The organism is Mycetocola sp. CAN_C7 (assembly GCF_015752285.1).
Taxonomy (GTDB): Bacteria; Actinomycetota; Actinomycetes; order Actinomycetales; family Microbacteriaceae; genus Mycetocola_A.
Genome location: NZ_JADOUY010000001.1, coordinates 681654 through 765244, shown reverse-complemented (window position 1 = coordinate 765244; position 83591 = coordinate 681654). Strand labels below are relative to the sequence as shown.

At 66.2% G+C, this 83591-nt stretch carries 80 protein-coding genes and 1 pseudogene (1 of these 81 only partly in view); 39 read left to right on the top strand and 42 right to left on the bottom strand.

Going from position 1 to position 83591, the window contains the following annotated elements; translation table 11 throughout:
• Together IWX78_RS03680 and IWX78_RS03675 are read right to left on the bottom strand one after the other, a co-directional pair.
• Positions 1–698: pseudogene (locus IWX78_RS03680) on the bottom strand (cell wall anchor protein); the annotation flags it as partial.
• Between the two features lie 90 nt (positions 699–788).
• Positions 789–1724: a hypothetical protein gene (locus tag IWX78_RS03675; protein WP_196832051.1), complete on the bottom strand. Its 936-nt coding sequence runs from the start codon at positions 1722–1724 to the stop codon at positions 789–791.
• Between the two features lie 288 nt (positions 1725–2012).
• On the opposite strand from IWX78_RS03675, the gene IWX78_RS03670 reads away from it, so the two are divergent.
• The 3 genes from IWX78_RS03670 to IWX78_RS03660 are packed head-to-tail and all read left to right on the top strand — an operon-like array spanning position 2013 to position 5764.
• Complete coding sequence (locus IWX78_RS03670) at positions 2013–3704, top strand: hypothetical protein (RefSeq protein WP_196832050.1); 1692 nt, start codon at positions 2013–2015, stop codon at positions 3702–3704.
• A 58-nt stretch (positions 3705–3762) separates the two neighbouring features.
• Entirely contained in the window at positions 3763–4710 is a 948-nt protein-coding gene (locus tag IWX78_RS03665; protein WP_196832049.1) for an LLM class flavin-dependent oxidoreductase, read from the top strand.
• Positions 4711–4753: 43 nt separating this feature from the next.
• Entirely contained in the window at positions 4754–5764 is a 1011-nt protein-coding gene (locus IWX78_RS03660) for a PHP domain-containing protein (protein WP_196832048.1), read from the top strand.
• 123 nt (positions 5765–5887) lie between these two features.
• Here IWX78_RS03660 and IWX78_RS03655 read toward each other — a convergent pair whose 3' ends face one another.
• Positions 5888–6658 carry a VOC family protein gene (locus IWX78_RS03655; RefSeq protein ID WP_196832047.1) on the bottom strand — a complete coding sequence of 257 codons (771 nt, stop codon included), beginning with the start codon at positions 6656–6658 and terminating at the stop codon, positions 5888–5890.
• A 198-nt stretch (positions 6659–6856) separates the two neighbouring features.
• On the opposite strand from IWX78_RS03655, the gene IWX78_RS03650 reads away from it, so the two are divergent.
• Positions 6857–7102: a hypothetical protein gene (locus IWX78_RS03650; protein ID WP_334684532.1), complete on the top strand. Its 246-nt coding sequence runs from the start codon at positions 6857–6859 to the stop codon at positions 7100–7102.
• Between the two features lie 98 nt (positions 7103–7200).
• Here the strand turns inward: IWX78_RS03650 and IWX78_RS03645 are convergent, their stop codons facing one another.
• Together IWX78_RS03645 and IWX78_RS03640 are read right to left on the bottom strand one after the other, a co-directional pair.
• Positions 7201–7680, bottom strand: coding sequence for an SRPBCC family protein (locus tag IWX78_RS03645; protein WP_196832046.1), 480 nt, complete (start codon positions 7678–7680; stop codon positions 7201–7203).
• On the bottom strand, positions 7677–8054 hold the full coding sequence (locus IWX78_RS03640; protein WP_196832045.1) for an ArsR/SmtB family transcription factor: 378 nt from the start codon (positions 8052–8054) through the stop codon (positions 7677–7679). The genes IWX78_RS03645 and IWX78_RS03640 overlap by 4 nt, the downstream gene beginning before the upstream one ends.
• A 361-nt stretch (positions 8055–8415) precedes the next feature.
• Between IWX78_RS03640 and IWX78_RS03635 the strand changes: the two genes are divergently transcribed.
• The 4 genes from IWX78_RS03635 to IWX78_RS03620 all read left to right on the top strand — a co-directional run bounded on the left by IWX78_RS03635 (position 8416) and on the right by IWX78_RS03620 (position 11172).
• Positions 8416–9162 (top strand): DUF4097 family beta strand repeat-containing protein, encoded by a 747-nt coding sequence (locus IWX78_RS03635; protein WP_196832044.1) that lies wholly within the window; start codon positions 8416–8418, stop codon positions 9160–9162.
• A gap of 205 nt (positions 9163–9367) precedes the next feature.
• Positions 9368–9712 carry a hypothetical protein gene (locus tag IWX78_RS03630; protein ID WP_196832043.1) on the top strand — a complete coding sequence of 115 codons (345 nt, stop codon included), beginning with the start codon at positions 9368–9370 and terminating at the stop codon, positions 9710–9712.
• Between the two features lie 102 nt (positions 9713–9814).
• A complete protein-coding gene (locus tag IWX78_RS03625; protein WP_196832042.1) occupies positions 9815–10243 on the top strand; it encodes a hypothetical protein in 429 nt (142 codons plus the stop codon).
• Between the two features lie 137 nt (positions 10244–10380).
• The gene (locus IWX78_RS03620) at positions 10381–11172 is read left to right on the top strand and encodes a tryptophan-rich sensory protein (RefSeq protein ID WP_196832041.1); all 792 of its coding nucleotides are present in this window, start codon (positions 10381–10383) and stop codon (positions 11170–11172) included.
• Between the two features lie 220 nt (positions 11173–11392).
• Here IWX78_RS03620 and IWX78_RS03615 read toward each other — a convergent pair whose 3' ends face one another.
• The 3 genes from IWX78_RS03615 to IWX78_RS03605 form a co-directional block, all read right to left on the bottom strand.
• Positions 11393–11812: a DUF1761 domain-containing protein gene (locus IWX78_RS03615; protein WP_196832039.1), complete on the bottom strand. Its 420-nt coding sequence runs from the start codon at positions 11810–11812 to the stop codon at positions 11393–11395.
• 76 nt (positions 11813–11888) lie between these two features.
• Positions 11889–13001 (bottom strand): alcohol dehydrogenase catalytic domain-containing protein, encoded by a 1113-nt coding sequence (locus tag IWX78_RS03610; protein WP_196832037.1) that lies wholly within the window; start codon positions 12999–13001, stop codon positions 11889–11891.
• An 89-nt stretch (positions 13002–13090) separates the two neighbouring features.
• On the bottom strand, positions 13091–13984 hold the full coding sequence (locus IWX78_RS03605) for a 3-methyladenine DNA glycosylase (protein ID WP_196832035.1): 894 nt from the start codon (positions 13982–13984) through the stop codon (positions 13091–13093).
• 212 nt (positions 13985–14196) lie between these two features.
• Between IWX78_RS03605 and IWX78_RS03600 the strand changes: the two genes are divergently transcribed.
• On the top strand, positions 14197–15402 hold the full coding sequence (locus tag IWX78_RS03600; protein WP_196832033.1) for an ROK family transcriptional regulator: 1206 nt from the start codon (positions 14197–14199) through the stop codon (positions 15400–15402).
• A gap of 147 nt (positions 15403–15549) precedes the next feature.
• Here the strand turns inward: IWX78_RS03600 and IWX78_RS03595 are convergent, their stop codons facing one another.
• The 3 genes from IWX78_RS03595 to IWX78_RS03585 form a co-directional block, all read right to left on the bottom strand.
• Positions 15550–16554 carry a sugar phosphate isomerase/epimerase family protein gene (locus IWX78_RS03595; RefSeq protein ID WP_196832031.1) on the bottom strand — a complete coding sequence of 335 codons (1005 nt, stop codon included), beginning with the start codon at positions 16552–16554 and terminating at the stop codon, positions 15550–15552.
• A gap of 46 nt (positions 16555–16600) precedes the next feature.
• A complete protein-coding gene (locus tag IWX78_RS03590; protein WP_196832120.1) occupies positions 16601–17752 on the bottom strand; it encodes a Gfo/Idh/MocA family protein in 1152 nt (383 codons plus the stop codon).
• Between the two features lie 112 nt (positions 17753–17864).
• A complete protein-coding gene (locus IWX78_RS03585) occupies positions 17865–18914 on the bottom strand; it encodes a substrate-binding domain-containing protein (RefSeq protein ID WP_196832030.1) in 1050 nt (349 codons plus the stop codon).
• Positions 18915–19089: 175 nt separating this feature from the next.
• Between IWX78_RS03585 and IWX78_RS03580 the strand changes: the two genes are divergently transcribed.
• The 4 genes from IWX78_RS03580 to IWX78_RS03565 all read left to right on the top strand — a co-directional run bounded on the left by IWX78_RS03580 (position 19090) and on the right by IWX78_RS03565 (position 23325).
• Complete coding sequence (locus IWX78_RS03580; RefSeq protein WP_196832028.1) at positions 19090–20610, top strand: sugar ABC transporter ATP-binding protein; 1521 nt, start codon at positions 19090–19092, stop codon at positions 20608–20610.
• Positions 20607–21662: an ABC transporter permease gene (locus IWX78_RS03575; protein ID WP_196832027.1), complete on the top strand. Its 1056-nt coding sequence runs from the start codon at positions 20607–20609 to the stop codon at positions 21660–21662. The genes IWX78_RS03580 and IWX78_RS03575 overlap by 4 nt, the downstream gene beginning before the upstream one ends.
• A 124-nt stretch (positions 21663–21786) precedes the next feature.
• Positions 21787–22887 carry a DUF2207 family protein gene (locus IWX78_RS03570; protein ID WP_196832025.1) on the top strand — a complete coding sequence of 367 codons (1101 nt, stop codon included), beginning with the start codon at positions 21787–21789 and terminating at the stop codon, positions 22885–22887.
• 105 nt (positions 22888–22992) lie between these two features.
• Complete coding sequence (locus tag IWX78_RS03565; RefSeq protein WP_196832023.1) at positions 22993–23325, top strand: DUF4234 domain-containing protein; 333 nt, start codon at positions 22993–22995, stop codon at positions 23323–23325.
• Positions 23326–23468: 143 nt separating this feature from the next.
• Here the strand turns inward: IWX78_RS03565 and IWX78_RS03560 are convergent, their stop codons facing one another.
• The gene (locus tag IWX78_RS03560) at positions 23469–24392 is read right to left on the bottom strand and encodes a LysR family transcriptional regulator (RefSeq protein ID WP_196832021.1); all 924 of its coding nucleotides are present in this window, start codon (positions 24390–24392) and stop codon (positions 23469–23471) included.
• A gap of 143 nt (positions 24393–24535) precedes the next feature.
• Here IWX78_RS03560 and IWX78_RS03555 point away from each other — a divergent pair, with 143 nt between their 5' ends.
• Both IWX78_RS03555 and IWX78_RS03550 read left to right on the top strand, forming a co-directional pair.
• Entirely contained in the window at positions 24536–25927 is a 1392-nt protein-coding gene (locus IWX78_RS03555) for an MFS transporter (RefSeq protein WP_196832019.1), read from the top strand.
• Between the two features lie 135 nt (positions 25928–26062).
• Positions 26063–26827, top strand: a complete 765-nt coding sequence (locus IWX78_RS03550; protein ID WP_196832119.1) for a 3-hydroxybutyrate dehydrogenase — start codon at positions 26063–26065, stop codon at positions 26825–26827.
• Positions 26828–26923: 96 nt separating this feature from the next.
• On the opposite strand, the gene IWX78_RS03545 is transcribed toward IWX78_RS03550, so the two are convergent.
• Positions 26924–27643, bottom strand: a complete 720-nt coding sequence (locus IWX78_RS03545; protein ID WP_196832017.1) for an alpha/beta fold hydrolase — start codon at positions 27641–27643, stop codon at positions 26924–26926.
• Between the two features lie 241 nt (positions 27644–27884).
• On the opposite strand from IWX78_RS03545, the gene IWX78_RS03540 reads away from it, so the two are divergent.
• From IWX78_RS03540 to IWX78_RS03505, 8 genes are all read left to right on the top strand, one after another.
• Positions 27885–28370, top strand: coding sequence for a glutathione peroxidase (locus IWX78_RS03540; protein WP_196832016.1), 486 nt, complete (start codon positions 27885–27887; stop codon positions 28368–28370).
• Between the two features lie 28 nt (positions 28371–28398).
• Entirely contained in the window at positions 28399–28707 is a 309-nt protein-coding gene (locus IWX78_RS03535; RefSeq protein WP_196832014.1) for a putative quinol monooxygenase, read from the top strand.
• Positions 28708–28916: 209 nt separating this feature from the next.
• Positions 28917–30086, top strand: coding sequence for an ROK family transcriptional regulator (locus IWX78_RS03530; RefSeq protein ID WP_196832012.1), 1170 nt, complete (start codon positions 28917–28919; stop codon positions 30084–30086).
• 72 nt (positions 30087–30158) lie between these two features.
• Entirely contained in the window at positions 30159–31454 is a 1296-nt protein-coding gene (locus tag IWX78_RS03525) for an ABC transporter substrate-binding protein (RefSeq protein ID WP_196832010.1), read from the top strand.
• 3 nt (positions 31455–31457) lie between these two features.
• On the top strand, positions 31458–32348 hold the full coding sequence (locus IWX78_RS03520; protein ID WP_196832009.1) for a carbohydrate ABC transporter permease: 891 nt from the start codon (positions 31458–31460) through the stop codon (positions 32346–32348).
• Complete coding sequence (locus tag IWX78_RS03515; protein ID WP_196832007.1) at positions 32338–33234, top strand: carbohydrate ABC transporter permease; 897 nt, start codon at positions 32338–32340, stop codon at positions 33232–33234. Before IWX78_RS03520 ends, IWX78_RS03515 begins: the two co-directional genes overlap by 11 nt.
• Before the next feature lie 11 nt (positions 33235–33245).
• Complete coding sequence (locus tag IWX78_RS03510; RefSeq protein WP_196832005.1) at positions 33246–34301, top strand: Gfo/Idh/MocA family protein; 1056 nt, start codon at positions 33246–33248, stop codon at positions 34299–34301.
• On the top strand, positions 34298–35359 hold the full coding sequence (locus IWX78_RS03505; protein ID WP_196832004.1) for a Gfo/Idh/MocA family protein: 1062 nt from the start codon (positions 34298–34300) through the stop codon (positions 35357–35359). The genes IWX78_RS03510 and IWX78_RS03505 overlap by 4 nt, the downstream gene beginning before the upstream one ends.
• Positions 35360–35414: 55 nt before the next feature.
• On the opposite strand, the gene IWX78_RS03500 is transcribed toward IWX78_RS03505, so the two are convergent.
• The 4 genes from IWX78_RS03500 to IWX78_RS03485 form a co-directional block, all read right to left on the bottom strand.
• On the bottom strand, positions 35415–35738 hold the full coding sequence (locus tag IWX78_RS03500; protein WP_196832003.1) for an ArsR/SmtB family transcription factor: 324 nt from the start codon (positions 35736–35738) through the stop codon (positions 35415–35417).
• Positions 35738–36406 carry an SRPBCC domain-containing protein gene (locus IWX78_RS03495; protein WP_196832002.1) on the bottom strand — a complete coding sequence of 223 codons (669 nt, stop codon included), beginning with the start codon at positions 36404–36406 and terminating at the stop codon, positions 35738–35740. Before IWX78_RS03495 ends, IWX78_RS03500 begins: the two co-directional genes overlap by 1 nt.
• 70 nt (positions 36407–36476) lie before the next feature.
• Positions 36477–37514 (bottom strand): glutathione S-transferase family protein, encoded by a 1038-nt coding sequence (locus IWX78_RS03490; RefSeq protein ID WP_196832001.1) that lies wholly within the window; start codon positions 37512–37514, stop codon positions 36477–36479.
• Positions 37515–37681: 167 nt separating this feature from the next.
• On the bottom strand, positions 37682–38959 hold the full coding sequence (locus IWX78_RS03485) for a M18 family aminopeptidase (protein WP_196832000.1): 1278 nt from the start codon (positions 38957–38959) through the stop codon (positions 37682–37684).
• A gap of 219 nt (positions 38960–39178) precedes the next feature.
• Between IWX78_RS03485 and IWX78_RS03480 the strand changes: the two genes are divergently transcribed.
• Positions 39179–40408 (top strand): ice-binding family protein, encoded by a 1230-nt coding sequence (locus IWX78_RS03480; RefSeq protein WP_196831999.1) that lies wholly within the window; start codon positions 39179–39181, stop codon positions 40406–40408.
• A gap of 130 nt (positions 40409–40538) precedes the next feature.
• On the opposite strand, the gene IWX78_RS03475 is transcribed toward IWX78_RS03480, so the two are convergent.
• The 7 genes from IWX78_RS03475 to IWX78_RS03445 all read right to left on the bottom strand — a co-directional run bounded on the left by IWX78_RS03475 (position 40539) and on the right by IWX78_RS03445 (position 47563).
• Positions 40539–41291: an SDR family NAD(P)-dependent oxidoreductase gene (locus IWX78_RS03475; protein ID WP_196831998.1), complete on the bottom strand. Its 753-nt coding sequence runs from the start codon at positions 41289–41291 to the stop codon at positions 40539–40541.
• Between the two features lie 124 nt (positions 41292–41415).
• Complete coding sequence (locus IWX78_RS03470; RefSeq protein ID WP_196831997.1) at positions 41416–42129, bottom strand: hypothetical protein; 714 nt, start codon at positions 42127–42129, stop codon at positions 41416–41418.
• A gap of 297 nt (positions 42130–42426) precedes the next feature.
• A complete protein-coding gene (locus IWX78_RS03465) occupies positions 42427–43584 on the bottom strand; it encodes a Gfo/Idh/MocA family protein (protein WP_334684531.1) in 1158 nt (385 codons plus the stop codon).
• The gene (locus IWX78_RS03460) at positions 43581–44369 is read right to left on the bottom strand and encodes a ThuA domain-containing protein (protein ID WP_196831995.1); all 789 of its coding nucleotides are present in this window, start codon (positions 44367–44369) and stop codon (positions 43581–43583) included. The genes IWX78_RS03465 and IWX78_RS03460 overlap by 4 nt, the downstream gene beginning before the upstream one ends.
• Positions 44370–44432: 63 nt before the next feature.
• Positions 44433–45296, bottom strand: a complete 864-nt coding sequence (locus IWX78_RS03455) for a carbohydrate ABC transporter permease (RefSeq protein WP_196831994.1) — start codon at positions 45294–45296, stop codon at positions 44433–44435.
• Between the two features lie 10 nt (positions 45297–45306).
• Positions 45307–46290, bottom strand: a complete 984-nt coding sequence (locus IWX78_RS03450; protein ID WP_196831992.1) for a carbohydrate ABC transporter permease — start codon at positions 46288–46290, stop codon at positions 45307–45309.
• Between the two features lie 55 nt (positions 46291–46345).
• Positions 46346–47563: a sugar ABC transporter substrate-binding protein gene (locus IWX78_RS03445; RefSeq protein ID WP_196831990.1), complete on the bottom strand. Its 1218-nt coding sequence runs from the start codon at positions 47561–47563 to the stop codon at positions 46346–46348.
• Between the two features lie 235 nt (positions 47564–47798).
• Here IWX78_RS03445 and IWX78_RS03440 point away from each other — a divergent pair, with 235 nt between their 5' ends.
• The 6 genes from IWX78_RS03440 (at position 47799) to IWX78_RS03415 (ending at position 51784) form a co-directional block, all read left to right on the top strand.
• The gene (locus tag IWX78_RS03440; protein WP_196832118.1) at positions 47799–48812 is read left to right on the top strand and encodes a LacI family DNA-binding transcriptional regulator; all 1014 of its coding nucleotides are present in this window, start codon (positions 47799–47801) and stop codon (positions 48810–48812) included.
• 230 nt (positions 48813–49042) lie between these two features.
• Positions 49043–49690: a hypothetical protein gene (locus IWX78_RS03435; RefSeq protein ID WP_196831988.1), complete on the top strand. Its 648-nt coding sequence runs from the start codon at positions 49043–49045 to the stop codon at positions 49688–49690.
• A gap of 56 nt (positions 49691–49746) precedes the next feature.
• Positions 49747–50436 carry a PRC-barrel domain-containing protein gene (locus IWX78_RS03430; RefSeq protein ID WP_196831987.1) on the top strand — a complete coding sequence of 230 codons (690 nt, stop codon included), beginning with the start codon at positions 49747–49749 and terminating at the stop codon, positions 50434–50436.
• Positions 50437–50497: 61 nt separating this feature from the next.
• Positions 50498–50743, top strand: a complete 246-nt coding sequence (locus IWX78_RS03425; RefSeq protein ID WP_196831985.1) for a hypothetical protein — start codon at positions 50498–50500, stop codon at positions 50741–50743.
• 66 nt (positions 50744–50809) lie between these two features.
• Positions 50810–51340, top strand: a complete 531-nt coding sequence (locus IWX78_RS03420) for a metallophosphoesterase family protein (protein ID WP_196831983.1) — start codon at positions 50810–50812, stop codon at positions 51338–51340.
• 72 nt (positions 51341–51412) lie between these two features.
• Positions 51413–51784 (top strand): hypothetical protein, encoded by a 372-nt coding sequence (locus IWX78_RS03415; protein ID WP_196831982.1) that lies wholly within the window; start codon positions 51413–51415, stop codon positions 51782–51784.
• A gap of 35 nt (positions 51785–51819) precedes the next feature.
• Here IWX78_RS03415 and IWX78_RS03410 read toward each other — a convergent pair whose 3' ends face one another.
• Entirely contained in the window at positions 51820–52161 is a 342-nt protein-coding gene (locus IWX78_RS03410; protein ID WP_196831980.1) for a hypothetical protein, read from the bottom strand.
• Positions 52162–52278: 117 nt separating this feature from the next.
• On the opposite strand from IWX78_RS03410, the gene IWX78_RS03405 reads away from it, so the two are divergent.
• Positions 52279–53472, top strand: coding sequence for a MarP family serine protease (locus tag IWX78_RS03405; protein WP_334684530.1), 1194 nt, complete (start codon positions 52279–52281; stop codon positions 53470–53472).
• Between the two features lie 214 nt (positions 53473–53686).
• On the top strand, positions 53687–54844 hold the full coding sequence (locus IWX78_RS03400) for an ROK family transcriptional regulator (RefSeq protein ID WP_196831978.1): 1158 nt from the start codon (positions 53687–53689) through the stop codon (positions 54842–54844).
• A gap of 54 nt (positions 54845–54898) precedes the next feature.
• On the opposite strand, the gene IWX78_RS03395 is transcribed toward IWX78_RS03400, so the two are convergent.
• From IWX78_RS03395 to melA, 12 genes are all read right to left on the bottom strand, one after another.
• Positions 54899–56407, bottom strand: a complete 1509-nt coding sequence (locus IWX78_RS03395) for a glycoside hydrolase family 36 protein (RefSeq protein WP_196831977.1) — start codon at positions 56405–56407, stop codon at positions 54899–54901.
• A gap of 92 nt (positions 56408–56499) precedes the next feature.
• Positions 56500–57837, bottom strand: a complete 1338-nt coding sequence (locus IWX78_RS03390) for an ABC transporter substrate-binding protein (protein ID WP_196831975.1) — start codon at positions 57835–57837, stop codon at positions 56500–56502.
• 55 nt (positions 57838–57892) lie between these two features.
• The gene (locus IWX78_RS03385) at positions 57893–58801 is read right to left on the bottom strand and encodes a carbohydrate ABC transporter permease (protein WP_196831973.1); all 909 of its coding nucleotides are present in this window, start codon (positions 58799–58801) and stop codon (positions 57893–57895) included.
• Positions 58798–59751 (bottom strand): carbohydrate ABC transporter permease, encoded by a 954-nt coding sequence (locus IWX78_RS03380; RefSeq protein WP_196831971.1) that lies wholly within the window; start codon positions 59749–59751, stop codon positions 58798–58800. Before IWX78_RS03380 ends, IWX78_RS03385 begins: the two co-directional genes overlap by 4 nt.
• A gap of 191 nt (positions 59752–59942) precedes the next feature.
• Positions 59943–61127, bottom strand: a complete 1185-nt coding sequence (locus IWX78_RS03375; protein ID WP_196831969.1) for an MFS transporter — start codon at positions 61125–61127, stop codon at positions 59943–59945.
• Entirely contained in the window at positions 61124–62827 is a 1704-nt protein-coding gene (locus IWX78_RS03370; protein ID WP_196831967.1) for a hypothetical protein, read from the bottom strand. Before IWX78_RS03370 ends, IWX78_RS03375 begins: the two co-directional genes overlap by 4 nt.
• Before the next feature lie 27 nt (positions 62828–62854).
• Positions 62855–63865 carry a carbohydrate kinase family protein gene (locus tag IWX78_RS03365; protein ID WP_196831965.1) on the bottom strand — a complete coding sequence of 337 codons (1011 nt, stop codon included), beginning with the start codon at positions 63863–63865 and terminating at the stop codon, positions 62855–62857.
• A gap of 14 nt (positions 63866–63879) precedes the next feature.
• Positions 63880–64758: a carbohydrate ABC transporter permease gene (locus tag IWX78_RS03360; protein ID WP_196831963.1), complete on the bottom strand. Its 879-nt coding sequence runs from the start codon at positions 64756–64758 to the stop codon at positions 63880–63882.
• Complete coding sequence (locus IWX78_RS03355; RefSeq protein WP_334684529.1) at positions 64758–65744, bottom strand: carbohydrate ABC transporter permease; 987 nt, start codon at positions 65742–65744, stop codon at positions 64758–64760. The genes IWX78_RS03360 and IWX78_RS03355 overlap by 1 nt, the downstream gene beginning before the upstream one ends.
• Positions 65741–67078: an ABC transporter substrate-binding protein gene (locus IWX78_RS03350; RefSeq protein ID WP_334684528.1), complete on the bottom strand. Its 1338-nt coding sequence runs from the start codon at positions 67076–67078 to the stop codon at positions 65741–65743. The genes IWX78_RS03355 and IWX78_RS03350 overlap by 4 nt, the downstream gene beginning before the upstream one ends.
• 49 nt (positions 67079–67127) lie before the next feature.
• Positions 67128–68006 (bottom strand): SIS domain-containing protein, encoded by an 879-nt coding sequence (locus tag IWX78_RS03345; RefSeq protein WP_196831962.1) that lies wholly within the window; start codon positions 68004–68006, stop codon positions 67128–67130.
• Positions 68007–68288: 282 nt separating this feature from the next.
• A complete protein-coding gene (gene melA, locus IWX78_RS03340; protein WP_196831960.1) occupies positions 68289–69611 on the bottom strand; it encodes an alpha-galactosidase in 1323 nt (440 codons plus the stop codon).
• A 112-nt stretch (positions 69612–69723) separates the two neighbouring features.
• Here melA and IWX78_RS03335 point away from each other — a divergent pair, with 112 nt between their 5' ends.
• The gene (locus IWX78_RS03335; RefSeq protein ID WP_334684527.1) at positions 69724–70539 is read left to right on the top strand and encodes a DeoR/GlpR family DNA-binding transcription regulator; all 816 of its coding nucleotides are present in this window, start codon (positions 69724–69726) and stop codon (positions 70537–70539) included.
• Positions 70540–70669: 130 nt separating this feature from the next.
• Here the strand turns inward: IWX78_RS03335 and IWX78_RS03330 are convergent, their stop codons facing one another.
• The 3 genes from IWX78_RS03330 to IWX78_RS03320 form a co-directional block, all read right to left on the bottom strand.
• Positions 70670–71491: a DarT ssDNA thymidine ADP-ribosyltransferase family protein gene (locus IWX78_RS03330; protein WP_196831958.1), complete on the bottom strand. Its 822-nt coding sequence runs from the start codon at positions 71489–71491 to the stop codon at positions 70670–70672.
• Between the two features lie 216 nt (positions 71492–71707).
• Positions 71708–73252, bottom strand: a complete 1545-nt coding sequence (locus IWX78_RS03325; RefSeq protein WP_196831956.1) for a deoxyguanosinetriphosphate triphosphohydrolase family protein — start codon at positions 73250–73252, stop codon at positions 71708–71710.
• Between the two features lie 138 nt (positions 73253–73390).
• Complete coding sequence (locus IWX78_RS03320) at positions 73391–74464, bottom strand: alkene reductase (RefSeq protein WP_196831955.1); 1074 nt, start codon at positions 74462–74464, stop codon at positions 73391–73393.
• Positions 74465–74721: 257 nt separating this feature from the next.
• Between IWX78_RS03320 and IWX78_RS03315 the strand changes: the two genes are divergently transcribed.
• The 6 genes from IWX78_RS03315 to IWX78_RS03290 all read left to right on the top strand — a co-directional run bounded on the left by IWX78_RS03315 (position 74722) and on the right by IWX78_RS03290 (position 82558).
• On the top strand, positions 74722–75315 hold the full coding sequence (locus IWX78_RS03315; RefSeq protein WP_196831953.1) for a molybdopterin-dependent oxidoreductase: 594 nt from the start codon (positions 74722–74724) through the stop codon (positions 75313–75315).
• Positions 75312–76043 carry an FAD-binding oxidoreductase gene (locus IWX78_RS03310; protein ID WP_196831951.1) on the top strand — a complete coding sequence of 244 codons (732 nt, stop codon included), beginning with the start codon at positions 75312–75314 and terminating at the stop codon, positions 76041–76043. Before IWX78_RS03315 ends, IWX78_RS03310 begins: the two co-directional genes overlap by 4 nt.
• Positions 76043–76312 (top strand): DUF6510 family protein, encoded by a 270-nt coding sequence (locus IWX78_RS03305; RefSeq protein ID WP_196831949.1) that lies wholly within the window; start codon positions 76043–76045, stop codon positions 76310–76312. The genes IWX78_RS03310 and IWX78_RS03305 overlap by 1 nt, the downstream gene beginning before the upstream one ends.
• 159 nt (positions 76313–76471) lie before the next feature.
• The gene (locus IWX78_RS03300) at positions 76472–78304 is read left to right on the top strand and encodes a hypothetical protein (protein WP_196831948.1); all 1833 of its coding nucleotides are present in this window, start codon (positions 76472–76474) and stop codon (positions 78302–78304) included.
• Positions 78301–79479, top strand: coding sequence for a Gfo/Idh/MocA family protein (locus tag IWX78_RS03295; protein ID WP_196831946.1), 1179 nt, complete (start codon positions 78301–78303; stop codon positions 79477–79479). The genes IWX78_RS03300 and IWX78_RS03295 overlap by 4 nt, the downstream gene beginning before the upstream one ends.
• 1 nt (position 79480) lies before the next feature.
• Complete coding sequence (locus tag IWX78_RS03290) at positions 79481–82558, top strand: alpha-mannosidase (protein WP_196831944.1); 3078 nt, start codon at positions 79481–79483, stop codon at positions 82556–82558.
• Between the two features lie 86 nt (positions 82559–82644).
• Here IWX78_RS03290 and IWX78_RS03285 read toward each other — a convergent pair whose 3' ends face one another.
• Together IWX78_RS03285 and IWX78_RS03280 are read right to left on the bottom strand one after the other, a co-directional pair.
• On the bottom strand, positions 82645–83538 hold the full coding sequence (locus IWX78_RS03285; RefSeq protein ID WP_196831942.1) for a carbohydrate ABC transporter permease: 894 nt from the start codon (positions 83536–83538) through the stop codon (positions 82645–82647).
• Positions 83538–83591, bottom strand: partial view of a carbohydrate ABC transporter permease gene (locus IWX78_RS03280; RefSeq protein ID WP_196831941.1) — the end only. It continues 876 nt past the right edge of the window; the window shows 54 of its 930 coding nt (coding positions 877–930); its start codon lies off the right edge, out of view; the stop codon is at positions 83538–83540. The genes IWX78_RS03285 and IWX78_RS03280 overlap by 1 nt, the downstream gene beginning before the upstream one ends.

Below are 83591 nucleotides of genomic sequence, written 5' to 3'. Positions count from 1 at the left end.
CCGACGACCGAAACGGCGTTTCCGCCGACGTTCACGGGAACCGAGATCACCGGTGCGACCTGAGTGCCGCTCGCGATCCCGTCATCCCCCGAGGTTGTGGCCGGCACAGCTCCAAAACCCGATCCGGTCGCAGCCGACGAGTCCGCCGACGAGGAGTCCCCGACGACCGAAACGGCGTTTCCGCCGACGTTCACGGGAACCGAGATCACCGGTGCGACCTGAGTGCCGCTCGCGATCCCGTCATCCCCCGAGGTCGAGGCGGCCGGAGCGGCAGCAGCGGGAGTGACCGGCGCAGCAGCATCCGTCGTCGCACCGGACGACACCGAATCGCCGGCCACCGAGATGGCGTTGCCGGCGACTGTCACCGGCACCGACACGACACCGGTGACCTGAGTGCCGCTCGCGATCCCGTCATCCCCGGAGGTCGACGACGTCGACGGCGACGAGGAACCAACGGGCGCGGATGCCGTGGCGGGGGCAGATGACGCCACGGAATCCGCCGTCGATGAGTCGCCGATGAGGCTGACGGCGGTGCCGCCAACGCTCACCGGAACGGAAACCACCGAGTCGACGAGCGTGCCCGAAAGCAGCCCATCGTCTCCGGAGGTGTCAGCGGCATTCGCCGCCGTCGCGCCGAGAAGGGTGAGTCCCCCCGCGAATATGACGCCGTAGAGGCATCGTGCAACGTGTCTGTTCATGGTCGTGCTCCTTGAAATCTGATGACGGATGCTCCGCCCCGAGCGGGGAGGAGAGTTCGGTTGCCCGCGCGAAGGCAGGCCGAACCGTCGTCAGTCAGGAGTCGACGAAAGGTCCCGCACCCAGGCCGACGGCAGAGCGTCGTTCTCGGCGTGGGAAAGGAGCGCACCGGCGAGGAGTGCCGGCACTCCGACGGACGAGTTCCAGGCAGCAACCGCAGACCCTGCGGAGCCGGCTGATGCTGCTCCCGTGCTCGTTCCGGACGGGCTCGGCGGAACCGAGAACCCGTTGTCAGCCGGGCCGCGGGGCACTGGGTCCGGATGAGGCTGAGCAGAAGCGGCAGAGCTGCCGTCCGCCCGAACACTGGAGGTCGCCGCCCACGACGACATCATCGTATCGAGCGAGAAAACAGGAGCGATCGCGGCGGTGTCAGAACCGACGACGTCAGCGTCTGACGGGGCCGGATCGAGGATCCCGCCAGGAAGGCCGGGCAGGTCGGGCACCGCCGGGAGCTCGGAATCCGAACCGGTCTCACTGCCGACGTCGATCCCGCCGACGTCGATCAACACGTCGTCGACCACACCGGTGATCGGACCCGTGATATCGCCGACCGGAGAGTCGCCCAGGATGTCGGGCACAACAGGAAGGTCCTTCACCATCGGGACGCTCGAGGCGGTTTTCACCACCACCTCATCAACGACCTCTGCCACCGGGGTGACGATCGAGTTGACCGGCTTGGCGTCGACCACGGCGGAAACAGTGGATGTCACAGCGGGGAGCACCTTCGTGACCGGCGCAGGCGCGACATCCGCCACCGGTTCGACGACCGGCCGCACGACTTTGTTCACCACGCCCGTGCCCACAGCGTCGGAGACGACCCCACCGGCCGGAGAGCGCGAGTCGCGGCCCTCAGCGTGAGCGGATCCGGTGCCGACGACGAAGCTCAGAACGAGCCACACGAGGGCCAGTCCGAGGGATGCGAGCAGGAGGCGCAGGGCGGAGTGGATGTTGCGATGCGAAACGTCCATGACTCCACCCCCCTCAGAGTGTCCGTTCCCTCACCCTGCCACAGCGCTGAGGCAGAACAACACCCTTGTAAAAGTCGAGCCGCTCGCGTATCTTTGCGCGCTCGCAACGCCGCTGCCGCGATATCGCCTGTGCCCTCAGCCTCCGAGAAGAAGCAGGTCGACCGTGATGAAGAACCCGGCGGCGACGAGCTGGGCGGGGGTGATGAGATGCGACATTCCACCATCGTGCCCCACACCGTTCGCCGAACGCGATGTGCACCCCTCGTCCGGGTGACCTACCGTTGAAGGATGCCATCCCGTTTCCGGTCCCGCCGGGTCGCCCTCGTGCTCGCCGCCGCTCTGACGCTGACCGCGTGCACCGCCAGTGACCCCGGGCCGAAGCCGGCCCCGCCGGTGCGGACCTCCGACCCGGATGCCGCCCTCACGGTCGTCGGGGATGCCGGCGACTCCGCGGCATCCGTCGCCACGAGCAGGGAGCTGTTCGACACGTCGCCTCTCGTCGTTGTCGCCCCTGCCGGGGATGCCGTCGCGCAGGAACTCGCCGCGCGGACGGCGATCACGCTCGGCGTGCCACTCGTCGCCGCCGAGGATTCGAGCGAGTCGACGCCGTCACCGACAGCCACCCCCGAGGCGACCGCAACTCCGGGTGACAGCCTTGCAACCGAACTCGACCGCCTCGGGGCGGCCACCGTCCTCGCGATCGGCGCTGTCAGCGATCCCGGCCTGCCCGACGACGATGCCGGCAACGACAACGCCGATCTCACCATCGAACGCATCGACGCGACCGCCGATGCCGTGACCGAGGCAACCGGGATCGACCCCGGCGAACCGACTGCTGACGACCCCGCCGGATTCGCCGCCGGGCTCGCGGCTTTCGACCCGCCACGCCCCTCCCGGTCGAACACGGATGACACGGCGATCCCCCTGCCGAAGCCGGCGAAAGCTCTCGCCGACACCCTGGCGCTTGCGGTGGACGACCCGGCCGCTCTCTCCTCGATCGCCACCGCTCGAGCCGCCGCTGTTCCGGTGCACGTCGTCCCCGCCGGATCGGCGAACCCGCAGTCGCAGGCATCCGTCATCGACGCTCTCGCGGCATCGACGACGACGAAGACCATAGCGATCGGGGCGGCATTCGCCGCCGAACCCGCCCTCGAGTGGAAGGTACGCTCGGCCCGCACCGGTGTGCAACTGCCCGGCGGCGGCCAGCTCCTGTTCGCCCAGCACCAGTTCGTCGCGCTGTACGGGACCCCGAGCACGAGCGCCCTCGGAGTGCTCGGCGAGCAGGATGCCGCCGGTGCGGTGCAGCGCGCTCGAGACGTCGCGGCACCCTATGCGGCGTTGACCGACAAGACGGTTGTGCCCATGTTCGAGATCATCGCGACGGTCGCTGCCGGTGGGCCAGGACCAGACGGGAACTTCTCGAACGAGCTCTCGGCCGACGGCTTGCGCCCGTGGGTCGATGCGGCTGCGGCGGCCGGGCTCTACGTCGTGATCGACCTGCAGCCGGGGCGCACCGATTTTCTTACACAGGCGAAGCTCTACCAGTCGCTGCTCGAGCTGCCGAACGTCGGGCTCGCCCTCGACCCGGAGTGGCGGCTGGGCCCTGACCAGGTGCCGCTCACGCAGATCGGCTCCGTCAGCGCGACCGAGGTGAACAGCGTCACGACCTGGCTGGCCGACCTCACCAACGAGAAAGGGCTGCCACAGAAGATGCTCGTTCTGCACCAGTTCCGTCCGTCGATGATCAGCGACCGGGCATCCATCGATCTCAGTCGCCCCGAAGTCGCCGTGCTCATCCACGCAGACGGACAGGGCGGCCAGGGCGACAAGCAGGCGACATGGGCGAACCTGCACCGCGACGCTCCTGCCGGGCTGTTCTGGGGCTGGAAGAACTTCTACGACGAAGACGCGCCGATGCTCACACCCGAGCAGACGATGGGTGGGGTGTCACCCGCCCCCGACCTGGTGACCTACCAGTAGCACTCGGTTTCGCGAGCACACCTGACGCCCGCCGGGTTCAGTGCCATACGCTCGGAGCATGACCACAGTCGCTCAGCCGGTACGCATCGGAGTCCGTTTCGAACCCGACTGGCCGCCGGAACAACTCCCCGAGTTCGCCCGCTGGGCTGAGGACGTGGGCTTCGACGAACTCTGGTTCAGCGAGGACCTGCCCTGGGCGGGTGGCATCGCAATGGCTGCCACGACACTCGCCGTCACCACCCGAATCCATGTCGGGATCGGGCTGCTCCCCGCCGTCACCCGCAACGTCGCCACGACCGCCATGGAGATCGCCGCTCTGGCTCGCATCGCGCCCGGCCGGGTGTCGATCGCGCTCGGTCACGGCATCCCGAGCTGGATGGAACAGATCGGCGCAGACGTGCCCCGCCGTTTCGCCGCGCTTGAGGAGACCGCGCTCGCCCTCCGCGCGCTGCTCGCCGGCGACCGGGTCACCGTCGACGGTTCGCACGTGCGTCTCGACGGTGTGCAGCTGGGCTTTCCACCCGGCGAGGTTCCGCAGATCCTGCTCGGTACCACCGGCCCGACAGGGCTCCGCATCACCGGCCGCAGCTCCGACGGCGTCCTGCTTCCCGAGATCGCGACACCGGATGCCGTGCGCTGGGCCCGCGATGAAATGGTCGCGGCAGGCGGGACGGGCCGGACTCTCCTGCTGGCGATGACGAGCATCGGCGACGATCGTGACCGGGCGCTGGCCGAGGTGCGGTCCCGGGTGCAGCGACTCGTCGACTTCCGCGTGTTCGACCGGCTCACCGAGATCGCCGGGCTGGGCGTCGACGGAAGCGGGGAGCTGACCGACAGCATCCTGCAGTCGATCGCGATCGGCGGGACCCCCGACGACGCCGTCCGCGCGATCGCCGGCTGGACAGACGCCGGCGCCGACACCGTCATCGTGGTCGCCGGAGCAGACGACCCGCTCGCCAGCTACCAGCGCTTCGCGGCAGACGTGCTGCCTCGGCTGAAACACTGACCCGTCACTGAACCCGACAACCACTGATGACCGAGGAGAACCGATGAAGCCATCCGATGCTCTCGACGAGATCGCGTTCCTCCTCGAGCGCGATCTCGCCTCGCCGTACAAGACGAAGGCGTTCCGCGGGGCTCTCGCTGCGATCGCGCCGCTGAGTGATGACGACCTTTCTGCACGAGTGGCCGATGGTCGCCTCAAACGCACGAAGGGCATCGGCTCGACCACGTACACGGTGATCGAGCAGGCCGTCGACGGGACTGTTCCCGACTACCTCGCCGACCTCCGCGAACGGATCGGTGGCCCGGTGACGGATGCCGGCCAGTCGCTCCGCGCACAACTCCAGGGCGACCTGCACAGCCACAGTTCGTGGTCAGACGGTACGACCGACCTCGCGTCGATGGCGCGCACCGCCGAGCGGATCGGTCACGCGTACCTCGTGGCATCCGACCATTCGCCCTCGCTGAAGGTCGCGAACGGACTCAGCGCCGAGCGACTCGAGGAGCAACTCGCCGAGCTCGACGCGCTCAGCGGCACGCTCGACGGGCTCCGAATGCTGTCAGGCATCGAAGTCGACATCCTCCTCGACGGTGCGCTCGACCAGACCGAGGAGCTGCTCGACCGACTCGACATCGTGGTGGCGAGCGTGCACTCGAAACTGCGGATGGACTCCGCCGAAATGACCGAACGGATGCTGGCGGCCATACGGCATCCGCAGATGAACGTCCTTGGGCACTGCACCGGCCGGCTCGTGCAGGGCGGCCGCGGCACGCGACCCGAGTCGACGTTCGACGCCGAAGCGGTCTTCGCGGCCTGCGCCGAGAACGACGTCGCCGTCGAGATCAACTCGAGGCCTGAGCGTCAGGACCCGCCCGACAATTTGATCGCGATCGCCCTGGACGCCGGATGCCTGTTCAGCATCGACAGCGACGCCCACGCTCCCGGGCAACTCGGGTTGCTCGACCTCGGTGCCGCACGCGCCGAGGCGAACGGAGTGCCGACCGACCGCATCGTGACGACGTGGCCGCTCGACCGGCTGCTGGCCTGGGCGGCTTGAGCGGCCTGCGCGGCCTGCGCGGCCTGCGCGGCCTGCGCTCGCGAGAGCGCACTTGAGCACTCAAACGCGCCAGCACGGCGGGCTTTGGGTGCCGAACTGCGATCTGGGCAAAGCTGCGCCCGCTCAGAACGACATCAGTCGCAGCACCGCTCCCGTCGGGTCGGTGACCGACGCGATGCGGCCGTATTCGGTGTCCTCCGCGGCATCCTTCACCGTGGCACCGAGCTCGACTGCCTTGGCCACCGTCGCGTCGACGTCATCCGCACCGAAGTACACCGCCCAGCTGGCCGACTCGCTCTCGGCGAGTGTCGCGGCCGCGTCGTAGATCCCGGCATACGGCACCCCGTCACGCTCGAACGTCTTGTACCGGAAGTCGTCGCCGGTTCCCTCGTCCTTGAGGGTCCAGCCGAACGCATGCTCGTAAAACGTGACGGCCTTCTCGAAGTCGGAGGCGAGCAGCTCGCACCACACCGGCGCCCCGTGCTCCCGCTCGACCTGGAAGCCGGTGTGGTGGCCCGGCTGCCAATAACCGACGGATGCCCCAATGGAGTCCGCGGCGAACCCCATCACGCCCATCTCGGGCACGTTCATGGGCTCGAACATGTTGGTGCCGCCGGCTTCGGCGATGTCGGCGGCGGTCTGCGTGGCATCCGTCGTCAGGAGGTAGACCGACCAGCTGTCGGGATACGGCGCGCTCTCCTCCTTCTTCATGGCACCGGCGATGCGGCGGCCGGTGGAGCTGAAACTGACGTATCCGCCATAGAGCACGTCATCGCCGGTCTCGGCGTCCCACCCGAAGAGGTCGGTGTAGAACTGCTGCGAGCGGGTGGGGTCCGAGGTCGAGAGTTCGAGCCAGCAGGGTGCGCCGGGAACAGTGACCGTGATGTCAGGCATGGGTTTCCCTTCGTCGATCGTTGGGCGACAGGCTACGCCTCGCGCCGAAGACTCGGCTAGGGGCCTTTCGACCTGCGGCGCTCCGTGGGACGCCCGATTGCTCTCCCGGAGCCGCTCGCCGCTCGCCACTCGCCGCTCTTGATGGTCGCCGTGAGAAGCTGGGAGCATGCATTTCGACACCGCGAGCGCAGGCACCGCATGATGGGCGACAGCGCCGTGGAGTTCCTCCGCTCGGTCGGCGAGGGAACCCGGGTGGTCGTGCGACACCAGCTCGACGACGGTCAGGCGACGGATGCCCTCGGCTGGTTTCTCCGCTCGGACGACACGCACTGCGCGGTGGCGACGCGACGCGGGCTCGAGACCATCGGATTCGATCGAGTGATCGCGGCCAAAGAGGTTCCGCCTCCGCCTGAGCCCCGCAAGCGGGGACGCTCAGACATCTGACGGGCCGCGTGAGCCAGGACCGAGATCGCAATCACGCACCCAAAACACGCACTGCAGGCGGTTTTGGGTGCGAAACTGCGATTTCAGTGAACGGTCGGTCAGGTCGACACCTTCGCGAGAATCTCGTCGAGCTGCTCATAGCCCTCGGTGACGCCCTTCTCCATGCCGGCTTCCGCCATGGCGTCGCGCCCCTCGACGCTCGGGTAGACGCTGTGCCCGGTGACCCGGGTGCGCCCGTCGCCCAGGTCTTCGAGAGCAAGGTACTCGAGGCTCACAGCGCCGGGGAATCCTTCGAACTCGAAGGTCTGCACGATGCCATTCTCGAGCGAGGCCGAGTGCACGATTCCGTTGAACCAGTACTCCTGGTCGCCGTCGCGGTGCACATAGCGGTAACCGCCGCCTGCGACCAGGTCCCAGCGATCGATCTGCATCTCGTACCCGCGGGGTCCGAGCCAGTTCACAACGAGTTCCGGATCGGTGTGCGCTCGGTACACGGCCTCGATCGGTGCATCGAAGTCGCGGACGATCTCGATGAACGGCAGCCCTTCCGGGACCGTGATGGTGGTTGGATTCGTCATTTCTCTTCCTCTCTCTGGGGTGTTGGGGTGGTGACGTCTGTTGCCATACCGGCCAGAACGGCGTCCAGTCGGCGAAAGCTTGATTCGGTTGTCAGGCGGTAGGTGTCGATCCACGCGGTGAGTTCTTCGAGCGCCTCAGGGATGAGATACGACGGCCGTCGTTGAGCGTCGCGCGTCCGACCGATGAGTCCGGCCTGCTCGAGCACCTGGATGTGCTTCGACACCGCCTGCTTGCTGATCGCGAATGGCTCGGCGAGCTCGTTCACTGTCGCGGATCCGCGACTGAGCCTGGCCACGATCGCCCGGCGCACCGGGTCGGCGAGAGCGAGGAACGCGCGGTCGAGCCGTGAAGCGGCGTCCGATTCGGCACTCATAATCAACCCTCCCTTTGATCAATCAATTAGTTGTTAACGTACGACGGATGCCGCCGCCCGTCAAGCCCGTCCCGGCTTGTTTTCGGGACGTTGGACCCCTCCCCTCGAGGCGTTCCCGTCGCTACCCTGAGCGTGAGGGTCCGACCTCGAGCGTCCGTCAGAAAGTGGGCTCGGCATGACCATTCCTCCTCCGCCAGGTCCACCGCACGCGCCCGGACCAGCACAGCAGCCGCCTGACCCGTACCCGCCCAGCCCCTATCAGCCCGGGCAGCATGCGCCGCCGGGGCAATACCCGCCGGGCCAGCACCCGCCGGGTCCACCCCGACGAAAACTTCCCACCGGCGTCGTGATCCTGCTCGCCGTGGGCATCCCGTTGGTGATCCTTGCACTGATCGTCGCTGGGTCGATCGCCGCGGTGAATGCCTTTCGTGGAACAACCATCAGCGAGAGCGCCGATGCGGATGCCGGCTCGCTCGTGCGGGTTGACATGCCGAACGCTGCCATCGACGTGACCGTTGGCGCCGACGACGAGGTCAGCGTCACGCTGCGCGGCACCTACTCGGGCACGCGGCCGAATCTCGACGTGAGCACGACGGGCGAGGAGACCGAGATCAGCGGCGGATGCCCGGGCGGCTGGTTTCTCGTCAATAACTGCCGCGTGCGGGTGGAAGTCTCGGTTCCGGCCGATGTCGACGTCACCGTCAGCGGGCGGAACGGGGCAATCACCACCGAAGGCCTCAGCGGCGACCTCGACCTGTCGACCACCAACGGCGCGATCGAGGTGGACGAATCGCGCGGCATCCTGGAGCTCAGGACCACGAACGGGCGCATCGAACTCGACGACTCCCGCTCCGCTGAGGTGCAGGCTCGAACCACGAACGGCGCCGTCGATCTCGCGTTCTCCGATGCCCCCGACGACGTCTCGGCGAGCAGCACGAACGGGCAGATCCGGATCGAAGTTCCCGACGACGGCACCGAATACGCCATCGACGCAGACACGACAAACGGCAAGGTCGACACAGCGGATGTTCCGAGTGACGGTCGCGCTGACCGTGTCATCACCGCGAACACAACGAATGGCGCCGTGACGATCGAGACGTCGCGGTAGCAGGGTGCGCGGGTGACGCCTGCTGCACTTTTATGCCGATGCTGCAGTTGCAACTGCGGCATCGGCACACAAGTGCAGCACGCGTCCGTCGACTACGAATGAAAGTGCAGCACGGACACGGAAGTGCAGCACGGACAGCGCGCAACCCCGTTGTCGGAACTCGCATCCCCCGGTTATCTGGATCCTGAATACGAACGGAGCCACCATGACCGTGAAACTCAACCAACCCGCACTGCGGCAGGCCCGAAAGCTCGTGCGCGACGGCTCGGTCGTGCGCGACGACCGCGACGACTGGAGCGAGCACGCCCCGAGCGCCGACGAGGAGAACGCCTTTCTCGACAAGCACAGCTGGACGGATTTCGGCCACTGGCATCTCGGTGTCGATGACGAGCACCCCGCCGATACCAAGGGGCACTACAAGTTCCCGATCGGGGACTTCTCGAAGGTGCACCGCTGCGGCGTGATCTCAGCGGAGAGCAGGGCCGGGCAGAACGATTATGACGACATCCGGGATGCCCTCAAGAAGCTGCTCGACCTCATCGACTCGTAACCTGATAGCTCGCTGGGTCAGAGGAATCGTGCGCACCTGCCCGTTGTTGTTGGTGATAGCGCACAAAACCGCCTCCCCTGCAGTCCTGCGCCGAAGGAGATCATGAGCAAAGTATTCGAAGAGATCGAGTCCAACTCCGGCGAGATCACGAAGTACCGTCGCCACAGCAACGGTCGCGGATTCGTCGCCTCAACCGCAACAGTCGACCCGACGACCCATATCGAACCCACCGCATACGTCGAGCCTGGCGCGCAGATCGCCGGCCGCTGCTGGATCGGTGCGGGGAGCTGGATCGACCGCGACGTGACCCTCGCCGCCGGCGTGTTCGTGGGAGCGAACGTCCACATCGCTGAGGGCAGCACCGTCGGAGTCGGCTCCGAAATCGGCAGCCACTCCCGCATCGGCATCAACGCGAAGATCGGCGCCGGGGCGCACATCAGCCGCGACAGCACTGTGCCCGCCGGACGCGTGGTCCCAGGGTCCCGACGCAGCCCCGTGCCACTGCAGAGCGACATGACGCGCGCGGCCTGATCCGCGACTGAACGCGATCGAGACGGGCGGATGCTACACGGCATCCGCCCGTTCCTGCTTCCCCCGGCGAGCACCCCACCCCCTTGCTAGGGTCGAATCAGCTTGCGCATTCTGCGTGAGAACTGAGGGAGGCCACCGTGAGGACTCGAGACCGCCTGCGCCAGATCGTCGTCGTCATCAGCGCCGTGCTCGCTCTCGTCGGGTCGTTCATCGGCTCGGGTGCCGCAGGGGGAACACCGATCGCCGAGGCATCCGGTGGCGCTCTCTCGGCGGATGCCACACCGGTTGCACCAGACGGACCCGCCTTCGCGATCTGGTCGGTCATCTACGCCGGGCTGATCGCCTATGCGATCTGGCAGCTCCTGCCTGCTCAGAAGTCCGCCGACCGGCACCGCCGGCTCGGCCTGCCGATCACCCTGTCGCTGCTTCTCAATGCAGCCTGGATCCTCAGCGTGCAGTTCGATCTGCTGTGGGCGAGCGTTCCCATCATCGTGCTGCTTCTGATCGTGCTGGTCTGGGCGTTCCGCATCACCCTGATCTACCGCCCCGCCAACCTTCTCGATGGAATTCTCACCGACGGCACGATCAGTCTCTACCTCGGCTGGGTCACCATCGCGACAGTGGCGAACGTGGCCGCCGTCCTCGCCACGATCGACTTCACCGTGGCCGGGATCTCCCCCGACCTCTGGGGCGTCATCGTCCTGGCGGTCGCCGGCGCCATCGGTGTCGGGCTCGCCCTCTACGGTCGCGGCCGGCTCGCCCCGACCGCGTCGCTCTGCTGGGGAATCGCCTGGGTCGCTGTCGGGCGCCTCACCGGCGACCTCGTGTCTGTTCCGACCGCGATCACGGCCATCGCCGTCGTTGCCGTGATCGTCCTCGTCACCGTCGCAGCACGCATCCGTGCGCCCCACCCGCTCCCCGCTCCGTAGCGACCCGCTTCGTTGGGTCCGCTCGTAGCGACCCGCTCCGTTGGGTCCGCTCCGGACGGGCGGTGCCAACCTGCTGCATCCGTTCACCGCTTGCCGCTGCTCCAAATTCAGGAGATCCTCTGCGACACGCCGTACGAGAGCGCTCCCACACGGCGTGTCGACCACGATCTCCTGAATTTGTAGACGGGGTCGCCTAGATGTGCGGGGCGCCGAAACAGACTCAAGCCGGCCAGACGCCGATGATGATCGCCATGATCACGATCGTCACGAACTCGTGTGCGACGTTGAGCACCGTCAGCCCGGTCGGGCGGCCGTCGAACGCATCATGCGTGATGAAGCGCGCCGCCGTGAATCCAGCCCAGAGGATGATGCCCGTGAACAGGGCGTTGACGAAGAAACTGCCGCCGTAGAAATCCCAGGACAGGTAGGTGGCTCCGGCGAGCACCCACGCCGTCACGAAGCTCACAATGAGGGTGAGGACGATCGGTCGGATGGCATCCTTCGAGTTGCCAGACGGCGTGACCTTCGCGGCCTTCATCCAGTAGTTGCCGAAAACCTTCGGCGTGTACCAGATCGAGCCGACGATCATGCTCGACAGGGTGGCGAGAATCACCGCCCAGTAGTTGATTTCCGGGACCATGCTGTGCCCTTCCGCGTGACGGATGTTGCTGAAGTGTAGTACCGGGGCGGATGCCGCCGGTAGGGTCACGCGCCGCTCAGAAGACGATGATCTGCCGGAGTGCGTGCCCGTCTGCGAGCGCATCCATAGCGGCGTTCACCTCGTCGAGTCGGATCTCGGCAGACACCAGCTTCTCGACGGGAAGCCGACCGGCGCGCCAGAGGTCGGCGAAGATCGGGATGTCGCGTGCTGGAACTGCGGACCCGAGGTAGCTGCCGACGATAGTCCTCGCTTCGGCGACGAGCCCGAGTGGGGAGACCTCCGCACGCGCGGTCGGCGACGGAAGTCCGACCGTGATGGTGGTGCCACCCGGCGCGGTCAGGGCGACGGCGGTTTCGAACGCGCGCACGTTGCCTGCGGCCTCGATCACTGTGGCCGATTTCACTCCGAGCTCCGCGGCATCCGCCGGACTGTAGGCAGCGGACGCTCCGAGTTCGAGCGCCTGCCCGAGCTTGTCTGGGTTGGCGTCGACGCCGATCACCGTGGCGCCGACAGCGAGTGCGGTGAGGAGCGCGGCCATGCCGACGCCGCCGAGGCCGACGACGATGAGGGTGTCACCCGGCTGCGGTTTCGCGAGGTTGATCACGGCACCGCCGCCGGTGAGTACGGCGCAACCGAGCAGCGCGGCCACATCGGCGGGGATGTCGGCGTCGACGCGCACGATCGACCGGGCGTCGACGACGGCATGGGTTGCGAATCCGGAGACACCGAGGTGGTGCTGCACGGCAGATCCGTCGCGGGTCAGACGTCGCCCTCCCGAGAGCAGCGTCCCGGCATTGTTCGCCGCTGAACCGGGGCCGCAGGGAAGCACGCCGTCGGAGCGGCATCCGTCACAGTTGCCGCAGCGCGGCAGGAACGTCATGACCACCCGGTCGCCGAGCGCGAAGCCGACGTCACCGGCATCGCCGCTGTCGCCGATCTGCTCGATGATGCCGGATGCCTCGTGGCCGAGCAGCATCGGCACGGGCCTCGGTCGGTTGCCGTCGATCACCGACAGGTCGGAGTGGCAGAGGCCGGCACGCTCGATGCGCACGAGAACCTCACCGGGGCCGGGAGGGTCGAGTTCGAGTTCGGAGATCGACAGCGGGCGGGACTCGGCGTAGGGGCGTTCGCGCCCGATCTCTTCCAGCACTGCACCGGAGATTTTCATGCGTTGTGACCTCGTCGTCTGTCAGCGTCATTGACGGCTTGTGCCGCTGCAACCCGTCGATCTTCGCATGCCAGCAGTCCTCCCGAGGTTCACACCGCGCGCCGCGCGACCTGGATCGCCTCGACCACCCGAGCCCTCAACGCGTTGGAGCGGTCGGCGAACGCGCGCTGCTGGCGCACGTACTCGGCTTTGCCCTCCGGCGTCTCGATGGCGACCGGCTCAGCACCCCACGGCGCCATGTCGTACGGCGAGGCGCGCATGTCGAGCCAGCGGATGTCCCGAGCCAGCGCGAACGCGTCGAGCAGCACTTCGCCTGGGACGAGGGGCCCGAGCTTGATCGCCCACTTGTAGACGTCCATGCCGGCGTGCAGGCAGCCGGGCTGCTCGAGCTCAGCGACACCCTCACGGGTGGGTCGCAGGCGGTTGCGTGGGACGGCATCCGGGGTGAAGAACCGGAACGCGTCGAAGTGCGAGCAGCCGATGTGATGCGACTCGACGACCTCGTCGGTCGCGGCCTGGCCCAGGCGCAGCGGAACGGGATGCCGATGCTCACCCTGCCGATACACCATCGCCCATTCGTGGAGACCGAAGCATCCGAACTGGCTGACCCTGGCGGCGGTGCGGCTGAGCAGCTTCTCGATGAAGTCGACGGTGGAGCCCCGCGCTTCCAGGAGGGCTGCCGCGTCCACGGTGACGCCGGTGCCCTCGGTGCGATACCAACGCCAGGTCGCGCGGTCGAGTGACGCGGCATCCGTCAGTTCGAGGCCGGCTCCGGGGTGCCAGCGCCGCAGCAGGCCGGGCTTGAGAGGGTAGTAGGTGAAGAGGAAGTCCTCGATCGGATGCTTCTCGCCGCGCTGCACACGCACCCGCCAGTCGGCGGTGAGGTCGTCTGCGCGCTGACGGTGGGCGTCATCGCGCGCCTGCCACTCGGCGCGGGGTAGCGCCGTGGTCGGGTCGCGCGTGTCGCGGATCAAGGCAGGCATGCTTCCACGGTAGCCGCCGTGGGAGCACGGTGCGCAACATCGCAGACCCGGGCCGGATCCGACTCATGCCTGCCGCGTTGCCGCCCCGCACGCGTTTTCTCCGAACGCTGCGAACCGAGAGACCGTTCGGGCGACCGCGGCAATAACGCGCGACAGGCAACATATGACGAAGCAGGCGCACTTTTGACCGGCCAGTGTGATAGAAATGTACGATGGTCGACATAAGTCCTACCGCCCTCGGATCGTCGGCGACGAGCGACATTTTCCAGATCCTGCGCGATGGCCGGCCACGCACCCGCACCGAACTCGCCACACTCACCGGACTGGCTCGCTCCACGGTGGGCCTGCGTATCGATTCCCTGCTGCAACTCGGCCTGATCGGTCCGGCCGAAACGGCGCCGTCGACCGGCGGGCGCCCCTCGTCACAGTTCGCGCTGACCGGCGGCAACAAGGTCGTGCTCGCCGTCGACATCGGTGCGACCCACGTGCGCATCGCCGTCAGCGACCTCGTCGGCCGCCCGCTCAGCGAGGACGCCGCCACCATCGCGGTCACCGAAGGACCTGAAGCGGTTCTCGACTGGGTCATCACCGCAGGGGACGACCTCGTGCAGCGCGCCGGGCGCACCCTCGAGGACCTGCTCGCAATCGGCGTCGGCCTGCCCGGACCGGTCGAGCACTCGAGCGGCCGGCCGATCAACCCGCCGATCATGCCCGGCTGGGACAACTTCGACGTCCCCGCCTGGCTCGGCGCCCACTTCTCCGTGCCAGTGCTCGTCGACAACGACGTGAACATCATGGCGCTGGGCGAACGTGAGGTCGCGTGGCCAGAGATCGACCACCTCATCTTCGTGAAGGTCGCCACCGGCATCGGAGCCGGGGTCATCTCCCGAGGGATGCTCCAGCGCGGCGCCCAGGGAGTGGCCGGCGACATCGGGCACGTGCGGGTCTCACGCAGCAGCGAGACCGTCTGTCACTGCGGCAACCTGGGGTGCCTCGAAGCGGTCGCATCCGGGCCCGCCCTCGCGGCGATCCTCTCCGAGCAGGGACTGGCGGCAGAATCCAGCCAGGACGTCATCGAACTCGTGCGGTCGGGCAATCAGAAGGCGATCCAGGCGGTGCGGCAGGCGGGGCGTGACCTGGGCGAGATCCTCAACGCGGCGATCAGCCTCATCAATCCGTCGGTCATCGTCGTCGGCGGCGCAATGGCTCAGGCCGGCGAGCATCTCATCGCCGGAGTGCGCGAGGTCGTCTACGCGCGGTCGATGCCGCTCGCCACACAGCATCTGCAGATCACCCAGTCGAGTGTCGGGGCGAATGCGGCAGTGCTCGGGGCGAGCATCCTCGCCATCCACCACGTGCTCTCCCCTGAGAGCGTCGAAGCGATGGTGGTCGACCTGGCGGATGCCGCCGCGCGCTGACCCGCAGACTCGTCCGCGCTCCGCTCGCGAGTTCTCGGCCGCGGCCGCACACGCGAAAGGTCCCGAAAAGCTTCCCACCAGAACGGTGAACAGCCCTCCGGGACCGATCAGATTCCCCCCGGAATCCCGACACGCCCGATCGGAGCGTTACTGCTTTGTGCTGAACGCGGCGTCGAAAGCGGCATCCGGCGCGGGGAAGGCGAACTTCCGCACGAACGCGAGCGCTTCCGGCGCCCCGACGAGGCGGTCCATGCCGGCGTCTTCCCACTCCACAGACAGCGGGCCGTCGTAGCCGATCGCGTTCATCATGCGGAACGCGTCTTCCCACGGCACATCGCCGTGCCCTGTGGAGATGAAGTCCCAGCCACGACGCGGGTCCGCCCACGGCAGGTGCGACGACAACCGACCGTTGCGTCCGTTGCCCAGGCGCTTCTTCGTGTCCTTGCAGTGCACGTGGTAGATCCGGTCCTTGAAGTCCCAGAGGAACCCGACCGGGTCGATGTCCTGCCACACCATGTGCGACGGGTCCCAGTTGAGACCGAACGCCTCCCGGTGCCCGATCGCCTCGAGCGTGCGCACCGTCGTCCAGTAGTCGTATGCGATCTCGGACGGGTGCACCTCGTGCGCGAACCGCACCCCCACTTCGTCGAACACGTCGAGGATCGGGTTCCAGCGGTCGGCGAAGTCCTGGTACCCGGCATCCACCATGGCCTCAGAGGCCGGCGGGAACATCGCCACGTACTTCCAGATCGACGACCCGGTGAACCCGGTCACGGTCTTCACGCCGAGCTTCGCGGCCAGGCGCGCCGTGTTCTTCAGCTCTTCCGCCGCACGCTGCCGCACACCTTCGGGATCGCCGTCACCCCAGACCACATCGGGAAGGATGTCGCGGTGCCGCTGATCGATCGGGTCGTCGCACACGGCCTGACCCTTGAGGTGATTCGAGATCGTGTAGACCTTGAGGTTGTACTTCTCCAGAAGCGCAAGCTTGCCGGCGACGTACTCCTCGTCGTCCCAGCGCCACGGGTCGAGGTGGTCGCCCCAGCAGGCGATCTCGAGCCCGTCGTAGCCCCACTCCGAGGCGAGACGCGCGACTTCTTCGAACGGCAGGTCGGCCCACTGGCCGGTGAACAACGTGACTGGACGGGTCATGACTTACTCCTTGGTCGATATCGATCGTAGAAACGGATGCCGCGGCTCAGCGAGTACCGGAGGTTGCGGTCCACGCGCTCCCCGCCTCGGCGCTGCGCTCGACCGCGTCGAGCACCTGTTGCACCTGCAGGCCGTCGGCGAACGACGGCGTCGGCTGGCTGCCCTCGACAACCCCGACGACGAAGTCGCGGGCCTGGTGACTGAAACCGTGCTCGTAGCCGAGCATGTGGCCAGTCGGCCACCACGCCGACATGTAGGGGTGCTCGGGTTCGGTGACGAGGATCCGTGTGAAACCCTGACGATCCGCCGGTGCGGTTGCATCGTAGAAGCCGAGCTCGTTGAGGTTCTCGAGGTCGAAGGAGATCGCTCCCGTCGAGCCGGCGACCTCGATGCGCAGGGCGTTCTTGCGGCCCGTCGCCATACGGGTCGCCTCGAACGAGCCGATGGCTCCCCCGTCGAACCGACCGGTGAACAGTGCAAGGTCGTCGACGGTGACGTCACCCATCTCGTCGGATGCCGTCCCTGACAGCCCCGAGACCTCCGCGATCTTCGGGCGCTGCTTGACGAAGGTCTCCATCATGCCGCTGACGCTCGTGAGGCGCTGGCCGGTGATGAACTGGGCCAGGTCGATGGCGTGCGCTCCGATGTCGCCCAGCGCGCCCGAGCCGGCGAGGTGCTTCTGCAGCCGCCAGGCCAGCGGAACCTCCGGGTCGACGAGCCAGTCCTGCAGGTACATGGCGCGAACCTGGCGGATGTCGCCGATCGCGCCCGAGGCGACGAGGTCGCGAGCGAAGGTGGCCGCAGGAACACGACGGTAGGTGAAGCCGACCATCGCGTAGACGCCGTTCGCAGCCGCCTTCTCCGCGGCATCCGCCATCGCACGGGCTTCATCGACGGTGTTCGCCAGCGGCTTCTCGCAGAGCACGTGCTTGCCAGCCTCGAGGGCGGCGATCGCGATCTCGACGTGGGAGTCACCGGGAGTGACGATGTCGATCACGTCGATGTCGTCGCGCGCGATGGCATCCCGCCAGTCCGTCGCCGTCTCGGCCCAGCCGAACTTCTCGGCAGCGGCTGCCGTGGCTTCGGCGTTGCGGCCGACCAGCAGCGTCATCTCGGGAGTCGCCGGCAGATCGAAGAATCGGGGTGCGACCCTCCATCCCTGCGAGTGCGCTGCACCCATGAAGCCGTAGCCGATCATGGCGATGCGAAGTGGTGTGGGGGTCACAGTTCCTTCTTTCTGGCAGTCCGCCGCGAGCGCAGCGGTGCAATGGAAAGGCGGGGGCGCCCGAGGGCGCCCCCGCCCGGATCGCCTACGACTCGAAAGCCGTTGGCAGGTACTTGTCGACGTTCTCCGCTGTCACGACGGGGGCGTTGAGGACGATGCGGTTCGGAACCTCGATCTCGACCAGGTCGCTCAGCGCCTTGTCCTGGGCCACGAGGCGGGCGAGACGGATGCCATCAGCGGCCTGCGTCGACGGGTAGATGACCGTCGCCTTCAACACGCTGTCGCCGCTCTTGATCAGGTCCATGGCGTTCTTCGATCCGGCGCCACCGACCATGATGAACTCGTCGCGGCCTGCGGCGTCGATCGCCGCGAGGACGCCGATGCCCTGGTCGTCGTCGTGGTTCCACAGCGCGTCGATCTGCGGCGCTGCCGAGAGGAGCTGCGATGTCGCTGCTTCTCCGCCCTGCACGGTGAAGTCAGCGGCGACGCGGTTCGAGACCTCGAGTCCGCAGTCTTCGAGCGCGTCGGCGAAGCCCTGGCTGCGGTCCTGGGTCAGCGGAAGCGAGTCGATTCCGGCGATCTCGGCCACGACGGCATCCGGGTTGTCACCGACCTCTTCGCAGATGTAGGTGCCGGCTGAGACGCCCATGCCGTAGTTGTCACCGAGGATGGTGACGCGCGAGGCGAAGGTGCTCGAGAACTCGCGGTCGACGTTGATCACCGGAATCCCGGCTTCCATGGCCTGGATGGCGACCTCGGTGAGTGCGGCACCGTCTGTGGGGAGCAGCACGATGGCGTCGACGCCGTCGTTGATGAAGCCCTCGACCTGGCTGATCTGCAGGTTGGCGTCGTTGGTTCCCTCAGCGACCTTGAGGTCGATGTCCGGGTACTTCTCCGCTTCGGCGAGCGCGCCGGCGTTGATGGCGCCGAGCCAGCCGTGGTCGGCTGCTGGACCAGAGAAGCCGATGGTGATGGTGTCACCCTCCGCCTCGTTGTCTTCGACGGATCCTCCGCCGGGTTCCGCACCCGTGTTCGTTCCCGTGTCACCGGGCGTACAGCCGGTCAGCACGAGAGCGGCGGCCAGAGTGGCGCCTGCAGCAACGAGCATCCGTTGCCGCTTGTTCAGTGAAAGCATGTGGTTCCTCCGTTGTGTGTCGTTCGCAAGGGTGCCAACGAGGAGGGAGCTGCGGCCCCTGGTGCTCATGAACGGGGTGCTGATGTCGACGTTGACGTGTGCCACCTTAGCAGAAGTGATAACAAAATCGACGACTTATTGTTGTCCATCGTCATATCTGTGCTAGATTGCGCTCATGATCGATGATGACCATGCGTCACCCCTGCTCGAGGTTCGCGGGCTCACCAAGTCCTTCGCCGGGGTCCAGGCACTCACGGGCGTCGATCTGGCCGTCAGGGCCGGCGAGGTGCACTGTGTTCTCGGCCAGAACGGTGCAGGCAAGTCCACACTGATCAAGACACTCTCAGGAGTGCACCAGCCCGATGCCGGTGAGATCCGGTGGCAGGGCGAGACGGTCGCCATCACCGATCCCATCGCTGCGCTCGACCTCGGCATTGCGACGATGTACCAGGAGCTCGACGTCGTCGACGGCCTCACCATCGCCGAGAACATCTTTCTCGGCCACGAACACTCCACTGGCGGGATGCTCAAGGTCGCGCACGCGAACCGACTCACCCGCGAACTCCTCACCCGCCTCGGCCACGGCGACATCCCGCCCTCGACCGAGGTCGGCGAGCTCTCGGCCGCGACGAAACAAATCGTCAGCATGGCGCGAGCCCTCTCCCGCGACACGAAGCTCATCATCATGGATGAACCGAGCGCCGTGCTCGACTCGGGTGAGGTTGCGAACCTGTTCCGGGTCATCCGTGAACTGACCGGCCAGGGCATCGCCGTCATCTACATCTCGCACCGTCTCGAGGAGATCAGGCAGATCGGCGACCGCATCTCGGTGATCAAGGACGGCAGGAGCACGGCGAGCGGGCTTGCCGTGTCGGAGACGCCGACCCCGGCGCTCATCAAGCTGATGACGGGGCGCGACGTCGCCAACGTCTTCCCGGTTGCCGTTCCGGTTCCTTCGAACGCCCCCGTCCTTCTCGAGGTGAACCACCTCAACCTGCGCGGGCACTTCTCCGACGTGGACTTCACCGTGCGAGCAGGCGAGATCGTCGGCCTCGCCGGGCTCGTCGGGTCCGGCCGATCCGAGATCCTGGAGACGATCTACGGTGCGCGCAAAGCGACATCCGGAACCGTTGCCGTACAGGGCAAGACCCTGCACCCCGGCTCGGTGAGTTCTGCCGTGGGCGCCGAGATGGGATTCTCGCCCGAAGAGCGCAAGAGCCAGGGCCTCATCCTCGACGAGCCGATCTACAGGAACGTCACGCTGTCCACCTTCAGCCGCTTCGCCCGCGGCGGGATGCTCAACGAAGGGGCGGAGAAAGATGCCGCCCGCGAGCAGATCGAAGCGCTCGAATTGCGACCGGCCGAACCCGAACGGCCGGCTCGCACTCTCTCAGGCGGCAACCAACAGAAGATTCTCCTGGCCCGCTGGCTCGTGCACGGCACCCGCGTGCTGCTCCTCGACGAACCGACGCGCGGCGTCGACGTCGGGGCGCGAGCGGAGATCTACGTCCTCATCCGTCGCCTCGCGGCCGAGGGCACCGCCATCGTCGTCGTGTCGAGCGAGATCGAAGAGGTCCTCGGCCTCGCCGACCGCGTGCTCGTCATCGGGGACGGAGAAGTACTGGCAGAAAAGAACGCCAGCGACATCGATGAATCCGGTGTGCTCGACCTCGTCATGAAAGGAAGTGCCGCGTGAGCGAGCAGAAGACCCACTCCGTTACGGATGCCACGCCGCTCCCCGGCGCATCGCAGCAGGCCGAACGGCCGAGCGCCCTCAAACGGATCCTCGGCGGGTCCGTCGGGCGCAACCTCGGGCTCGTCATCGCACTCGTCGTGCTTGTGATCATCGGAACGGTGACGGCGGGCGACCGGTTCGCCGACATCAACAACTTCCTCACCATCCTCCGATTCGCCTCGATCATCGGGGTGATCACGATCGGCATGACCTTCGTCATCATCGCAGGAGGTATCGACCTGTCCGTGGGTTCGGTGATGGGTCTCGCGACCGTCGTTGCGAGTCTCCCCGCACTCCAGGCTGCGGCGACGCAGAGTTCCTGGCTGCTGATGATCCTCGTTCCGCTCGCCGTCGGCGCAGCGGCCGGCCTCGTCAACGGCATTGTCATCGCCTACGGAAACGTCGTTGCCTTCATGGCAACGCTCGCCATGCTGGTCGGCGCACGTGGATTCGCTGAGCTCATCTCCGGTCGGCGCACCCAGATCGTCACGAACACCGGTTTCCTCGAGTTCACTCGGGCCAACCTGCTCGGTGTGCCCATCCTGGTCTGGATCTTCGCGATCGTCGCCATCGCCGGCTGGGTCCTGCTCAACCGCACCACTTTCGGTCGCCGCACCGTTGCAATCGGCGGCAACCGCGAAGCATCCCGCCTCGCCGGCATCAACGTGAAGCGTCACCTGGTGATGATCTACGTGCTGTCCGGTTTCACCGTCGGCATCGCCGCCATCATGATGCTCGGCCGCACGACAGCAGGGACCTCGACCCACGGACTCCTCTACGAGCTGGATGCCATCGCTGCGGTCGTCGTCGGAGGCACGCTGCTCATCGGTGGCCGAGGAACGATCGTCGGCACAGTGCTCGGTGTGCTGATCTTCTCCACCCTGACGAACGTGTTCACCCAGAACAACATCGACACGTCGGTTCAGCTGATCACCAAAGGCCTCATCATCGTCGCGGCAGTGTTGCTGCAGCAGCGGTTCGCGACGCGGGGCGCTGCCAGCGGGTCGCGGTAGCTGATCGCTCGCGAGGGCATCCGGTGCGGTCGAGGGCATCCGGTACACCGGGAGCCTTCGATCGGAACGGATGCCTTCACGCAACTCGCAGTTCGGGGCCGGTGTGTTCTGGGAGACTGAGGCCATGACCCTGCTCGTCGTGCTCGTCGTCACGATTCCCGCCCTCGTGCTGCTCGCGATCGGGATCGCCCTGCGCGTCACCGGTCACGCGTTGCCGAAGCCCCGCGTCGTCGAGTACCTGCCACCGAAGGGCGTGCCGATCCTCGACGCCGCACTCCTGGCCGGTCTCGACAAGCGCGCGGTAGCTGCGGCACTCGTGGGAATGGCGGTCGACCGCAAGATCCGAATCCTGGCGCAGCAGGACAAGAAAGCCCCCGTCGCCGTCGAGCTGCAACCGGACGCGAACTTCACGGCCGAAGACGTCGCCGTGCTCGAGGCTCTGTTCGGCCCGGGGCATTCCTCAGACCGGGTCAAGCGGTTCAGCAAGGACAAGCGCCAGCAGTCACGCCGGGTCGCCCGGCTGATCCGGATCGTCGAAGACTACCTGCGCTCGCACAACCTTCTCGGTCCGCGCCTGGCCTGGCCGATGCTTCTGATCCGCGTGCTCACCACCGTCACACTCGTCGTCGCCGGTGTCCTCCTTGTCGGCAGCGGAGTCAACGGTGAGTGGGGCGCGTTCTGGCTCGCCGCGGCATCCGTCGTCGCCCTGCTCGCCATCTATGTGGTCACCCCGTCATCGTGGCGTCGCTACACCCCGAAGTCGGTGCTCATCCGGGAGCAGCTCGCCGGGCTCAATGGTTACATCACCCTCGCCGAGGCCGACCGGCTGCGTTTTCTGCAGAGTCCGTCGGGTGCACTGCGGGCGTCGTCGGGGGTCACCGCCGCCGGTCTCGCGATCGGGGTGCCCACGACGGCAGACCCGGCCGTCGCCTTCGAGCTGGACCGGCTGATTCTCAACGAGCGGTTGCTGCCGTATGCGATCCTCTTCGGGCACAGCAAGGAGTGGATCGCCGAGCTCAACATCAGCTACCAGAATGTCGCCTCTCTCAACCTCGAGGGTGTCGGCGCTGTGATGGACGTCGCCGGCGACCTGCTGTTGCTGACGGCATCCGTCGGCGACCTCGTCGAGCTGGCGAGCGCTGTCGGTGATGCCGTCGACGCCGGTGGTGCGGTCGTCGAGGTGATCGGCGCTGGGGCCGAGGCACTCTCCGACCTGTTCGGCTGACGCCCGGCTCCGCTCTGTCTCGAACTGGGGGCGCCCCAGTCAGAGGGCTACCTGACTGAGCTCACGGCCCGGTACGGTTCGCAGACACCTATTATCGGAGTCTTCTTGAAACGTCGCAGTGCTGCAGCAGTGTTCTTCCTTCCCCTCATCACATTCGGCATCTACTGGATCGTCTGGCTCGCGAAAACCCGCGGGGAGCTCAACTCTCAGGGCGCAGCCGTACCCACGACCTGGCTGTTCATCGTGCCTATCGTGTCCATCTGGTGGCTGTGGAAATTCGCCGAGGGCATCGCTCGGGTCACCGGAGGGGGCGTAGGCAGCAAGTTCACCCTCCTGTTCCTCTTGGGAAGCGTCGGCGCGACCTTCGTACAGGCGAATATGAATGCACGCACCAGCGCCTCAGCCCCGATGACGACGCTGACCCCGGCAACCGCCTGACGAGCCCCCTCAGAGGCGCCCCTGTTCACCATCGACAGGGGCGTTTCTCGTTCGAGACTCATGCCCTGGCCGCCCCCACGGCAGCGGATGCCGCCGTGAGGGCTCCCGTTGCGGTCGATGGCGTCCGACCTGTTCGGCTGACCTCAGCCCGCCCGGCCGAGCAACTGGGCCTCGAACGCCCGGGTCCGCGTGCGGAGCGCGTTCGCCACGGCAGCGACCGACGGCTGTCGGAGGGAGTCGGGGCGCACCACCATCCAGTACGGGAGACGCTCCTTGATCTCGTCCGGAAGCAGCCGAACGAGATCGGCATGCCGGTCGGCCATGAAGCAGGGCAGGAATCCGATTCCAGCGCCCGCCCGCGTCGCTTCGACGTGCACGAACACGTTCGTCGCGGTGAACGCATCCTTCATGGTCGGCACCAGACGGCGGGGCGCATCGAGCGCATCGACCTGCAGCATCGAGTCGATGAAGTAGACGAGGGGATGCTCGGCGAGTTCAACCACGCGGGTCGGGGTGCCGTGATCGTGGAGGTAGGTCTTCGATGCGTACATGCCGAGGATGTACGAGCCGAGTTCGATCGCTTCGGCCCGGTGGGCGTGCGGTTCGCCGACGACGACTTCGATGTCGAGCCCCGAACGGTGCTGCAGTGCTGGGCGGGTCACCGTGACGATTTCGACGGTGAGATTCGGATGCTCGCGCTGTAGCTCGGCAACCGCCGGGGCCGCGATGTAGGCGCTGAAGCCGTCTGTGGCGGAGAGGCGGACCACCCCGGAGAGACTCTGCGGCTCCCCGGGCGACCCGGCGAGCCCTGACACGGCGGCTTCCACCCGCTCGGCCGCGTCAACGGCGCGACTACCGAGGTCGGACAGCTCCCAGCCACCCACCGTGCGGGACAGCACGCGGCCGCCCAGGTCCCGTTCGAGAGCGGCGATGCGTCGCGAAATCGTCGTGTGGTTGACCCCGAGCGTCTCGGCTGCCGTCGTGAATCGGCCGCTGCGGGCGACGGCGAGGAGCACGAGGAGGTCGTCGGGATTCGGCTGGCGTGACGTCGTCGTCAAGATGCTCATTGTGCAATTATGCACAGGCCGTGTGGAAAGCTGGGCATTGTCGTGGTCCGCGTCTGCACGAATACTCAGTTAGGCCGTCTCCCCGATCCGGGAGCGTGCACCAGACCACCAGTGTGTCAGTGACGACACAGAGGAGACAGACAATGAGTGTCAACAAGCACGCCGACGGTGCCGGCTCCGGCACCACGGGCAAGAAATCCGGGCTGAAGAAGATCGTCGCAGCGTCGATGATCGGAACCGTCGTCGAATGGTACGAATTCTTCCTCTACGCGACGGCAGCCAGCCTCGTCTTCGGAGCGGTCTTCTTCCCGAACGCCGGAAGCCAGCTCGACGGCATCATCGCCGCGTTCCTCACCTATGCAGTCGGCTTCATCGCCCGCCCCCTCGGCGGGATCGTGTTCGGCCAGATCGGCGACAAGCTCGGCCGCAAGCACACCCTGCAGCTGACCATCATCCTCGTCGGTGTCGCCACCTTCCTCATGGGCTGCCTCCCCGGCTTCGATTCGATCGGTTACTGGGCACCGGCGCTCCTCGTCATTCTCCGCTTCGTGCAGGGCTTCGCGGTCGGCGGTGAGTGGGGCGGCGCTGTCCTCCTCGTTGCCGAGCACAGCCCGAATAAGTCACGCGGGTTCTGGGCCAGCTGGCCGCAGGCCGCGGTTCCGGTCGGCAATCTGCTCGCGACCCTCGTGCTGCTCACCACCTCCTGGATTCTTCCCGAAGACCAGTTCCTCAGCTGGGGCTGGCGCATCGCGTTCTGGCTGTCGGCTGTCATCGTCGTCATCGGTTACTACATCCGTACCCACGTCAACGAGGCTCCGATCTTCCTCGAGGCCCGCGCCAAGGTCGAGGCCGAGAAGGCCGTCAGCTACGGCGTCGGCGAGGTCATCAAGAAGTACCCGCGCGGCATCCTCAGCGCCATGGGCCTCCGGTTCGCGGAGAACATTCTGTACTACATCATCGTGAGCTTCTCGATCGTGTACCTCGTCACCGTGCACCAGTACGACACAAGCCAGCTGCTTCTCGCCCTGCTGATCGCGCACATCGTGCACTTCCTCGTGATCCCCCAGGTAGGACGCCTCTCGGATGCTTTCGGCCGCAAGCCCGTCTACCTCGCCGGCGCCGTTCTCGGAGCGACCTGGGCGTTCTTCGCCTTCCCGATGTTCGACACTCTCAACCCGGTGCTCATCGTGGCGGCGATCACGATCGGCCTGTGCTTCCACGCCCTCATGTACGCGGGGCAGCCGGCGATCATGGCCGAGATGTTCCCCACCCGGATGCGCTATTCGGGCGTCTCCCTTGGCTACCAGGTCACCTCGATCATCGCCGGATCGCTCGCGCCGATCATCGCCTCCGCCCTGCTCCAGCGGTTCGAGTCGTGGGTGCCCGTCGCGATCTACCTGCTGATCGCCTGCGCCATCACCGCCGTCGCCGTGATCACACTCAAGGAGACCCGCGGAGCCTCGCTGTTCGAGGTCGACGCGGTCGACGCCCGCAAGCACGGGCTCGAACCGGTGAACGTTCCGGTCGAACGCTGATCCGACGCCGGCGGGGCGCGAGCCCCGTCGGCGTCATCGCCCGTGGCATCCGCCCTCCTCGTCGAAGGATTCCTCATGACCGACACTCTTCACCCGGCCACTGACACGCCCGCCGCCGCCCCGGCGAGCAGCGCCATGCGCCTGCCCCTCGCCGGCAAACGCGCCCTGGTCACCGGCGGAGCGAGCGGGATCGGCGCGGCAGCGGCGCGGGCGCTCTCGGCCGGCGGTGCCCATGTCGTGATCGCCGACATGGACGAGCTCGGAGCCGCGAGTCTGGCTGACGAGCTCGGCGGGTCGAGCTGGGCGGTCGACCTGCTCGACGCCGACGCGGTGACGGATGCCCGACTGGCCGGCGTCATGGACGGCATCGACATCCTCGTCAACAACGCCGGCATCCAGCGGGTCAGCCCGATCCAGGATTTCGATCCCGCCGAGTTCCGGCGCATCCTCAACCTCATGCTCGAGGTGCCGTTCCTCCTCATCCGTGCCGCCCTGCCGGGGATGTACGACGCCGGATTCGGGCGGATCATCAACGTGTCGAGCGTGCACGGCCTGCGCGCTTCCCCGTTCAAAAGCGCATACGTCGCGGCCAAACACGGCCTCGAAGGACTGTCGAAGGTCACCGCTCTCGAGGGCGGCGAACACGGTGTCACGAGCAACTGCGTCAACCCTGGCTACGTGCGTACCCCGCTCGTCGAGAAGCAGATCGCCGACCAGGCGGCCGTCCACGGCATCCCGGAAGACGAAGTGCTCGGCCGCATCCTGCTCACCGAGAGTGCGATCAAGCGGCTTGTCGAACCCGACGAGGTCGGTTCGCTCATCGCCTGGCTCGCCTCGCCCGACGCAGCGATGGTGACCGGTGCGAGCTACACGATGGACGGCGGCTGGTCAGCGCGGTAGGCCGCGTGCCTGCGCCCCCTTCACGAGAGCTCCCGTAGCGGTCGGATGCCGTCGGCGCGCGAATCACGGACGGCCAAGGTCCCAGCCGACTCGCCTTCAGCTGGATGTCGCCTCACGGTAGCCGTCGAGCAGCGCAGCGGTGAACGCCGCAGGTCGCACCACACTGACCATGTGACTGGCGCCAGGCACCGTCACGAGCCGGGCATTGCGGGTGGCAGCGAGATAGCGGCCGGCGTGCGCCCGCACGTGGTCGAACCGTCCGTTGACGAAAAGCACGGGCACGTCGATCTCCTGCAGCCGGTCGAGCGGACGCAGGGTCAGCAATGTCAGAAGCACGTCGTCCATCACCTCGAGCGCCACACCGCCGGCGATCACATCCGTCGCGCCAGGTTCAGGCACGAACAACCGCACGGCGACATCGTTGAGCGCCCTGCCGCGATCGGGAAAACGATGGATGACCTTCGCGATGCCCCGCCAGCCGTGCATGACCACCGGGTGCGGCACCGTCGCACAAGCGGCGGCGAGCAGCCCGGCCACCCGGCCAGGGTTGCGCGCCACCCACTCGATCGCGAGGTATCCGCCGAGCGAGAAGCCCACGAGGTACGGCTTCGACCCGGATTCTTCGGCCGCCGTCACCGCGTCGTCGATGCCCTGAAGCGCCAGCTCGAGCGTGAACCGTTCGCCGATGCGCGCGCCGTGCCCTGGCAGGTCGATCGCGTCTGCCGGGATGCCGAGCCGGTCGAGTTCCTCCACCTGCGAGCGCCAGAGAGTGGCCGATGTGCGCAGACCGTGCACGAGGATCACGGGAGCAGGCATGCTCCTCATCTTAGGTTCGCGTTCCAGTCTCCGGTTCGCGCTCCAGCGACCCGACGGGATCCGCTCGACAGGAACTCAGCCGTGAAGACGGTCGAAAACTCCTGTTGAGTGTGCGGTGTGCCATGTTTCCCCTGTTGAGCGAGCGCGCTGACCCGCAGACAGGCTCAGACACCCCGAGCGAACGTGCATACACTGCAGAAATGTGCAGGCGACCCCCAGCATCCGTCACTACTGTCGAGCTATGAGCCTTCGCGACATTCCCCTGACCACGATCTCCGGCGCCACGACGACCCTCGCTGAGCACCAGGACAAGGTCGTCATCGTCGTCAATGTCGCATCCAAGTGCGGGCTCGCGCCGCAGTACGACGTTCTCGAAGCGATGTACCAGAAGTACCGAGACCGCGGCTTCATCGTGCTCGGCTTCCCCAGCAACCAGTTCTTCCAGGAACCCGGCGAGGGCGAATCGATCGAGGAGACCTGCCGCATCAACCACGGCGTCACCTTTCCGTTGTTCGAGAAGTCGAAGGTGAACGGCAAGAACGCCCACCCGCTCTACCAGGAGCTCACCCAGACCCCGGATGCCGGCGGCAAAGCAGGCAAGGTCAAGTGGAACTTCGAGAAGTTCGTGATCACCCCCGACGACACCGTGCACAGGTTCCGCCCGACGACCCAGCCGGATGCTCCGGAGATCGTCGATGTGATCGAAGGCGCACTCCAGCCCGCGTGAGAGCAATCGGGTCTGTATCCTCAGGTTTGTGACCCTCATCATTGAACGCCCGACCCTGTACGCCGAGTTCACCGCGACGCCCGGCCAGGCCGACGCGGTCGCCGCGTTGCTCGCCGGACTCGTCGACGCCGTGCGGACCGAAGAAGGCAACATCGTGTTCGACGCCCACCGCAAAACCGACGAACCCGAAACGTTCTTCGTCTATGAGGTCTACGCCGACCGCAATGCGTTCGAGACCCACCTGGCATCGCTGCACTCGGTGGAGTTCAACCGCGCGCTCACACCGCTCGTCGAAGGTGGCGGTTCGACCCTGACCTGGTTGCGCCCGCTCGACTGACGGGATCGCATAGCCCGTCGTTTTCCTAAACCCCGGCGCGGCCTTGGAGCGCCCTCGGTGCGCCTTGGTGCGCCCGTGATGTGCCCGCAATGCGCCCGCAATTGATCAGTGCATGTCTCGCCGGTTTGTATAGGAGGTTTCATAACCTGCTATGTTAACTCCGTACCCGTTCTCGACGATGAGCGGAGAATGAATCGGAGGGCGACCGCATGACGTCACTGAGTCCAGCTGACATCCGGCACGTCAACGCCTTGAGTTGCGTCCATGTGCTTCGGAGCGCACCGGGGGCACTGAGCATCTCCGACGTCGCCGCCCGAACCGGCCTCTCGCGCCCCACAGTGGACGCCGTCGTCGCCGACCTCGAATCCCGTGGCCTGCTCATCGGAGCGGTCTCTGACCAGACCAACTCGAGCGGCGGAAGACCAGCCCGCCACTACCGGTTCGACGCGGATAGCTCGATCGTCGCCGGAATCGACGCCGGCCCCACGAACATCCGTGTGATTCTCGCGAACCTGCGCGGAACGCACCTCAGCAGGGTCGATCGCCAGCTCTCCGGCACGCTCACTGGCGAGGAACGGGTGAACGCGGTGGTCTCCGCGATCACCGACGCGTTTCTGAGTTCGGAGCTGTCCCCCAGCAAGCTGAAGGCGGCGTGCGTCGGTGTCTCCGGGATCGTCAGCGACGACGGTACGATCTCGCAGAGTTTCGTTGTTCCCGAGCTGAATGGCGTTGCGGTTGCACGCGCGATCGGTGAAGCATTCGACGCCCACGTCTTTCTCGAGAACGACATCAAGCTCGCCGGCTTCGCTGAGCATCACCTCGGCGCTGCCGATCAGGCCGAAAACATCATCTACCTCCAGATCGGGCACCGGATCTCCATGTCGCTCATGATCGGCGGCAACATCCACCAGGGCGCCCACCGCAGCTCAGGCGAGGTCGGCAGCCAGCGGGGAATGCGCTGGACGAGCACGTCCGTGCACGGTCAGCTCACCTGGTCTTCGGCGCCGACCGCCGAACAGGTCTTCGCCAACGCTCGAAACGGCGACCGTGACGCGATGGCCGAGATCGAGCGATTCGTCGCAGAGATCGCGCCGCACATCACCATGGTCGGACTCGCCTTCGATCCCGACCTCATCGTGGTCGGTGGCGGACTTTCGCGGTCGAGCGACCCCTTCGTCGACATGTTGCGCACCGAAATCCACCGTCTGGTCATGCTCGAGGGCAAGCCGGCCGTGACAGCGTCCACCCTCGGATCAGACGGAACCCTGTACGGCGCACTGGCGCTCGCGTTCCAGAACTCATCGTCGGCGCTTTTCGGGATCGAAGGCGTTCCGGTTCCCGACCTCACCCACCGTGGTGATGGCAGGGACACCCCGTGAGTTCCTCGATCTGTGCACCCTGACGATCACCGACCCAGAGCAATACCCCCATCAATGAAGAAGGAGTATCGAATGCGGTTTTCTCGAGTAGTTGTGGCGGTCGCCGCCTCAGCGCTGCTGTTGTCCGGATGTTCGGCCGGCGGGAGCGGTGATGCCACAGGCGCCATCGACCTCCCCTCGGATCCCGCCGAGGTCACGGGCGACATCACCTACGCCATCTGGGACATCAACCAGCAGCCGGCGATGGAGGAGCTCATCGCCGATTTCACCGAGACCTATCCCAACGTCACGGTGTCGGTCGAGCTCACGGCGTACGAACAGTACTTCACGAAACTGCAGACCCAGGGTTCATCCGGCACCCTTCCGGACGTGTTCTGGATGAACGGACCGAACCTGCAACTGTTCGCAAGCAACAACCTCCTGGCCCCGCTCGATCCGTTCGTGGACGCGGATCTGATCGACCCGGCCAACTACCCGGAGGCCATGAACGACATCTACAGCCTCGACGGCGTGCAATACGGCGTGCCCAAGGACTTCGACACGATCGCGCTCCTGTACAACAAGGCGATCCTGGAACGCGCCGGGGTGGAACTGCCTACCTCTGAGTGGACCTGGGACGACTACCACGCCGCCGCGAAGACCGTTTCAGACAAGCTGGGCGCCGAGGGCATCGTCGGCTCGGCTGACAGCACCCGTAACCAGGAAAACGTGTATCCGGCGATCATGAGCAACGGTGGAACCATCATCGACGGGGATACCTCCGGTTACGACAGCCCGGAAGCGATCGAGGCCGTGCAGTTCTGGGCGGACATGGTGGCAGACGGCTCGAGCATCACCCCGGCCGAGAATGCGGAGACGAACGGTTTCGTCCGTTTCCAGAATGGCCAGGCCGCAATGATGTGGGGCGGTAACTGGCGCATCTCCGGTCTCCTCGATTCGGCGGTGAAGGATGACGTCTCCGTCGCCGAGCTTCCGCTCGCTCCGACCGGCGAGCGTAAGACCGTGATCCACGGCGTGGGCAACTCGATGAACGCCAAGACGAAGAACCCGCAGGCGGCCCAGGCGTTCCTGAGCTACCTGGGCTCGGAGGAGGCAGCGTTGCTGCAGGCAGCGAGTGGTGCAGCCAACCCGGCCTTCACCGACACCCAGCAGGACTTCGTCGACTCGGCGCCCGGTTACAACCTGCAGGTCTTCGAGGATGCCGCTACTGAGTATTCGGTCGCCTACCCGGTGTCGAAGAACACAAGCGCGTGGAACAAGCTCGAGATCGACCTGCTCGCTGCGGCATTCTCAGGCGAACGACCCGTCGCTGATGTGCTCGAGGAGCTCGCGGAGAAGATGAACGAGGCACTGGCCAAGGAGAAATAGCCCATGAAACGTCAGTCCCTCACGCGAGACGGGTGGTGGCCGGTCCTCTTCGTCGCGCCCCTCTTCGCCGGCGTCGTGGTCTTCTACCTCTGGCCGCTGACGCAGTCCCTCTACTACAGCTTCACGGAATGGGGGGTGTTCGGGAGTTCGACCTGGACCGGCCTCGACAACTACGTCAGGCTCGTCGGAGATGCGGCCGTGTACCGCGCAATCATCAACACGCTGGTGTACACGGGCATCCTGCTCGTCGGCATCCCCATCGCCGTGGCATTCGCCGCACTGCTCAATCGCCCGGGCCTCAGGTACGCGATGGTCTACCGGACGTGCTTCTTCCTGCCGTACATAGCGATGCCGACGGCCATCTCGATGGTGTGGCGGATCATCTACAACAACGACTTCGGGGTCATCAATGCCGCGCTCGGAGTCGTCGGCATCGAAGGACCCGCCTGGATCTCCACCGAATGGTTCTCCCTTGTGGCGGTGGCGATCATGGGCCTGTGGATGTCCATCGGCTTCAACATGATCATTCTCTCCGCGGGGCTCAAAGGGATTCCGCCGGAACTCTACGAAGCGACAGCCATCGATGGCGCAAACCACTGGAGGCAATTCCGCTCCATCACTGTGCCTCTTCTGACCCCCTCCATCTTCTTCCTCTCCGTGATGACCTTCATCGCGGGATTCCAGCTCTTCGATCTGCTGTACGCGCTTCTCGGCCCGGCGAACCCGGTCATGCCGAAGACGCAATCACTCGTATTCCTCTACTACGACGCAGCCTTCAGCTCGAACGAGAAGGGCTACGCCTCCGCGATCGGGATCCTGATTCTCCTCATCATCGGTCTCTTCACTCTCGTGCAGTTCCGCCTCCAGCGCAGATGGGTCCACTATGTCGACTGACACCGCTGAAACACGCCCGGCCCACCCGACAGCCACACGCTCATCGGCCGGCATCCCACGTGGACAATCCCGGAACGGACGAAACTGGGGAGCGCACGCCGTGCTCATCGTCGCGTCGATCGTCATGATCTTCCCGTTTCTCTGGCAGATCAAGATGTCGCTGTCGACGCAGGCGGACATCACGTCGGTTCCGCCCATTCTGATTCCGACCAGTCTCGAGTGGGGCAACTTCGCAGAGGTCTTCACTCGGTTGCCCTTCCTGAGCCAATTCTGGGTATCGATCGCCGTGACGACGCTGCGAACAGTCGCCCAGATCATCCTCTGCTCCATGGCTGGATACGCCTTTGCTCGCATGCACTTCCGCTTCAAAGGTGTCCTGCTCGCCCTGCTGCTCTCGATTCTGATGGTTCCGACCCAGGTCTACCTGATCCCGCAGTACCAGATCATCCAGAGCGCCGGACTGCTCGACACCATTCTCGGCATTGCGGCTCCCGGCCTGTTCAGTGCCTTCGGCACCTTCCTGATGATGCAATTCTTTAAGGCCATGCCCCTGGAACTCGAGCAAGCCGCCCGCCTCGACGGATGCAACAGCTGGCAGATTTTCTGGCGCGTCATGCTCCCGCTCGCAAAACCGGGCATCATTTCGCTCGCGATCATCACCGTGCTGGCGTCCTGGAACGACCTCCTCTGGCCTCTTGTCGTCGCCAGCACGCCAGACACGATGCCGCTCTCGGTCGGGCTCGCCACCCTGCAGGGCTATCAGGGCAGCGTCGACACCGGTGTACTCATGGCCGCATCGCTGATGGCGATGGCACCGATCCTGATCGCATTCATCCTTCTTCAACGCCGCGTCGTTGAAGGCATCGCCCACGCTGGCCTGAAATGAGAGAGAACTTTATGCAGACGCCCACCATTCCCGGAAACGAGACAGCGGCGGAGTCGGCCAGGCCTCTCGTTGTCGCACTTCTCGGTGCAGGCGCGATCTCTCGCGTGCACGCCTCAGCGTGGAAGGAGCTCGGTGCTGAGGTCCTCGTCTACTCCGCTGCAGGAGCACAGGAACTCGCGGAGCAGTACGGGCTGGAGGTGGTCGATACCCTCCAGGAAGCGCTCCGCCGAGCGGACTGCGTCGACATCGTCACACCGACGGGAACTCACCGCGCACTCGCACGTGCTGCCATCGACGCAGGCAAGAACATCGTCTGCGAGAAGCCACTCACCCTGTCGGCACGCGAATCCCGCGAGGTGTATGACGCTGCCAGAGAAGCAGGGGTTCATATCTATCCGGCGCACGTCGTCCGTTTCACGGCGCCCTATGTGGCAGCACACCGCGCAGTCGTTGCGGGCCGCATCGGAAAGGTCGCTGTTGCCCGATTCTTCCGTGGAGGGTCGAGCCCGGCCGTCGGGACCTGGTTTCAGGATGAAGCGGCATCCGGCGGCATCATCATGGACCTCATGATCCATGACCTCGACCAGGCCCGGTGGACGTGCGGCGAGGTCGAAACGGTGTACGCCGTGCAAAGCCCCCCGACCCTCGACAATGTCGTGCCTTCCTTCGTGTCAGCACATGTGACACTCACGCATGTCGGTGGCGCGATCTCTCACATTCGAGCCACGTGGGGTGCAGTCGGCACACCGTTCACGACCGGGTTCAGCATCGCGGGAGACGCCGGCGTTCTCCACTACGACTCGACGGACAGCACTGGTCTCACGACCTCGCTTCACGGCGCCGAGTCCAGCGGACTCGTGGTCCCCACTTCGGCGCTGCGGGAAAGCCCGTACCTCACTGAATTGCGCGAGTTCGCCGAGGCGTTCACCGGAGGACCCGAGCCACGAGTAAACGCCGAAGACGGCGCGGTCGCGGTCTACCTGGCACAAGCCGCCTACCAATCGATCATCACCGGAAGAGTCGTTGACATGAATGAGTTCGACCACGCACAGGCGGCAGCAGCATGAGCCGGAAGGCGGCACTCAAGGTCGCGATCGCCTCCTTTGCCCACACCCACGCTGCAAGCTATGTTTCGGTGCTGGCCAGGGTGCCGGATGTCGACGTCCGCGCTTCAGATCCGCATGGAGCCGACGCCCCCGACTCCGCGCTCCGCGGGGCGGAGCTCGCGGAGCGACTGGGAGTCGATTATGTCGATACCTACGACGAGCTGTTCGCGTGGGAGCCCGACGCCGTGATCGTCGCAACCGAGAACTCACGCCACCGTGCCCTGGTAGAGCGGGCGGCGCGCGAGGGCGTCCATGTGCTGTGTGAGAAGCCGCTGGCCACCACTGTGGCTGACGGGGAGGCGATGGTCGAAGCCTGCCGGGCCGCCGGGGTCATCCTCATGATCGCCTATCCTGTGAGATTCGCTCCGGGCTTCGCGGTCATGCGCGACCACCTAGATTCCGGACGCCTCGGCGAGATGTTCGCCATCAATGGCACCAACAACGGCAAACTCCCTCGCGAGCACCGGGAATGGTTCACCGATCGCCAGCTCGCCGGAGGCGGAGCTCTCGTGGATCATGTCGTCCACTGCGCCGACCTCATCGACGCGCTGACCGGCGGGCTCAGAGCCGAGACAGTCAATGCAGCGTCCAATCAGATTCTGCATGCGAAAGCCGGACTGGACGTGGAAACCGGAGGGCTGGTGACCGTTCGCTACCCCGGCGGACTCATCGCCACGATCGACTGCTCCTGGAGCCACCCAAGCACCTCAGCGACCTGGGGCGGCTTGACCCTGCAGGCGACAGGGACCAAGGGGTCAGTCGAGATCGCCCCATTCGCCGAGCACGTTTCCGGCCTCGGAGACGACGGCGAGATCTTCCTGGGATTCGGGACAGATCTCAACGCACTCCTCCTGGCTGAGTTCCTCGACGCCGTCCGGACGTCGGGTCGGCCCGTGGCCGGCCAGCCGCCACGGGTGACACCACAACCGGATGGCGACGTCGGCCTTCGAACACTGGAAATCATGGAGGCTGCATTGCGCTCAGCCGAGCTCCGGCAACCCGTAGCCCTGGAGAGATGACCGCCTATCGGGCGAGCCGGTGCTTCATCGAGACAATCTCGGGCTGGCGCGGGGATCAGACGTCGCGCCGACCCCGGGTCAACTCGGTGCCGAGCGCATCGAGACGCTGGGTCCAGAAACCGCGGAACGTGTCGAACCACTCGTCTGCCTCCCGAAGAGGCGCCGGGTCGACGGCGTAGATGCGCCGACGGCCGTCGGCACGCACCGTCGTGAACCCGCTGTCACGCAGCACCCGCAGGTGCTGCGACACCGCCGGCTGACTGATGCCGAACTCGGCGGCGATCGTGTCGACGATCGCTCCCGCAGGCAACTCCCCCGCCGCGAGCACCTCGAGGATCCGGCGGCGAACCGGGTCCCCGAGAATATCGAGGGCGTGCACTAGGCGTCCGGCCCGGCGCCCGCTCCCGTGTAGGCGACGATGCAGCGCTCTGCCGCCGCCGAAGCATCCGCCTCGCTCTCACCGGCCGCGATGTTCGCGTCGCGCCACTCCAGACCGCTCCGGGTCATGAACCGGATGCCGTCGGCCGACGCGCTCCACGCCAGCGCAGCTTCGGGATCGAGGTTGCTGCCTGTGCCCAGGTGCAGGGTGAGGCCCAGCAGCATGCTGTCCCAACCGATGCCGACGGCTCCAGGGCCGAACTGCTTCCAGTCCTCATCGCCGACGTGCGCGACATGTTCGATCTCGAGGGTGGTCGACGCGTCGTCACCGTTCAGCGTGGCCGTGACCCAGCTCACGTCTCCGCCGTACTCCCAGGTGACGTGGAGCCGCGTCGGCTGCGCACACTCGAGAACCTCGCCGCCGGCGTTGCCCTCGATCTGGTAGCGACCGCCGAGGCGAAAGTCTCCTGAGATCGGTCCGAGCCAGCGCGAGATGCGGTCCTCCGTGGTGATCGCGTTCCATACCTCCGCGAGCGCGGACGGGTAGGTCTGGGTCACGGTGACGATGCGGGCATCCTCACCACCGACCTCACGGGAGCCGACGACCCTGGTCACAGCCGGGATCTGGGCGTCGGTGGTCGAATGCAGTGCGTCGAGGTTGGTGTCCATACCGAGAACGTATCACCACTGGCTTATATGATCAAGCGCGTCTGCGGCGATCTACATGAGCACGTGCGGACTACGCACCGTGCCCCTCAGGTACCCGCTCGCTCTCGATGGGTGGCCCGGGCGGCGTTCCATCACCGAACGGGCGGCCACCGAGTGCTTCGCGACCGTGCGCGGTGAGCCAGCCGGAGGCATCCGGCCCAGCAGGAACGATGCCTGTCGGGTTGATGTCGGAATGGACGATGTAATAGTGCTGCTTGATCTGCTCGAAGTCGATCGTGTCGCCGAACCCCGGCGTCTGGAACAGGTCGCGGGCATACGCCCAGAGCACCGGCATCTCGCTGAGCTTGTTGCGGTTGCACTTGAAGTGACCGTGGTAGACCGCGTCGAATCGGGCGAGCGTGGTGAACAGGCGGATGTCTGCCTCGGTGATCGTGTCACCGACAAGGAACCGCTGGTTCTCGAGCCGGGCTTCGAGCCAGTCGAGCCGGTCGAACAGGCGGGTGTACGCCTTCTCGTATGCCTCCTGAGACCCGGCGAAACCGGCCCGATAGACGCCGTTGTTGACGTCGCGGAACACGAGGTCGTTGACCTCGTCGATCTCGGCGCGCAGGTGCTCGGGGTAGAGGTCGGGCGCTCCGTCACGGTGGTGCTCGGTCCACTCGGTCTCGAAGTCGAGGGTGATCCGCGGAAAGTTGTTGGTGACGACCTTTCCGGATGCCACCTCGACGATCGCGGGAACAGTGATTCCGCGGGGGTAATCGGCGAACCGGCGGAAGTAGGCATCCTGCAGCCAGTGAATGCCGAGCACCGGGTCGATGCCATCGTCGTCGAGGTCGAAGGTCCAGCTGCGGGCGTCGTGCGTGGGGCCTGGCATGCCGAGCGAGAGAGCGCCCTCGAGGCCGAGCAGGCGGCGCACGATCGCCGTGCGGTTCGCCCAGGGGCAGGCCCTGGCAGCGACGAGGCGGTAGCGGCCGGCTTCGACGGGCCAGCCGTCGCGACCGTCGCGAGTGATGCGGTCCTCGATGTAGTTGGTATCGCGGGTGTATTCCTCGCCCGGCTCGACGTAGCTGCCTGGTGTGGTGGCCTGTGTGCTCTGCTCGGTCGTCATGCTTCCAGCCTAGGCAGTCGACCTGAGCGGGACCCGGTCTCGACCCCGACGCCCGGGATCGCTACCCTGTGCCCTCGCCCTCACGCTCAACAGGTGAAAACGGCCGCACCGCAGGCTCAACAGGGAAAGAACGCCCGTCTCGCACCCAATCGCCTGTCGAGCGGCTCTCACACCCCCGCGAAGAACGCCCCAACGGCGGCAGAGAGGCCGACGAGGTCGTCGACGTGTGCCAGTTCGCGCGCGGAGTGCATCGACAGCAACGGCACACCCACATCGACGACCCGGATGCCGAGCCTGGTTGCGGTGAGCGGCCCGATCGTCGACCCACACGGCACCGTGTTGTTCGACACGAACTCCTGGTACGGCACGTCGGCCGCAGCGCACGCACGTTCCCAGAGCGCCGCACCGACGGCATCCGTCGCGTAGCGCTGATTGGCGTTGATCTTGAGCAGCGGGCCAGAGCCCATGACCACACGGTTTGCCGGGTCATGCTTCTCGGGATAGTTCGGGTGCACCGAGTGGCCGGCGTCTGCAGACAGGCACCATGAGTCGGCATATGCCTGCAGCTTCTGCGAGACGGATGCTCCGAGCCCGGCACCGATGCGCGTCAGGATGTCGTCGAGAAGCGGTCCGGATGCACCGGAGCGCGAGTTCGAGCCCAGCTCTTCGTGGTCGAATGCGGCCAGCACGCTGATGTGGTTGGCGTCAGAAGCCTCGAGCAGGGCGACCAGCCCGGCGTACACCGACGAGAGGTTGTCCATCCGCCCCGCGGCGAAGAGCTCAGCGTGAATTCCGAACCGCGCTGGGGCCTGCGTGTCAGCCGTCAGGATGTCATACCCTGCGACATCCGATGCGTCGATGCCTGCAAGGGAAGCCAGGCGGCCGATCAGGTCCGCTGAGCCGACGTCGCCGACACCGAAGACCGGCGTCATGTGCCGCTGCCGGTCGAGCGTCAGGCCACTGTTCGCGTCGCGGTCGAGGTGGATGGCGAGCTGAGGGATTCGCAGAAACGGCCCCGTACGCACGAGATACTCGCGCCCGTCGCGCGTGACGACTCGACCCCCCAGTTCGAGGTCCCTGTCGAGCCATGAGTTGAGCAGCGGGCCGCCGTAAATCTCGACCCCGGCCTGCAGCCAGCCGTTCGATCCGATCGTCGGCTTCGGCTTGAGCTTGAATCCCGGTGAGTCGGTGTGCGCGCCGAGGATTCGGAACGGCGTCGTCGGCCCGGCTGCCGTCGGCTGGCTCCACGCGACAATCGCGCCATCGCGAACGACGTACCGTTTCCCCTGCTCCCCTGACCAATCGGTGCGTTCGTCGAGTCGTTCCCAACCGGCCGAATCCAGTCGGCGCGCGACTTCAGCGGCGGCGTGATACGACGACGGGCTTGCCGAGAGAAAGCGGGCGAAGTCATCGATGTACGAGGCAAGGTCTGACGCGGCATCCATGGGTTCCATCCAACCATGCGGGCAGCGTCAACCGGCCCGGCTCACCACCCTGCTCATTCTGCACACACCGCGCTCACAGCCAGGCCACAGCCGCAGCTAAGCCAGGCCACAGCCGCAGCTATGAGCGAACGAACGGATGTGATAAAAAATCACTCAGGAGCGGGCAATACCGCTCTCAGTGCGACCCGAACGCTCTTCCTTCCCTGGCTGGAGCAACCCTTGACCAACAAACAATCGACCTCCCGAAAGATAGGTATCACCGCCACGACAGGCATCCTCGCCCTGGGGTTGTTCGTCGGTACAGCTTCGATAGCGCATGCCGCGACCGTCATCGACGGACCAATAGACCTTGGAGCCGCAGCCGACTTCGGTGTGCTGGGCTCGAGCACGGTGACGAACACCGGGCCGTCGGTCGTCAACGGCGACGTGGGCGTGAGCGCGGGCACGTCAATCACCGGGTTCACCGGCCCGCCCGATGGTCTGGTGAACGGAACAATCCACTCGGCCGATGCGGTGGCCGACCAAGCCCAGACGGACCTCACCGCCGCGATCGTCGACGCGGCATCACTGACACCGACCACCTCGGGCTTGGGCAACCTCTCCGGCCTGTCGCTCACACCGGGCGTCTACTCCGGCGGGGCGCTCTCGATCAATAGCGGTGGTCTCTTGACTCTCGCAGGCACTGCCGACTCGGTCTGGGTCTTTCAGGCCGCCAGCACGCTGACAATCGGTTCGACCGCGCAAATTCTCATCACCGGTGGCGCCTCATCCTGCAACGTGTTCTGGCAGATCGGCAGCTCCGCAACGATCGGGACGAACGCTGATTTCGTCGGCACGGTCATGGCGAATGCCTCAGTGACGGCGAACACCGGCGCCGAGATCCAGGGCCGGCTGCTCGCAGACACCGGCGCTGTCACGCTCGACACGAACCTCATCACGGTTCCGGAAGACTGCGACCCGGCGAGTGAACCGGTCGAGACCGATGGCCCTGAATATACCTCGGAGACGCCACCTGATGGAATCGTGGGCACGCCGTACAGTCACACGTTCACAGCCAGCGGCACGCCGGCTCCGACCTACTCGGTGACCAGCGGAGAACAGCCGCTCGGGCTGACGCTCGACAGCACCACCGGGGAGCTCTCCGGAACTCCGACGGCCCCGGGCTCATCGACGATCACCGTCACGGCGACCAACGGAACCGAGCCAGAGGTGTCGACGATCGTGACCATCGCCATCGCGGCTCCGCCCGTCGCAGTACCGCCCGTCGTCGACGTTCCGGGAGACGCGGTCCCGCCCGCTGAGGAACTCCCGCCGACCGGCACGGAATCGGCGACCGGGCTGATCGTGTCCGGCATCCTGGTCGCAGCCGGCCTGCTGCTCGTGTCGGCGCAACGCAGCCGGAGTGCTCGCGCGATTGCGCAATCAGGGCGGACGTTCCCCCAGGAGTGACCGGGAGCTGACGCTCGACAGAGACGGGCCCAGGTGAGGGTCGTGCCCCACCCGGGCCTGTCTCTGCGGTTCGTCGTGTGCGCGCCACCCGAGCGATTGCGGGGTGTCGCGCCGCGGCATCCGCCTGGTGTTACTGGGCGGTGTAGCCGCCGTCGACGAGGTGCTGCGACCCGGTGATGAAGCTTGCCTGGTCGGAGAGCAGGAAGAGCACGAGGTTCGCGACCTCTTCTGACGTGCCGAGACGGCCGATCGGGTGCTTGGCGATGAGACCGTCGTATGCCTCTTTCGGCAGGCCCTGCAGCAGCGGGGTGTCGATGTAGCCCGGGTGCACCGAATTCACCCGCACCCCCTTCTCGGCGTAGCTGAGCGCTGCGGATTTCGTCATGCCGGCGACGCCGTGCTTGGCGGCGACATAGGGCAGCGCGTTGGCGTCTCCGACGACGCCGAGGATCGACGAGGTGTTGACGATCGCGCCGCCGCCCGCTGCGACGATCTGCGGCAGCTGGTAGTGCATGCCGTAGAAGACCGAGTGCAGGTTGACGTCCATGAGCTTGAGGTAGCCGGCGATGTCGATATCTTCGGCGAGGCCCTGCGGGCCGCCGATGCCCGCGTTGTTGAATGCGAGGTGCAGAGCGCCGTAGGTTTCGACAGCAGCGTCGACGGATGCCTTCACGTCATCCGGGTTGCCCACATCGCCGGCGACGGCGACAGCGGTTCCGCCTGCTGCGGTGATCTCGTCGACGACGCTCTGGGCGACCTCGAGCTTGAGGTCGTTGACGACCACATTCGCGCCCTCGGCGCCGAGCGCGACGGCGACGGCTTTGCCGATGCCCGATCCTCCGCCGGTTACGAGTGCGGTCTTGCCGTCAAACTGTGCAGTCATGGTGTTCTCCTTCGTGCCCTCGTGGGGCCTCGTCCGAGGCCGGCCGCTACGACCGGTCACTATGAGTCAACACCCGCAACCTGTATTTATTCATTTGCATGAAACATCGACAGGGTTCGCCGGTTCAAGTTCGCAGGCTCGCCAGCGCCGGGTGTCGTCTCAGCGCCGATTCGCCGACACTCCCCCAGACGGCGAGCACGGCGAGGGATTCCGCGACGTCGCCTTCGACCAGCACCGGTTCCTGACCCTGCAGGCAGAGGATCACACGCCCGACCTCGACGTGCACCTCGGCGATGTCCGAATAGCGGATGTCCCAGAGCACATCGTTCGAGCGCAGAAGGATCCGTCGGTCGGTGGCCGCGATCTCCACCGGGGTGAGGGCGGTCCAGCCGCGCCCCGACCGCTCGAGATCCCGCGCGTTCGCCCTCATCCTCCGCAGCGACGGCGCCGGCAGCGCATGCCGCGCGGCGAGGAACCGGCCGGCCAGGAAGACGGGCTCAGTGGCATCCGTCGGAAGGCTCCCGGCGGACTCGGTCTGCGGAAGCAGCCCGTGCGACAGCGACCAGAGCAGGTCGCGCGCCCTGGCGACGCCGACGGCATCCGGCCCAGTCGCTTCCCGCGCCTGCACGCGGCGGATGTGCATGGCGCGGATGACGAAAAACAAGCACACGGCCGGCACGGCGAGGGCCAGCGCGAACACGAGTTCGGAGAGCAACCAGACCAGCGTCGAGGCAGGAGACCCCATGTCGGGCTCGAGCACGAGCCAGAGGGCGCCGAAGCCGAGGAGCGCGACGATTCCGACCACCAGGGGCAGCAGGACGCCGGGTTGTTTCCTCACATCCCTAACCTAGACGGCGGCGGGCCGCGCGCCGGCGCCTGTCGGTGAACCCTCGGCTTTCTGGTCGAAGACACCTCGCCGCGCCGGCACGGCATGGCATAAGGAGAAACGCGCGAGATAAGGACGATTCTTCGGGTTCGGTCCTTATCTCGCGCCGATCTCCTTTTCTCACGCTTCTGATCTCGGCCCGTCCACGCGAAAATCCCCGACGTGGAAACGTCCCTCCTGGCCTCCCGTCGCGCTAGCAAGCGCGGCAGGAGAGCGAGGGCCAGGGGCGGCTACTGGAGCGTGAGGCGGCTACCCGACCACGCTGGCAGCGACACCGAGGGGCGATCCCCACCCTTCGAGGGCGGTACGAACATCCGGGCGGCGTTCGGCGGTCAGCGCTTCCGCGTATGCGGCGTCGAGCACATCGGCGATCCGCACCTTCGCGCCGGTCGACGACGACAGCACGGCGGCCTCGACCATCGCAAGGCTGTACACGTTCGAGTGCACCTCGCCTGACGGCACCGTTCCGGTGCGCAGTGCGTGCACGAACTCGGCGAGCGCACCACCGATCTCCTCAGCAACTGCAGCGGATGCCCCGCCGGCGACAGCATCCGTCACCGCGGCATCACCGACCGCAGCAGAGTCGACCCGCTCGGTCATGGGCTCCCCCTCACCGTCCCAGTGGGACGAACCCCCTGCAGCGTTGACCCGCCAGCTTCCGTTCCAAGAGGTCTCGAGCCCGTCGGCGCACCAGCTGCCGGTGTAGACGTAGCGGGCGCCACCCTCGAACTCGAAGACCGCCGTCGCGGCGGCATCCCCCGAGTACCAGCTCCAATTCGGATTGAACTCCTCGCAGTACACAGACACCGGATCGCGGTCGAGAAGGTAACGCACGGCGTCGAACTGGTGGATGGCCATGTCGACGAGGAGAACGGAGTCCATCTCTTCACGGAACCCCCCGAAATGCGGTGCCTTGAAGAAGTCGGTGGTGACGACGCCGACGTCGCCGAGCGACGCGACCTCGGCCTTGAACGCCGAGAGGGTGCGGTAGTACCGCCTGGACTGACTGATCATCAGCAGCTGGCCGCTCACCTCAGCGGCTGCCGCGAGCGACAGCCCCTGCGCCACGGTCGGTGCCACCGGTTTCTCACAGAGCACCGGAAGGCCGGCGAACAGCGCTTCGACGTTGACCGGGTGGTGGGCAGCTGGAATGGTGACGTTGACGACCGCCTGAGCATCCGTCGCCGATGCGATCTCGCTGACACTCGTGCCGACGACGACGTCGGTGAGCCCGGCGTCGGCGAGCGCGGACTCCGCCGCCGCGACGTTCAGGTCGACCAGCCCGACGAGCGCGACGTCGGGAGACGATGCGAGCAGCCGGATCCAGGCCCGGCCCATTCCGCCGGCCCCCACCTGGACGACCCGCAGGGGCTCGGTTCCGGCGATCAGAGGAAAGGAGACGCTCAATTCGCCATCGCTCCCTGATAGCCGGCACCGTTGTAGAAGTCCTCGGTCTCGTAGCGGAGCAGCACCGGGTCGGTGCGCTCCGGACGCACGGTGAGCGCCCATTCGACACCGTTCGCGATCACGCGGCGGACCTCCTTCTGGTGATACACCGGGAAGTCCTGGTCTCCGGGGCTGAAGAAGAAGATCTTGCCGAAGCCGCGCTTGTAGGTCATGCCGCTGCGGAAGACTTCTCCGCCCGAGAAGGTGGAGAGGAAGATGAGCTCATCAGGTGCAGGAACGTCGAAGAACTCCCCGTACATCTCCTGCTGCGGAATGATGAATGGATGCGGCACGCCCTGCGCGATCGGGTGGGTCGGGTCGACGGTCCAGACCAGTTCGCGATCCTGTTCGGAGCGCCAGCGCAGGGTGCACGACGTGCCCATGAGCTTGCCGAAGATCTTCGACCAGTGCCCGGAGTGCAGCACGAGCAGTCCCATACCGGCGAGCACGTGGCGGTGCACCCGTTCGACGACCTCGTCCGAGACCTCAGCGTGTGCGGCGTGGCCCCACCAGACGAGCACGTCGGTGTTCACGAGCACCTCTTCGGTGAGCCCGTGCTCCGGGTCGTCGAGGGTGACGGTGCTCACTGAGGCGCGCGAACCGAGGTTCTCTTCGATCCCCTCGCGGATGGTGGTGTGCATGCCCTGCGGGTAGATCTCGGCGATCTCGGGCTGTTCCTGCTCGTGGCGGTTCTCGCCCCAGACGACGACGCGAAGCGGACGATCGGCGGTGATGGTGTTCGACATGGTGTTCCTAACGATGAGCGATTTCTGACATACGGATGCCGCGCTGGCGGCAGGGACGGAGGCTTACTTCACGGCACCACCGGTAGCGCCTGCCGCGATGTACTTCTGGGCGAGAATGAGCAGCACGATCGCCGGGATCGACGACAGCACGGCGGTTGCCATCACCGCGCTCCAGTTCGCCACCTGGGTCCCGAGGTACTGGTAGATGCCGAGGGTGACCGGCCGCACGTCCTCCGTCGTGGTGAGGGTGAGCGCGAAGAGGAAGTCGCTCCAGGAGAAGAGGAACGCGAACAGTCCGGCCGTGATGAGGGAGTTGCGACTGATCGGCACGACGATCGAGATGAACGCCCGCACCAGCCCGGCGCCGTCGACCCGTGCGGCTTCGACGATCGACGGCGGGATGCCGATCATGAATGCCCGCAGAATGAGGATGGCGAACGGGATCGCGTGCGAAGCATCCGCCAGAATCAGTCCGGGGATCGAGTTGAGCAAGCCGAGGTCGTTGTATGCGGCGTAGAGCGCGTTGGCGATCACGATGCCGGGGATCATCTGCGAGATGATGATCGCCAGCAACGCGATGTTGATCCACCGGAAGCGGAACTGCGCGAGCGCATAGGCGGCTGGGGCGGCGATCACGAGGCTGAGCACGACGGTGCCGAGCGAGATCAGCAGGCTCGTGATGAGGTTGCCCCCCTGGTCGGCGATCGCCTTCTCGTAGCCGGCGAAGCTCGGGTTGAACGGGAAGATGTCTGCGGTGAGCGTGTTGCCTGACGGCTGCAGTGACGCGTTGATCATCCAGTAGACCGGGAACAGCATGAGAGCGAGAAAGACGATGCCGAGCGCGGTGTAACCGGCAGAACGGGTGTTCTCCTTATGCCGGCGCCTAGTGGCTGCCTGCCCAGAAAGGACGACGGGTGCGATGGTCATGTCGTGCCCCTTACTCGTCGACCTGGCGGCGGTTGGCGCGCAGGTAGATGATGGCGAACAGCAGAGAGATGAGGATGAGGATGTTGCTGAACGCAGCTCCCACCCCGAACTCGAAGTTCACGAACGATTCCTGGTACGAGCGGATGGCCAGCGTCTGCGTCGCATTCGCCGGTCCACCGTTCGTGAGACCGAGGATGATGTCGAGCACCTTGAGCGTGTAGACCACACCGAGGAGCAACACGACGCTGACGACCGGGCGCAGGTTCGGCCAAGTGATGTGCCTGAACGCTTTCCAGCCGATGGCCCCGTCGAGGGCGCCCGCTTCGTAGAGCTCGTCGGGGATGTCCTGCAGACCTCCGTAGAGGATGGTCACGTTGAACGGGATGCCGACCCAGATGTTGACGAGAATCACGGCGGTCAGCGCCACGGACGGGTCGGTCAGCCACGGAATGGCGTCCAGTCCCAGCGTGCCGAGGAAGCGATTGAGGATGCCACTGTCTTGGTCGAGGATCGAGCGCCAGGTCGCGCTCGCCACGATCAGCGGGAGCAGCCACGGCAACAGCAGCATCGAGCGCAGGAAATTGTTGAGCGGAAACCGGCGCTTGAAGAATGCCGCGAGTGCGAGCCCGATCACGAACTGGCCGAGAATCGACCCGATCGTGAACAGCGCCGTGTTGGTGAGTGACGGCCAGAACAGGTTGCTCGTGATCACCGTCACGTAGTTCTGAATGCCGACCCAGGGAGCTTCGCCGGTGAAGAAGGTCTTGGTTGTGTAATCCTGCAGGCTCATCACGACGTTCTTCACGACGGGGTAGCCGAAGAACAGAACGATGTAGAGCGCTGCAGGAACGACGAAGAGGATCTTGGTGATGTTCTCTTTCGAGAACTGTCGCCTGAACTGCTGCTTGCGTGTGCGGCCTGGCAGGGTGCCCCGACGAGGCGCGCCATCGGGCGAGGCAGGAGCCGGCCCGCTGGTGAGACGTGTCGTTGTCATGTGTGGAACCTTTCGGCGTTCGCGTCGTGGAACACCCTGCGTAGAGGAGCGGCGGTTATCCTGCTGCGGCCTGCTCGAAGGCGTCCTCGACGGATGCCTGCCCGGTCAGGGCGAGCTGGATGGCCGTGTAGATGACGGTTGCGGCTTCAGGCCACTCCTCGCCGAGCTGCCCGGTGCGCGAACGGGCGTTGGCGACCTGTTCGGTGAACGCTTCCATCGTCGGAACGGCCTCGACGTACTCGCCGGCCAGTTCCGTTTTCGTGGGAACGGTGTACCGCTCGGTCGCCAGCTCGAGCTGGTTGTCGTCGCTCGAGATGCATTCGACGAAGGATGCCGCCTTGGCCTGCTTCTCGTCGTCACCGGTCACCGGGACGGTCCAGACCTCGCCACCCAGCGGAGCGATCGGCGTCTGGCTCTCGTCGTTCACGGGAACCTGCACGGTGCCCCATTTGACGTCGGGGGTCTCGGCGAGGCCGGGGATCTGCCACGGTCCGTTGATCATCATCGCCGCGTTGCCAGCGACGAACTGGTCCTTGACGTCGGCCTGCGACCAGTTGAGCACGCTCTTCGAAGCGGAGCCGCTGTCGACGAGGTCGACCCACAGCTGGAGCGCCTCGGCGACCTCGGGGGTGTTGAGGTCTGTCTCGTCACCGCCGTTGGTCCACATGAACGGCAGGAACTGCCAGCTGCCCTCGTAGGTGGCGATCGCCGAGAAGGCGAGACCGTACTGGTCGCCGGTGGTCAGCGCGGCCGCTGCGGTCTTGAGTTCGTCCCAGGTCGTCGGCGGCTCGATTCCCGCCTCGGCGAGGAGCGTCTCGTTGTAGAACAGGCCGAGAGTGTTCACCGTCGGCGCGAGTCCGTAGACCTCGTCTTCGTAGGTCGCTGCTTCGAGGATGCCGTCGGCGAAGCCCGACGTGTCGACGTCGTAGTCACTGAGCGGGGCGAGCCCGCCGGTCGCTGCAATCTCCTGCAGGTCGGGGTTGTCGAGCATGAGCACGTCGGGGAGTGTCTTGGACGATGAGCGCTGCAGCACCTTCTGGATGAGATCCTTGCCCGGCACGGTCTCGCGCTCGATCGTCACGTCGAGCTCTTCGGCGCAGGTGTCGAGTGCGGCCTGGATGAGGGTCTTGTCCGGCTCGTTGTTGTAGTAATCGAGAATCGTCAGGGTGTCCGGGTCTCCCCCGGTCTGTGCGCCGCCGCCGCTGCAGGCGGTCAGTGCGAGTGGGGTGATGGCCGCGATGGCCAGCAACGTGGTCAGTTGGCGTTTCTTCATGAGTGGCTCCTTTGCCATGATGCGGGACGTCAGTGTTCCAGTAAAGCGCTTAACTGTGGGTGCTTGTCCGATTCTGCGCCCCCCACATGGGGATGTCAAGAAAAAAGTTAAGCGCTTTACTCGAACGCGGAAGCGGAGCCCGTTCTCGCGGCGATTTCATGAGAGACTTCGAGCCAGCATCCGTTCGTGCCCGACGTCGGATGCCACCCGAGAACGGAGACAGCCTGTGGCCACCATGCAGGATGTCGCCAAGCTGGCGAATGTGTCGATCGCGACCGTCTCGTTCACGGTGAACAACACCAAGCCGGTCTCCCCCGCCACACGCGCTCGGGTCGAGGCCGCGATGCAGGAGCTCGGCTTTCGGCGGAACGCGGTCGGGAGGGCTCTGGCCAGCAAGCGCACGCACATCCTCGCGCTGCTGTACCCGGCGCTGCAGCACCGGTTCCGCGGAACCGTCGTCGACTTCTTCACCAGTGCGGCGAGCACAGCCAATGAGCACGGCTACAACCTCGTGCTGTGGCCTGCGGCCAACGACGCCGAGCTCGACGAACTCACCTCGACCGGACTCGTCGACGGTGTGCTGCTCATGGAAGTCCAGGTGGAGGACCCCCGCGTCGAGCAGTTGCAGGCGTCGAAGACCCCGTTTGCGCTCATCGGCCGCACGGCCGACCCGTCTGCGCTGGACTACGTCGACATCGACTTCGAGAACACGATCGCGGCGGCGATCGACCACCTGGCCGGGCTCGGGCACACTTCGATCGGCCTGCTCGACGGCGGGTTGGGTCGCGGCCAGCTCCGCGGGTACGGACCTGTCGTGCGTGCCCGTGCCGCATTCGCCGAAACCATGGCCGCTCGCGGCCTGACCGCGTACTCGACCTCGTGCGATGAAAGCCCGGGCGCCGGGCGTGAGGCAGCGACCAGGCTCCTCGATGACGCACCGGGGATGACCGGGCTTCTCATCATGAACGAACATGCGGCGCCTGGGCTCGTCAGTGGCCTGCGGCACCGCGGTATCTCGGTTCCCGACGACCTGTCGGTGTTGCTCATTGCCTCCTCTCGCGAGATGGCGGCGATGAACGACCCCGAGCTCACGGTGATGAGCGCGCCGAGCATCGAGCTCGGCCGCCGCGGGGTCGAACTGCTCATCGACCACCTCAACGGCCGTTCAGATCACGACCGCCACGCGCTCGTGATGTGTGCGTTCGAGCAGGGCAACTCGACGGCGCCGCCGCGCCACCCTGCTGCCTAGCGCATCGACGGGGCCGCGACGGCATCCCGGGGCACACGGCCCGGTACGAGTTGCCACGAATCGTCGCTCACGGGTGCGCCCGGCGACAAATTGCGGCAACTCAGCGGCTCCGCCTCGCGCGCGGCCGTATCGTAGCGGGCATCCGGGTCCCTGGTACACCGAGCGCAACCCCCTTGCACCGGATATCGCCCCGCGCCTTGACTGGTAGTCCCCCGCGAAAGGACACCACCATGAGCACCTCAGATCACAACGATCCCGACGCTCGCACGCGAGCTTCATCCCCCGTCAACCCCGAGCCTCACGGAGCCGTCGCTGCCGAGCCACAGGCCTCGTATCGCGAAGAGGTGACGACGCGCCAGAAGGAGCAGTTCGGCGGCATCAAGTTCGGGTCCGCGTTCTTCGGGTGGCTCGCCGCCACCGGACTTGTCGTGCTGCTGACCGCTCTGGCTGCCGGCATCGCGACCGCCGTCAGCGGCGGGGTCGAGGAAGTCGTCGACCAGACGGCGAGCGCCCCCTTCGGCGGCATCCTCGTCTACGCGATCGTGGTTCTCGTCATCCTCTTCATCGCCTACTACTGCGGTGGATACGTCGCCGGACGGATGGCACGCTTCAGCGGCGCCAAGCAGGGTCTGGCCGTCTGGCTGTGGGCAGTGATCATCGCGATCGTCACGGCTGTCATCGGCCTGATCATCGGCAGCAACATCCTGACCGACCTCAATACGTTCCCACGTATCCCGACGAGCACCGAAGACCTGACAGCGGAGGGCATCATCACCGCCGTCCTGGCCGCACTCGTCAGCCTCGGCGGAGCGATCCTCGGCGGACTCGCCGGTATGCGCTTCCACCGCAAAGTCGACCGTGTCGGACTCGGTCGCTGACCGGCATCCGTTGACGGAAGCACGAAACACACACGCGTTCACACTGAGGAGAAGAAATGCTTGACTCACGCGACGTCGGCGGACTGCAGGGCGCCCCGGTCTTCGGTAACGACGGAGAGAAACTCGGCTCGATCGGGCAGGTGTTCCTTGATGCGACCACCGGCTCTCCCAACTGGGTCACGGTGAAGACCGGACTTTTCGGCCACAAGGAGACGTTCGTGCCCTTGGCCAACGCCACCTGGGATGGTGAGCGGGTCACCGTCGACACCGACAAGGAGGCCCTCAAGGAGGCGCCGCGCATCGGAGCGGATGAGGCACTGTCGCCGCACAACGAAGAGGCGCTGTACCGCTATTACGGGCTGTCAGACGCCGACACCGATGGTGGAACGGCACGGCCGGACCACTACCCCGACCGCGAGTACGAGCTGAGCCCCAACGGAGAGACGGTCACCCCCGTGCCCGCCGCCGCAGGCACGCAGGCCGATGCGACCCGGACGGACGCAGACCGAACGGATGCCGACCGGGCACGCCCCGTGGGCGATGGACGCGCGGCCGATCCCCAGGACCTGCGACTCAGCGAACAACCGCTCGGTGCATCAGCGCCGCCCTCGACCGAGACGGCGCACACCGGCGAACACCTCGGCAAGCACGCGAGGATGCGCCGCTACGAGCCCGATACCTCCGGCCCCGTGCCGGGAACGGCCGATCCGACGATCGACCGCACCGATCCCCCCAGGACCATGTGAGCATCGCGCGGGCCCGCGGTTTGCGGACTCGCGCGGTGTTCCGACCGATGGAAGGATACACATGAGTGATTCAGCGATGACCGGTGGCGACCCGGAGACGGTCGACGTCACCTCGCACCAGAGCGTCACCAACGATGCGGTCGCCGGCGAACCCGTGCAGAACCCCGGCGGAGGCTCGATCTTCGACGCCCTCGACGCCGAAGCGGCTGAGGAACGACACCTCGACGAGCGTCACGCCACTGGGGAGCACGCAACCGACGCAGACATCGATCCGCTCGAAACCGACGTTCTACCCGACCAGGACTGACGTCAGGCCCGGCATCCACACGGATGCCGGGCCTGACTCTGTCGCCGAGCGTGAAAAGATGCCGCCATGCCGACCAGACTCCTGCTGCTCGCCGACACCCACGTACCCAATCGCGCCCGCGCACTGCCCAACCAGGTCTGGGACGCGGTCGAGAGCGCTGACGTCGTGCTCCACGCCGGTGACTGGGTAACCGAACCCCTCCTCGACGAACTCGAGGCCAGGTCCGCCTGGCTCGTCGGCGTCTACGGCAACAACGATGGCGATGCGCTGCGTGCCCGCCTGCCTGAGGTCGCCCGCGAGACGATCGACGGCATCCGTTTCGCGATGATCCACGAGACCGGGTCGGCGGCCGGGCGTGAGAGTCGGAGCGACGCGTACTTCCCGGATTCCGATGTGCTCGTCTTCGGTCACAGCCACATCCCGTGGGACACGACAACGCCCGGCGGGCTGCGATTGCTGAACCCCGGGTCACCGACCGACCGTCGCCGCCAGCCGGTGTGCACGATGATGACGGCGACCGCGGATGACGGGCGCCTGCTCGACGTCGCGCTCGTTCCGGTCACGCGCGACCGATGCCCTGGAGGGCGGGCGCATTGAGCAGTTGGCGCAAGCCCCTTGTCGCATAATCGCGCCGTTGCCTACGGTGAGATCTCCGACGATTGGAGAACCATGAGTGACCAGATCAGCGACGACAACCCGGCAACCGACGGCGTGACCTCCGAGGGTGGCGTCTGGGGCGTCGGCGACCCCAAGGACGAAGACATGCTTGCCAAAGAGACCGTCGCCAATGATGCGGTCGCCGGAGAGCCGGTCGAGCCTTCCGATCAGGACGGGCAGCACGACGCACCGTTCCTCGATGTCGACGAGGCAGATGTCGAAACGTCCGTTGGCAATGACGCCCAGGAGAACACCCACGGTGAGGTCGAGCCCGGAACAGACAACCAGGACACCACGGTGTCCCAGCTGACGGATGCCCTCGACAGCGACGCGCTCGCCTCGAGCGACGCGCCGGGAACGGATGCCTCCGGCTCGGAGCGCTGACACCTCGCTCGGCGTGGACAGTACTCTGCTCGAAATCAGCCGGGCGGGTTCGACGGCCTGTCGGTGTCGGGCGCCGGAGGCTCAGCCTCGGTGTCGCGCGCCGGAGGGTCAGCCTCGGTGTCCGGCGCCGCAGCGTCGCCCCAGCCCGTCTTCTGGAAGGAGCCGTTATGGAACCCGCCGTTCTGGAAGGCCACACCGAAGACGACTCCGAGCGCGATGCCGAGCCCCACGAACGCCCAGCTGTCGAGGGCGAGGCTGAGGGCAGTCCCGATGCTCACACCCAGCGCGATACCGACCCCGATGGCAGCTGAGTTCTGGTCATTCTTCGCTGGCTCGTCCGGCTCGTTCGGGGTGATGCTCTCGGGTTCTGTTCCCATCCCTCCAGCCAATCGGACCCGGCGACTGACGGCATCCCTCTCTCGGGGGATCTTCAAGGATCCCGCTCTAGACTGGCTGTCCGGCAGAGCACTGTCGCTGACAGTGAGGGAGCACCGGTGGCCATTACGGCAGCGCTGATTCTCGATGTGGTGTTGATTGTCGCCCTCATCGCGGCGCTGGTCTACGGCTACACGCGTGGTCTGTTCCGCGTCGTCGGCGGGGTCGCTGGAATGATCGCCGGTGGGATCGCCGCTTTCTTCGTGCTCCCGCTCGTCTCGACCTTCGCCGCACTGTCGGACTGGCGCGTTCCGCTTGCCTTACTCGCCGCAGTGCTTCTCGTGTCGATCGGCTTCACAGTTGGAGTCGCCGTCGGCAACCTGTTCAGCAGGCCGCTCGAGCGGACCCCGCTGCGGGGCGTCGACCGTCTGCTCGGCGCGGTCGCCAATGTTGCGGTGAGCCTCGTCGTGGTCTCCTTGCTGGCATTCGGGGCGCAGTCGCTCGGTGCGCCTGTCCTCACCCAGGCGATGGCGTCGTCGACGGTGCTGCGAACCCTCGACGATCTCACGCCGCGCCCGGTGGCATCCTTCCTCGCGCAACTGCGGTCGACGATCGTCACCGACGGCCTGCCGCGGATCATCGACGCCGTCGGCGTGCCGGAGACGGCACCCGCCATTCCGCAGGTCACCCTCGACTCTCCTGAACTGACGCAGGCGGCAGCATCCGTGGTGCGGATCACAGGCAACGCGCCGTCGTGCGGCACCGGAAGCGTCGGCAGCGGTTTCGTCGCCGCCGACGACCGCGTCCTCACCAACGCACACGTTCTCGCCGGGGTGACAGAACTCGTGGTCGAGGTGCCAGGCAACCTGCCGAAACCCGGACGGGTCGTCTACTTCGACCCCGTCGACGACCTCGCCGTGATCGCGGTGGATGGCCTCGACGCGACACCGCTGCCGGTATCCCCGACTCTCTCGTCGGGAACCGAAGCGGCGTTCATGGGTTATCCGTTCGGCGGACCGTTCTCGGCGCAGGCCGCGCAGGTGCTCTCGAGTGGCCCGACCCTCGTCGGCGACATCTATGGTGCCAACCCCGTCCCGCGCGAGATCTCGACCCTCGCGGCCAACGTGCAGCAGGGCAACTCAGGCGGTCCGCTGTTGACCGTCGATGGGGCTGTCGCCGGCGTCATCTTCGCCAAGTCCGACGGCACCGAGAACGTCGGCTACGCCCTGGCCATGGAAGAGGTCCTGCCGGTCATCGCGCAGGCCCCCGAACTGACGGATGCCGTGCCGTCCGGTTCCTGCGTCACCCGCTGACGCGCGCTCCAGCCGGCGCGCTCGTCGACGCGCTCTGGGCGATCGGGCCCACAGGGTCGTTCGCGCTGAGCTCGAGCAACCCTTTCGGACCAACCGATGCCGCGAGCAACCCTTCGGACCGATCAATCTGCCACAGCAGTAGCGGCGGCAGGCATCGTCGGACGGGCAGCCCCGTCGTGCCGCCATTCGGCGCGGAACACGAGAGGATAGGGGGGTGACCGTGCGCGAGAAACCAAGAGTTCGTGAACTCAACCTGTTGCGTGTGTTCCGCGAAATCCGGGCCGGTGGCAAGGAGACGACCACAGAGCTGATCCGTTCGACTGGTCTATCGCGTCCGAGCGTCACCTCCCTCGTCATCGAACTCATCGAGTTGGGCTGGATCGAAGTCGTCGACCCCGCGTCAGACGGCCAGGGCGGGCGCCCTCCCCAGCGATTCTGTTTCCGCGCTCAAGTCGGCACGCTCGTCGGTATCGACATCGGCGTCCACCGCATCAGCGTCCTGCTGGCCGATCTGGCCGGCGAAGTCCTGTTCAGCCGTAAGTTCGATGTCGAGCCGACGGCAACGCCGACCGAGCGGCTCGCCGCCGTGGATGCCGCACTCGAGACGACCCTGAGTGAAGCCGACGTCTCCGCAGACGCCATCTGGGCGGTCGGCGCTGCAGTGACCGGCCCGGTGGATGCCGACGGTCGCACCTCCATGGTGAGTCCGCTGCCCGACTGGGCGGAGGTCGACCTGGTGGCACACCTCGCCCAGCGCTTCTCCTGCCCGATCCGGGTGGAGAACGACGTCAAACTCGCCCTCCTCGCCGAGCACGAGTGGGGTGTCGCGCGCGGCGCCAGCGACGTCGTCTTCATCCTCGCCGGCCAGCGCACCGGCGCAGCATCCATGGTCAACGGGCAGGTCGTGCGCGGGCACGGCGGAGCTGCGGGGGAAATCGGTGCCCTGCCTGCCGTTCGCTGGCACACGGCGATCGAACGACTGCACCCGCTCACCGGGTCACCGGCATCCCTCAAGGAGAGCGAACGCGCCGCGTGGACCTTCGAACAGGCGCAGCGCTCCAACGCCGAGGCCAAGAAGCTGGTGTGGAAGTACGCGCGCGACGTCGCCACCGGGGCGGCAGCCGTCGTGCTCACCCTCGACCCCGAAATCGTCGTTCTCGGCGGCGGGAGCACTCAGTGGGCGAGTCTCTGGATCGCCGAGTTCAGCGCTGTGTTGAACAAGAGCGTCGTTCGGATGCCCGAAGTGCGGGTGTCGACGATAGGTGGCGACCACGTGGCCCGCGGTGCGATCCGGCTCGCCATGGCCGCTGTCGAGAACAGCCTCTACGGAGACAAACTCCTGCCCCCGCTGTTGCCGGCAGCGACGGTCTGACCGGAGAGACGGCAGAGCACCCGGCCGCGCTGGTCGCGCCCGGGTGCTCGGGGATCAGATCGCGTAGATCGACGGCTCGCCGTCGATCGCCGGCTCGAAGTCGACGAGACGTGACCCGATCCGGTAGCGGTACCTGTCGACCTGCTCGGTCTCCGGCTTCTCCGCGAGAAACTCGCGCAGGAGAAGAACGTCGGCGGCGTCGAGCCATTCGGGCGGGTCGGAGACCGCTTTGAAGTCCGACAGGGTCGCGCAGTCCTGCAACCACTGCATCTGTTCGTCGCTCAGCAGATTCTGACGCCTCCTGAAGTAGACCGCGTCGGGATCGAGCCCGATCAGCCCGCGCATCCACAGCCGGTTCACGCCGTTGAAGACGGCGTTGCTCGCCATCGCATCGGAGGGGTCGTCGCTGGCGTAGTTGTCCCACATCGGTGCCACGTCAGGACCGGTGCGCACCGCGTTCAACAAGCCGAGTGAGGGGAAGATGGGGGCACCGGAACCGAGCAGGTAGACGTCGGGGCCGACTGCCGTGCGGATTGCCTCCATCGCCGTGCGGTACGCCGCCTCACGATCGATGTCGCGGCTTCGCACGCCCGCGACCGCTCCGGCGTTCACGAAGTCGAGCTTGAGGTAACTGAATCCCCAGTCGTCGACCGCACGGCTGACCGTTTCTGTGAGAAATCCGAGCGCATCCTCGCGGGTGAAATCGAAGGTGTAGTAGTCGGTGCCCCAGTTCGACCCGGCACGGACGGGCGCCCCGTCGGTGTCACGCAACAGCATCTGCGGGTTCTTCTGCACGACCTCGGCAGACGGCAACGCGATGAAGGGCGCGATCCAGAGCCCGGGTCGCATGCCGGCGTCGGTGATCGCCGACGCGGCATCCCTCATGCCTGAGGCGAACTTCGCGTTCGGATGCCAGTCTCCGACGAGCCGTTCCCAGCCGTCGTCGATCTGCACCGTGTCGAAGCCGAGCGCCGGCAGCTGGGGAACGATCCGGTCGAGCTCCTGACGCGAGATGGTCTCGTAGAAGGAGTACCACGACGACCACACGTTGCCCGGGTTGGGAGCGAGCGCGCCGTAGCGGCTGATGAGCAGATCACGGTACCTGTCCATGACCTCACGCTCGCTGCGTGCGGTCACCAGAACCCAGCTCGCGTCTTTCCCGGTCTCGGTCCACGCGGCGAGGACGTCCTGATCCGCGTGCAGTCGCGGGGTGTCGCCGTCGAGGCAGCCGAGCAGCAACGAGCGGGTTCCGTCAGTGACCACCATCATCCAGGAGGAGTGGTGCCGAGCGGGGTCGTCCCAGCTGGTGTCATCTGCGGTCTGGCGTCTCTGCGGGCTCTCGACCCGCAGCGGCTGCTCCGAGAGTCGGCGCCACCCGGTGGGAGACCAGGAGTTCTGCCCGTTGCGATAGACCTCACCCCCGGTCAGCCCGTGCAGGATCGACATCCGCGACGCGCTGAAGAAGGTCTCATCGATCCCGCCTCCCGGCGGGGCCCAGCCGGGTCGATCGGTGACGCTCCCGATGTACTGCATCGGCACGGCTGTGTGGGTTTCAGGTGGCATGGATTCTCCTTGGATGATACGGCGGAAGTGGTGAGACACCACTTCCGCCGTCGTGAGCCGGAACGAGCCGGCCGGGGTTGTACGGTGAATTGCTATTTGAAGAGCGCCTCGACGGCGTCGTTCGCTTCGCTGAGCCGCTCGGCCGGATCTGCGCCCTGCGCGATGGCCTGCATCGCATCCTGGATCGCAGAGTTCACCTCGGCGGACCGCTCGAACGCGGGGATCGTGAAGGTTTCGCCGGCGTCAGCGACGCTCGCGAACGCCGAGGAATCGAATCCGGCGGCGTCGCGGGCCTCGAGTGCTGCTTCGGTGCCGGAGTCGAGGGCCGGGAAGATCAGTCCGGCTTCGCCCACGGAGTTCTGGCAGTCGGCTGATGCGAGGTACTCGACCCACTGGTAGGCCTCTTCCGGGTGTTCGGTGCCCGCCCAGACCGAGTCGGCCAGACCGTTGGTTGCTGCCGTTCGACCGTCAGGTCCCTCGGGAACCATGGCGAACCCGAACTCGACCGGTGCGTCCTCGGCGAGGTACGTCGACGCCATCCAGGAGCCGGTGATGGTGGAAGCCACGTTCTGGTTCTCCATCACGGCCTGCGTTCCCAGGGTCGACTGCTCGTCGAAGCCCGGCGCATAGCCGTCCTCGATGAGCGACTGCAGCCACGCTCCTGTCTCGATCAGCGGTTCGGAATCGAAGTTGAAGGTGGTGGGTGCTCCCTCGTCGTCCGAGTACGTGAAGCCGGCCGAGTGTGCGAAGTTGCCCCAGCCGTTCTGCCCGATGGCTCCGTCGGCCCACTCGGGGTAGTAGCCGTAGCGAACGACGTCACTCTTGTCGAAGTTCGGGTCGAGTCCGTCACGGCCCGCCCCGTCGACTGTCATCGCCTTGACGAGTTCACCGAAGGTGCCTCCGTCTTCGGGGTTCCAGGTAAGCGTGCTGAGCTGTTCGGCGGTGTAACCCGCTTCGGTTGCCGCTTCGACGTTGTAGAGCAGCGCGACGGTGTCCCAGTCCTTGGGCAGGCCGTATCGCTTGCCGTCGGTGACCCACCGTTCGGCGAGTCCCTCCTTGTAGTCCGCGAAGTCGATGTCGGATGCTTCGACGTTCTCGGTCAGGTCGAGGAGCTGGTTGTTCTGCACGAACTGCAGGTAGTAAGAGATCTGGTTCGTGAAGACGTCAGGGGCGGTCCCCGCCGTGATCTGGGTGCTCAGGTTCTGCCAGTACTGTGCCCACCCGGTCTGGGTGATGTTGATGGTGATGTTCGGATTCTCCTCAGTGAAGGCATCCGCACATTCCTGGTAGAGCGGGAGCTGGATGTCGTCCCACAGCCAGTAGTCGAGTGTGACAGCGTCGGCGCTGCCCTCGTCGCTTCCCGATGCGCATGCGGTGAGTGCGAGCAGCGACGCGACTCCGAGTGCTGCAAGCGGTGTGGTCTTCTTCATGCCGTTCCTTTCGATCACAGTGATGGTTGGTAACAGGTGCGAGGGGCGGTGAGACCTACTTGCCGCCGGAGAAGTTGAGTGACTGGATGAGCTGTTTGCCGAGGAAGACGAGGATCAGCAGCACCGGCAGAACGGACAGGGTCGCCCCGGCCATGAGACCGGTCCAGTCGGGTGCGGTGTTCGGGGACTGCTGCTGGAACACTCCGAGGGCGACGGTGAGCACCCGGGTCAGTTCCGAATTGCCTGCAACGAGCGGCCAGAGGTAGTCCTTCCACATGCCGACGAGGGTGATGAGCATCATCGTGGCGATCGGGCCGCGGCTCAGTGGCAGGGCGATCCGCCAGAACCGGCCGAGACTGCCCACGCCGTCGAGCATTGCCGCTTCCTCCACGTCCCTCGGCAGCGACAGGAAGAACTGGCGGAGGAAGAAGATGGTGAACGGGCTCATCAACAGCGCAGGGGCGACGAGTCCGAGCATGGTGTTGAGCAGATCGAGTTCGCGCATCAGGGCGAAGTTCGGCAGCAGGGTGAAGATTCCGGGGATCATCAGGCCGGCCAGGATCACTCCGAAGAGCACGTTGCGACCGGGGAACCGCAGCCGAGCGAACGCGTACGCGGCCGCAGCACAGGAGAGCGTCTGGATTACGGCGATGGACCCCGCGTAGATCACCGAGTTGATCGTGTAGCGGATGAAGTCGATGCTGGCACCGGTCCCTCCCGCCGCGACCGACTCCTCGATGCTCGCAAGACCGAGCACGCGCTGGAAGTTGATCAGTGTCGGGCTGGACGGCCAGAGCTGCGAGGCCTGAGGCACGAGGTCCGCCGTCGGTGTGAGTGCGGTGCGCACCATCCAGTAGAAGGGGAAGACGGTGGCGATCACCGCGATGGCGATGATGATCCATGCGGCGGTCCTGCCGGGGCGAAAGCGCACACTTTTCCGGATGCCTGCAGTTGCCGTGGTCATGAGAGGTCCGATCGGTTGGCACGCATCAGGCGCATCTGAACGACGGTCAGCGCGCCGAGGATGACGACGAGCAGGATCGCGATGGCTGAGGCGTAGCCCATGTTGTAGAACGAGAAAGCCTGCTGGTAGATGTAGTAGTAGATGACTCTCACCTCAGGGATCGGGTTGTTGCCGTAGCCGACCTGCACCAGGTCGAAGACCTGGAACGATCCGATGAGCGACACAACGAGAACGAGGGCGAGCACCGGCCGGATCAGGGGCAGGGTGACGCGGAAGAACATCCGGGTCTCACTGGCACCGTCGAGTGCGGCCGCTTCGTACAGTTCATTAGGAACTTGCAGCATGCCTGCGTACAGCAGCAGCGCCGTGTAACCGAGCCCTGACCACACCGAGATCACGATGATGATCCCCAGGGCGGCGTCACCGTTGTAGAACGAGACGCCCGAGATCCCGACCGATTTGAGAAGCTGGCTCAGGTATCCGACGTTCGCGTCGAGGAGCCAGCCCCAGATCAGAGCGATCGCCACGTTCGGAACGAGCCACGGCAGCAGCAGCAGCGAACGGACCCAGTTGCGCAGGTTCAACCGCTGCATGAACGCGGCGAGGCCGAGGGCGAGCACCATCACGATGGCGATGTTCACAACAGCGAACACCGCGGTGATCCGTAGGGAATCCCACACCTGCGGGTCTGCGGCGAGCTCCTCGAAGTTCGCCATACCCAGGAAGGTCGGGTCGTTGAGCAGGTTGAAGTCGGTCATCGAATACCAGACGCCGCGGACCGTCGGGTAGAGGTAGAAGACGACGAAGCCGAGAAGGGCGGGCAGCAGCAGCACGAGGGCCGCCCACTTCTCTGCACGCCGGAGCCGCGATGGCCCTGGGCTCACGACCCGGGAGTCGTTCGCGCCGCGAGGGGCGCGACTGCCCGTGCGCTCAAGCATCGTTCTCGACATCGAGAACCTCCTTCGTGGGCCGGTTGAGGGCCCGACCGCGAGCCACAGTTAGGTAAACACCATTACCTAGTTTTGTCAACAAGATTGCAAAACCACTGCGCGCGCACGGATCGCCGGCCGAACGGGCCCAGAGCGCTGCTCGCGACCCGCAGGAGCAGCAATTCGGGCCCGCTCGAAGCTCGCGGGAGCCGTCAGGCGCGACGGCCGATCACCACGAGCCCACCCACGGCGAGCGCAAGTCCCGGCAACGCCGCCCAGGCCAGAAACTCGAGCCCCACGGTCGAGGTGAGCCCCGCACCGACAAGCGCTCCTCCCCCGATCGCCGCATTGAACGTACTGGTCAGCCAGGCGGATGCCCGCGGGCGAAGATCCGTGGACGCAGCGGCGAGCACCGAGAACTGCAGGATCGCCGGCACCCCGCCGAAGGCGATCCCCCACACGGCGACGCCGGCGACGCCGAGAACCGGATTTCCCTCGGCCACGGCGAGCAGGAAGACGCCGGCCGCAAGACCGGCGACGAGCACGACAGGGGTTGCCGTCGGCCATCGAGAACCCGCCCACCCGGCACCGACGAGACCGGCGATCCCCACCCCTCCATAGACGACCAGAACGCCCGGGAGGGCTCCGGGGGACAGCCCGACGACATCCAGCAGGTACGGGCTGATCAGCGAGAACAGCGCGTACTGCGACCCCATCACGAGGATGACGATGCCGCAGAGAGCGAGGACCCGCACGGTGGACGGGTCACGGTCGCGCTGCTTCCGCTCAGTCGAACGCCGGGAGTCGGCCGGCACTTCCGGCAGTACCAACCGGAGCAGAATGACGGCGATCACCAACGCGGCCGCGACGACGACGAACGGCATTCTCCACCCGAATGCGTCGGCGAGCGCCGCGCCGGCCGGTACGCCGAGGACGAATGCCGCACTCACGCCACCCCCGGTGATCGCCACGGCCTGCGCCAATCGGTTGCCTGGAACGAGCTGGGCGGTGTAGCTTCCGGTCACAGCCCAGAAGAGGCCGTGCGCCGCCCCGGCGAGAACGCGCGCGACGACGATGAGCGGCATCCCGCTGGCGAACGCGGCACCGAGGTTGGCAACGGCCATCACGGCCAGAGCGATCAGGAGCAACCGACGCCGCTCGACGCGCAGGGTCAGCCGCACGAGGAGCGGGGTGAGCGCGACGACGGCGACGGCGAAAACGGTGACGAGGAGCGGCAGCGCTGCGGGATCCACACGCAGGTCACGCGCCATCGGTGTCAGCACAGCGGTCGGCAGAAACTCCGTGGTCACGCTGACGAACACCGCCAGGGCCAGAGCGGTCAGGGGGACGACCGGCAGCCGCTCCGATTGCCGCGGCGCCGCGGCCGGCCGGGTCATTCGGCGTCGACCACCCGCACGAATCGGGCTGTGAGGTCGTCGGTATCCGGCGCGAGCGAGATCCGGAACGCCGGGTCGTCTGCGAGAGCTCCGGGAGGCACAGCGACCGTCGCGGTCTTCCACTCCCCGTCGCCGGTGCGCTCCACCAGCGGAGACGACCAGTCGCCGACATCGACGGTGAACCCGCCGTTACCTGCATCGAGATAGGTCACCTTCACCACACAGGTTCCGGATGCCGCCGCGAAACGCGGATCCAACTCGAACGCGAACCCGGTGTCGCCACCGGTGACATCCGTCGTCAGCCCTTCATGAGCGGTCCCGTTGTCGGCGTCGAACACGTCAGCATGCACGTCGGCATCCGACCGGTGAGCCACCGAACCCGGCTCGTCGACCTGCACGAGCCAGCGTTCCAGGTTGCGCACCCACGGGCGTGAGGCCCAGGATTCGAACGGTCCAGCCTCATCCCCCGCCCAGTAGGTGTCCTCAGCATCACGCAGCGCTGCCCAGGCATCCGTCGATGTCTCCGCTGTCGCGCCCATCGACAACCGCACCCAGTCCCAGTGTTCCGGGTACTCGGCGAAGTACGACGGCTCAGGAACGACGTAGATCCAGTTGGTGCGCAGCTGCAGTGCCTTGAGGTTCGACTGCCGAACGGCGTAGTACGGATCGTCGGTCTCGTACCCGCAGTCGTTGTAGCACTCGTTCTCGGTGGCGACGATGCGGCTGCCGTCGTGCACGAGGAGAGTGTCATCGAGAGAGAGATGGCCGTTCGGCAGGATGTGGGAACCGTAGGCGGGCGCTTCGCTGAGGTGGAAGTTGAACATCTCGGTGATCCCGTTCCGGATGCCGAGACCCGCGTCGACGGCCTGCGCCGTGAGGAGGTCGTCGTCTGCGCCGAACGGACCGAATGGGTAGTCCTCCCCCGTGAAGACGAGCTTGTTCGTGTGCTCACCGAACAGGTCGGCGAGATCGGTCCAGGCATGGTCGTACCAGGCCAGGTAGGTCTCCATGTCGAGGTCGCCGGCATCGACGGCCGCCGTGACCATCTCGTAGTCGTATTCGGCCCAGGTGAATGCGCCTGGCACGTAGACGAACGCGAGCCGCGGGTCGGCCGCGAGTCCACCGTCGACGAACACGCGCTTGTACGTGTCGAGGAGGTGACCCCAGACGCACTCGTCCCAGATCGGCAGATGCCGCTCACCGTCGTAATCGGGGCCGTATGTCGCGACTCCGCAGTCCTCGGCCACCCACTCCGGTGCCCAGCTCTCTCCGCTGGCGAAGATGCGCATCCAGAACCGGTCGGGGCCGGCCAACTGGTCGTCGAGCGAATCGAAGGCCATCCCCTGCGCCTTCCCGGATGCCGTCCGGTCGAGATCACCGTCGCTCGGCTGGATCTGCCGCCAGCTCAGGTCGACCGAGCGGGTGAACACGTGGTCGTCTGCTGACGCCTCCTCCGAGAAGAACCCGGAATTCGCGGCCGGCCGTGACGACGAGGGCATGCTCCAGTCGTCGCCGTCGCGGATTTCGACCCCGTCCCCGGCGTCGAGGAAGTCGAATGCCGGCCCGTCGGAGTTCGGCGCGGGAGGCGTGGGTGGTGCGGAAGGCTCCGGGCTCGCGCAGGCGGTCACGAGTCCGACCGCGACGAGGACGACGGCACAGGCTCGCCGCGCCCGGCTCGATGATCTACCAGCGTGCCCCATCGGGTCTCCTGTCGTTGTGGCATCCGGTCACTGCCGGGCGAAGCTGCGGGCGTCGGTGCCGCTGAGGTGCTCATCGAGCTCTGCGCGTGTGGCCTGCGCCGAGGTGCCGCCGGCCGCGCGGGTCGACAGCGAACCGGCGACCGCCGCCCAGCGTAACCGTTCCTCCTCATCCGTGACGTCGGCGATGACGGCGGCCAGGTATCCGGCGTCGAAACTGTCGCCGGCACCGGTGGTGTCGACGACGTCGAGAGCGAGACCGGGGGCGGCGGATGCCACACCGTCCGGTGCGAACGAGCGGCCACCGGCCTTGCCCGCCTTGACGACGACGACGGGTCCGAGCTGACAGATGCGCGCGGCAGCATCGGCGATCGGATCACCGGTCGGTGCAGCCTTGAGGTCGGGCAGAGCCGCGGCGATCGCGACGAGCTCCTCCGTGTTCGGAAGCAGCACATCGACGAGCGGAAGGACGTCGACGAGGCCGTCCCATCGTTCGGCCGGGTCCCAATTGGTGTCGAGACTGACCGATGCTCCTGAGTCACGGATCCGCGCCAGCACCGTCGGGAGTTCGGCGGCAAGATCCGGCTGCAGGAAGTAGGACGCGATGTGAACGTGCCTCGGGCGCAGTCGGACGATTGCCGCATCCACCTCAGCCGCGGTGAGCAGCGGGATCGTGCCCGGGAGGGTGAGGATCGACCGGTCGCCCGCTGTCGAGAGGATGACCGACAGCCCGGTCGGCGTCTCCGGGTCGAGCCGGATAGCGGAGACGTCGAGACCGGCATCGCGGAGGAGGCCGACGGTGAACCGGCCGAAGCTGTCGTCACCGACCACGGCGGCCACCGCCGTCGTCACCCCCAGCCGCGCCAGCCCGCACGCCGCGATCGTCGCGCTGCCGCCCATCACGAGGTTCGCGGTGTCGAGCAGCTGCTCGGCCTGACCGAACCGCGGAACGACATCGCCGCGGAGCACGAGGTCGGGGTTCGCGTCCCCCACCACGAGCACGTCGACGCGCCCGTTCCCGGCCGGCCGGGCCGTGCGCATCCGTTCTCCCCCGGTCACCCCTTCAGCCCCGAGAACGTCATCGTCGCGATGAACTGCCGCTGGGCGATGAGGAAGAAGAGAATGAGCGGAAGGGTGGCGATGACGTTGCCGGCCATGAGGAGGCTCCACTGGGTGCGGCGGGTGCCCTGGAAGTTCGCGATACCGAGCTGCAGGGTGAAAGCATCCTCATTGTTGATGGCGATGAGCGGCCAGACCAGGTCGTTCCACGAACTCAGGAGGGTGAAGATCGCCAGCGTCGCGATAGCCGGTTTGGCAAGCGGCAGCACGATCCGGAAGAACACCTGCCACTTGGTGCAGCCGTCGATCGTGGCCGCTTCTTCGAGTTCGGCGGGGAGGGAGAGGAAGAACTGGCGCATCAGGAAGATCCCGAACGCGGATGCCAGCCACGGCACGATCGCCGCCCCGAGGCCGTCGATGAGGCCGAGCCGGGAGAACAGGATGTACGTGGGGATCATCAGCAGCTGCGTGGGGATCATGATCGTGCCGATGATGAGGAAGAAGCCGAGGTTGCGGCCGGCGAACTTCAACCGGGCGAAGCCGTACCCGGCCATCGAGCACAACACGATGTGCGACACGATGGCGACGCTCGAGACGATCACGGTGTTGCCGAGCCAGAGCAGGATGTTCGAGTCGGCGAACAACCCGACGAATCCTTCGAGGGTGAGGCGCGACGGGATGAACGGCGGCGGGAAGCTCACGAGTTCGTCTGCCGGTGACAGCGCGGCGAGGAACATCTGTGCGAACGGCAGCAGGAACAGAAGGGCGACTGGAGCCAGGAAGAAGTGCCAGCCGCTGAACCCGCTGCGGCGCTTCTTCGTCGACGTCAGCGACGTGGTGAGCGGAACCGCCGGCTTCAGCAGTGATGTGCTCATCAGAAGGCCTCCAGGTTGCGGCGGCGCGCGTACACGACGACGAAAAGGGTGATCGCGAGGGTGATGGCGAAGAGGGCGTACGCGACAGCCGAGCCATAGCCGAATTCGAGCCCGCGGAAGGCGCGCTCCCAGAGGAAGTAGACGATCGTCTTCGTCGAATCGAGCGGCCCGCCGCGTGTCGTCGTGTAGACGAGGTCGAACAGCTGGATGGCGCCGATGACCTGCCAGATCGTGACGAACACGGTGACGGGAGACAGCTGAGGCCAGACCACCTGCCAGAAAGCCTGCCAGCGGTTGGCTCCGTCGATGCGCGCCGCCTCGAGGAGCTCGCCGGGAATGTCCTGCAACGCAGCGAGGTAGATCACCGTGGTGAACGCGGCCTGTCCCCACAGCGACATGATCGCGATGACGACCATCGCCTGGTCCGGGTCTTCGAGCCAGCCCTGCTGGGGCAGGCCAAGCAGCCGGAGCACGTTGTTCACGATCCCGTACTGCGGGTTGAAGAGGTAGGTGGAGAGGATGCCGGTGGCGGCGGCGGATGCCACGAACGGCACGAAGATCGCGGTGCGGTACAGCCCGATCAGGCGGATGTTGCGATTCAGCGCGACCGCGAGGAACAAGCCACCGAGCACCGACATGGGCACGAACAGGATCGTGTACAGGCCGGTGTGGCTGATCGCGTCGAAGAACTGGTCGTCGGTCACCAGCCGCTCGTAGTTCGCCGTTCCGACGAACGCCGGGTCGCTGAAGCCGTCCCACTTCTGCAGCGAGAGGATGAATGCCCAGATCGCCGGAAAAATCGACAGGCCCAGAATGATGAGGGTCGCCGGCCCGACAAAGCTCCAGCCGTCACGGGCGCTCCGCAGCCCGGCCCGTCGTCTGGCCTCGACCCGCTGGGCGGTCGGAACCGTGAACGTCAGCGCGGGCGCGCCGGTCTTGCCGGCGCGCCCGCGACTGCCGTTACTGGTGGACGGGGAGGCGGTCACTCGTTCTCGCTCAGTGCGGTGTTGGCCCGTTCGGCCGCTTCTTCAAGCGCAGCCTTCGGTTCACCCTGGCCCTGGAGCACTTCGGCGATGGCGTTGGCGATCGCCTCGGACAGGCCGACGTAGCCCGAGACGGTCGGACGGGCCTGCTTCGCGTTGGCGTTGTTCGCGGCCATGATGTCGAGTCCAGGGTAGTTCTCGACCTGTGCGGCGAATGCCTCGGAATCGGCGGAGGACGACCGGATCGGAAGGTTGCCGACCTCGACGTTCCAGCGTTCATCCTGCTCGGCCGAGGTCAGCCACTTCGTGAACTCGTACGACCAGTACTCGCGGTTCTTGTCCTTGTGGTCGAACAGCGCCCAGATGTCCGGGCCGGAGACCGTCGTGTGGTCGCCATCGGTTCCGGGGAGAACGGTGACCCCGTAGTCCGTTCCGGCGGTATTGAGGTCGTACAGCTGCCACGGGCCCGACGTCATCATGGCGATGCGGTCGGTGGCGAACAGTTGCGCGAACTTCGTGTCGGTCTGGTCGAGGTAGATGCTCTGGTCATCCACGGCCATGCCCTGGAGGAATGTGAGCGCCTCGACTCCGGCATCCGAGGCGAACTCCGCCGTCTTCTCATCGTCGCTGAGGATCGCGCCGCCGTTCTGCCAGAGGTGCGGCCAGAACTGCCAGGTGGTCTCCTCCGATCCGGAGACGGAATAGGCGTATCCGTACGTATTCGTTGAGGCATCCGTCAGTTCGGCGGCGGCGTCACGGAAGTCGTCCCATGACCAGTCGTCTGTGGGGTACTCGACACCCGCCGCGTCGAAAACCGTCTTGTTGTAGATGAGCGAGAGGTTGTCGACGATGGCGGGGAATCCGATCGTCTTCTCCCCTGTCGGCTGCACTGTCTTGCGGGCGGCGTCGGAGAACTCGTCCCACTTCACGTCGGGTTCAGCGACCTGGTCGGTGATATCGAGGGTGCGGTTCGACTTCTCCAGCTGGCTGGCCCAGGATCCGAAGGCGTACGAGATGTCCGGATACGAGCCGCCGGCGAATCCCGCTGAGAGCTTCTGGAGCAGGTCCTCGGTCGACGACGCTCCCGGTGACAGGTCGATCGTCACGTTGGGGTTGTCCTTCTCGAACTCGCTGGCGAGCTTCTCCAGGATCTTCTGGGCGTCGTCGGTTTGACCGCTCCACATCGTGATGGTGACATCGGCATCCTTGTCGAGCGTCGTCGCGCCCTGTTGGGTGCCGCTGCAGCCGGCGACCCCGACGAGAACGGCGACGGTACCGATCACGGCGGAGACGCGACCGATTCTTCGGGCAGTGCTGGTGTGGCGTCCGATCCTCATGGTGTCCTCTGTTCCTTCGTGGGGTTGTGCTGGGTGCGGATGGCGTGGCTCAGGTGAGCACGATCGAGCGGGTCAGGTGGCGGGGGGCGTCGGGGTTCAGACCGCGGGACTCGGCGACGGCGACGGCGAGCCTCTGCGCCTGCACCAGTTCGACGAGGGGGTCGGAGACCGAGACGACGACCCTGGCTCCTGTCGCCTCGATCTGGTCGACGAGGGCCGGGTCGCTGTCACCGAAGATCCAGACGACGGATGCGTCGCTCGCGACGGCGAGAGGACCGTGACGGAAGTCGAGAGTCGGGTACGACTCCGACCATGCCTGCGCGGCCTCGCGGATCTTGAGCGCGGCCTCCTGGGCGAGTCCGTGGACCCAGCCGCTCCCGAGATAGACGAAGTGGCTCACGCCATCGATGCTGACGGGCAGCGGAGCGGCCAGAACCGTGTCGGCCTGCTCCGGGATGCCGGTGACGTCGTAGCCGAGTGCGGCCCGGGCGAGCAGGAGGAACGTGGTGGGAAAGCGGGTCTGCACGACCGACTCCTCGTCGGCGAAGTCGAGGCCGAGGACGGCGTCGGCCAGCTCTCTGACCGGGGAGTCGGACACTCCGGTCACCGCGATTCGGGTCACGCCGGCCGGCACCTCCCGGAGGGCGTCGAGCACTTCGGTGGTCGTGCCCGAGCGGGTCAGAGCGATGACGGCGTCGTAATCCCGCCACGGACGCGGTTCAGACGCGTACGCGGCATCCGTTCGACCCCACCCCGCCTGCTCACGCAACAGGGCGAACGATTCGGCAACGAAGGCCGAGGTCCCGCAACCGAGAACCAGCACGTTCTCGCCCCGCCGGCCGAGAAGCGTTCGGGCCTCGTCGACGCGACCGAGTGCCTCACGCCAGATGGCGGGTTGGCTGGAGATCTCGAGCTGGGTGATCGTCATGGTGCTCCGATGGTCGACGGTGTGGTTCACCGGGTGAGGAACGCGCCTCGACCCGTCGTTGGGTTGTCGACAGTCTCGGGCAGAACTGTTCATCTGACAAGAAAAATGTATGAGTCGATCACTTTGAGTGATTGATTGTTACAGGAAGGTTTCGAGGCGCGTGCAATCGCGAGGCGATGATCGATCGGGCCGACAGGGTCACTCGCACGCGTCTGCGGCAGCCCGTCGGGCCCGATGGATGCCGTAGACAGCCCGTCGGACCCGATCAGTGCCGTCGGCGAGCTATGCGGGCACCGTCTCCTGCTCGAGGGTCCCGCCCAGGGCGACGGGCAGGTAGACGGCGTGAGCCGCTGTGAGATCGTCGCACAGCGTCCAGATCTGAGCCGGGGTGAGAGTCGAGGACGCGTTGGGGTCGACGAGAACCGCCTGCCGCACGAGCTCGGGGTCTCCTCGTTTCACTGCTTCGATGGTGAGGCCGGCGACCGAGAGGTAGGTGCGGTTGAGCGCAGCCCCCTGCTCGGCGATCGACCCGACAGCGATCGGGTGCACTCCCTCAGCGTTCACGAGCGCAGGCACCTCGACGACGGAGCCCTGGGGCAGGTTGTCGATCAGGCCGGTGTTGACGACGTTGGCGTGGATGACCCGCTCGGTGCCCGTGAGGATCGAATGGATCACCTGCGGGGCGTACTCCGCCGCGCCGTCGTCGAGCTCGAGGTCGGTTCCCGCATCGAGGGCCTCGCGGGCAGCATGGAACTCGGCGACATTGTCGTCGCTGATGCCGATGTACTGCAGCGGCTCGATCCGGAACCGCTCGATCTGGGCCGGGTCGCGAAGGAACCACGACAGGTACTCCGAGGAGTGCTCGCTCGTCTCCGTCGGGTAGAAGCCGATGCGACGGAAGATCTCAGCGCGCACGCGCCGTTGCAGCTCCGGATCGGAGTCGATCAGCGCGCGGAGTCGGGGGTACAGATCCTCGCCGTTATGGGACCACTCGTACAGCCAGGACTGGTGGTTGACGCCTGCCGCCCGATGATGAGTCTCCTCGAGAGGAACTCCGACGAGATCGCAGAGGTCGTTCACCGTCCAGTAGACGCTGTGGCAGAGGCCGAGGGTCTTGATGTCTGGCGCGACCACCGACATCCACCAGACGTTCATCGCCATCGGGTTCGTGTAGTTGAGGAACCAGGCATCCGGGCAGAGCTCCTGCATGTCGTGCGCGATACCGGTGAGCACAGGGAACGTGCGCAGAGCACGGAACACTCCCCCGACGCCGGTCGTATCGCCGATGGTCTGAAGCAGGCCGTGGCTCGCCGGGATCTCGAGGTCGACCTTGGTGGCGGCGACACCGCCCACCTGGATCATGTTGACGACGAAGTCCGCGCCGGCGAGTGCCGCCCGGCGGTCCGCGGTCGCCTCGAGGTCGAGTTCGCGGCCGCGACGGCGGGCGACGTGGCGCGCTGTTCCCTCGGCGACGGCCAACCGATCGGCATCGATGTCGTGCAGCACGATGGTGAGCGTCGGCAGGTCGTCGAAGCGGAGCAGGTCATTGAGGAGCTGGCGGGTGAAGACGACGCTTCCCGCGCCGAGAAAGACGATTCGAGGCATGGGGAGAGTTTGACGGTCAGTGCGCGAATCGTGCAACTCATTGAGCGAATTATGGCTGAAGTGATCAGATATACTGATCACTTATCGTTGCTCGACCCCGCCGGAGGACGCCGTGACCCTGCCATCGACCGGGCATCCGCGACTGCGTGCCGCTTCAGGAAAGCGTTCGGAGCGGATGCTCGCCATTCTCGACCTCGTCGCCGAGCGCGGCACCATCAGTTTGAGCGACCTGTCTGAGGCGCTCGGCGTCTCGGCGGCAACGGCACGGCGCGATCTCGCCGATCTCGAGAACCAGCGGTTGCTCCTGCGGACGCACGGCGGAGCATCCGTCATCGAGTCACGCCCCGAGTTGCCTGTGACATTGCGTGATTCGAAGTTCCAGGAGGCGAAGCGGGCGATCGCGGCTCACGTCGCCGGACTCATCCCGAACGGTGGGCGCCATGCGGTCGCCCTGTGTGGCGGGTCGACGACGTCGGCTGTCGCCCACGCCCTCTCGAACCACCGCGAGCTCACGATCGTCACGAACTCGCTGACCATTGCCGGGCTGATCACCACCTATCCGCAGTTGAGCGTCGTGATGACGGGAGGCACCCTCCGCGCCGAATCACTCGAGCTCGTCGGCGTCATCGCCGAGCGCACCTTCAACGCGATGAACGTCGGAACCGCTGTTCTCGGGGCCGACGGCATTTCAGCATCCGGGGGAGTGACCACGCACAACGAAACCGAGGCGCGCACCAACAATGCGATGATCCACCACGCTCAGTACACGATCGTGGTTGCCGACGGTTCGAAGGTCGGCCGGCTCGCTCTGGCCGAGGTGTCGCCGATCACTGCCGTGAATCTTCTGGTGACGGACAGCTCGGCCGACGCCGATGTGATCGCAGAGATCCGGGCCGCCGGGGTCGAGGTGCACGTCCTCGACGTGTGAGCCGCGCCTGTGTGGGACCGACGGATGCCGCGGTGCGGCTTCATATGCCACGAATCGTCGCTCACGGCGGCGCGGAGCGACACAATGTGGCAACTCAGGCAGCCCAGCAGCGCCAGGCGGGGGAGTGGACCTACTCGGCGGCCTCGAACCAGGGCGTGTACGCCGCAACCTTGGTCGCGTACGGCGTCTGAGCGAGCATCCGCTTCACCGTCTCCCGCACCGTGATGTTCGCAACGCCGATGAGTGCGATCTTCTCCACGGGAACGGATCCGGCCACGAGCACCTCGGCCTCGAGCATCGCTTCGGTCTCTTCGTCCGCACGCAGTTTGCGCAGCATCCGCACCGCGCTTGCGGCGTTCGCTGCGAACGGCGTGAGCGACCCGGCAGCATCACCGTCGGCGACGACGACGTTCGACAACGCCCCGCCGTCGTCGATGGATGCGGCACCGATGGTCGTCACCAGCACAACGAAATCGTTGACAGCGAGCGAGGCGACGTCGGGCGACAGTCGGTCATCCGACTTCTTCGAGCGGATGCTCCGCCACAGGCACGCATCCGGTGAGAGAAAGAACGGAACATAGGCCGCAACGGGCGATTCCTGCTGACCGGCGACGAACACGTTCTTCCGTGCCTCGCGATTGGCGGCCGAGGAGATGTCGACAGCCGGAGTGGCGGCATCCGCCTGCGTGACATCGGCGAGGAGGTGACCCGTCTCGAGGATGGCAGGCAGGTTGCTGATGTGGGTGACGTGATAGAGCCGGAGTTCGCCGGCGTTGAACACCGGCAGATCGACCCGCGCAGCGGGCACACGTGCGGTTCCCGGGGTTCGAGCGGCGGCACGCACCCGTGGTGCGCGCTTCGCCGGCTCTGTGGCGACAACGACAGGAGCCGCCTTCGGGAAGCAGGTGTCGCAGAATCCCCGTTCGAATCCGTGCTTACATTCTTCGCTCACAGCAATACCTCTCAGAGTGCGGCTTTTCTCCCCGCTCCCGCCAGCCGGAAGTGCCACCTTCCTACGTTACGTTCATTTGCCGCCCGCTGCTGACCAGAGGCGGCAAATCAGCAGATCGTACGGATAACAGGATGCTCCGCCGCATGCACTCCTGACAACCGCGCGATTTCCCTTTTTGCGTGCGAGTGAGCGCGGCGGCGGCGTGGAACTCCCTGCCTACAGGCTCCTGCCCGACTCCCACAGGTTGTCTGAGGTGCCACTGATGAGCGTCGCAACGCTCATCGCCTGGGCATCAGTGAACGAGGCGATGTAGTCGATCACCGCCCGGCTCTTGCCGAGCCGCACGAGGTCGCTCTCGCCCGTGCCGACGCCGGCAACCTCGAGATACTCCGGCGCGTTATCACGCAGGTGGCGGTACTCCTCCGTCGCCGCCTCGACCGAGTCGAGCAGCCTGCGGGGCGCACGCGGAGCATCCGCCGGGTCGTTCAACCAGGTGTGGAACCCATCGGCCAGCGCCTCGAGCACCCGCGCCTGCCCACGCTGGTACACGGCGAGGTCTGAGCGATCGAGCACGAACCGGGTGTGCACGAACTTGAGGACGACGACGTCGTGCCAGGCCTGACGGCTCAGCCGGACGTGCCCGCTGCGGACATCCGGATCCCGCTCCACCCGGATGCTGGCCTGCAGCCGCTCGATCCAGCGTCGCGTGAACGACGACACGGCCCTGTCGGCCTCGAGACCGCCGTCGTACGGGATGCTGAGCAACCCCTCGACGAGATCGGTGCGCACCCGTTCGACGGAGTTGCGGAAGGCCTCGGCGTCGGCGATCCAGGCATCCTTTTCCTGCACCCTGCGCCAGGCCGCCTCGAGCGAATGCCCCGGGCGCCGCACCGCGACCTCGGCATTGTCGAGCCCGGCGAGCGCCGACTGCGCCGCGAGCCAGCCGTTGAGTTCCGCAGACACCGACGTGTACTGCAGCACACCGGCCCGATAGAAGTCGTCGAGGTCATGCACTGAGTACGCGATGTCGTCGGCGATGTCCATCACCGAGCATTCGAGGGTCTGCTGGTGCCTGCCGATCGCCGGGAACACGGCGAGCACATCCGCCATCTCGAGCGCCTCGATCGAATACGCCGAGAATTTCAGGGCACCGGATGCCGCGTCGGTGCCGACCCCGCGTGGCAACTGCTCCGCCGGCCGAGGCGCGACCGCACGCCACTCGTTGCGCGTCCACGGGTACTTCAACACGGCGGCACGCACGGCTTTGGTGAGGTTGAGTCCGCGCGGGGTGGCATCCGAACTGTCCAGCGCCGTGAGGATGCGGAAGGTCTGGGCGTTGCCCTCGAACCCGTCAGGCAGGCCGAGGCGTTCACGGGCCACCCGGTCGAGGACCTGCTCGCCGAGGTGCCCGAACGGCGGATGTCCGAGGTCGTGGGCAGCGGCAGCGGCCTGCACGACGACGGGGTCGCACCCGCCGAGGTCGTCGACGATGCTGCGCACGGTGTCTGAGGCATCGCGGAAGCCGACCGCGATGGAGCGGGCGACCGCCGAGACCTTGAGTGAGTGGGTGAGGCGGTTGTGCACGATCGTGCCAGAGCCCGCCTGCGGAATCACCTGCGTCACCGCAGACAGCCGCGTGAAGTACGGCGAGAACCGGATGCGCTCCACATCGACGCGGAACTCGTCCTCACCGTCTGTGTGCGGTTCGGGGAGGGCGCGATCGCGACCTCCGTCTGGGTGGGATCTCGGGTAACTCAGCATGGTGTCGCCAGCCTACCGAGACCTCCTTCCGGATGAGACCCCGCGGATGCTGCTCCGGTTTGCCGAAAGCACCCGCTGCGGTCGATGGCATCCGGTGTAGTGGGTGCCATCGACCGCAACCGATGCGCCTCGCGTCGTCTAGACCGTGAGCCGCGGGTAGTCCGTGTAGCCCTCGGCGCCTGCACCGTAGAAGGTCGCAAGGTTCGGCTCGTTCTCGGGGTGCTCGCCCTGCCAGCGTTCGACCAGGTCGGGGTTGGCGATGGCGAGGCGGCCGATCGCGACGGCATCCGCGTGGGCGTTCTCGACGAGTGCGACGGCTTCGTCACGCGTGGTGACGGTGCCGAATCCGCTGTTGATGATGAACGCGCCACCGAAACGACTGCGCAGGTTCTGCACGAGTTCACTGGTGGGCTCGCTGTGCAGGACGCTGAGGTACGACAGTCCGAGCGGCGCGAGCTGGTCGACGAGCGATCCGTACGTGGCGGCGACGTCTGCGGCATCCGTTTCGGCGGTGTCCTGTGCACCGTTGGAGGGAGACAAGCGGATGCCGACGCGGCCGGCACCGATCTCGGCGGCGACCGCTGCGGTCACCTCGAACACGAAGCGTGCGCGGTTCTCGGGCGATCCGCCGTACCGGTCGTCGCGCTGGTTGGACGCGGGGGAGAGGAACTCGTGGAGCAGGTAGCCGTTCGCCCCGTGGATCTCGACGCCGTCGAGCCCGGCGTCGACGGCGTTGCGGGCCGCAGCGACGAACTCATCGCGAACGGTGACGAGCTCGGCGGTGGTCAGGGCGTGTGGAATCGGGTACGGAAGCTTGCCCTCTGGCGTGTTCGCGAATCCGTCGATGGCGATCGCCGACGGGGCGACGATGCGGTCGGTGCCGGTGATCGCGGTGTGCGAGACGCGGCCGCCGTTCATGATCTGCAGAACGATGCGCCCGCCATGAGCGTGGACGGCGTCGGCGACACGGCGCCAGCCCTCGGTCTGCTCGGCGGTGACGATGCCGGGCTGGCCCGGGTATGACCGTGACTCGTGGCTCGGGTACGTTCCTTCGGTGATGATGAGTCCCAGGCTCGAGCGCTGCGCATAGTGCTCGACATTGAGGTCTCCTGGTACGCCGTCTGCGCTCGACCGCATGCGGGTCAGAGGCGCCATGACGACGCGGTTCGGCAGGGTGAGATCTCCGAGGGTGACGGGCGAGAACAAGTCCATGTGGCGGATGCCTTTCGATAGCGGATGCCGCCACGCGGCGACCCCGGTGAGAACGCGGGTGGGTGGTCGCGTATTCCGTCGTTCGTTTCGTGCACGGCTCCTCCACAGGCATCCGATCTCAGAAATCTGTCCGTCCGTTCTGTCGTTGCCCGATGTTGGAACGCCGACCCTCTGGACACCATGACCCCTCCGATGCTTGGGTGTAGTCATTACTCGTACTGCTCGCTCGTATTGCTCGCTCATTCTGAGGAGTTCCGATGGCACTGATCACCCGCGGCTTTCGTGGCCGCTCCAGCCCCGCAGACGGTCGGATCCCGCCCGGCCAGACGCAGGTCCACGACTGGCCGGTGCTCAGCGCCGGGGCGACACCTCGAATCTCGACAGACGAGTTCCGCTTCACCGTGCGCTCGGACGACGACACCGAGTACAGCTGGGACTGGGACGAGTTGCACGCGCTCGGGGTGGAGGAGTTCACCATCGACATCCATTGCGTCACCCACTGGTCGAAGCTCGGTATGCGGTGGAGCGGGGTTCCCCTCGATGCCATCTTCGCGAGCGTCGACACCCGGCAGAACTTCACCATGGCCCAGTCCTACGGCGGATACACGACCAATGTCGCTCTCAGCGATCTGCTCGACGGAAAAGGGTGGATCGCGTTCGAGGCAGACGGCATCCCGCTCAGTCCTGAACATGGCGGGCCCGCCCGCCTGCTCATCCCGCACCTCTACTTCTGGAAATCGGCCAAATGGATTCGCGGCCTCACAATGATGCCGACCGACCGGCCCGGGTTCTGGGAAGAACGCGGCTATCATCTGCACGGCGACCCGTGGTCTGAGGAACGCTATTCATGACATCCGGTGCGACGTGGCACATCGCGACGGTGGCCACCGTACGCCCGCTCACTCCGAATGCCAGCCTCATCACTCTCGGTGTGCCGACCTGGCCGGGAAATGACGGCGGGCAACACATCGATGTAAGGCTCACAGCTGAGGGCGGCTACCAGGCCACCCGGTCGTATTCGCTCGCGTCGGTCGGGAACAGCACCCGGCTCGAGCTCGCCGTCGATCGGGTGCCTGACGGCGAAGTCTCGCCCTACCTGGTCGACGACCTTCGCCCCGATGACCAGCTCGAGATCCAGGGTCCGCTCGGTGGATGGTTCGTCTGGAAACCGAGCTCTGACCTCAGACCGGTTCAGCTGATCGCCGGAGGCTCCGGGGTCGTGCCGTGCATCGGGATGCTCCGGGCACACTCCGCGGCTCAGAGCACAACGCCGATGCGCCTGTTGTATGGACTCAGAACGCCCGAGGATCTTTTCTTCGCCGATGAGTTGAAGACCCTCGGTTCTGCGAATCCTGCGGCGATTTCCCTGGTCTTCTCGCGCCTCACCCCCGAGCACTGGCCGGATCCGCCCGGTCGCCTCTCGCGGGACTCACTCGCCGCACACACCATCGGGCCCGAGCAACGGCCCAGGCTGTTCGTCTGCGGATCCACGGGCTTCGTCGAGACGGTGCTCTCCTGGCTGACCGAACTCGGTCACGGCTCCACCGACATCCGTGCCGAACGATTTGGAGGAATCTGATGGCCCCCGACCACGTCGACGGCAACGCGATCGCCGGACTGCTCGCCGAGGTTCTCGCGGTCGAACCGACGACAACGGTGACGGTCTGCCACTCCTGCGGCGACGAAGCCGTGCTGGCGCAGAGCACGGTCGTCATGAATGTGCCAGACACCACGGTGCGATGCTCCGCCTGCGGCGACGTGCTGTTCGTGATCGTCACGACAGACACTGAGCACACGCTGATCGTCAGCGGCCTCCGACTGCTCCGGATGCCCCGTCCCACTCCCTGAGCGCAAAGCGAGATCGCACTTTCGCACGCAAAACCGGCCACGAGGTCGACCATGGGTGCGCAACTGCCACCTCGCCGGCCAGCGCCGCGATGCTAGGCTGGTTTGTCAGGACATATACACGACGGAGTGGACCCGTCACTCAGGTTGAGGAGCCGATGCATGGCGATTTCTGATGACGGTGCCGGCGCCAGGGCGGCAACCCCGCTCGACGAGGAATTCTTTGCTTCGGTCGTCGCCGCGGCAGATCTCCGCGCAGCAGCGCTCCTCGCCGACAGCTCGGTCGACGCTGACGCCGATGCAGGCACCGCGCATCTTCCGCATCGCACCCTGGCGGGCAGGATCAAACTCCTGGTCGCGTGCGTCGTCACGGATCGCTCCCGGTTTCACCGCTCGACGGATGCTCTTGCTCTCGCCCTGCGCACCACCGACCATCTCACCGCTCAGCAGGGCACCACGGGGCTCTTCGTCGGGGGAGACAACGTCAACTCACCGCCTGACTCCGCGTTCAGCCTCAACGACCTCGCGGACGCTGACGCGCTTCTCGCCCTCGAATCCCCCGTCACCGACCAGGCCAGCCGGCTGCGGATGCGGCTGAAAGAGATCGCAGACCCCGCGAAGCCCGCGCTGCTCGCCGGCGGCATTCACACCCCGAATCATCGCTGGGAGATCAGCGCCGCCCTGGCACGGTTCCACCGGAGCTGGCCTGACCCGGAACTCCGGACGCGCGCGGAGGAATGGCTGGCCGAAGGCATCGACATCGACCCCAGCGGCTTCTACTCCGAGCGCAGCCCCAATTACGCCGCATACGTCTCCAACCCGGCCCTCCTCGTCCTCGGCGACGTGTTCGGCCTCCCCGAACTGCACGATCTCGTTGAACGGAATCTCTCCCTCACGCTCGAACTGATCCGCCCGGACGGCTCGGTCGAGACGGTCCAGTCCCGCCGCCAGGACCAGAACGGCGCATACCCGCTGGCTCCGTACCTGTTGCCGTTCCGTCGATTCGCGATCGAACGGAACCGTCCGGACTTCGCCTGGGCAGCGACCGAGGCGGTGCGCGACGGTATCGCCGATCCTGAGACGGTGCTCGCCGACATCCTGCTGCACCCGATCATCACGGCGGTCCTGCCAGAACCCGCCGCGCCTCTGCCCACGCGGAACTCCTTCGCGTCTCGGGTTTCACTGGCGTCAGACGTCTCTCCTGAGCGCACACTCGTCGTGTTCGGCGGCTCCGACTACCCGGCATTCCGGGCAGTGCGATCGGGGCTGGCGAACAACCCGACCTTCGCCCGTCTGTTCACCGGCGCTGTCGTGCTCGATTCGGTCCGGTTGTCGCGCGACTTCTTCGGTCTCGGCCCTTTCCGGGCTGACACCGTCGAGGTCATCGAAAGCACGACGGCGGTCGACGGCACAGCGGATGCCACGGAGTACCGACTGTCCGAGACGGTCGGCGCCTCCTATTTCCAGCCGATGCGTGCAGACAAGCGCTCGGCTGACGGCGTCTACGCCCTCACCGATGAGGGTCGCTTCGCCGCGTCGATGGCATTCGACGAGCGCGACACGGACACCGTGACGCTCGCCACCGCCGTCTCGATCACCCCGACACCGACAGGCGCCGACCTGCAGTTCACCTTCGATGGCCCCGACGTGGCCTGGGCGATCGAGCTGACGTTCCGGCCGGGGGGCCGGCTCGACGGGGTTCGGTCGCTCGATGACAACGATGGGCACCTCGTCGACGGGACAGGCAGTTACCGCATCGGTGACGCTGCCATCCGGTTCGGCCCCGGCAACGGATCGTCGGTCGACAGCCCGCCCGTCTACCGGCCCGGCCAGGATTACACCTTTCTCGGCGGAACCGACGCCACCGCCGGGCGACACGTCTACATCACCGGACGCTCCCCTGGCAGCTATGTGCTGCACCTCGACGCAGAAAGACTCGACCCAGCAGAGTCCAGCCCAGAGGATTCCAACACCATGAAGGCGGACGCATCGTGACGCAATCGACGGATGCTCCCCGCGTCGCCATCATCGGAATCCACGGCTACGGAGCGTCTCACGTCGTCCATGCCCTCGGGTTGCAGGCAGAGTCCCGACTCCGCCTGGTCGGACTCGTCGATCCTCTCGTCGGCCCCGTTGTTCGCGACGGATTGGTCATCGGGCTCGACCAGTTGCCGCCGATCTTCCCCGATACCACGACGCTCCTCGACGCTGTCGACGTCGACCTCGTCATCGTTGCGACGCCGCTGCACACCCACCGGGCACTCGCGGAACTCGCATTGAGGGCAGGCGCCGATGTGTTGCTCGAGAAGCCGCCGACCACGACGCTCGCCGACCTGACCGCGCTGCTCGAACTGTCGCGATCGTCGGATGCCCGCGTGCAGGTCGGCTTCCAGAGCCTGGGTTCCCGGGCACTCGTTGCACTTCGGCGCTCGATCGACGATGGCGCGCTCGGCGAGATCCATTCCATTGCCGCGTCAGGCTCCTGGGTTCGCGACCGTCGGTACTGGACGCGCTCGACCTGGGCAGGAAAACGCACGCTGAACGGCCGCCCCGTCGTCGACGGGGTGCTCACGAATCCGTTCGCCCACGCCGTCATGACATCGCTCAGCATCGCGGGTTGGGATGCTCCCGATGCCATCGGATCCGCCGATCTCGACCTCTACCGCGCCAACGACATCGAGGCAGACGATACCTCGTCGTTCCGGCTCACCCCGTCGGCGACAGGCGCGGCGACCTTCGACGGCATCCTGTCAGGCGCGTTCACTCTTGCCGGACCCCGCGAGGATCTCCCGTCCATCGTCGTTCGCGGAACCGGCGGCTCCGCCCGACTCGACTACCTCAACGACGGACTCATCCTGGAACGCAACGGGGAGAAGACCAGCCAGACGTACGGGCGGGAGGACCTGCTCGAGAACCTCCTCGCGCACCGCATCGACGGCCGCCCGCTTCTCGCCCCGCTCGAGAAGACCGGCGCGTTCGTCCGGTTCGTCGAGGAGGTCGCGGGCACGCCCGTTCACCCGATCGACCCGTCGCACGTGCGCTGGCAGGGCGACGGGCTCGACGCGCACCCCGTTCTCGACGGGGTCGAGAACCTGGTCGGCAAGGCCGCCATCGACGCCCGGCTGTTCCGCGAGACCGGCGCCGCCTGGGCCGCTGAGGACGCCCGCTGACATGCACCAGAACCACGACAAAGCCTTCTCGCGCATCGACCGGTTCCGCCGCGACCACCTCGCCCCCGCCATCCATCGCGACCGTGTGGACCTCACCGTCGCCCGCTGGGATGCCCCTGGAGAGCCGGTGACGTTCGCCGAGGCATCCGCGCAGGAGTACACCGTCACCAGGACAGGTGCATCATGGGGGCTTCCCTGGGGCACCAGCTGGTTCGAGGTCACTGGCTCTCTCCCCGGCTCCTGGCGCGACCACGAGGCAGACGGCAGCCGGTTCGAAGCGTCGATGGATCTGGGTTTCAATCTCGCGAAGCCCGGCTTCCAGTCTGAGGGTCTGGTCTGGCGGCCGGACGGGCAGATCGTCAAAGGACTCGAGCCGCGCAACCACCACGTGCCTGTCAGCGCGACGGCGGGAGACGAGATCCACTTCTATGTCGAGGCGGCATCCAACCCCGACTTCTCGGGCGGCAACGATTTCAAGGGAGCGGATGCCTTCGCGCCCACCCCGTACGGCGACCTGGCCTCGGCGCCCGATCAGCCGTTGTACCGGCTGGGCGAGTTCACCGTTGCTGTGATCGACCTGGCGGCCGAGCGCTTCCACCTCGAGGTCCAGGTCCTCGCCGAGCTGGCTGCAGAGCTTCCCGCCCTGTCGCCGCGCAGGGCCGACATCCTTCGCGCACTCGAGAACGCGATCGCGCTGCTCGACCCCGACGACATCCGCTCGGGCATCGCGGCGGCGACGGACTGCCTCAGACCGGTCCTCGACAGCCCAGCCGCGACATCCGCTCACCGTCTCGTGGCGACCGGTCACGCCCATATCGATTCCGCCTGGCTGTGGCCGACCCGGGAGACGGTGCGCAAGATCGCCAGGACCTTCTCCAACGTCCTCGACCGCATGGACGAAGACGACAACCTGCTCTTCGTGGCCTCCTCAGCGCAGCAGTATGCCTGGGTGAAGGCGAGCTACCCGGAATTGTTCGAGCGGGTCCGTGCGCGCGTCGCCGAAGGACGTTTTATCCCGGTCGGGGGCATGTGGGTCGAGGCAGACACCAACATGCCAGGCGGTGAGGCACTGATCCGCCAGTTTCTGCTCGGAACCGAGTTCTTCCGTGCCGAGTTCGGAATCGAGACGCAGGGGGCGTGGCTGCCTGACTCGTTCGGTTACTCGGCCGCGCTTCCGCAGATCATCCGTGGCGTCGGCGCGAACTGGTTCTTCACCCAGAAACTCTGCTGGAACGACACCGACGATTTCCCGCACAGCACTTTCTTCTGGGAGGGCAACGACGGCACCAGGATCCTCAGCCACCAGACGCCCGTCAACACCTACAGCTCAGACGTCACCCCACGCGAACTGTTCAAGGCCGAGCGAAACTTCCGCGAGCACGGCGCGGCATCGACATCGCTGCTCCCGTTCGGCTTCGGTGACGGGGGTGGCGGGCCTACCAGGGAAATGCTCGAGCGGATCGAACTGCTGCACGACCTCGACGGGTCACCGACGATCGAGATCAGCACGCCTGACGCTTTCTTCGAGCACGTTCGCGACGAGTACACCGCCCCTCCCGTCTGGGCCGGCGAGCTGTACCTCGAATTCCACCGCGGGGTCTTCACGTCGCAGGCCCGCACCAAGCACGGCAACCGGCGTTCGGAACATCTTCTCCGCGAGGCGGAACTCTGGGCGACGACCGCCTTGGTGCGTGCCGGCGTCCGCTACCCCTATGACGAGCTGGAGTCCGCCTGGCAGACCGTGCTGCTCCAGCAGTTCCACGACATCCTCCCCGGCTCCGCGATCGCGTGGGTCCACCGCGAAGCTGAACGCAAATACGCCGAGGTCGCCCAGACGCTCGACGGCATCATCGCGTCGTCGCTGCGCGCACTCGCAGGCGACGGTGACCTGGCTCTCACCGCGAACACCTCTCCGTTCGCGGTGAACGGTGTCGCCTCGGGCGCCATCGCTCCCGCCGAGCTTTCAGCGGAGACCGTGTCGGTGGAGCAGTCGAACGGCGGCTATGTCCTCGCCAATGCGCATCTTCAAATCAGGACGGATGCCGCCGGCCTCGTCGCCAGCGTGATCGACCGGTCGCAGGGACGGGAACTCGTCCCGACCGGCACGGCCGCGAATCTCCTGCAGCTCCACGTCGACACCCCGTCCGAGTGGGACGCGTGGAACATCGACCCGACCTATCGGGCATCCGTCCGTGACCTCACTGCCCTCGACGGCATGCGGATCGAGCACGGCGAGAGCGGCTCGGTCAGCGTCGTGGTCGAACGCTCCTTCTCGCGGTCGACGGCGACGCAGCGGATCACCCTGCGGCCAGGGGCACATGAAGTCGGGTTTGAGACGACGGTCGACTGGCACGAGCAGAACAAGCTGCTCAAGCTCGCGTTCCCGCTCGACATCCACACCGACCGGTTCGCCTCGGAGACGGCGTTCGGTCATGTGTGGCGCCCTACCCACACCAACACGACCTGGGACGACGCCCGCTTCGAGGTGTGCGCCCACCGCTGGGTCCACGTCGAAGAACCGGGCTTCGGCGTCGGCATCGTCAACGATGCGACCTACGGCCACGACGTCACCCGCGTGGCGACGGATGCCGGCACGCCGGCCACCGTGGTCAGGCAGTCGCTGCTTCGGGCCGCTCTTTTCCCGGATCCTGCCGCAGACGAGGGAGTGCACTCCTTCCGCGGCGCGCTCGTCGTCGGCGGCATCCTCGAATCGAGTGAACACGGTTACCGGCTCAACGGGCTCACCCGCGCGATCTCGGGTTCACAGGCCGTCACGCCGCTGATCCGATCGGTCGGCGAGACCACGGCCCTGGTCGAGTGGATCAAACCGGCCCAGGATCGCTCCGGCGACCTCATCGTCCGGCTGGCCGAGCGTGTCGGCGGGCGAACGACGGCGCGCATTCAGCTGCCCGAGTCTGCTGTGCTCGCCACGCTCGTCGACCTTCTCGAACGCCCACTCACCGCGACGGGTGCCGGGAGCGCAGTCGGCACCGACCTCGGCATCGAACCCGATGGGAGGCAGGTCACCGTCCGGTTCCAGCCGTTCGAGATCGTCACCCTGCGCATCACGCTGTCCTGACGGCCATGATGACCATGGGCAACGCACCGAAAAGGCGGTGTCAGCGAGAGAGTCGCTGACACCGCCTTCGTCGTTTTCGGTCTCGCCTACTCCTTGAGACCCGCGTTGATGTCGGCACCCATGACGTACTTCTGGAACACCATGTACAGAACGACGAGCGGGATGATCGAGATCACGGATGCCGCGAGCAGCACCGACCAGTTGACGTTCTCCGCGCCGACAATCGACTGGATCGCGATCTGCAGGGTGAACTTACTCGGGTCGTTGATCACGATGAGCGGCCAGATGTAATCGTTCCACCGCCACTGGAACGAGAAGATCGCCAGGGTCACGATGATGGGGCGCGACAGCGGCAGCATGATCCGCGTGAAGATCCCGAGCTCGCTCGCGCCGTCGATCCGCGCCGCCTCGAGAAGGGAATCCGGAACCGTCAGGAAGAATTGGCGGAACATGAAGATTCCGGTCGCGGTGATGATCGACGGGATGATCAGCGCACTGAGCTGGTTGTACATGCCGAGGTCACGCACTACGAGGAACGTCGGAGACAGAATCACCTCGGTCGGCAGCATCGTCGTCGCCAGGATGCAGACGAAGAACACCTTGAGCCACGGGTTCGAGTACTTCGCCAGGGCATATCCGGTGCACGCGCTCGCGAAGACCGTGAGAATCGTCGTCACAACGGCGACGATCGACGTGTTGAGGAAGAACTGGTAGAAGTCGTAGCTCTCCCACGCCGTCACGTACCCGGAGAAGTCGAGGCTGCTCGGCAGCAGACTCAACGGGTAGGAGAACAGTTCTCCGGCCGGCTTGACCGAGCTGAGCACGAACCAGATCACCGGGAACCCGAAGGCCGCGGCGAGCACCCACAGCAGGGCGCTTGCGGCGATGGCCTTGGTCTTTTCCTGCGGCCCCCGCAGCATGTCCGAGGGGTTCTGCGGCTTGACGCGTGAAGAAGTGCTCTGCTTTGTTGCCTGGCTCATCACTTCACCGCCCTTCTGTTGTTGAACCACAGTTGAATGAGCGCGATGACGAG

Bases quoted from the DNA above. Each gene is read 5' to 3' on its own strand.
- IWX78_RS03520 (WP_196832009.1), top strand. From the start codon at position 31,458: ATGAAACGTCAGTCCCTCACGCGAGACGGGTGGTGGCCGGTCCTCTTC.
- IWX78_RS03530 (WP_196832012.1), top strand. From the start codon at position 28,917: ATGACGTCACTGAGTCCAGCTGACATCCGGCACGTCAACGCCTTGAGT.
- IWX78_RS03315 (WP_196831953.1), top strand. From the start codon at position 74,722: ATGGCACTGATCACCCGCGGCTTTCGTGGCCGCTCCAGCCCCGCAGAC.
- IWX78_RS03625 (WP_196832042.1), top strand. From the start codon at position 9,815: ATGAGCAAAGTATTCGAAGAGATCGAGTCCAACTCCGGCGAGATCACG.
- IWX78_RS03555 (WP_196832019.1), top strand. From the start codon at position 24,536: ATGAGTGTCAACAAGCACGCCGACGGTGCCGGCTCCGGCACCACGGGC.
- IWX78_RS03560 (WP_196832021.1), bottom strand. From the start codon at position 24,392: ATGAGCATCTTGACGACGACGTCACGCCAGCCGAATCCCGACGACCTC.
- IWX78_RS03410 (WP_196831980.1), bottom strand. From the start codon at position 52,161: ATGGGAACAGAACCCGAGAGCATCACCCCGAACGAGCCGGACGAGCCA.
- IWX78_RS03485 (WP_196832000.1), bottom strand. From the start codon at position 38,959: ATGGATGCCGCGTCAGACCTTGCCTCGTACATCGATGACTTCGCCCGC.
- IWX78_RS03455 (WP_196831994.1), bottom strand. From the start codon at position 45,296: ATGACCATCGCACCCGTCGTCCTTTCTGGGCAGGCAGCCACTAGGCGC.
- IWX78_RS03370 (WP_196831967.1), bottom strand. From the start codon at position 62,827: ATGGGGCACGCTGGTAGATCATCGAGCCGGGCGCGGCGAGCCTGTGCC.
- IWX78_RS03305 (WP_196831949.1), top strand. From the start codon at position 76,043: ATGGCCCCCGACCACGTCGACGGCAACGCGATCGCCGGACTGCTCGCC.
- IWX78_RS03320 (WP_196831955.1), bottom strand. From the start codon at position 74,464: ATGGACTTGTTCTCGCCCGTCACCCTCGGAGATCTCACCCTGCCGAAC.
- IWX78_RS03610 (WP_196832037.1), bottom strand. From the start codon at position 13,001: ATGAAAATCTCCGGTGCAGTGCTGGAAGAGATCGGGCGCGAACGCCCC.
- IWX78_RS03440 (WP_196832118.1), top strand. From the start codon at position 47,799: ATGCAGGATGTCGCCAAGCTGGCGAATGTGTCGATCGCGACCGTCTCG.
- IWX78_RS03495 (WP_196832002.1), bottom strand. From the start codon at position 36,406: ATGGACACCAACCTCGACGCACTGCATTCGACCACCGACGCCCAGATC.
- IWX78_RS03395 (WP_196831977.1), bottom strand. From the start codon at position 56,407: ATGCCACCTGAAACCCACACAGCCGTGCCGATGCAGTACATCGGGAGC.
- IWX78_RS03660 (WP_196832048.1), top strand. From the start codon at position 4,754: ATGAAGCCATCCGATGCTCTCGACGAGATCGCGTTCCTCCTCGAGCGC.
- IWX78_RS03640 (WP_196832045.1), bottom strand. From the start codon at position 8,054: ATGAGTGCCGAATCGGACGCCGCTTCACGGCTCGACCGCGCGTTCCTC.
- IWX78_RS03290 (WP_196831944.1), top strand. From the start codon at position 79,481: ATGCACCAGAACCACGACAAAGCCTTCTCGCGCATCGACCGGTTCCGC.
- IWX78_RS03655 (WP_196832047.1), bottom strand. From the start codon at position 6,658: ATGCCTGACATCACGGTCACTGTTCCCGGCGCACCCTGCTGGCTCGAA.
- melA (WP_196831960.1), bottom strand. From the start codon at position 69,611: ATGCCTCGAATCGTCTTTCTCGGCGCGGGAAGCGTCGTCTTCACCCGC.
- IWX78_RS03515 (WP_196832007.1), top strand. From the start codon at position 32,338: ATGTCGACTGACACCGCTGAAACACGCCCGGCCCACCCGACAGCCACA.
- IWX78_RS03600 (WP_196832033.1), top strand. From the start codon at position 14,197: ATGGTCGACATAAGTCCTACCGCCCTCGGATCGTCGGCGACGAGCGAC.
- IWX78_RS03490 (WP_196832001.1), bottom strand. From the start codon at position 37,514: ATGACGACCGAGCAGAGCACACAGGCCACCACACCAGGCAGCTACGTC.
- IWX78_RS03590 (WP_196832120.1), bottom strand. From the start codon at position 17,752: ATGATCGGCTACGGCTTCATGGGTGCAGCGCACTCGCAGGGATGGAGG.
- IWX78_RS03545 (WP_196832017.1), bottom strand. From the start codon at position 27,643: ATGCCTGCTCCCGTGATCCTCGTGCACGGTCTGCGCACATCGGCCACT.
- IWX78_RS03450 (WP_196831992.1), bottom strand. From the start codon at position 46,290: ATGACAACGACACGTCTCACCAGCGGGCCGGCTCCTGCCTCGCCCGAT.
- IWX78_RS03550 (WP_196832119.1), top strand. From the start codon at position 26,063: ATGCGCCTGCCCCTCGCCGGCAAACGCGCCCTGGTCACCGGCGGAGCG.
- IWX78_RS03345 (WP_196831962.1), bottom strand. From the start codon at position 68,006: ATGACGATCACCCAGCTCGAGATCTCCAGCCAACCCGCCATCTGGCGT.
- IWX78_RS03435 (WP_196831988.1), top strand. From the start codon at position 49,043: ATGAGCACCTCAGATCACAACGATCCCGACGCTCGCACGCGAGCTTCA.
- IWX78_RS03360 (WP_196831963.1), bottom strand. From the start codon at position 64,758: ATGAGCACATCACTGCTGAAGCCGGCGGTTCCGCTCACCACGTCGCTG.
- IWX78_RS03645 (WP_196832046.1), bottom strand. From the start codon at position 7,680: ATGACGAATCCAACCACCATCACGGTCCCGGAAGGGCTGCCGTTCATC.
- IWX78_RS03460 (WP_196831995.1), bottom strand. From the start codon at position 44,369: ATGTCGAACACCATCACCGCCGATCGTCCGCTTCGCGTCGTCGTCTGG.
- IWX78_RS03585 (WP_196832030.1), bottom strand. From the start codon at position 18,914: ATGCTTTCACTGAACAAGCGGCAACGGATGCTCGTTGCTGCAGGCGCC.
- IWX78_RS03505 (WP_196832004.1), top strand. From the start codon at position 34,298: ATGAGCCGGAAGGCGGCACTCAAGGTCGCGATCGCCTCCTTTGCCCAC.
- IWX78_RS03570 (WP_196832025.1), top strand. From the start codon at position 21,787: ATGACCCTGCTCGTCGTGCTCGTCGTCACGATTCCCGCCCTCGTGCTG.
- IWX78_RS03385 (WP_196831973.1), bottom strand. From the start codon at position 58,801: ATGACCACGGCAACTGCAGGCATCCGGAAAAGTGTGCGCTTTCGCCCC.
- IWX78_RS03300 (WP_196831948.1), top strand. From the start codon at position 76,472: ATGGCGATTTCTGATGACGGTGCCGGCGCCAGGGCGGCAACCCCGCTC.
- IWX78_RS03415 (WP_196831982.1), top strand. From the start codon at position 51,413: ATGAGTGACCAGATCAGCGACGACAACCCGGCAACCGACGGCGTGACC.
- IWX78_RS03325 (WP_196831956.1), bottom strand. From the start codon at position 73,252: ATGCTGAGTTACCCGAGATCCCACCCAGACGGAGGTCGCGATCGCGCC.
- IWX78_RS03605 (WP_196832035.1), bottom strand. From the start codon at position 13,984: ATGCCTGCCTTGATCCGCGACACGCGCGACCCGACCACGGCGCTACCC.
- IWX78_RS03595 (WP_196832031.1), bottom strand. From the start codon at position 16,554: ATGACCCGTCCAGTCACGTTGTTCACCGGCCAGTGGGCCGACCTGCCG.
- IWX78_RS03525 (WP_196832010.1), top strand. From the start codon at position 30,159: ATGCGGTTTTCTCGAGTAGTTGTGGCGGTCGCCGCCTCAGCGCTGCTG.
- IWX78_RS03445 (WP_196831990.1), bottom strand. From the start codon at position 47,563: ATGAAGAAACGCCAACTGACCACGTTGCTGGCCATCGCGGCCATCACC.
- IWX78_RS03510 (WP_196832005.1), top strand. From the start codon at position 33,246: ATGCAGACGCCCACCATTCCCGGAAACGAGACAGCGGCGGAGTCGGCC.
- IWX78_RS03580 (WP_196832028.1), top strand. From the start codon at position 19,090: ATGATCGATGATGACCATGCGTCACCCCTGCTCGAGGTTCGCGGGCTC.
- IWX78_RS03675 (WP_196832051.1), bottom strand. From the start codon at position 1,724: ATGGACGTTTCGCATCGCAACATCCACTCCGCCCTGCGCCTCCTGCTC.
- IWX78_RS03615 (WP_196832039.1), bottom strand. From the start codon at position 11,812: ATGGTCCCGGAAATCAACTACTGGGCGGTGATTCTCGCCACCCTGTCG.
- IWX78_RS03670 (WP_196832050.1), top strand. From the start codon at position 2,013: ATGCCATCCCGTTTCCGGTCCCGCCGGGTCGCCCTCGTGCTCGCCGCC.
- IWX78_RS03430 (WP_196831987.1), top strand. From the start codon at position 49,747: ATGCTTGACTCACGCGACGTCGGCGGACTGCAGGGCGCCCCGGTCTTC.
- IWX78_RS03380 (WP_196831971.1), bottom strand. From the start codon at position 59,751: ATGTCGAGAACGATGCTTGAGCGCACGGGCAGTCGCGCCCCTCGCGGC.
- IWX78_RS03540 (WP_196832016.1), top strand. From the start codon at position 27,885: ATGAGCCTTCGCGACATTCCCCTGACCACGATCTCCGGCGCCACGACG.
- IWX78_RS03475 (WP_196831998.1), bottom strand. From the start codon at position 41,291: ATGACTGCACAGTTTGACGGCAAGACCGCACTCGTAACCGGCGGAGGA.
- IWX78_RS03650 (WP_334684532.1), top strand. From the start codon at position 6,857: ATGATGGGCGACAGCGCCGTGGAGTTCCTCCGCTCGGTCGGCGAGGGA.
- IWX78_RS03350 (WP_334684528.1), bottom strand. From the start codon at position 67,078: ATGAGGATCGGACGCCACACCAGCACTGCCCGAAGAATCGGTCGCGTC.
- IWX78_RS03425 (WP_196831985.1), top strand. From the start codon at position 50,498: ATGAGTGATTCAGCGATGACCGGTGGCGACCCGGAGACGGTCGACGTC.
- IWX78_RS03310 (WP_196831951.1), top strand. From the start codon at position 75,312: ATGACATCCGGTGCGACGTGGCACATCGCGACGGTGGCCACCGTACGC.
- IWX78_RS03665 (WP_196832049.1), top strand. From the start codon at position 3,763: ATGACCACAGTCGCTCAGCCGGTACGCATCGGAGTCCGTTTCGAACCC.
- IWX78_RS03390 (WP_196831975.1), bottom strand. From the start codon at position 57,837: ATGAAGAAGACCACACCGCTTGCAGCACTCGGAGTCGCGTCGCTGCTC.
- IWX78_RS03375 (WP_196831969.1), bottom strand. From the start codon at position 61,127: ATGACCCGGCCGGCCGCGGCGCCGCGGCAATCGGAGCGGCTGCCGGTC.
- IWX78_RS03630 (WP_196832043.1), top strand. From the start codon at position 9,368: ATGACCGTGAAACTCAACCAACCCGCACTGCGGCAGGCCCGAAAGCTC.
- IWX78_RS03420 (WP_196831983.1), top strand. From the start codon at position 50,810: ATGCCGACCAGACTCCTGCTGCTCGCCGACACCCACGTACCCAATCGC.
- IWX78_RS03285 (WP_196831942.1), bottom strand. From the start codon at position 83,538: ATGAGCCAGGCAACAAAGCAGAGCACTTCTTCACGCGTCAAGCCGCAG.
- IWX78_RS03365 (WP_196831965.1), bottom strand. From the start codon at position 63,865: ATGCGCACGGCCCGGCCGGCCGGGAACGGGCGCGTCGACGTGCTCGTG.